The sequence below is a fragment of the Microbacterium sp. NPDC089696 genome, assembly GCF_044749125.1.
GTDB lineage: Bacteria > Actinomycetota > Actinomycetes > Actinomycetales > Microbacteriaceae > Microbacterium.
The window spans coordinates 282,071-391,073 of sequence record NZ_JBIVHF010000002.1 but is presented as its reverse complement, the minus strand read 5'-3'; the positions used below and the strand labels follow the sequence as shown (position 1 = coordinate 391,073).

Annotated in this window: 112 protein-coding genes, 3 tRNA genes and 1 pseudogene (2 of these 116 cut by a window edge); 57 read left to right on the top strand and 59 right to left on the bottom strand. The window is 69.8% G+C overall.

The genetic code is table 11. From position 1 onward, the window contains the following. Positions 1-456, top strand: the 3' portion of a protein-coding gene (locus tag ACIPY8_RS12210) for a CGNR zinc finger domain-containing protein (protein ID WP_400818474.1). It extends 66 nt beyond the left edge of the window; the window shows 456 of its 522 coding nt (coding positions 67-522); the start codon falls outside the window, past its left edge; it ends in the stop codon at positions 454-456. Positions 457-480: 24 nt separating this feature from the next. On the opposite strand, the gene ACIPY8_RS12205 is transcribed toward ACIPY8_RS12210, so the two are convergent. Further along, the gene (locus ACIPY8_RS12205) at positions 481-1,029 is read right to left on the bottom strand and encodes a type 1 glutamine amidotransferase domain-containing protein (RefSeq protein WP_400818473.1); all 549 of its coding nucleotides are present in this window, start codon (positions 1,027-1,029) and stop codon (positions 481-483) included. 141 nt (positions 1,030-1,170) lie between these two features. Between ACIPY8_RS12205 and ACIPY8_RS12200 the strand changes: the two genes are divergently transcribed. Further along, a complete protein-coding gene (locus ACIPY8_RS12200; protein WP_400818470.1) occupies positions 1,171-1,788 on the top strand; it encodes a methyltransferase in 618 nt (205 codons plus the stop codon). Here the strand turns inward: ACIPY8_RS12200 and ACIPY8_RS12195 are convergent. Both ACIPY8_RS12195 and ACIPY8_RS12190 read right to left on the bottom strand, forming a co-directional pair. Next, positions 1,755-2,273, bottom strand: a complete 519-nt coding sequence (locus ACIPY8_RS12195; protein ID WP_400818467.1) for a hypothetical protein — start codon at positions 2,271-2,273, stop codon at positions 1,755-1,757. The genes ACIPY8_RS12200 and ACIPY8_RS12195 overlap by 34 nt on opposite strands. A 530-nt stretch (positions 2,274-2,803) precedes the next feature. Continuing rightward, on the bottom strand, positions 2,804-3,463 hold the full coding sequence (locus ACIPY8_RS12190; RefSeq protein WP_400818465.1) for a fasciclin domain-containing protein: 660 nt from the start codon (positions 3,461-3,463) through the stop codon (positions 2,804-2,806). Positions 3,464-3,669: 206 nt separating this feature from the next. Between ACIPY8_RS12190 and sigK the strand changes: the two genes are divergently transcribed. The 4 genes from sigK to ACIPY8_RS12170 all read left to right on the top strand — a co-directional run bounded on the left by sigK (position 3,670) and on the right by ACIPY8_RS12170 (position 6,803). Beyond that, complete coding sequence (gene sigK / locus ACIPY8_RS12185) at positions 3,670-4,272, top strand: ECF RNA polymerase sigma factor SigK (protein WP_400818462.1); 603 nt, start codon at positions 3,670-3,672, stop codon at positions 4,270-4,272. Next, positions 4,269-5,078: an anti-sigma factor domain-containing protein gene (locus tag ACIPY8_RS12180; RefSeq protein ID WP_400818460.1), complete on the top strand. Its 810-nt coding sequence runs from the start codon at positions 4,269-4,271 to the stop codon at positions 5,076-5,078. Before sigK ends, ACIPY8_RS12180 begins: the two co-directional genes overlap by 4 nt. Positions 5,079-5,106: 28 nt before the next feature. Further along, the gene (locus ACIPY8_RS12175) at positions 5,107-5,736 is read left to right on the top strand and encodes a DNA-directed RNA polymerase subunit beta (RefSeq protein WP_400818458.1); all 630 of its coding nucleotides are present in this window, start codon (positions 5,107-5,109) and stop codon (positions 5,734-5,736) included. 182 nt (positions 5,737-5,918) lie between these two features. Continuing rightward, entirely contained in the window at positions 5,919-6,803 is an 885-nt protein-coding gene (locus ACIPY8_RS12170; RefSeq protein ID WP_400818456.1) for an aminotransferase class IV, read from the top strand. Positions 6,804-6,884: 81 nt separating this feature from the next. Here ACIPY8_RS12170 and ACIPY8_RS12165 read toward each other — a convergent pair whose 3' ends face one another. The 8 genes from ACIPY8_RS12165 to ACIPY8_RS12130 form a co-directional block, all read right to left on the bottom strand. Further along, positions 6,885-7,163 carry a hypothetical protein gene (locus ACIPY8_RS12165; RefSeq protein WP_400818453.1) on the bottom strand — a complete coding sequence of 93 codons (279 nt, stop codon included), beginning with the start codon at positions 7,161-7,163 and terminating at the stop codon, positions 6,885-6,887. 262 nt (positions 7,164-7,425) lie between these two features. Further along, complete coding sequence (gene pstB / locus ACIPY8_RS12160; protein WP_400818450.1) at positions 7,426-8,205, bottom strand: phosphate ABC transporter ATP-binding protein PstB; 780 nt, start codon at positions 8,203-8,205, stop codon at positions 7,426-7,428. Positions 8,206-8,240: 35 nt separating this feature from the next. Beyond that, the gene (gene pstA / locus ACIPY8_RS12155; protein WP_400818447.1) at positions 8,241-9,338 is read right to left on the bottom strand and encodes a phosphate ABC transporter permease PstA; all 1,098 of its coding nucleotides are present in this window, start codon (positions 9,336-9,338) and stop codon (positions 8,241-8,243) included. Between the two features lies 1 nt (position 9,339). Next, positions 9,340-10,305, bottom strand: coding sequence for a phosphate ABC transporter permease subunit PstC (pstC, locus tag ACIPY8_RS12150; RefSeq protein WP_400818444.1), 966 nt, complete (start codon positions 10,303-10,305; stop codon positions 9,340-9,342). Positions 10,306-10,440: 135 nt separating this feature from the next. Next, a complete protein-coding gene (gene pstS, locus ACIPY8_RS12145; RefSeq protein WP_400818441.1) occupies positions 10,441-11,541 on the bottom strand; it encodes a phosphate ABC transporter substrate-binding protein PstS in 1,101 nt (366 codons plus the stop codon). A 183-nt stretch (positions 11,542-11,724) separates the two neighbouring features. Further along, a complete protein-coding gene (locus ACIPY8_RS12140; RefSeq protein WP_400818438.1) occupies positions 11,725-12,708 on the bottom strand; it encodes an NUDIX domain-containing protein in 984 nt (327 codons plus the stop codon). Beyond that, complete coding sequence (locus ACIPY8_RS12135) at positions 12,705-14,870, bottom strand: RNA degradosome polyphosphate kinase (RefSeq protein ID WP_400818435.1); 2,166 nt, start codon at positions 14,868-14,870, stop codon at positions 12,705-12,707. The genes ACIPY8_RS12140 and ACIPY8_RS12135 overlap by 4 nt, the downstream gene beginning before the upstream one ends. 52 nt (positions 14,871-14,922) lie before the next feature. Continuing rightward, entirely contained in the window at positions 14,923-15,606 is a 684-nt protein-coding gene (locus tag ACIPY8_RS12130; RefSeq protein ID WP_400818434.1) for a winged-helix domain-containing protein, read from the bottom strand. A 91-nt stretch (positions 15,607-15,697) separates the two neighbouring features. On the opposite strand from ACIPY8_RS12130, the gene ACIPY8_RS12125 reads away from it, so the two are divergent. The 3 genes from ACIPY8_RS12125 (at position 15,698) to ACIPY8_RS12115 (ending at position 17,871) form a co-directional block, all read left to right on the top strand. Then, on the top strand, positions 15,698-15,985 hold the full coding sequence (locus ACIPY8_RS12125; RefSeq protein ID WP_400818431.1) for a hypothetical protein: 288 nt from the start codon (positions 15,698-15,700) through the stop codon (positions 15,983-15,985). Between the two features lie 160 nt (positions 15,986-16,145). Continuing rightward, entirely contained in the window at positions 16,146-16,748 is a 603-nt protein-coding gene (locus tag ACIPY8_RS12120) for an FABP family protein (protein WP_400818429.1), read from the top strand. 1 nt (position 16,749) lies between these two features. Next, positions 16,750-17,871 carry a YgfZ/GcvT domain-containing protein gene (locus tag ACIPY8_RS12115; protein ID WP_400818427.1) on the top strand — a complete coding sequence of 374 codons (1,122 nt, stop codon included), beginning with the start codon at positions 16,750-16,752 and terminating at the stop codon, positions 17,869-17,871. Between the two features lie 24 nt (positions 17,872-17,895). Here ACIPY8_RS12115 and ACIPY8_RS12110 read toward each other — a convergent pair whose 3' ends face one another. Further along, positions 17,896-18,729 carry a class I SAM-dependent methyltransferase gene (locus ACIPY8_RS12110; protein WP_400818425.1) on the bottom strand — a complete coding sequence of 278 codons (834 nt, stop codon included), beginning with the start codon at positions 18,727-18,729 and terminating at the stop codon, positions 17,896-17,898. A gap of 81 nt (positions 18,730-18,810) precedes the next feature. Between ACIPY8_RS12110 and ACIPY8_RS12105 the strand changes: the two genes are divergently transcribed. After that, on the top strand, positions 18,811-19,560 hold the full coding sequence (locus tag ACIPY8_RS12105) for a phosphoglyceromutase (protein WP_400818423.1): 750 nt from the start codon (positions 18,811-18,813) through the stop codon (positions 19,558-19,560). 83 nt (positions 19,561-19,643) lie between these two features. Here ACIPY8_RS12105 and phoU read toward each other — a convergent pair whose 3' ends face one another. Continuing rightward, entirely contained in the window at positions 19,644-20,339 is a 696-nt protein-coding gene (gene phoU, locus ACIPY8_RS12100; protein WP_400818420.1) for a phosphate signaling complex protein PhoU, read from the bottom strand. A 219-nt stretch (positions 20,340-20,558) separates the two neighbouring features. On the opposite strand from phoU, the gene ACIPY8_RS12095 reads away from it, so the two are divergent. Next, complete coding sequence (locus ACIPY8_RS12095; RefSeq protein WP_400818418.1) at positions 20,559-21,776, top strand: sensor histidine kinase; 1,218 nt, start codon at positions 20,559-20,561, stop codon at positions 21,774-21,776. Further along, on the top strand, positions 21,773-22,456 hold the full coding sequence (locus ACIPY8_RS12090) for a response regulator (RefSeq protein ID WP_400818415.1): 684 nt from the start codon (positions 21,773-21,775) through the stop codon (positions 22,454-22,456). The genes ACIPY8_RS12095 and ACIPY8_RS12090 overlap by 4 nt, the downstream gene beginning before the upstream one ends. Before the next feature lie 67 nt (positions 22,457-22,523). On the opposite strand, the gene ACIPY8_RS12085 is transcribed toward ACIPY8_RS12090, so the two are convergent. Further along, positions 22,524-23,051: a DNA modification methylase gene (locus ACIPY8_RS12085; protein WP_400818412.1), complete on the bottom strand. Its 528-nt coding sequence runs from the start codon at positions 23,049-23,051 to the stop codon at positions 22,524-22,526. 135 nt (positions 23,052-23,186) lie between these two features. On the opposite strand from ACIPY8_RS12085, the gene ACIPY8_RS12080 reads away from it, so the two are divergent. The 6 genes from ACIPY8_RS12080 to ACIPY8_RS12055 all read left to right on the top strand — a co-directional run bounded on the left by ACIPY8_RS12080 (position 23,187) and on the right by ACIPY8_RS12055 (position 28,653). Continuing rightward, the gene (locus ACIPY8_RS12080) at positions 23,187-23,669 is read left to right on the top strand and encodes a CarD family transcriptional regulator (RefSeq protein WP_025104308.1); all 483 of its coding nucleotides are present in this window, start codon (positions 23,187-23,189) and stop codon (positions 23,667-23,669) included. Between the two features lie 67 nt (positions 23,670-23,736). Further along, positions 23,737-24,960 (top strand): 2-C-methyl-D-erythritol 4-phosphate cytidylyltransferase, encoded by a 1,224-nt coding sequence (gene ispD, locus ACIPY8_RS12075; protein ID WP_400818408.1) that lies wholly within the window; start codon positions 23,737-23,739, stop codon positions 24,958-24,960. Further along, positions 24,957-25,547, top strand: a complete 591-nt coding sequence (locus ACIPY8_RS12070; protein ID WP_400818405.1) for a short chain dehydrogenase — start codon at positions 24,957-24,959, stop codon at positions 25,545-25,547. Before ispD ends, ACIPY8_RS12070 begins: the two co-directional genes overlap by 4 nt. A 54-nt stretch (positions 25,548-25,601) precedes the next feature. After that, positions 25,602-27,005, top strand: coding sequence for a cysteine--tRNA ligase (gene cysS / locus ACIPY8_RS12065; RefSeq protein WP_400818403.1), 1,404 nt, complete (start codon positions 25,602-25,604; stop codon positions 27,003-27,005). Beyond that, complete coding sequence (rlmB, locus tag ACIPY8_RS12060) at positions 26,998-27,999, top strand: 23S rRNA (guanosine(2251)-2'-O)-methyltransferase RlmB (RefSeq protein ID WP_400818400.1); 1,002 nt, start codon at positions 26,998-27,000, stop codon at positions 27,997-27,999. The genes cysS and rlmB overlap by 8 nt, the downstream gene beginning before the upstream one ends. 12 nt (positions 28,000-28,011) lie before the next feature. After that, positions 28,012-28,653, top strand: a complete 642-nt coding sequence (locus tag ACIPY8_RS12055) for an NAD(P)-dependent oxidoreductase (protein ID WP_400818397.1) — start codon at positions 28,012-28,014, stop codon at positions 28,651-28,653. Between the two features lie 18 nt (positions 28,654-28,671). On the opposite strand, the gene ACIPY8_RS12050 is transcribed toward ACIPY8_RS12055, so the two are convergent. Together ACIPY8_RS12050 and ACIPY8_RS12045 are read right to left on the bottom strand one after the other, a co-directional pair. Continuing rightward, on the bottom strand, positions 28,672-29,979 hold the full coding sequence (locus ACIPY8_RS12050; RefSeq protein WP_400818394.1) for a DUF4032 domain-containing protein: 1,308 nt from the start codon (positions 29,977-29,979) through the stop codon (positions 28,672-28,674). Positions 29,980-30,058: 79 nt separating this feature from the next. Continuing rightward, the gene (locus tag ACIPY8_RS12045) at positions 30,059-31,162 is read right to left on the bottom strand and encodes an ABC transporter ATP-binding protein (protein ID WP_400818391.1); all 1,104 of its coding nucleotides are present in this window, start codon (positions 31,160-31,162) and stop codon (positions 30,059-30,061) included. Between the two features lie 230 nt (positions 31,163-31,392). Here ACIPY8_RS12045 and ACIPY8_RS12040 point away from each other — a divergent pair, with 230 nt between their 5' ends. Beyond that, positions 31,393-32,349, top strand: coding sequence for a DsbA family protein (locus ACIPY8_RS12040; protein ID WP_400818390.1), 957 nt, complete (start codon positions 31,393-31,395; stop codon positions 32,347-32,349). 3 nt (positions 32,350-32,352) lie between these two features. On the opposite strand, the gene ACIPY8_RS12035 is transcribed toward ACIPY8_RS12040, so the two are convergent. Then, positions 32,353-32,787: a hypothetical protein gene (locus tag ACIPY8_RS12035; protein WP_400818388.1), complete on the bottom strand. Its 435-nt coding sequence runs from the start codon at positions 32,785-32,787 to the stop codon at positions 32,353-32,355. A gap of 298 nt (positions 32,788-33,085) precedes the next feature. On the opposite strand from ACIPY8_RS12035, the gene ACIPY8_RS12030 reads away from it, so the two are divergent. Together ACIPY8_RS12030 and ACIPY8_RS12025 are read left to right on the top strand one after the other, a co-directional pair. Continuing rightward, a tRNA-Thr gene (locus tag ACIPY8_RS12030) sits at positions 33,086-33,158 on the top strand. A gap of 82 nt (positions 33,159-33,240) precedes the next feature. Then, a complete protein-coding gene (locus ACIPY8_RS12025) occupies positions 33,241-34,194 on the top strand; it encodes an aldo/keto reductase (protein ID WP_400818386.1) in 954 nt (317 codons plus the stop codon). A gap of 10 nt (positions 34,195-34,204) precedes the next feature. Here the strand turns inward: ACIPY8_RS12025 and ACIPY8_RS12020 are convergent, their stop codons facing one another. The 5 genes from ACIPY8_RS12020 to ACIPY8_RS12000 all read right to left on the bottom strand — a co-directional run bounded on the left by ACIPY8_RS12020 (position 34,205) and on the right by ACIPY8_RS12000 (position 38,684). Continuing rightward, positions 34,205-34,906, bottom strand: coding sequence for a response regulator (locus ACIPY8_RS12020; RefSeq protein WP_400818384.1), 702 nt, complete (start codon positions 34,904-34,906; stop codon positions 34,205-34,207). Further along, a complete protein-coding gene (locus ACIPY8_RS12015; protein WP_400818382.1) occupies positions 34,903-36,186 on the bottom strand; it encodes a sensor histidine kinase in 1,284 nt (427 codons plus the stop codon). The genes ACIPY8_RS12020 and ACIPY8_RS12015 overlap by 4 nt, the downstream gene beginning before the upstream one ends. A gap of 38 nt (positions 36,187-36,224) precedes the next feature. Beyond that, positions 36,225-37,037 carry an ABC transporter permease gene (locus ACIPY8_RS12010; RefSeq protein WP_400818380.1) on the bottom strand — a complete coding sequence of 271 codons (813 nt, stop codon included), beginning with the start codon at positions 37,035-37,037 and terminating at the stop codon, positions 36,225-36,227. After that, complete coding sequence (locus ACIPY8_RS12005; RefSeq protein WP_400818379.1) at positions 37,034-37,945, bottom strand: ABC transporter ATP-binding protein; 912 nt, start codon at positions 37,943-37,945, stop codon at positions 37,034-37,036. Before ACIPY8_RS12005 ends, ACIPY8_RS12010 begins: the two co-directional genes overlap by 4 nt. Before the next feature lie 112 nt (positions 37,946-38,057). After that, positions 38,058-38,684, bottom strand: coding sequence for an SOS response-associated peptidase family protein (locus ACIPY8_RS12000; protein WP_400818377.1), 627 nt, complete (start codon positions 38,682-38,684; stop codon positions 38,058-38,060). Between the two features lie 121 nt (positions 38,685-38,805). Here ACIPY8_RS12000 and ACIPY8_RS11995 point away from each other — a divergent pair, with 121 nt between their 5' ends. Beyond that, on the top strand, positions 38,806-39,717 hold the full coding sequence (locus ACIPY8_RS11995) for a DMT family transporter (RefSeq protein WP_400820332.1): 912 nt from the start codon (positions 38,806-38,808) through the stop codon (positions 39,715-39,717). Position 39,718: 1 nt separating this feature from the next. On the opposite strand, the gene ACIPY8_RS11990 is transcribed toward ACIPY8_RS11995, so the two are convergent. Both ACIPY8_RS11990 and msrB read right to left on the bottom strand, forming a co-directional pair. Next, positions 39,719-40,363 carry a nitroreductase family protein gene (locus tag ACIPY8_RS11990; RefSeq protein WP_400818375.1) on the bottom strand — a complete coding sequence of 215 codons (645 nt, stop codon included), beginning with the start codon at positions 40,361-40,363 and terminating at the stop codon, positions 39,719-39,721. Next, positions 40,360-40,764 carry a peptide-methionine (R)-S-oxide reductase MsrB gene (gene msrB, locus ACIPY8_RS11985; protein ID WP_400818372.1) on the bottom strand — a complete coding sequence of 135 codons (405 nt, stop codon included), beginning with the start codon at positions 40,762-40,764 and terminating at the stop codon, positions 40,360-40,362. Before msrB ends, ACIPY8_RS11990 begins: the two co-directional genes overlap by 4 nt. Before the next feature lie 68 nt (positions 40,765-40,832). Here msrB and ACIPY8_RS11980 point away from each other — a divergent pair, with 68 nt between their 5' ends. The 4 genes from ACIPY8_RS11980 (at position 40,833) to groL (ending at position 44,482) form a co-directional block, all read left to right on the top strand. Then, complete coding sequence (locus ACIPY8_RS11980; RefSeq protein WP_400818369.1) at positions 40,833-41,825, top strand: DUF2332 family protein; 993 nt, start codon at positions 40,833-40,835, stop codon at positions 41,823-41,825. A gap of 9 nt (positions 41,826-41,834) precedes the next feature. Beyond that, the gene (locus ACIPY8_RS11975; protein WP_400818366.1) at positions 41,835-42,092 is read left to right on the top strand and encodes a DUF3263 domain-containing protein; all 258 of its coding nucleotides are present in this window, start codon (positions 41,835-41,837) and stop codon (positions 42,090-42,092) included. 69 nt (positions 42,093-42,161) lie between these two features. Continuing rightward, a complete protein-coding gene (locus ACIPY8_RS11970; RefSeq protein WP_400818363.1) occupies positions 42,162-42,740 on the top strand; it encodes a LytR C-terminal domain-containing protein in 579 nt (192 codons plus the stop codon). A gap of 122 nt (positions 42,741-42,862) precedes the next feature. Further along, on the top strand, positions 42,863-44,482 hold the full coding sequence (groL, locus tag ACIPY8_RS11965) for a chaperonin GroEL (protein ID WP_400818360.1): 1,620 nt from the start codon (positions 42,863-42,865) through the stop codon (positions 44,480-44,482). Between the two features lie 65 nt (positions 44,483-44,547). Here the strand turns inward: groL and ACIPY8_RS11960 are convergent, their stop codons facing one another. From ACIPY8_RS11960 to ACIPY8_RS11935, 6 genes are all read right to left on the bottom strand, one after another. Beyond that, on the bottom strand, positions 44,548-44,835 hold the full coding sequence (locus ACIPY8_RS11960) for a WXG100 family type VII secretion target (RefSeq protein WP_400818357.1): 288 nt from the start codon (positions 44,833-44,835) through the stop codon (positions 44,548-44,550). A gap of 126 nt (positions 44,836-44,961) precedes the next feature. After that, on the bottom strand, positions 44,962-46,659 hold the full coding sequence (locus ACIPY8_RS11955; protein ID WP_400818354.1) for a sensor histidine kinase: 1,698 nt from the start codon (positions 46,657-46,659) through the stop codon (positions 44,962-44,964). Between the two features lie 63 nt (positions 46,660-46,722). Continuing rightward, positions 46,723-47,409, bottom strand: a complete 687-nt coding sequence (locus tag ACIPY8_RS11950; protein WP_400818351.1) for a response regulator transcription factor — start codon at positions 47,407-47,409, stop codon at positions 46,723-46,725. A gap of 56 nt (positions 47,410-47,465) precedes the next feature. Continuing rightward, positions 47,466-49,106, bottom strand: coding sequence for a DNA repair helicase XPB (locus tag ACIPY8_RS11945; RefSeq protein ID WP_400818348.1), 1,641 nt, complete (start codon positions 49,104-49,106; stop codon positions 47,466-47,468). Positions 49,107-49,151: 45 nt separating this feature from the next. After that, on the bottom strand, positions 49,152-50,864 hold the full coding sequence (locus ACIPY8_RS11940; protein ID WP_400818345.1) for a helicase-associated domain-containing protein: 1,713 nt from the start codon (positions 50,862-50,864) through the stop codon (positions 49,152-49,154). A 10-nt stretch (positions 50,865-50,874) separates the two neighbouring features. Then, positions 50,875-51,147, bottom strand: a complete 273-nt coding sequence (locus tag ACIPY8_RS11935) for a multidrug ABC transporter ATPase (protein WP_400818344.1) — start codon at positions 51,145-51,147, stop codon at positions 50,875-50,877. A gap of 160 nt (positions 51,148-51,307) precedes the next feature. Here ACIPY8_RS11935 and ACIPY8_RS11930 point away from each other — a divergent pair, with 160 nt between their 5' ends. Further along, positions 51,308-51,688 carry a cold-shock protein gene (locus tag ACIPY8_RS11930; protein WP_050722660.1) on the top strand — a complete coding sequence of 127 codons (381 nt, stop codon included), beginning with the start codon at positions 51,308-51,310 and terminating at the stop codon, positions 51,686-51,688. Next, positions 51,672-52,313, top strand: coding sequence for a DUF3027 domain-containing protein (locus ACIPY8_RS11925; RefSeq protein ID WP_400818340.1), 642 nt, complete (start codon positions 51,672-51,674; stop codon positions 52,311-52,313). The genes ACIPY8_RS11930 and ACIPY8_RS11925 overlap by 17 nt, the downstream gene beginning before the upstream one ends. Before the next feature lie 82 nt (positions 52,314-52,395). Here ACIPY8_RS11925 and serC read toward each other — a convergent pair whose 3' ends face one another. Next, a complete protein-coding gene (gene serC, locus ACIPY8_RS11920; RefSeq protein WP_400818338.1) occupies positions 52,396-53,508 on the bottom strand; it encodes a phosphoserine transaminase in 1,113 nt (370 codons plus the stop codon). A gap of 99 nt (positions 53,509-53,607) precedes the next feature. On the opposite strand from serC, the gene ACIPY8_RS11915 reads away from it, so the two are divergent. The 4 genes from ACIPY8_RS11915 (at position 53,608) to ACIPY8_RS11900 (ending at position 56,300) form a co-directional block, all read left to right on the top strand. Continuing rightward, entirely contained in the window at positions 53,608-54,309 is a 702-nt protein-coding gene (locus tag ACIPY8_RS11915) for a metal-dependent transcriptional regulator (protein ID WP_400818337.1), read from the top strand. Between the two features lie 333 nt (positions 54,310-54,642). After that, positions 54,643-55,368 (top strand): M23 family metallopeptidase, encoded by a 726-nt coding sequence (locus ACIPY8_RS11910; protein ID WP_400818335.1) that lies wholly within the window; start codon positions 54,643-54,645, stop codon positions 55,366-55,368. A gap of 325 nt (positions 55,369-55,693) precedes the next feature. Continuing rightward, complete coding sequence (locus ACIPY8_RS11905; protein ID WP_400818333.1) at positions 55,694-56,191, top strand: HNH endonuclease; 498 nt, start codon at positions 55,694-55,696, stop codon at positions 56,189-56,191. A gap of 35 nt (positions 56,192-56,226) precedes the next feature. After that, a tRNA-Arg gene (locus ACIPY8_RS11900) sits at positions 56,227-56,300 on the top strand. A 1-nt stretch (position 56,301) separates the two neighbouring features. On the opposite strand, the gene ACIPY8_RS11895 is transcribed toward ACIPY8_RS11900, so the two are convergent. After that, complete coding sequence (locus ACIPY8_RS11895) at positions 56,302-57,945, bottom strand: 2-isopropylmalate synthase (protein ID WP_400818330.1); 1,644 nt, start codon at positions 57,943-57,945, stop codon at positions 56,302-56,304. Between the two features lie 156 nt (positions 57,946-58,101). On the opposite strand from ACIPY8_RS11895, the gene ACIPY8_RS11890 reads away from it, so the two are divergent. Together ACIPY8_RS11890 and ACIPY8_RS11885 are read left to right on the top strand one after the other, a co-directional pair. Beyond that, on the top strand, positions 58,102-58,770 hold the full coding sequence (locus ACIPY8_RS11890; protein ID WP_400818328.1) for a FadR/GntR family transcriptional regulator: 669 nt from the start codon (positions 58,102-58,104) through the stop codon (positions 58,768-58,770). Further along, positions 58,767-59,570 (top strand): ABC transporter ATP-binding protein, encoded by an 804-nt coding sequence (locus tag ACIPY8_RS11885; protein WP_400818325.1) that lies wholly within the window; start codon positions 58,767-58,769, stop codon positions 59,568-59,570. Before ACIPY8_RS11890 ends, ACIPY8_RS11885 begins: the two co-directional genes overlap by 4 nt. A gap of 3 nt (positions 59,571-59,573) precedes the next feature. Here ACIPY8_RS11885 and ACIPY8_RS11880 read toward each other — a convergent pair whose 3' ends face one another. From ACIPY8_RS11880 to idi, 8 genes are read right to left on the bottom strand one after another with little or no spacing between them, the layout of a single operon-like run. Beyond that, positions 59,574-61,760: an MMPL family transporter gene (locus ACIPY8_RS11880; protein ID WP_400818323.1), complete on the bottom strand. Its 2,187-nt coding sequence runs from the start codon at positions 61,758-61,760 to the stop codon at positions 59,574-59,576. A gap of 55 nt (positions 61,761-61,815) precedes the next feature. Next, positions 61,816-62,691 carry a prenyltransferase gene (locus tag ACIPY8_RS11875; RefSeq protein WP_400818321.1) on the bottom strand — a complete coding sequence of 292 codons (876 nt, stop codon included), beginning with the start codon at positions 62,689-62,691 and terminating at the stop codon, positions 61,816-61,818. Continuing rightward, complete coding sequence (locus ACIPY8_RS11870; RefSeq protein ID WP_400818318.1) at positions 62,688-63,035, bottom strand: lycopene cyclase domain-containing protein; 348 nt, start codon at positions 63,033-63,035, stop codon at positions 62,688-62,690. The genes ACIPY8_RS11875 and ACIPY8_RS11870 overlap by 4 nt, the downstream gene beginning before the upstream one ends. Further along, positions 63,032-63,376, bottom strand: a complete 345-nt coding sequence (locus tag ACIPY8_RS11865; protein ID WP_400818315.1) for a lycopene cyclase domain-containing protein — start codon at positions 63,374-63,376, stop codon at positions 63,032-63,034. The genes ACIPY8_RS11870 and ACIPY8_RS11865 overlap by 4 nt, the downstream gene beginning before the upstream one ends. Continuing rightward, positions 63,376-64,968 carry a phytoene desaturase family protein gene (gene crtI / locus ACIPY8_RS11860; protein WP_400818313.1) on the bottom strand — a complete coding sequence of 531 codons (1,593 nt, stop codon included), beginning with the start codon at positions 64,966-64,968 and terminating at the stop codon, positions 63,376-63,378. The genes ACIPY8_RS11865 and crtI overlap by 1 nt, the downstream gene beginning before the upstream one ends. After that, positions 64,965-65,867, bottom strand: a complete 903-nt coding sequence (locus tag ACIPY8_RS11855) for a phytoene/squalene synthase family protein (RefSeq protein ID WP_400818310.1) — start codon at positions 65,865-65,867, stop codon at positions 64,965-64,967. The genes crtI and ACIPY8_RS11855 overlap by 4 nt, the downstream gene beginning before the upstream one ends. Beyond that, positions 65,864-66,916: a polyprenyl synthetase family protein gene (locus ACIPY8_RS11850; protein WP_400818309.1), complete on the bottom strand. Its 1,053-nt coding sequence runs from the start codon at positions 66,914-66,916 to the stop codon at positions 65,864-65,866. Before ACIPY8_RS11850 ends, ACIPY8_RS11855 begins: the two co-directional genes overlap by 4 nt. Before the next feature lie 29 nt (positions 66,917-66,945). Beyond that, positions 66,946-67,467: an isopentenyl-diphosphate Delta-isomerase gene (gene idi / locus ACIPY8_RS11845; protein ID WP_400818307.1), complete on the bottom strand. Its 522-nt coding sequence runs from the start codon at positions 67,465-67,467 to the stop codon at positions 66,946-66,948. Between the two features lie 97 nt (positions 67,468-67,564). Between idi and ACIPY8_RS11840 the strand changes: the two genes are divergently transcribed. Next, entirely contained in the window at positions 67,565-68,209 is a 645-nt protein-coding gene (locus tag ACIPY8_RS11840; protein WP_400818305.1) for a MarR family winged helix-turn-helix transcriptional regulator, read from the top strand. A gap of 1 nt (position 68,210) precedes the next feature. Here ACIPY8_RS11840 and ACIPY8_RS11835 read toward each other — a convergent pair whose 3' ends face one another. Then, positions 68,211-68,567, bottom strand: a complete 357-nt coding sequence (locus ACIPY8_RS11835; RefSeq protein WP_400818303.1) for an Lsr2 family protein — start codon at positions 68,565-68,567, stop codon at positions 68,211-68,213. Positions 68,568-68,654: 87 nt separating this feature from the next. Further along, on the bottom strand, positions 68,655-69,512 hold the full coding sequence (locus tag ACIPY8_RS11830) for a LuxR C-terminal-related transcriptional regulator (RefSeq protein WP_400818301.1): 858 nt from the start codon (positions 69,510-69,512) through the stop codon (positions 68,655-68,657). 110 nt (positions 69,513-69,622) lie between these two features. Between ACIPY8_RS11830 and ACIPY8_RS11825 the strand changes: the two genes are divergently transcribed. Both ACIPY8_RS11825 and ACIPY8_RS11820 read left to right on the top strand, forming a co-directional pair. Next, positions 69,623-69,970: a DUF485 domain-containing protein gene (locus ACIPY8_RS11825; RefSeq protein WP_400818299.1), complete on the top strand. Its 348-nt coding sequence runs from the start codon at positions 69,623-69,625 to the stop codon at positions 69,968-69,970. Next, complete coding sequence (locus ACIPY8_RS11820) at positions 69,967-71,574, top strand: cation acetate symporter (protein ID WP_400818297.1); 1,608 nt, start codon at positions 69,967-69,969, stop codon at positions 71,572-71,574. Before ACIPY8_RS11825 ends, ACIPY8_RS11820 begins: the two co-directional genes overlap by 4 nt. A gap of 99 nt (positions 71,575-71,673) precedes the next feature. Here ACIPY8_RS11820 and ACIPY8_RS11815 read toward each other — a convergent pair whose 3' ends face one another. Then, positions 71,674-72,189 (bottom strand): methylated-DNA--[protein]-cysteine S-methyltransferase, encoded by a 516-nt coding sequence (locus tag ACIPY8_RS11815; protein WP_400818294.1) that lies wholly within the window; start codon positions 72,187-72,189, stop codon positions 71,674-71,676. 248 nt (positions 72,190-72,437) lie between these two features. Between ACIPY8_RS11815 and ACIPY8_RS11810 the strand changes: the two genes are divergently transcribed. Both ACIPY8_RS11810 and ACIPY8_RS11805 read left to right on the top strand, forming a co-directional pair. After that, complete coding sequence (locus ACIPY8_RS11810) at positions 72,438-76,106, top strand: AAA family ATPase (RefSeq protein ID WP_400818292.1); 3,669 nt, start codon at positions 72,438-72,440, stop codon at positions 76,104-76,106. Then, positions 76,099-76,311: a hypothetical protein gene (locus ACIPY8_RS11805; RefSeq protein ID WP_400818290.1), complete on the top strand. Its 213-nt coding sequence runs from the start codon at positions 76,099-76,101 to the stop codon at positions 76,309-76,311. The genes ACIPY8_RS11810 and ACIPY8_RS11805 overlap by 8 nt, the downstream gene beginning before the upstream one ends. A 24-nt stretch (positions 76,312-76,335) precedes the next feature. Here the strand turns inward: ACIPY8_RS11805 and mscL are convergent, their stop codons facing one another. Genes mscL through ACIPY8_RS11790 form a run of 3 tightly spaced genes read right to left on the bottom strand, consistent with a single transcriptional unit; the run spans position 76,336 to position 77,721 of the window. Then, positions 76,336-76,776, bottom strand: coding sequence for a large conductance mechanosensitive channel protein MscL (gene mscL / locus ACIPY8_RS11800; RefSeq protein WP_400818288.1), 441 nt, complete (start codon positions 76,774-76,776; stop codon positions 76,336-76,338). A gap of 36 nt (positions 76,777-76,812) precedes the next feature. Beyond that, complete coding sequence (locus ACIPY8_RS11795; protein WP_400818285.1) at positions 76,813-77,109, bottom strand: FmdB family zinc ribbon protein; 297 nt, start codon at positions 77,107-77,109, stop codon at positions 76,813-76,815. 15 nt (positions 77,110-77,124) lie between these two features. Beyond that, positions 77,125-77,721 (bottom strand): 5-formyltetrahydrofolate cyclo-ligase, encoded by a 597-nt coding sequence (locus ACIPY8_RS11790; protein WP_400818282.1) that lies wholly within the window; start codon positions 77,719-77,721, stop codon positions 77,125-77,127. Positions 77,722-77,761: 40 nt separating this feature from the next. On the opposite strand from ACIPY8_RS11790, the gene galU reads away from it, so the two are divergent. The 4 genes from galU (at position 77,762) to ACIPY8_RS11770 (ending at position 80,362) form a co-directional block, all read left to right on the top strand. Then, positions 77,762-78,649 (top strand): UTP--glucose-1-phosphate uridylyltransferase GalU, encoded by an 888-nt coding sequence (galU, locus tag ACIPY8_RS11785; RefSeq protein WP_400818279.1) that lies wholly within the window; start codon positions 77,762-77,764, stop codon positions 78,647-78,649. Between the two features lie 26 nt (positions 78,650-78,675). Next, positions 78,676-79,305, top strand: a complete 630-nt coding sequence (locus ACIPY8_RS11780; RefSeq protein WP_400818277.1) for a GNAT family N-acetyltransferase — start codon at positions 78,676-78,678, stop codon at positions 79,303-79,305. Positions 79,306-79,375: 70 nt separating this feature from the next. Continuing rightward, complete coding sequence (locus ACIPY8_RS11775) at positions 79,376-80,239, top strand: hypothetical protein (protein WP_400818274.1); 864 nt, start codon at positions 79,376-79,378, stop codon at positions 80,237-80,239. 50 nt (positions 80,240-80,289) lie between these two features. Continuing rightward, a tRNA-Ala gene (locus ACIPY8_RS11770) sits at positions 80,290-80,362 on the top strand. A gap of 55 nt (positions 80,363-80,417) precedes the next feature. Here ACIPY8_RS11770 and ACIPY8_RS11765 read toward each other — a convergent pair. Beyond that, the gene (locus ACIPY8_RS11765) at positions 80,418-81,332 is read right to left on the bottom strand and encodes an agmatinase family protein (protein ID WP_400818272.1); all 915 of its coding nucleotides are present in this window, start codon (positions 81,330-81,332) and stop codon (positions 80,418-80,420) included. A gap of 16 nt (positions 81,333-81,348) precedes the next feature. After that, positions 81,349-82,626: a DUF445 domain-containing protein gene (locus ACIPY8_RS11760; protein WP_400818269.1), complete on the bottom strand. Its 1,278-nt coding sequence runs from the start codon at positions 82,624-82,626 to the stop codon at positions 81,349-81,351. A gap of 126 nt (positions 82,627-82,752) precedes the next feature. Here ACIPY8_RS11760 and ACIPY8_RS11755 point away from each other — a divergent pair, with 126 nt between their 5' ends. From ACIPY8_RS11755 to ACIPY8_RS11745, 3 genes are read left to right on the top strand one after another with little or no spacing between them, the layout of a single operon-like run. Then, the gene (locus ACIPY8_RS11755) at positions 82,753-83,037 is read left to right on the top strand and encodes a type II toxin-antitoxin system prevent-host-death family antitoxin (protein ID WP_400818267.1); all 285 of its coding nucleotides are present in this window, start codon (positions 82,753-82,755) and stop codon (positions 83,035-83,037) included. 3 nt (positions 83,038-83,040) lie between these two features. Beyond that, positions 83,041-83,448: a type II toxin-antitoxin system VapC family toxin gene (locus ACIPY8_RS11750; RefSeq protein WP_400818265.1), complete on the top strand. Its 408-nt coding sequence runs from the start codon at positions 83,041-83,043 to the stop codon at positions 83,446-83,448. A gap of 36 nt (positions 83,449-83,484) precedes the next feature. Next, entirely contained in the window at positions 83,485-83,757 is a 273-nt protein-coding gene (locus ACIPY8_RS11745) for a metal-sensitive transcriptional regulator (protein ID WP_363369888.1), read from the top strand. Positions 83,758-83,787: 30 nt separating this feature from the next. On the opposite strand, the gene ACIPY8_RS11740 is transcribed toward ACIPY8_RS11745, so the two are convergent. Then, positions 83,788-85,335: an amino acid permease gene (locus ACIPY8_RS11740; protein WP_400818263.1), complete on the bottom strand. Its 1,548-nt coding sequence runs from the start codon at positions 85,333-85,335 to the stop codon at positions 83,788-83,790. A 156-nt stretch (positions 85,336-85,491) separates the two neighbouring features. On the opposite strand from ACIPY8_RS11740, the gene ACIPY8_RS11735 reads away from it, so the two are divergent. From ACIPY8_RS11735 to ACIPY8_RS11715, 5 genes and pseudogenes are all read left to right on the top strand, one after another. Beyond that, positions 85,492-86,847, top strand: a complete 1,356-nt coding sequence (locus ACIPY8_RS11735; protein ID WP_400818261.1) for a glutamine synthetase family protein — start codon at positions 85,492-85,494, stop codon at positions 86,845-86,847. Next, on the top strand, positions 86,828-87,592 hold the full coding sequence (locus ACIPY8_RS11730; RefSeq protein ID WP_400818259.1) for a gamma-glutamyl-gamma-aminobutyrate hydrolase family protein: 765 nt from the start codon (positions 86,828-86,830) through the stop codon (positions 87,590-87,592). The genes ACIPY8_RS11735 and ACIPY8_RS11730 overlap by 20 nt, the downstream gene beginning before the upstream one ends. Then, the gene (locus ACIPY8_RS11725) at positions 87,589-88,947 is read left to right on the top strand and encodes an aldehyde dehydrogenase family protein (protein ID WP_400818257.1); all 1,359 of its coding nucleotides are present in this window, start codon (positions 87,589-87,591) and stop codon (positions 88,945-88,947) included. The genes ACIPY8_RS11730 and ACIPY8_RS11725 overlap by 4 nt, the downstream gene beginning before the upstream one ends. Before the next feature lie 40 nt (positions 88,948-88,987). Then, positions 88,988-89,767 (top strand): 3-oxoacyl-ACP reductase, encoded by a 780-nt coding sequence (locus ACIPY8_RS11720; protein ID WP_400818256.1) that lies wholly within the window; start codon positions 88,988-88,990, stop codon positions 89,765-89,767. Between the two features lie 33 nt (positions 89,768-89,800). After that, positions 89,801-90,530 (top strand): annotated as a pseudogene (locus tag ACIPY8_RS11715) (FadR/GntR family transcriptional regulator). Positions 90,531-90,540: 10 nt separating this feature from the next. On the opposite strand, the gene ACIPY8_RS11710 reads toward ACIPY8_RS11715, so the two are convergent. Beyond that, positions 90,541-91,929, bottom strand: coding sequence for an aspartate aminotransferase family protein (locus ACIPY8_RS11710; protein WP_400818254.1), 1,389 nt, complete (start codon positions 91,927-91,929; stop codon positions 90,541-90,543). Between the two features lie 20 nt (positions 91,930-91,949). Then, positions 91,950-93,434: a CoA-acylating methylmalonate-semialdehyde dehydrogenase gene (locus ACIPY8_RS11705; RefSeq protein ID WP_400818251.1), complete on the bottom strand. Its 1,485-nt coding sequence runs from the start codon at positions 93,432-93,434 to the stop codon at positions 91,950-91,952. 149 nt (positions 93,435-93,583) lie between these two features. Here ACIPY8_RS11705 and ACIPY8_RS11700 point away from each other — a divergent pair, with 149 nt between their 5' ends. Then, positions 93,584-95,062 (top strand): PucR family transcriptional regulator ligand-binding domain-containing protein, encoded by a 1,479-nt coding sequence (locus tag ACIPY8_RS11700; RefSeq protein WP_400818249.1) that lies wholly within the window; start codon positions 93,584-93,586, stop codon positions 95,060-95,062. 54 nt (positions 95,063-95,116) lie between these two features. On the opposite strand, the gene ACIPY8_RS11695 is transcribed toward ACIPY8_RS11700, so the two are convergent. From ACIPY8_RS11695 to ACIPY8_RS11670, 6 genes are all read right to left on the bottom strand, one after another. Continuing rightward, positions 95,117-96,511 (bottom strand): aspartate aminotransferase family protein, encoded by a 1,395-nt coding sequence (locus tag ACIPY8_RS11695; protein WP_400818247.1) that lies wholly within the window; start codon positions 96,509-96,511, stop codon positions 95,117-95,119. Continuing rightward, positions 96,508-96,975: an Lrp/AsnC family transcriptional regulator gene (locus tag ACIPY8_RS11690; protein WP_400818245.1), complete on the bottom strand. Its 468-nt coding sequence runs from the start codon at positions 96,973-96,975 to the stop codon at positions 96,508-96,510. The genes ACIPY8_RS11695 and ACIPY8_RS11690 overlap by 4 nt, the downstream gene beginning before the upstream one ends. 87 nt (positions 96,976-97,062) lie before the next feature. Further along, positions 97,063-98,235: an acyl-CoA dehydrogenase family protein gene (locus ACIPY8_RS11685; RefSeq protein WP_400818242.1), complete on the bottom strand. Its 1,173-nt coding sequence runs from the start codon at positions 98,233-98,235 to the stop codon at positions 97,063-97,065. After that, entirely contained in the window at positions 98,232-98,990 is a 759-nt protein-coding gene (locus ACIPY8_RS11680) for an alpha/beta fold hydrolase (RefSeq protein WP_400818239.1), read from the bottom strand. Before ACIPY8_RS11680 ends, ACIPY8_RS11685 begins: the two co-directional genes overlap by 4 nt. A 34-nt stretch (positions 98,991-99,024) precedes the next feature. Beyond that, the gene (locus ACIPY8_RS11675) at positions 99,025-99,954 is read right to left on the bottom strand and encodes a sugar kinase (RefSeq protein ID WP_400818237.1); all 930 of its coding nucleotides are present in this window, start codon (positions 99,952-99,954) and stop codon (positions 99,025-99,027) included. Beyond that, positions 99,951-101,159 carry an MFS transporter gene (locus tag ACIPY8_RS11670; protein WP_400818235.1) on the bottom strand — a complete coding sequence of 403 codons (1,209 nt, stop codon included), beginning with the start codon at positions 101,157-101,159 and terminating at the stop codon, positions 99,951-99,953. Before ACIPY8_RS11670 ends, ACIPY8_RS11675 begins: the two co-directional genes overlap by 4 nt. A 390-nt stretch (positions 101,160-101,549) precedes the next feature. Between ACIPY8_RS11670 and nrdH the strand changes: the two genes are divergently transcribed. From nrdH to nrdF, 4 genes are read left to right on the top strand one after another with little or no spacing between them, the layout of a single operon-like run. After that, positions 101,550-101,783 carry a glutaredoxin-like protein NrdH gene (gene nrdH, locus ACIPY8_RS11665; protein WP_067118559.1) on the top strand — a complete coding sequence of 78 codons (234 nt, stop codon included), beginning with the start codon at positions 101,550-101,552 and terminating at the stop codon, positions 101,781-101,783. A gap of 6 nt (positions 101,784-101,789) precedes the next feature. Continuing rightward, complete coding sequence (nrdI, locus tag ACIPY8_RS11660) at positions 101,790-102,239, top strand: class Ib ribonucleoside-diphosphate reductase assembly flavoprotein NrdI (RefSeq protein ID WP_400818231.1); 450 nt, start codon at positions 101,790-101,792, stop codon at positions 102,237-102,239. Positions 102,240-102,259: 20 nt separating this feature from the next. After that, positions 102,260-104,380, top strand: a complete 2,121-nt coding sequence (gene nrdE / locus ACIPY8_RS11655; protein WP_400820330.1) for a class 1b ribonucleoside-diphosphate reductase subunit alpha — start codon at positions 102,260-102,262, stop codon at positions 104,378-104,380. 29 nt (positions 104,381-104,409) lie between these two features. Beyond that, the gene (gene nrdF / locus ACIPY8_RS11650) at positions 104,410-105,390 is read left to right on the top strand and encodes a class 1b ribonucleoside-diphosphate reductase subunit beta (protein WP_400818229.1); all 981 of its coding nucleotides are present in this window, start codon (positions 104,410-104,412) and stop codon (positions 105,388-105,390) included. A gap of 657 nt (positions 105,391-106,047) precedes the next feature. Here the strand turns inward: nrdF and ACIPY8_RS11645 are convergent. Then, positions 106,048-106,719: a hypothetical protein gene (locus ACIPY8_RS11645; protein WP_400818227.1), complete on the bottom strand. Its 672-nt coding sequence runs from the start codon at positions 106,717-106,719 to the stop codon at positions 106,048-106,050. A gap of 384 nt (positions 106,720-107,103) precedes the next feature. On the opposite strand from ACIPY8_RS11645, the gene ACIPY8_RS11640 reads away from it, so the two are divergent. Continuing rightward, a complete protein-coding gene (locus ACIPY8_RS11640; RefSeq protein ID WP_400818224.1) occupies positions 107,104-107,604 on the top strand; it encodes a hypothetical protein in 501 nt (166 codons plus the stop codon). A 434-nt stretch (positions 107,605-108,038) separates the two neighbouring features. On the opposite strand, the gene dgt is transcribed toward ACIPY8_RS11640, so the two are convergent. Beyond that, on the bottom strand, positions 108,039-109,003 hold the 3' portion of the coding sequence (gene dgt / locus ACIPY8_RS11635; protein ID WP_400818221.1) for a dGTP triphosphohydrolase. 589 nt of this gene lie beyond the right edge of the window; only the last 965 of its 1,554 coding nucleotides appear in the window; its start codon lies off the right edge, out of view — the gene reads right to left on this strand; its stop codon occupies positions 108,039-108,041.

The following is a 109,003-nucleotide window of genomic DNA, read 5'->3' as shown; positions in this document are numbered from 1 at the left end:
GAGGATCGCGCCGGCATCGAGAGACGCACGCTCGAGCGGGGGATGACGATGACCTTCCCCGAGGAGCCGGACGACCACGCTCAGGTCCGCGGGGTCATCGACGACTGGCTGCGGATCGTCGACGAGACCGATCCGTCGGCGCGGGCTCTCCTGCTGAACGCGCAGATGGCGCAGGCGGCGGCGTATCCCCGGCTCACGAACCACGATGGAGAGGGGTGGCACCTGCACTACCGCGACGACGTGCAGTCGCTGCCGTTCGTGCTGCGCGCCATCATCGCGGTCGGCACCTCGCTGCATCTCGTGACTCGCGGGATGGATCGCCTGGCGCGCTGCGCGGCGACTCCGTGCACGAACGTCGTCGTCGACGTGACGCGCAACGGGCGTCAGCGCTTCTGCTCGGTGCGCTGCGCCAACAGGGCGGCGGTCCGACGCCACCGCGCTCGGGCGAGCGCCTGACACCGGACCGCCGGATGCTGTGGATCAGGCCGTCTGCTCGGAGTGCCTGCCCTCGGCGATCTCCTCGACGAGCTTCGCGTTGAACGCGGGCAGATCGTCGGGCGTCCGGCTCGAGACGAGGCCGTTGTCGACCACGACCTCCTCGTCGACCCAGTCGGCGCCGGCGTTGCGGAGGTCGGTCTTCAGGCTCGGGTAGCTGGTGAGCGTACGTCCGTCGATCACGCCCGCCTCGATGAGGATCCACGCGCCGTGGCAGATGACCGCCACGGGCTTGTGCTGCTCGAAGAAGGAGCGAGCCAGGGCGATCGACGGCTCGTCCATGCGCAGGTGATCCGCGTTCACGACGCCGCCGGGAAGGACCAGGGCGTCGAACTCATCGGCCGTCGCGGAGTCCGAGGTGAGGTCCACGTGCTGCACGTGACCCTTCTTGCCCGTGATCTGCTGGCCCTCGGGCGCGATGAGGGTCGCGCTCGCGCCCTCCGCCTGCACGGCCTCCCACGGGCTGGTCAGCTCGCTGTCCTCGAATCCGTCGGTCGCGAGGAATGCCACTCGGCTGTCGGTCAGAGTCGCCATGATGCGTCCTTTCGTGGGGTGTCGCCCCGGGTCTCGGGGCTGACTCGACCCTCTCGCGCGAGCAAGATGCGGGGAAGGGGGTGGCCACCCGGCACCCGCGATGGTACGAGTGCTCGGGAGAGGGCGTGCGAGGATGCTGTGGTGAGCGCCTCCCGGGACCAGTCGACCTACTGGAACCACAACGCGGCGTATCACCCGTGGATCCTCCGTCGCGCTGCTCGGCACCGAGGGGGACGTGCACTCGACGTCGGATGCGGAGACGGACTGCTCGTCCGACGTCTCGCCGAGGCAGGGCTCGACACCGTCGGGATCGAACCCGATCCGGAGGCCGCGGAGCGTGCGCGTGCGCGGCTCAGCGGAAGACCACGTACGAGCATTCTGCAGACGGATCTCGCGTCATTCGGGGGCGAGCCGGGATTCGATCTCGTGACGATGGTCGCGACGCTGCATCACATGGACACCCGCGCGGCGTTCGACCGTGCCGCGGATCTGCTGCGTCCCGGCGGGACGCTGCTCGTCGTGGGTCTCGCCGCGAACCGTTCGGTCATGGACTGGGTGTTCTCGGCGGTCACGCTTCCCGGAGCGCGCCTCGGGTCGCTGCTCCACCGTGAGACGCGGGACATCGGCGTGCCGACGGCACCAGCACAGGAGTCGCTCGCCGACATCCGTGCTCTCGCCGCCGAAGTCCTGCCGGGAGCGCGTCTCCGTCGCGGACTCTACTACCGCTATCTGCTCGCCTGGACCGCGCCGGCGCCCTGAACTCGCGCCTGCTCCGCCATCACCCGAGAGCGCCACGTCGTGCCCAGACGTTCGTACGTCGCGATCGCATGACAGTTGCGGCATCGGACGTCGCATTTCGCGATCTCGGCGAGGAGCGCCGCCTGCGAGAAGCCGTTGCGCACCATCGCCATCACCGCATCGCGTTTGTGCTCGCCCGGACGGTGATCGAAGTCGAGGACTCGAAGGTCCGCGGTGCCGCAGTCCGCGCAGGGATGCGCGAGAAGGTAGGCCGATACGAGACCCGTGGCGGCAGCGCGCTGGGCGTCTGTCCGCGCGCGCACCACGGCGAGATGGTGTTCTCGATTTCGCCGGTAGTATCGGCGTGAGGACTCGCGATTGCACTCGCGGCAGACCTCCTGCAGTCCGTCGGCTCGGGAGGCCTTGCGGTTGAAATCAGCCCGTGTCTTGGTGACTCCGCACGATCCGCACCGCCGCGCGTCATCGCTCGCATCGGACCCGGACATGACGCTCCTCGCTGTGGTGCACCGAGGGTAGCGCGAAGCGCCGACATCCGAATCGTCATTCTGGTGGGCCCTGTGGGGATCGAACCCACAACCCGCGGATTAACCTGCCACTTCGGCTTTCGCCGCCATCCGAGCGGATGTTCGTGGTCTGGACTGTCCCTTCACCATGGCTTGCGCTGTAGGTGCCACCCGTCCAGTCTCTACACCTTCCGGACCGGGTCCGGCTTGGCTCGGGATCGCCATCTGTCTCCAGGAAGGGTTCCCCGACTTTGAGTGGTGTCATCCCCGGTGTTTCCCCCGGGGCGCTCCTATTTCGTTGAAGTCCGCTGCTCTGCCAATTGAGCTAAAGGCCCGTGCATCGACCGTGAGGCCGACCCAGATCATCCTAGCCTGCGTTGCTCTCCGCCCCCTGCCCCGGCGCGAAGAAGGGGCCGCCGACGAAACTCCCATCGTCGACGACCCCTCTCGTCTCACCGTCCTCCCCCTGAGTGGTGAGACACGTTGCCGAGCGTCCGCTTCGGCTGTCACTCTCACATCGGGGGCATCAGCACCGTGTCGATGAGGTAGACGGTCGCGTTGGCCGTCTGGACGCCGCCGCAGATGACCTTGGCGGAGTCGTTGACCATGATGTCGTCACCGGTGCCGGTCACGGTGACGTCGCCGCCCTGGACGGTCGTGTGCGTGCCATCGATGTCGGCCGGCGCGATCTGGCCGGGGACCACGTGGTACGTCAGGATCGAGCTGAGCGTGGCGCTGTCGGTCTTGAGGGACTCGATCGTGGCCGGGTCGATCTTCGCGAAGGCGTCGTCCACCGGTGCGAAGACCGTGAACTCGTCACCGTTGAGGGTGTCGACGAGGTTCACGTCGGGGTTGAGCTGGCCGCTGACGGCCGCGACGAGCGTCTTCAGCAGCGGGTTGTTGGAGGCCGCGGTGGCGACCGGGTCCTTGGACATGCCCTCGACCGAACCGGCGCCGTCCGGCACAGCCTCGGCGTAGGCGGCGCATCCGGGACCCACGAGGTCGCCCATGGCCGGGTCCATCGTGTCGGGAGCCGTCGACTCCGACGACTCGGGTGCCGAGGACTCCATCGGCTCATCGGAGGATCCGCCCATGGAACATCCGGCGAGCACGAACGCGCTTGCCAGACCGAGGGTGATCGCTGCGGTGATCTTCTTCTTGGTGCTGAACATCTCGAGCTCCTTCAGAACGTCGCCACGGCCTCTCCGCGGCGTTGACTGCTGTTCGGAACCCCTCTGAGATCGGATGGGAATTTTCTCAGAACTTTTTTCCCGCGACTCATCCATCCGTTCTCCTCACCGCACCGAATACGAGACGAGACACACCTTTTCCCTCACATTCGGGTGACGGTTGCGAGGGATCGGGAGAAGGATGCGGCATGCTTGTAGAGATGGTCATCGACGGTATGGACGTACCCGAGGACGGTACGGCACGCGATGCGGTCGCCGACCTCCTCCTCCGAGTGAGCGACGGCGACGAACGCGCGTTCGCCGAACTGTACGACTCGCTGTCCAGCCGGGTCTTCGGCCTCATCCTCAAGGTCCTCGTGAACCGCTCGCAGAGCGAGGAGGTCCTCCAGGAGGTTTTTCTCGAGATCTGGCAATCCGCTTCCAAGTTCGCTCCGAACAAGGGTCAGGGAAGAACCTGGATCATGACGATCGCGCACCGCCGTGCGGTCGACCGGGTCCGAGCATCCCAGTCCAGCGCGGACCGGGACGTGAAGGCCGGGTACAGGGATATCGGGGTCGCGCACGACAGTGTCGCGGAACGGGTGGAGCTGGGCATCGAGGGCGAGAAGGTCGTGAACGCTCTCTCGGGGCTTCCCGAGGCGCAGCGCGAGGCGCTCGTGCTCGCCTACTACGGCGGATACAGTCAGAACGAAGTGGCAGTGCTCCTCGGAGCACCGCTGGGGACCATAAAGACGAGGATGCGGGACGGTTTGAGCCGTCTGCGCACCGCACTGGGGGTGACGGCAGCATGAACGAGCAGGAATTCGCGGAACTCGCGGCAGGAGCAGCACTCCACGCGCTGTCGCCCGATGACCAGCAGCGGTATCACGCGGCGCTCGCGGCGCACCCGGAATGGCAGCGCACGGTGGACGCGGACGCCGAGACCGCGGCGCTCCTCGCCGACGCGGTCGCTCCCGTGGCGCCGGCGCCCGACATCCGTGCGGCGCTCCTCGCCCGCATCGCGGAGACGCCGCAGAACGGCGAGACGTACATCGACGGAGCTTCTCCGTCAGGCACCGCCACGACCGAGCCCGCAGAGTCCCCGCAGCCCGCGGAGGGCTCCGACGGGTTCGTGCGCGCCGCGCACGCCAAGCGTCCGGTGCGGCCGCTGCGCATCCTGTTCGCGCTCGCCGCCTGCCTGGCCCTGCTGGTGGGCGTCGGCCTCGGGACCGCGGCGCTCAACGACTACCTGAACCGGCCGGCGAGCGTGGTCGCCCTCGACGACATCCGAGGTGCGGACGACGCTCAGCAGGCGACCGTCGACCTTGCGGACGGCGGCACCGCGACCGCGCACTGGTCGGCGTCGCTCGGCACCGCGGTGCTCGTGGCCGACGGCATCGCCTCGTTGCCCGACGACGAGACGTACGAGCTGTGGTTCGTGCGCGGTGACACCCCCGTCTCCGCCGGCGTGTTCGACGCCGAGCAGGGCGGCGCGACCGCACTGCTGAAGGGCGACATGCACGAGGGCGACGTGATCGCCGTCACGGTGGAGCAGGCAGGGGGGTCGCCGGACGGCACACCCACCTCGGAGCCCATCGTCATGATCCCGACCGCCTGAGGTCACGCGACGCGCGTACCCTGGAGGGATGCCCGAGCAGTTCTCCCGCCCCGTGCGGCGTCCGACCAGCGCCTTCGACAACATCGTCGGCACGCACGACCCTGCCGAGGAGACGCGGATCGCGCACGCCACGGCATCCGCTCTGCTCACGCGCGTGCGCGCCGACCAGAGCGGCGTGAGCGCCGACCGCCTGGTGGCGTTCACCGACGAGCACGGCATCGACGAGATCGCGGAGCTGTGGTCGAAGGCGCCGTCGCGCACCCTGCCCGGTGCGCTGTGGCGGCTGTACGTGCTTCAGCTCGCGATCCACGCCGACCCGCAGACCGCCGCGCTGCTGTACGAGCGCGGCCGCGTCGAGCTGCCGTCGGCGGATGCCGTGATCGCCGGTGCGCCCGTACCCGCGAACCCCGACGAGCTCGTCGTGCTGATCGACACGATCCTGCGCGGGGCGTTCCGAGGCGACTTCGCCGTCGCGCTGGACAGGGCGGCCGCGTTCTGCCGTGTGCAGTCCTCCGGAGCCACCCACACGGCCGACGACTACGAGGCGACGGAGCCGGCTCGCGCGAGCGAGCTCACGACCAGGGCGCTGCGGCTGAGCAGCTACGCCCAGGATCTGTCGGCGTCGGCGGTGCTGTGGCGCATGGGCGCTCTGGCCTGACCGCGCGGGCTCCGTCTCGTCCGACGATGCCGCCGGATACGAAGAAGACCGGGCCGCAAGAACGCCTCTCGGCGGAAGGCCGCTCGCAGCGGCGAAAATTGGAGCCCGGGGTTATGCGGCCCGGCCTGTACCAGTGTAACGCGATGCGGCGGTGGCTATTCCCGGCGTCGTAGGCTCTGAGCATGGCCCAGCGATTCGCCCTCATGATCGACCCCGTCGCCGCCGACAGCGGCCGCACCGACTTCGCGGACACGTTCACGGCGGTCGACGCCGCCGCCCCCGCACTCAGCGTCGGAGAGCTGAGCACGCAGCGCGGCGACGGCGTGTTCGAGTCGATCGGGGTCGTCGATCGCCACGCGCAGGAGGTCGTGCCGCATCTCGAGCGCCTCGCCCACTCCGCGCGCCTGTGCGACCTGCCCACGCCGAACCAGGCCCAGTGGCACCAGGCGATCGACGTGGCCGCCGCAGACTGCGGCGACGGCGAGTACGTGATCAAGCTCATCCTGAGCCGCGGTGTCGAGCACGGACCCACCCCGACCGCGTGGGTCACTGCGGCGCCTGCCGCGGACTTCACGCCGGTGCGGGAGAACGGCGTGCGGGTCGTGACCCTCGACCGCGGCTACGACCTCGACGTCGCCCAGAACGCTCCCTGGCTGCTGCTCGGGGCCAAGACGCTGTCGTACGCCGTGAACATGGCCGCGCTGCGCGAGGCGCACCGTCGCGGGGCCGACGACGCCGTGTTCCTGTCGCGCGACGGTTTCGTGCTCGAGGCGCCGACGGCATCCCTCATCCTCCGCTTCGGGGAACGCTTCCTCACTCCGGCGCCGAACGGCGGCATCCTGCACGGCACGACGCAGCTGAGCGTGTACGAGTTCCTCGCGGCGCGGGGCCTCACGGCCGAGTACGGTCGCATCCCGGCATCCGACCTCCCGACCGCCGATGCCGCGTGGCTGGTCTCGAGCGTGCGCCTCGCCGCCCCCATCACGGCCGTCGACGGCGCCGAGATCCCGGTGAACCACACCCTGACCCGAGAACTGAACCAGTACCTCCTGTCGCCTCGGGACTGACCCGGGCGCTGTACTCGCGTCGGGAAACGGAGACCCGGTGTCCGGGCACGACTTCGGAGATCGGATGAGACACGCCGAGGGTCACCACGGTTCGCCGGGGTGTCGGTCCCGCGATCCGAATCTGTGCCCGGAGCGGGCGGGCCGGAGACGCATGATCGCCTCGATAGCCCGCTCCACGATGTCCCAATCGTGGACGATCATGGCGTAGTCGAACCGCAGCGTCATGTGCCCCCAGGCCGCCGCTGTCGCGTCGCGCATGAGGTCGCGATGCCGGTGGGCGGGCTCATCGTGGTTGCTCTTGCCGTCGGCCCCGATGATCAACCAGTCGTCGACGAGGAGGTCGACACGTCCCGTCGCCACGACTCGCACCTGAGTGCGGACCTTCCATCCTCAGAGTGGTGGACGGCGACATCCACTCCGGTCCCCGATCCCCATCCCCGTGGAGTACCTGGCGCTTCCGGGCCTCTGTGGAGAAGAAGTGACCTCGCTCCCGCCGAGCACGACTTCGGAGCGCACAGGCGAAACGCCGTGCGATCGGAGGATCACACGGCGTTTCGTGGCCCGCATCCGCATCTGTGCTCGGGAGGCGGGCCGGAGCGGAGACTCGGCCCAGGACGGATGCTTACCCGAAGCGTCCCGAGACGTAGTCCTCGGTCGCCTGGATCGACGGGGTCGTGAAGATCGTGGAGGTGTCGTCGTACTCGATGAGCTTGCCGGGCTTGCCGGTTCCGGCGATGTTGAAGAACGCGGTCTTGTCGGAGACGCGGCTCGCCTGCTGCATGTTGTGCGTCACGATCACGACCGTGTACTGGGTCTTGATCTCGGCGATGAGCTCCTCGATCGCGAAGGTGGAGATCGGGTCGAGCGCCGAGCACGGCTCGTCCATGAGGATCACGTCGGGGGAGACGGCGATCGCGCGGGCGATGCACAGACGCTGCTGCTGGCCGCCCGAGAGGCCGGAGCCCGGCTTGTCGAGACGGTCCTTGACCTCGTTCCAGAGGTTCGCGCCGCTCAGCGACTTCTCGACGAGGGCGTCCTGGTCGCTCTTCGACATGCGCGAGTTGTTGAGCTTCACGCCGGCGAGCACGTTCTCCTTGATGGACATCGTGGGGAACGGGTTCGGACGCTGGAAGACCATGCCGACCTGTCGGCGCACGAGCACCGGGTCGACGCTGGCGCCGTACAGGTTCTTGCCGTCGATCAGCACCTCGCCCTCGACGCGTGCGCCGGGGATGACCTCGTGCATGCGGTTCAGGGTGCGGAGGAACGTGGACTTGCCGCATCCCGACGGGCCGATGAACGCGGTGACGGTGTTGGGCTTGATGTCGATGCTGACACCCTCGACGGCGAGGAAGTCGCCGTAGAAGACGTTGAGGTCGTTGACTTCGATGCTCTTGGACACGAGAGATCCTTCTTGTTCTGTCGGGTGGGAACGGCTCAGCGGCCGGCAGTCTTGGGGGCGAACACCTTGGCGATGATCCTCGCCAGGAGGTTGAGCACCATGACGATCACGATCAGGGTCAGGGCGGCGGCCCAGGCGCGGTCGAGGTAGGCGTCGACCGGGATGCCGGGGTACTTCGCTTGCATGTACGAGAACACCGGCAATGTCGCCATCTGCCCGCTGAACATGTTGGTGTTCATGCCCTGCACGATGCCGACCGTGAGCAGCAGCGGGGCCGTCTCGCCGATCACGCGCGAGATCGCGAGCATGATCGACGTCGTGATGCCGGCGATCGCCGTCGGGAGCACGACCTTGAGGATCGTCAGCCACTTCGGCACACCGAGCGCGTACGCCGCCTCGCGCAGCTCGTTCGGGACGATGCGCAGCAGTTCCTCGGAGCCACGCACCACGACCGGGATCATCAGCACCGACAGTGCGAGGGAGCCCATGATGCCCATCCGGGTGCCGGGGCCGACGATCAGGGCGAACACCGAGTAGATGAACAGACCGGCGACGATCGAGGGGATGCCGGTCATGACATCCACGAGGAACGTGATGCCCCGCGCGAGCTTGCGGCCCTCGCCGTACTCGACCAGGTAGATCGAGGTCATGAGACCGATCGGCACCGAGATGATCGTCGCACCGAGCGTGATGAGCAGCGTGCCCCAGATCGCATGCACGGCGCCGCCGCCCTCGCCCACGATGTTGCGCATCGAGAAGCTGAAGAACTCGCCGTCGAAGCGCATCAGGCCGTTGACGACCACCGTGTAGAGCAGCGAGATGAGCGGGAGGAGCGCCACCACGAAGGCACCGGAGACCAGGGCCGTCATGAGGCGGTCGACAGCGTGCCGGCGGCTCTCGACCACGGAGGAGATCACGAAGATCAGGACCATGTAGAAAAGCAGGCCCACGACGAGCGTGAGGGCGATGTTGAAGTCGGCGGGATCCCCACCGGCGTTCATGAAGGCGAAGATCGCCGCGGAGACCGTGAAGGCGACGCCGAGCAGGGCCCAGGGTCCCCACTTCGGCAGATGGCCCGCCGAGGTGGTGTGCGTGGTCGCCGCGACCGGGGTGGGGGTCAGGGTGGCGGTCATGTCAGTTGGCTCCCGAGAACTCGGCGCGACGCGAGACGATCCAGCGGGCGATGAAGTTGACCGCGAAGGTCACGATGAACAGGATCAGACCCGCGGCGATGAGCGTGTTGACGCCCTCGTCGTGGGCTTCCGGGAACCGGAGGGCGATGATCGCGGGGATCGTCGTCGGGTTCTCCGGGTTGATCAGGTTGAAGGTGATGATGCCGAGGGGCGAGAGCACGAGGGTCACGGCCATCGTCTCGCCGAGAGCGCGGCCGAGGCCGAGCATCGCGCCCGAGACCATGCCGCTGCGGGCGAAGGGGAGCACGGCCATGCGGACCATCTCCCAGCGCGTGGCGCCGAGGGCCAGGGCGGCCTCCTCGTGCAGCTTCGGCGTCTGCAGGAAGACCTCGCGGCAGATGGCGGTCATGATCGGGAGGATCATGACGGCGAGCACGAGCGACGCCGTGAGGATCGTCTTGCCGGTGCCGGAGGGCGTGCCGCCGAAGATCGGGATCCAGCCGAGGTTCTCGTTCAGCCACTTGTAGAAGGGCACGAGCATCGGAGCGAAGGTGAGGGCGCCCCAGAGGCCGAACACGACCGAGGGCACCGCCGCGAGCAGGTCGATGATGTAGCCCAGTACGCCGGCGAGGCGGCGCGGGGCGTAGTGCGAGATGAAGAGGGCGATGCCGATCGCGATTGGTGCCGCGATGATCAGCGCGATGAGGCTCGACCACAGCGTGCCGAACACGAAGGGCCACACCCAGGACAGGAACGACTGCCCCTCGAGGATGTGGTTGTTCGAGGTGTCGGGCGAGAGCGCCGGGATCGCCTGCACGATCAGGAAGATCGCGACCGCGGCGAGGGTGATGAGGATGACGATGCCGGCGCCGAGCGCGGTGCCGGAGAAGACGAGGTCGCCCCGCCGGCGCAGCGCGGTGCGCGACTGGGGGGAGCGGGTGTCGGGTCCCGCCTGGGTGGTGGTCATCTGCGCGGCTCCACGGTGTGCTCTGAGGGGCTGTCGGGTGTTCTCATGCGGGTGCCCCCGGGTGTCGGTCGAGATCCTGTCGACCGACACCCGGGGGCGCCGGGACCGGAGCTCAGCGAGTGGCTGAGCGTCCGATCACTCGGTGACGATCGCGTCGATCGCGGTGTTGATCTGGTCGCGCAGGCTGTCCGAGATCGGGGCGCTGCCCGCGGCCTCGGCGGCTGCATCCTGGCCCTCGGCCGAGGCGACGTACTGGAAGTACGCCTTCACGAGTCCGGCGGTCTCGGCGTCGTCGTACTCGACGCAGCCGATGAGGTAGGAGACGAGCGCGATCGGGTACGAGCCGGCCGGGGCGGCGGCGGGGTCGACCGCGAACGCGAGGTCGTGGTCCGAACGGCCCTCCTCGAGCGGCGAGGCCTCGACGAGCGCGGCAGCGGCCTCGGCGGAGTACGCGACGTACTCGCCCTCGACCTGCACGGCGACCTGGCCGAGCTCCGAGGTGCGCGAGGCGTCGGCGAAGCCGATGTAGCCCGAGCCGTTGGTGATCGCGTCGACGACACCCGAGGTGCCGTCGCCGGCCTCACCGGTCGAGAGCGGCCACTCGTCGCTGGCCTCGTAGGTCCACACGTCGGGGGCGACGGCGCTGAGGTACTTGGTGAACGTCTCCTGCGTGCCCGAGGCGTCGGCGCGGTGCACGGGGACGATCGCCTGGTCGGGCAGCTCGACGCCCTCGTTCTGGTCCGCGATCGCCGGGTCGTTCCACTTGGTGATGGTGCCCGCGAAGATGCCCGCGATGGTCTTGCCGTCGAGGTTCAGCTCTTCGATGCCGTCGAGGTTGAATGCGACGGCGACCGGGGAGATGTAGACGGGGATCTCGACGATCTCGTCGGACGCGCAGGAGCCGAAGCCGCCCTTGGCGAGCTCGTCGGCGTTGAACGCGCGGTCCGAGCCGATGAAGTTGGAGGAGCCGGCGATGAAGTTCTCGCGGCCGGTGCCCGAACCCGTCGCCGTGTAGTTCACGGTCACGTCGGGGTTGGCGGTCTGGAAGGCGGCGACCCAGGACTGCTGGGCGGCCTCCTGCGAGGAGGCGCCGGTGGCGTCGAGGCTGCCGGACAGCGTGGAGTCGGTGGGGGCGTCGGTCGACCCGCTGCCGCCTTCGTTCGCGGCACAGCCGGCGAGAGCGAGAGCGGCGACGGCGCCGATGGCGCCGATACGTGCGATTCGGGAGATCTTCACTGTGGATCCTTCGATCATGGATGGGTGGGGCCCGGTGCAGGGCACACAGTGACGCTAAGTGCGGCGGTTAACGAGACTCGACCGCGCAGGTGAACGGAAGGTGAACGACCGGCGACTCTCTGGATTCGAGAAGCCGCACCGACGGGCCGCGATCCCTCTCCACGACAGGGATCGAGGCCGGGATCAGACCTGCGGGACGTGCGTCTCGATCGCGATGATCCCCGAGCCGGGATGGGATGCCGACAGGTGCACGACGGAGAAGGCACCGGGTTCGAGGTCGGCGGCGCTGCCGATGTACGACCCGTGCATCGTCCCGGTGGCGAGAGCGATCTCCGAGAGGATGCCGGGGAGCACCGGCCCGTGGCTGCAGATCACGGCGGGCTTTCCGGCCCGCACGCGGCGGCCGACCACGGACCGCAGGTCGGAGACGCCGTCCTCCCACGCATCCTGGCTGATGTCCCCGGTCTTCACGGGCTTGCGGTCGAGCGCCTTCGCGAGCGGCGTGACGGTCTGCACGCAGCGCACGGCGTCGCTCGTGACGATCTTGCGCACGCCGAACGCGCGCAGCGGGCCGACGATCGACTCGGCCTGGCGGAATCCCCGCTCGGTCAGCGGCCGGGCGGCGTCCGCGCCGTCCCAGTCGGAGCGGGGCAGCGCCTTGGCGTGGCGCAGTGCGACGACCGGGAACGTGCGCAGCACGCCGTCGTCGACGAGCTTGGCGAAGAAGTCGAGGATCTCGAGGTCGACCGGGTAGCTCAGACGCGCCCGCGCCTTCTTGATGCTCACCCACTCGAGGGCCGCGATCTCGCGGTTCGGCACGAACGTCGACGCGCGCACGGCGTCGTCGGTCGCCTCGGCCGCCCAGTAGTGCACGACCTTCTGCTTGTTCGAGGGCAGGTGGTACCTGCTCACGCCCACGGGCACACCGAGTGAGACGCGGATGCCGGTCTCCTCGTGCACCTCGCGCACCGCGGTCTCGGCGAGCATCTCGCCGGGGTCGACCTTGCCCTTGGGCAGGGTGATGTCGCGGTACTTCGTGCGGTGGATCAGGAGGATGCGCAGCTTGTCGTCGACGATGCGCCAGACGACGGCGCCGGCCGCGTACACGGCCTTGTCCGTCCACTTCGCACGGGTCGCGCCCTTCACCGGCGCCTGCCGAACCGTCATCGGACCGCCCGCGCGCGGCGCCGCCGCTGGATCAACCCCATGGTCTTATCCTGCAGGTCGATCAGGGGCTTGCCCTCGGCATCCTCGGCGTGGCGCGTCCACACGCCCTCCGCGCCCAGGTGCCACGACGTGGTGCCGGGGTCGAGCGCGAGATCGAAGAACGCGAGCAGCTCCTTCATGTGGTTCGGGTCGGTCACGCGCACGAGGGCCTCGACGCGGCGGTCGAGGTTGCGGTGCATCATGTCGGCGCTGCCGATGTGGATCTGCGGGTCGCCGTCGTTGTGGAAGGCGAAGATCCGCGAGTGCTCGAGGTAGCGGCCGAGGATGCTGCGCACCGTGATGTTGTCGCTGATGCCCTCGAGGTCCGTGCGGAGGCTGCAGATGCCGCGCACCCACACGTCGACCTTCACGCCCGCCGCGCTCGCGCGATACAGCGCGTCGATGATCTCCTCGTCGACCATCGAGTTGACCTTGATGCGGATGCTGGCCGGCTTGCCGTTCTCGGCGTTGCGACGCTCGTGGTCGATCTGCCGGATGAGTCCCTTGCGCAGGTGCAGCGGAGCGACGAGCAGGCGCTTGAACTTCTTCTCGATGGCGTAGCCGCTGAGCTCGTTGAACAGGCGCGTGAGGTCCTTGCCGACCTGCGGGTCGGCCGTGAACAGGCCGAAGTCCTCGTAGATGCGGCTGGTCTTCGGGTTGTAGTTGCCCGTGCCGATGTGCGAGTAGTGGCGCAGCACGCCCTCCTCCTCGCGGATCACGAGCGCGAGCTTGCAGTGCGTCTTCAGCCCGACGAGGCCGTAGACGACGTGCACGCCGGCCTTCTCGAGCTTGCGCGCCCACACGATGTTGTTGGCCTCGTCGAAGCGGGCCTTGACCTCGACGAGAGCGAGGACCTGCTTGCCGGCCTCGGCCGCGTCGATCAGCGCCTGCACGATCGGGCTGTCGCCCGAGGTGCGGTACAGGGTCTGCTTGATCGCGAGCACGTGCGGGTCGCGTGCGGCCTGCTCGAGGAACGCGACGACGCTGGTCGTGAACGACTCGTACGGGTGGTGCACGAGCACGTCGGCCTTGCGGATCGCCTTGAACATGTCGGCACGGGTCTCGTTGCCGCCCGGCTGGAACGCCACCGGGGTCGTCGGCAGGTGCGGCGGGTAGCGCAGGTCGGGACGGTCGATGCGCGACAGGTCGAACAGACCGCGCAGGTCGAGCGGCCCGGGAAGGCGGTATACCTCCTGGTCGGTGATGTCGAGCTCGCGGACGAGGAGGTCCATCGTGACCTCGTCCATGTCGTCCGTGATCTCCAGGCGGATCGGCGGTCCGAACCGACGAAGACGCAACTCGGCCTCGAGGGCCTGGATGAGGTTCTCGCTCTCGTCCTCCTCGATCACGACGTCCTCGTTGCGGGTCAGGCGGAACGCGTGGTGGTCGAGGACCTCCATGCCCGGGAACAGGTCGCCGAGGTGGTTGGCGATGAGCTCCTCGAGGCGCAGGAAGCGCTTGATCTCCCCGGAGCCGGGAACCTCGACGAAGCGCGGCAGCATGGGCGGCACCTTGAGGCGCGCGAACTCCTGGCGTCCGGTGCGGGCGTTGCGGATGCGGATCGCGAGGTTCAGCGACAGGCCGGAGATGTACGGGAAAGGGTGGGCCGGGTCGACCGCGAGCGGCATGAGCACGGGGAACACCTGCAGCTGGAAGTACTCGGTGAGGCCCGAGCGCTCGTCGTCCGTCAGGTCGGACCAGTCGGTGATCTCGACGCCGGCGTCGGCGAGGGCGGGGCGCACGAGCGACCTCCACGCGTCGGCGTGGCGGAGCTGCAGCGCGTGCGCCTCGCGGGAGATGTCGGCGAGCGCGTCGACGGGGGAGCGGCCGATGTTCGTCGGCACGGCGAGGCCCGTCACGATGCGGCGCTTGAGACCGGCGACGCGGACCATGAAGAACTCGTCGAGGTTGCTCGCGAAGATGGCGAGGAAGTTGGCCCGTTCGAGCTCGGGGAGCGACGGGTCCTCGGCCAGCTCGAGCACGCGCTGGTTGAACGCGAGCCAGCTCAGCTCGCGGTCGATGTAGCGGTGGTCGGGCAGGAGCGCGTCCGGCGCCTCGATGGCATCGAAGTCGTCGTCTTCGGCGTCGCCGAGACCTGCGTCGGCGAGAGCGGGATCGATCATGGGGTACATCTAAGCACCGTGAGGTGACGCGCGTGTGAACGGAACCGCTCGGTCAGCGCGTCGCCGGCACCGTCTCGTCGTCGTGCACGTTGAAGCGGTAGCCGACGTTGCGCACGGTGCCGATGATCTGCTCCTGGTCGCCGAGCTTCGCGCGCAGGCGGCGCACGTGCACGTCCACCGTCCTCGTACCGCCGAAGTAGTCGTAGCCCCAGACCTCGCTGAGCAGCTGCTCGCGCGTGAACACCCGCGACGGATGCGTGGCGAGGAAGTGCAGGAGCTGGAACTCCTTGTACGTGAGGTCGAGCGGGCGGCCGTGCAGCTTGGCCGAGTAGGACTGCTCGTCGATCGTCACGCCCGAGGCCTGCACGCGCGTCGGCTCCGCCACCTCGTCGCGTCGCGCGATCGCGAGCCTCACGCGCGCATCGGCCTCGGCGGGACCGGCGTCGGCGAGCAGCACGTCGTCGATCCCCCAGTCGCCCGACAGCGCGCTCATGCCGCCCTCGGTGACGACGAGCAGCAGCGGGGCGTCCTGACCCGCGGCCCGCAGGAGGCGGCAGAGCGACTTGGCGCCGACGAGATCCTGGCGGCCGTCGACGATCACCACGTCGTAGTCCGGGGCGCTGACGAGCTGCGCGGGCTCGGCGGGGATCTGCCGAACGCGGTGGCTGAGGAGCTCCAGAGCGGGGAGGACCTGCTCCGCGATCGGAGCATTGGTCAACACCAGCAGCTGGGCCACGCGCACTCCTTCCGGACGGCGGGGGACGCCGTGGGGCCATGATACCGGCCACGAAGAGGTGCGATTCGCGCCCATGGGTGACAATGGACTCATGACGGAACCTGCCCTCGCGCCGCGCAACGCATTCATCGGCGTGTTCGTCGTGTGGGTCGTCGCATTCGCGGCGGCGATCGCGGTCGGCGTCTTCGTGCCGGAGGCCTGGCGGGTGCCGTGGCTGCTCGTGGCGTTCGGCGGAGTCGTGCTCCTGTCCTTCGCGGTACAGCTCTGGTACGGCCGCACGCAGGGCTTCATCCTGCGCGTGGGCGGCGGCGCGCTCGGCGCGCTCCTCGTGATGGGCGTCATCTCCGTGGGCTTCGGTCTCGCGGCGCTGGTCTCCTGACGCGCGACAGCCGTCCGCGCGAAGGGTAGTGTGGTGGTCATGGACCTCATGGCTCTCGAACTCTTCTTCATCGGCCTGCTGGGCCTGGCGAGCCTCGCGATCGTGTTCGTCTCGGTCGTCGTGCTTCGCAACCTCTTCCGCGGCCAGCGCTGAGCCCACCGTGCTCGAGCTCCCCACTGACCTCCCCGCCGACCTCGCGCCGCTCTCGTGGCTGCTCGGCGTCTGGGAGGGCACAGGTGTCATCGACTACCCGGTCGGTGACGAGCGGCTGCAGGGCGAGTTCACGCATCGCGTGAGCTTCAGCCACGACGGCGGCCCGTTCCTGAACTACGCCGCGACGGCGATCTTCACGCGCGACGAGGGGGCGACGTCCGTTCCGCTCGTTGCCGAGAGCGGCTTCTGGCGGCTGAGTCGCCCCGCGACCGATTCTGACGCGGGCCCCGGTCTCCTCCCGCCTCTCGCCGAGACGACCCCGCGCGGCGTCGACGATGTCGAAGCGCTCCGCGCCGCCTCCGGTGGCTTCCCGATCGAGGTCTCCCTCGCGCACGCCGACGGGATGCTCGAGCTGTACCTTGGGGAGATCAACGGCCCCCGCATCGACATCGCCACGGACGCCGTGGTGCGCGCAGCGGGCGCGAAGGACTACGGGTCGGCGACGCGCATGTACGGTCTCGTCGACAACCACCTCCTCTGGGCCTGGGACATCGCCGCCCTCGGGACCACGCTGCGCTCGCACGCCTCGGCGCGGCTGGCGAAGATCTGACATGACCGGGTTCCGCGAGATCGACGGAGCCGTCGCCGGCGAGCACGGGGTGGACCACTTCGGCGACGTGTTCCGCGAACAGCGCCGCCTGGCGTCGGGTCACGCCCTCGCCCCGCTCGACGACCGCACCGTGATCGAGGTGGCAGGACCCGAGCGGCTGGGCTGGTTGGACTCGATCACCTCGCAGGCCCTCGGCCGTATCGCTCCGGGGGAGAGCACCGAGCTGCTCGTGCTCGACCCGCAGGGTCGCGTCGAGCACGCGGCCGGGGTCCTCGACGACGGATCGTCCACCTGGCTCATCGCCGACGCCGCGGATGCCGACGGGCTCGCGACCTGGCTGCAGCGCATGAAGTTCCGCACGCAGGCGACGGTCGAGCTGCGCCCCGATCTCGCGCTCCTCGGCTTCGTCGACGGCGGCACAGCGGCGGTGCGTGCCACCGATGCCGCCGCACGCCCCGCGGGCACGGCGCTCGTCTGGGCGGACCCGTGGCAGCGCGTGAGCGTCGGCGGGCATCAGTACGCCGTGATCGCCGAGCACCCCGGCGCCGACCTCGCCTGGCGCGTCGCGATCGTGACCCACGAGGCTGCGGACGCGCTCGCCGCGACGCTCGGCGCCGAGGACCTCGCCGGCCTCCTCGCGACGGAGGCGCTGCGCATCGCGGCGTGGCGTCCCCGCTGGTCGGCCGAGGTCGACGAGCGCTCGCTGCCGCACGAGTCCGACTGGATCCGCACGGCCGTGCACCTCGACAAGGGCTGCTACCGCGGTCAGGAGACCGTCGCGAAGGTCCACAACCTCGGGCACCCGCCCCGCCGACTGGCCGCCCTGCACCTCGACGGCAGCGACGCGGTGCTCCCGTCGCCCGGCGACCCCGTGTTCGCGGGAGACGACGAGGTGGGCCACATCACGTCGGCCGCGCGTCATCATGAGGACGGCCCCATCGCGCTCGCGATCCTGTCGCGTCGCGCCCCGGTGGGCGACCTGGTCGTGCGCGCCGACGGCGGGGACATCGCCGCCGCGCAGCAGGTCATCGTGCCCGCGGATGCCGGATCCGTGGCCGACATCCCGCGTCTGACGCGGCTGTCCCGTCGGCCCAGCGCACCGGATCCGCGTCACGCCGTCTGACGCGTTTCGTCTCGCTGCGCTCGCTCAACGAGCGGGAGGGGGCGGAGCCACCGCATCCCACGGCAGCGTCAGTTCGCCCAGCCGCCACCGCGTCCGGCTTCCCTCGATCGGCCACCCCTGATCGCGCAGCGCGGCCACTGCGGCGAGGAACCGCTGCGTCGCACCGAACGTCGACAGCGCCGCGGCCCTGTCCCACTCCCGGTCGAGGTCGGACAGAAGAGCATGCACGCGCTCCCCCGGGACGTTGCGGTGGATGAGCGCCTTCGGCAGTCGCTCGGCGACGATCCCCGGATGCTCGAGCTCGGCGAGGCGCAGCGAGATCGTGAAGCGCTGCGGAGTGCCGGCGGCGTCCACGTCGACCCAGCTCGCGATGCGGCCGATCTCGTCGCAGGTGCCCTCCACGAGGAGCCCCTCGGGTGCGAGACGCGCGGCGACGGTGCGCCAGGCTCCCGCGACGTCGGCCTCGTCGTACTGGCGCAGCACGTTCATGGCGCGGATCACGGCGGGGCGTCGTCCGTCCGGGAGCGGCACCTCGAAGCCCCCGCGGGCGAACGACACCCGCAGGTCCGGCGAGAACGGCGTGCGCCCCGCCCGCACGTCGACGAGCTGCGCATCGGCGGTCGCGACCCGCTCCGGATCGATCTCGAGGCCGCGCACCTCGGCGTCCGTCCGCACGCGCTGCAGACGGGTCGCGAGCTCGAACGCGGTCACGCCGCTCGCGCCGTACCCCAGGTCGATCACGAGCGGGTCCGAGGAGCGGAGGAACGCCCGCGACGCCGCGATCCAGCGGTCGTTGCGGCGCAGGCGGTTGGTCCCCGTGGTGCCGCGGGTGGGCCGACCGAGGGGAGAGGACGCCATGCCTCCATTGTCCCAGCCGCACGCGCGGTCACGCGCCGAAACCGGGGCGTCGTCACGACGCTCCGCCGATAAACTGGCGGCATGACTGCGAAGCGCACCCTGATCCTGCTCCGTCACGGCCGGAGCGAGTGGAACGAACTGAACCTCTTCACCGGCTGGGTGGACGTCCGCCTGAACGAGCAGGGCAAGGCGGAGGCGCAGCGCGGCGGCGAGCTCCTCGCCGAGGCCGGCATCCTTCCCGACGTGCTGCACACCTCGCTGCTGAGCCGCGCGATCCAGACCGCGAACATCGCCCTCGACGCCGCCGACCGTCTGTGGATCCCCGTGACCCGCTCCTGGCGCCTCAACGAGCGTCACTACGGCGCGCTGCAGGGCAAGGACAAGGCGCAGACGCTCGAGGAGTTCGGTCCCGAGCAGTTCCAGCTGTGGCGCCGCTCGTTCGACGTGCCGCCGCCCGTGCTCGACGACGACAGCGAGTTCAGCCAGGTGAACGACCCGCGCTACGCGGGCATCGACGGCGAGGTCCCCCGGACCGAGTCGCTCAAGCTCGTCATCGACCGCCTGCTGCCCTACTGGGAGGGCGCGATCGTCCCCGACCTCGAGGCCGGCAAGACGGTGCTCGTGACGGCGCACGGCAACTCGCTGCGCGGGCTGGTGAAGCACCTCGAGGGCATCAGCGACGCCGACATCGCCGAGCTGAACATCCCCACCGGCATCCCGCTGGTCTACGAGCTCGACGAGGACAACGTCCCGACCGGTCCCGGCCGCTACCTCGACCCCGAGGCCGCTGCAGCGGGTGCCGCAGCCGTCGCCGCCCAGGGCAAGAAGTAAGGCAGGGCAAGAAGTAACAGCGAAGCACGAAGGGGGCGGATGCCGATCGGCATCCGCCCCCTTCCGTGCTACCTGTCAGCGGGTCAGGCGTGCCCGAGGTTCTGCTGCTCGGCGGCGAGGGCGATGTCGTCCTCGCCGGCCTGCCAGTCGCCGGTCGCCAGGTAGACGACCTTCTTGGCGACGGCGACCGCGTGGTCGGCGAAGCGCTCGTGGTAGCGGCTCGCGAGGGTCGCGTCGACCGTCGCGGTCGTCTCGCCCTTCCAGTTGTCGCTGAGGACCTTCTCGAAGACGCTGGCGTGCAGCTCGTCGACGTCGTCGTCCGCGTTGCGGATCGCGTCGGCGAACTTCAGGTCCTGCGTGCGCAGCAGCTCGGTGAGCGTGCGGGAGATCTCGACGTCCAGCTCGCCCATCTTCACGAACGTGCCCTTGAGGCCCTTCGGGATGGCCCGCTCGGGGAAGCGGAGTCGCGCGAGCTGCGCGATGTGCTCGGACATGTCGCCCATGCGCTCGAGCGAGGCGCTCACACGCAGGGCGAACACGACGATGCGGAGGTCGCGCGCCACGGGCTGCTGGCGGGCGAGGATCTCGATGGCCTGCTCGTCGAGGGCGACGGCCAGCTCGTCGATCTTCGCGTCGTCGGCGATGACCTCTTCGGCCAGGGCGACGTCGCTCGTCGCGAACGCGCGGGTGGCCTTGTCGATCGACACCGTGACGAGGTCGGCGATCTCGACCAGACGGGACTGCAGATCCTCGAGGGACTGGTGGAAGACTTCGCGCATTGGGGCGCAACCTTTCATTCGGGTCTCGGCTGTCAGGCCAGCGCGAGACGGCTGAGTCGTCCGCGCGAGAGGAGGACCTCGCTCTCGCACAGGCCCGAAAGGGATTCTCTGCCCCGAAGGTTAACGAACGGTGCCCAGCACGTGAATAGTACTTCTCCGCTTCCGTCGGCAGAGGGCGAACCCGCCGTGCGGCAGGTGAACGCACTCTACGCTGGTGTCATGACCCTGCCGCAGATCGCGCTGTTCGCGCTGTTCGTCGGCCTCGCGATCGGCGTAGGACTGTCGTTGGTCGTGGCGTGGGCCTACCGCACGCGGGCCCGGATCGCGGACGAGGAGTCGCTCGTCGTCCCCGACGGCGTGACGGCGGTGCTGGGCAGCATGGACGACGCCGCCTGCGTGGTGGACCCCTCCGGTCTCGTGCTCGCCGCCTCCAAGGCCGCGACGCGCTTCGACATCGAGGTCGGCGCCCCGCTCGAGAACCCGGAGTTGCGCCAACTGCTGCGCAGTCTGCGCGCCGACGGGAGCTCGGTCACCGAGTCGCTGCGCATCACGCGCGGCGGACTCAGCCTCGACCCCCGGCTGGTCTCGGCCCGGGCCAGTGCGATCAGCCCCCGGATGACCCTCCTCATGATCCGCGACGTCACGGAGCAGGAGCGCCTCGACCAGATGCGCCGCGACTTCGTCGCGAACACCAGCCACGAGCTCAAGACCCCGGTGGGTGCGATCACCCTGCTGGCCGAGGCGATCGAGTCCGCGGCGGACGACGCCCACCAGGTGCGCCATTTCGCGACGCGCATCTCGGCGGAGGCCGTGCGGCTGGGCCAGCTCACGGGGCGCATCATGAGCCTGTCGCGTCTGCAGACGGACGACGCCCTCTCCTCGGCACGCGCGGTGTCGATCGACGAGGTGCTCGCCTCGGCGATCGAGGCCCACGCCGTGCAGGCCGACTCCGCCGGGGTCGAGATCGCCCGCGGAGGCGACCGCGGCGTCTGGGTGCACGGCGACTCGCAGATCCTGATCGAGGCGTTCGGCAACCTCATCGCCAACGCGATCGTCTACTCGCCGAAGGGTTCGCGCATCGGCGTCGGCGTCAAGGCCGACGGCGACGTCGTCGAGATCGCGGTCTCCGATCAGGGGATCGGCATCTCAGAGGCGGACCGCGAGCGTATCTTCGAGCGCTTCTACCGCGCCGACGAGGCTCGTTCGCGACGCACCGGCGGCACGGGCCTCGGCCTCTCGATCGTCAAGCACGCGACCCAGCGTCACGGCGGCGAGGTGCTGCTGTGGTCGCGCCCCGGCCGCGGATCGACCTTCACCATCCGGCTTCCCATGATCGAGGCGCCCGCACACCTCGCGAAGGACAAGAAGAGCAAGAAGAAGCGCGAGCGCAAGGCGGCCAAGACCGCGGCTCGCGTCCGAAACGGAGAGAACGCATGACCCGCATCCTTCTCGTCGAAGACGAACCCGACCTCGCCGACCCGCTGGCGTACCTGCTGCGCCGCGAGGGCTACGAGGTGGAGATCGCCGAGGACGGCCCCGGCGCCCTCACGGCGTTCCGCGAGCGCGGCGCCGACGTGGTGCTGCTCGATCTCATGCTGCCGGGGATGCCCGGCACGGAGGTGTGCCGTCAGATCCGCTCGACGTCGGCCGTGCCGATCATCATGCTGACGGCCAAGGACTCCGAGGTCGACATCGTGGTGGGTCTCGAGCTCGGCGCCGACGACTACGTCACCAAGCCGTACTCTTCGCGCGAACTGCTCGCGCGCATGCGCGCCGTGCTGCGTCGCGTCGTGCAGGCCGACAGCGAGCTCGACGAGCGGGTGCTCGACGGCGGTCGTGTGAGCCTCGACATCGACCGCCACACGGTCTCGGTCGCCGGCGAGCAGATCAACATGCCGCTCAAGGAGTTCGAGCTGCTCGAGGTGCTCATGCGCAACTCGGGTCGCGTGCTCACGCGCGGGCAGCTGATCGACCGGGTGTGGGGGAGCGACTACTTCGGCGACACCAAGACGCTCGACGTGCACATCAAGCGCATCCGCTCCCGGATCGAGGAGAACCCCGGGGAGCCGGTCATGCTCGTGACGGTGCGCGGACTCGGCTACCGCTTCGAGGGCTGACCTCGGAACAGCGAAGAGGCCGGCACCCGTGGGTGCCGGCCTCTTCGCGTCCGCGGAGCGGTGCGGGTCAGTTCTCGGGGGCGGGAGCCGCGGTGTCGGTCGGGACCGGCTCCGGCGTGCTCTCCGCCGTGCTGGGCACGAGGTCCTTGTAGTAGGGGAGGGCGCCGTCGAGCACCGGGATCTCGGCCTTGGTGCCCGTGCCGTCGCCGGACTGGAAGTGCACCTCGACGGTCGAGCCGGGCATCGAGTCGAGGTCGACGATGCGCAGGGGCTCCTCGTCGGCGCCGAAGCTGATGGTCTTGCCCGCCGGAACGGTCACGGTGAACGGGTCGATGCCCGCGAGCGTGATCGTGAGCGTGGCCTTCTCGGTGGTCGGGTTGACGACCGCGCCGATGAAGTTGCCCACGGAGCCGTCCTCGTTCGCGACGATGAACGCGTTGCGCACGTCGAGGGGGCCGTCGGCGTCGGAGACGTTCACGCCGTCCGAGGCGGAGTACTCGATCTTCGTCGACTGCGGCGTGATGAACGTGCAGCCCGTCGCGCCGAGAAGAACGAGGGCGCTGAGAGCGGCAGACGCGACAAGGCGCGATTTCACGGGTCCTCCTGAGGTCCGACGGGATATCCGCATCCATTCTATGCGCATGCGCGACCGGCTCCGTGGACGCCGGGGCGCGAACCTTAGCGCATATCCCCTGTGGTATCCTTGAGGTTGCCGAAAGGACACGTTTTTATGCTTTTTGAGGTTGGCGAGACCGTCGTCTATCCGCACCATGGCGCTGCGACCATCATCGAGGTCAAGGAGCGCGTCATCAAGGGCGAGACGAAGAAGTACCTGAAGCTCAACGTCACTCAGGGAGACCTCATCATCGAGGTCCCCGCTGAGAACGTCGATCTCGTGGGGGTGCGCGATGTGATCGGCAAGGAGGGCCTCGACCATGTGTTCGAGGTGCTGCGTGCCCCGTTCACCGAGGAGCCGACCAACTGGTCGCGCCGCTACAAGGCGAACCTCGAGAAGCTCGCCTCGGGTGACGTCATCAAGGTGAGCGAGGTCGTGCGCGACCTGTGGCGCCGTGACCAGGACCGCGGTCTCTCCGCGGGGGAGAAGCGGATGCTCGCCAAGGCGCGCCAGATCCTCATCTCCGAGCTGGCTCTCGCCGAGAAGATCGACGAGGACAAGGCGGGCGCGCTGCTCGACGAGGTCCTCGCGTCCTGAGCGGATCTCGAGAGAAGGCGGATGCTGCGGCATCCGCCTTCTTCGTCTGCACGGGTAACGTGAAGGCGTGAGCATGCTTCCCGTCCCGACCGCCGCCATCATCGTCGTCGCCGCCGGATCGGGGACCCGACTGGATGCCGGTGCGCCCAAGGCGTTCGTCGGCATCGACGCCCACTCGATCCTGCGGCACGCGCTCGACGGGGTGTTCGCCGCGGCTCCGGCCCAGGTCATCGTGGTGGCGCCCGCGGGCTTCGAGGGCGACGCCGAGACCGAGGTCCGTGCCGCCGCGGGCGACCGCATCGACCTGGCGCGCGTGGTCACCGGCGGGAGCACCCGCCAGCAGTCGGTCGCGGCCGGCCTCCACGCGCTGTGGGGCGACGTGCGCACCGTGCTCGTGCACGACGCCGCGCGCGCGCTCACGCCGCCCGCGCTGATCGACGCCGTGGTCGCCGCCGTCGACGCGGAGACCGGGATACTCCCGACGCTCCCCGTGATCGACACGCTCAAGCGGGTGGACGGGGCGCTCGTGGTGGCCCCGGTCGACCGCTCCTCGCTCGCGGCCGCGCAGACGCCGCAGGGGTTCCCGCGCGCGCTCCTCGAGAAGGCGTACGCCCGCGCCGAGAGAGACGGCGTCGAGTACACCGACGATGCGGCGCTGTTCGCGGCCGCCGGTCACCCGGTGCGGCACATCGACGGCTCGGCGCGCGGATTCAAGATCACGACACCCGACGATCTCGTCCGCGCGCGGCACCTGCTCGCGTCCGTCGCCGCGCCGACCATCACGGTGCCGCGGGTGGGCATCGGCACCGACGTGCACGCGTTCGGCGGTGAGGGGAACCTGTGGCTCGCCGGCCTCGAGTGGCCGGGGGTGCAGCCGCTGTCGGGTCATTCCGACGGAGACGCGGTCGCCCACGCGATCGTCGACGCCCTGCTCGGAGCCGCCGGCCTCGGCGACATCGGCGAGCACTTCGGCACGGCCCATCCCGAGTACGCCGGCGCGCACGCCGAGGTGTTCCTCGCCCGGACCCGAGAGCTGCTCACGGAGGCCGGATTCCGCATCGGCAACGTCTCAGTGCAGTTCCAGGGCAACCGTCCGCGGTTCAGTGCGCGTCGCGACGAGGCCGAGCAGGTGCTCTCCGCGGCGCTCGGCGGGGCGCCTGTCTCCGTCACGGCCACGACGACCGACGGACTGGGCTTCCCCGGACGCTCCGAGGGCATCGCGGTCACCGCGATCGCGATGGTGCTCGCGGACGACCAGAACGCACACATCGGACAGAAGGAGCAGTCATGAGGATCCTCGTCATCGGAGCGAACGGACTCGTCGGAGGCACCGCGGTCGACGCGCTGCAGGACCATGAGATCGTCGCGGCCTCGCGCAGCGGCCGGCCGTCGGTCGACGCCGTCGATCCGGCATCCGTGGCTCGCCTGTTCGCCGAGGTCGGCGAGGTGGATGCCGTGGTCGTCGCACTCGGCAGCGTGGCGTTCCGCCCGCTCGGCGAGCTCACGCGCGAGGACTACGAGTCCGCGTTCCGCAGCAAGGTCCTGGCGCAGGTCGACGTCGTCCGGCTCGGCACGCCGTTCGTGCGCGACGGCGGGTCGTTCACCCTGACCTCCGGCATCCTGGCGCGCGAGCCCATCGCGACGGGGGCCGCGGCCTCGCTGGTGAACGGCGCGATCGAGTCGTTCGTGATCGCGGCCGCGACCGAGCTGCCCCGCGGCATCCGCATCAACGCCGTCAGCCCGTCCGTGCTGGAGGACGCGCCCTCGTATCACTCGTCGTTCCCCGGTTTCGTTCCCGTGTCGTCGCACCGGGTCGGTCAGGCCTTCGCGAAGAGCGTCCTCGGTGTGCAGACCGGTCAGGTGCTCCCGGTCGACTGACCGCCGATCGGGCACCCCCAGACTCGGGAATCCCGCGCCCGGTAGGCTTGACCGGTGACTCTCCGCCTTTACGACACTCGCGCCCAAGAGCTGCGCGACTTCGAGCCTCTCGATCCCGAGAACGTCTCGATCTACGTGTGCGGACCCACGGTGCAGTCCGGCCCGCACATCGGGCACGTGCGCGCGGCGCTGAGCTTCGACCTGCTGCGTCGTTGGCTGTCGCATGATGGCACTCGGGTCACCTTCGTGCGGAACGTCACCGACATCGACGACAAGGTGCTCGCCAACGCGACCGATGCCGAGCCGTGGTGGGCGCTGGCGTACCGCATGGAGCAGGAGTTCACACGGGCGTATTCTGCGATCGGCATCCTGCCGCCGACGTACGAGCCGCGCGCGACGGCATCCGTGCCGCAGATGCAGGAGCTGATCGCGACCCTCATCGAGCGGGGGCACGCGTACGCGGCGCCGGACGGCTCCGGAGACGTCTACTTCGACGTGCGCTCCTGGCCCGATTACGGCGCCCTGACCAATCAGTCCGTCGACGCGATGGAGGCGGCGGCCGATGCCGATCCGCGCGGCAAGCGCAACCCGCAGGACTTCGCCCTCTGGAAGGGCGCCAAGGACGACGAGCCCGTGGATGCCGTCTGGCAGTCACCCTGGGGCGCGGGTCGCCCGGGCTGGCACATCGAGTGCTCGGCCATGTCACGTCGCTACCTCGGTGACGCCTTCGACATCCACGGGGGCGGGCTCGACCTCCGGTTCCCTCACCATGAGAACGAGCTCGCCCAATCGACCGCCGCGGGTCTCGGTTTCGCGCGCTACTGGGTGCACAACGGCCTCGTGACCGTCGGTGGGCAGAAGATGTCGAAGTCGCTCGGCAACTTCACCCTCGCCGCCGACGTCCTGACGGAGCACGATCCGCTGGTGGTGCGCTACGCCCTCGCGGCCGCGCACTACCGCTCCAGCCTCGACCTCACCGACTCGTCATGGGCGGAGGCGGAGGCGGCGCTCGGACGCATCGGCGGATTCCTGCAGCGGGTCGGCCGGATCGCGGGCGGCGGCATCGGCTACTTCGCGGCGCAGAGTCTGCCCGCGGCGTTCGCCGACGCGATGGACGACGACCTCGGCGTGCCGCAGGCGCTGGCCGTCGTGCACGAGGCCGTGCGAGCCGGCAACTCCGCCCTCGATGCGGGCGATGCAGACACCGCGCTGGACGCGGCTCGGGCGGTGCTCGCGATGACCTCGGTGCTGGGGCTCGTGCCGTCCTCCGCGTCGACGGCATCCACCGCTCACGCGTCCGCCCTGGACTCCCTCGTTCAGGAGATGATCACGCAGCGCGCGCAGGCGCGCGCCGACAAGGACTGGGCGGCGGCTGATCGCATCCGCGATGCGATCGCCGCCGCAGGAATCACGCTGGAGGACACTCCGGCCGGAACTCATTGGAGTATCGATGGCTAAGCCAGGCAACCCCTCAGCAGGCAAGGGCAAGAAGGGCCCCACCAAGGGCTCCGGCGGCAAGGGGCGCAGCTCGCTCGAAGGGCGCGGACCCACGCCCAAGGCCGAGGACCGCGCCTGGCACCCCGCGGGCAAGCGCAAGGCCGCGGCCGAGCGCTACGCCGCCGCGGGCGGGCGGGGCAAGCCGGGTGGGCGTCAGACGTCCGGCGGCAACCCGAACCGTTCGGCTCGCGCCAAGGACAACACGACCGACACCGAGACGGTGACCGGGCGCAATTCGGTGCTCGAGGCGCTCCGCGCCAAGATCCCCGCCTCCGCGTTCTACATCGCGCAGCGCGTCGAGATGGACGACCGCGTCAAGGAGATGCTGTCGATCGCGACGAACCGCGGCATCCCGGTGCTGGAGGTCACGCGTCAGGAGCTCGACCGCATGGCGGGCTTCGACGGCGTGCACCAGGGCGTCGCGATCAAGGTGCCGCCGTACGAGTATGCGCACCCGCAGGACCTCCTCGAGCAGGTCATCGACAAGGGCGAGGTCCCTCTGTTCGTGGCGCTCGACGGCATCACCGATCCGCGCAATCTCGGCGCGATCATCCGCTCCACCGGCGCGTTCGGCGGCCACGGCCTCATCCTGCCGCAGCGTCGCTCGGCCGGGGTGAACTCCGCCGCATGGAAGACGAGTGCCGGCGCGGCCGCGCGCGTGCCCGTCGCCCTCGCGTCGAACCTCACCACGCAGCTCAAGGAGTTCAAGAAGCAGGGCGTGTTCGTGCTCGGACTCGACGGCGACGGCGACGTGCTGCTGCCCGACCTGCAGCTCGCCGACCGCCCCGTCGTCATCGTCACCGGCTCCGAGGGCAAGGGCCTCTCCCGCCTCGTGGCCGAGACCTGCGACCAGATCGTCTCCATCCCGATCTCGGCCGTGACCGAGTCCTTGAACGCCGGCATCGCGACGTCCGTCGCGCTGTACCAGGTGTCCACGATCCGCAACGCGAAGTAGGAGAGTACCCGCATGGCCCGCATCGTCGTCCTCGGAGGAACCGGCTACGCCGGTAAGCACATCGTCGCCGAGGCGGTGGATCGTGGGCACGACGTGATCGCGATCTCGCGCTCCGTGCCGGCGGACACCGTCGACGGTGCGTCGTACGTGCAGGGCTCGGCCCTCGACATCGCGTCCCTCGCGAGCGCGTTCGACGGGGCGGATGCCGTGGTCTCGGCGCTCTCGCCGCGCGGCGACATGACCGACCACGTGCTCGAGGCGCTGCGTCACGTCATCGCCGAACTCGCCGACACCTCGACGCGCCTCGGCGTCGTGGGCGGTGCCGGAGGCAGCCACGTCGCCCCCGGCGGCCCGCGTCTGTTCGACCTCGACTTCCCCGAGGAGTACAAGCACGAGGCACAGGTGGGCATCGACTCGCTCGCGCTGCTGGAGCAGGCGGATGCCGGTCTCGACTGGTTCTTCATCCACCCGGCCGAGGTCTTCGGCCCGTGGGCCGAGGGTGAGCGCACCGGGCACTACCGCGACGGCGGCGACGTGCTCGTGCGCGACGACGAGGGGAAGTCGTTCATCTCGGGCGCGGACTTCGCGATCGCCGTGGTCGACGAGATCGAGCAGGGCAATCACCACCGCGAGCGGTTCACGGTCGGCTACTGACGCGGGCGGCGCGCGACCTCAGACGAGGTCGCGCCAATCGATCCCGTCATCGGTGTCGTCGCTCACCGAGGTCGCACCCGTGATGACCGGCAGGCTCATGGTCTCGGTCGGCGGTCCCATGATCGTGGCCTCGTCGCGACGGTGGCGCAGCACCTCGTTGATGTAACTGGTGAGCACCTCGGCGAGCGGCACCGAACGGCCCTGGGCCTGGGAGAGGTACCACCGGTGCTCGAGCACCTGGTGGAACACCTCGGCCGGTTCGAGCTTGGCGCGCAGCTCGTAGGGGATCGCGCGCACGACGGGCTCGAACACGCGGGTCAGCCATTCGTGCGCGTACATCTCCTCGTCGGCCCACTGCTTGGTGGAGCGCGCGCGGAACTCGTCGAGATCATTCAGCAGGCGGCGGGCCTGGTTCTCCTCGACGTCGAGTCCGGTGAGGCGGATCAGGCGGCGCTGGTGATGCCCGGCATCCACGACCTTGGGCTGGATCTCCACGACCGTCCCGTCGGACGTCGTCGACATCGACATCTCGTCGATGTCGAAGCCCAGCGCGTTCAGACGCTCGACGCGCTCGGTGATGCGCCAGGTCTCTGCGGCGGCGAACGACTCCTGCGCCGTGAGCTCGGCCCACAGCGAGCGATATGACGACACGATGCCGTCGGCGATCGCGATCGCGTCGACACCGTGCTCCAGGCGCCCGCCCGCGGCGAGGTCCATGACCTCCCCGGCGATGTTCGTGCGCGCGAGGTCGAGGTCGTACGCCCGCTGGCCGTCGGTCAGGCCCTCCTCGTGCAGCTCACCTGTCTCGGCGTCGACGAGGTAGGCGGCGAACGCACCGGCATCCCGGCGGAACAGCGTGTTCGAGAGCGAGACGTCACCCCAGTAGAACCCCACGTTGTGCAGGCGCACGAGCAGCACGGCCAGGGCGTCCACGAGCCTGTTCGCGGTGTCGGGGCGCAGCACACGGGTGAACAGGGCCCGGTACGGCATGGAGAACCGCAGGTGCGAGGTCACCAGCGCGGCGGGGAGGGGCGTCCCCTCGGCATCCGATCGGCCGGCGATCACGGCCACACGGTCGACGCACGGGACGTCCAGACGGGCGAGGTTGCCGAGCATCTCGTACTCGCGGCGGGCCATCTCGTCGGTCGTCTCCTTGACGGCGACCACCCGACCCGACAGGTCCGCGAAACGCACGAGATGCCGCGACAGACCCTTCGGGAGCGACACGATGCTCTCGGACGGCCAGGCGGCGAGCGGCGTCGACCACGGCAGGGCGAGCAGCCCGGGATCGATCGAGCTCGCGGTGATGCGCAGCGCGTCCTGCATGTGACTCCAGTGGATGTGGGGGAGAAGCAGAAGCGGCGCGGGTGACCGAAGTCAGCCCGCGCCGCGTCAGCGGTTCCGATCAGGCGGAGACGACCGGCTTGTCGTTCAGGCGCTCGCCCGACTCGAGGTCGAACGCGTGCACGTGGCCGGGGTTGGCGGCCAGCGTGACGGTCTCGCCCGCGTTCGGGTGGTTGCGGCCGTCGACGCGCGCGACGAGGTCGGTGCGCTTGCCGTTGATGTCGGTGTGACCGTAGAGGTAGCCGTCGGCGCCGAGCTCCTCGACGAGGTCGACGACGACCGAGAGGCCCTTGCCGTCGGCCGGGCCGACGGTGATGTCCTCGGGACGCACACCGACCGTGACCTGCGAGCCGGTCGCGCGGCCCACGGTGTCGCGGTCGAGCGGCACGACCTCGGTGCCGAACTGCACACCGCCGTCGGCGAGGTCGGCGCCGAACAGGTTCATGGCCGGGGAGCCGATGAATCCGGCGACGAACACGTTCTCCGGCTTCTCGTACAGGTCGCGCGGCGAGCCGACCTGCTGCAGGAGGCCGTCCTTGAGGACCGCGATGCGGTCGCCCATGGTGAGGGCCTCGGTCTGGTCGTGCGTGACGTAGACCGTGGTGACGCCGAGACGACGCTGCAGCGAAGCGATCTGCGTACGCGTCTGCACGCGGAGCTTGGCGTCGAGGTTCGACAGCGGCTCGTCCATGAGGAACACCTGCGGCTGGCGCACGATCGCGCGGCCCATGGCGACACGCTGACGCTGACCGCCGGAGAGGGCCTTCGGCTTGCGGGTCAGGTACTGCTCGAGGTCGAGCAGCTTCGCGGCCTCGAGGACGCGGGAGGCGCGCTCCTCCTTGCCGACGCCGGCGATCTTGAGCGCGAAGCCCATGTTCTCGGCGACGGTCATGTGCGGGTACAGCGCGTAGTTCTGGAACACCATCGCGATGTCGCGGTCCTTCGGCGGGACGTCGGTCACGTCGCGGTCGCCGATGAGGATGCGGCCGGCGTTGACCTCTTCGAGGCCGGCGAGCATGCGGAGCGAGGTGGACTTACCGCAACCGGAGGGGCCGACGAGGACGAGGAACTCGCCGTCTCCGACCTCGAGGTTGAGCTTGTCGACGGCCGGACGGGTGCCGCCCGGGTAGAGGCGGGTGGCCTCGTCGAAAGTCACAGATGCCATTGTGTTTCTCCTTCACCGGCAGGTACGTGCCGGACGATCCGTAGTGATAGAGCGGCGGTTCGACCCGCCGTGACCCGTCTTTGGGTCGGATTCAGTATGGCAGAATCCCGGGCGTCTGGGTATTTCTCAGCCAGGCTGGCTAGCATCGTTGTCGGCCGTGATCACACGGCGTGCGCCGCCCGATCGGCGCTCGGGGCCACCCTGCCCCACCGAGACCGTCAAGAGGAACGATGTCGAGCGACGAGACGCCGAACGTCCCCACCCCTCGCAATTCGCGCGAGGCCGTGCGGGAGAAGGCACAGAAGGTGCACGCCCAGCAGTCGAGGGCGCGCCTCATGCGACGAATCATCGTCGGCGCGATCGCGGTCGTCGCCGTCGGAGCCATCGGCACGGCTGTGACCCTCGCGGTCTCCGCGCAGGTCTCCAAGCCGCAGCTCACGCCGGGCGGCATGGACGACGACGGCATCCTCATCTCCGACGTCAGCGCGACCGTCGCATCCGAGGACCTCTCGGCGACGCCGAGCCCCGACGCGACGGATGCCGGGGCCGAGGCCACCCCGACGCCCGCGCCCACGACGTCCAGCGCGGTCGACATCCACGTCTACGTCGACTACCTGTCCCCGGACGCCGGGGAGTTCGAGCGCGCGAACGCGCGTCAGCTCGTCAACTGGATCAACGAGGGCGCGGCGACCGTGACCTACCACCCAGTGGCGCTTCTCACGGCGAGCTCTAACGGCACGAAGTACTCCCTGCGGGCAGCCGGCGCGGCCGCATGCGTGGCGACGCACTCGCCCGCCCAGTTCTACGCGTTCAACCACGACCTGCTGGACGACCAGCCCGAGGTCAACAGCGACGGGTACTCCGACGCCGACCTCGCGGACATCGCCGGGGCGGTCGGGGCCGACAACGTCAAGAGCGTGCGCTCCTGCATCCAGGATCAGGACTACGTCTCCTGGGCCAAGGAGGCCACCTCCCGCGCGCTCGAGGGTCCGCTCGTCGGCTCCGACGACCTCGTGCTCACCGCGGCGCCGATGATCGTCGTGAACGGAGAGGCCTACGTCGGAGCGCTCGACGACCCGGTGGAGTTCTCGCAGTTCGTGCTCACCGTCTCGAACGACGCCTCGCAGGACGCCGCGACTCCGTCGCCCACGCCGACGCCGACCGCGACGACGCCTCCCGCGTCGTAGCTCTCACGGAGTCCACGACTCGAGATCGCTTCGCTGGATCAGGAGCTGCTCGGGCGATCCGTAGTAGCCGATGAGGACGTTGAGCGCCGCGAGCGTCTGCCGGAGCCCGACCTCGTCGATGTCGCCGGTCAGCCGCAGCAGCGTGAAGCCGGCGCTGACGACGATCGTCGCCGCATCCACTGATCCTCCGGGATTGGGGATCTCTGGGCGGGTCTCCGCGTCGAGATTCGACTCCGTGAATCCGCTCTCTCTGATCAGGTCGGCGACGGTCGTGTCGGAGTCGAGCTCGTCGCGACGCTCCGCCCACTCGTTGAGCAGGCTCCAGCCCTCGTTGGTGCCGAAAGGCGCGAACTCATCGGCCGGGTCGTTGTAGATCGGGTCCGTGAAGTGCGCTGCGAAAGCTTCCGAGGCCTCGGGCAGGCCACTGTCGGCGGTCATCATGTCCTCCGCTGTCGACGGCGTCTCCGGTACGCCTGATGACGTCGGCGCGGGACCCGTGCAACCCGCGAGCAGGACGATCGATGCCAACATGACGATCATCCGACTCTTCTGCACACAGCGGATGATGTCACACCCGTGGTGCGACGTCCATTTCGGAGTCGGCGGACGGGCACCGAGTCGCCGACGCCCTAGACTCGGAGGTGCGCATCCGATCGAATCGAATGCGCGTGGTCCGTGCGGTCTCGGTCACCACCGAACCGGACGAACCGGCACGACCTGCGGGATTCCGCGGTTCGCCGACTTGGCGCAATTGGTAGCGCACCGTACTTGTAATACGGGGGTTACGGGTTCGAGTCCCGTAGTCGGCTCAGTTCTCGGACCGTCGCACGCCAGTGCGACACACTCCGTCATATGCGAAATACCCCATGCGCCGCAGGGGTTGTCCCGACTATGACTCGCATCGGAACCAGTGACCTGTCCGTCTTCCCGCTCTCGCTCGGGGGCAACGTGTTCGGTTGGACGGCCGACCGCGACGCCTCCTTCGCCGTGCTCGACGCCTTCGTCGACGGTGGAGGCGACTTCATCGACACCGCCGACTCGTACAGCGCGTGGATCGACGGCAATTCCGGCGGTGAGAGCGAGACCATCATCGGCGCGTGGCTCGCCTCGCGGAAGCCTTCCGACGTGGTCGTGGCGACCAAGGTGAGCCAGCATCCCGACTTCCGTGGACTGGCCGCCGGCAACGTCCGCCGCGCCGCCGAGGCCTCGCTCGGACGCCTCGGCGTCGACGCGATCGACCTGTACTACGCGCACTTCGACGACGAGAGCACGCCTCTCGAGGAGACCGTCGGCGCATTCGGCGCGCTCGTCGCCGACGGCCTCGTGCGGAACATCGCCGTGTCGAACTACACGGCGGAGCGCATCCGCGAGTGGATCGCGATCTCCGACCGTCTCGGCGTCGCGCGCCCGGTCGCCATCCAGCCGCACTACAACCTCGTGCACCGCAACGACGTCGAGGAGACCATCATCCCGGTCGCGGAGGAGTTCGGACTCGGCCTGGTGCCGTATTACTCGCTCGCGAGCGGCTTCCTCACCGGCAAGTACCGGTCGACGGATGCCGAGGGGCAGACGTCTCCGCGCGCGGGCGGTGCCGCGAAGTACGCGACGGACGCCGGTCTGCGGATCATCGACGCGCTCGAGGAGATCGGCTCCGCGCACGACGCCTCGATCGCGGCCACGGCGCTCGCGTGGTTGCGCGCACAGCCCACGGTCGTCGCGCCGATCGCGAGCGCGCGCACGGTAGAGCAGGTCCCCGACCTCCTGGCCGGTGCGCGTCTCGACCTCACGACCGCCGAGATCGCGACGCTGAACCGCGTCTCGGAATGGACCTCCGCCTCGAACTGAGAGATCGAGGTCAGGCCCCGGTCGGCGGCGGCGTCGCGTCGTCGCCGACCAGCCCGAGCCGGTGGGCGAGGATGACCGCGTGGATGCGGTCCCGGGCGCCGAGCTTCGCCAGCACGCGGCCCACGTGCGTCTTGACCGTCGACTCGCTCACGTAGAGCGCCCGGGCGATCTCGGCGTTCGTCAGCCCGCGGCCGATCTCGAGGAACACGTCGCGCTCGCGCTCGGTGAGCCCTGACGACGGGTCGTCGACCGCGGCGTCGGCGGCCAGTCCTCCGGCGCCGAGCTGCGGAGTGACGTGCTCGAGCAGCATGCGCGTCACCCGCGGGGCGAGAGCGGCGTCGCCCCGGTGCACGGCGCGGACCGCGGAGAGCATCTCCTGGCGGTGCGCGTCCTTCAGCAGGAAGCCGCTGGCTCCGGCGCGGATCGCCCCGAACGCGTACTCGTCGAGGTCGAAGGTCGTCAGCACGAGCACGCGGGTCTGCGGATGCTCGCGCACGATCGCCTCGGTCGCCGCGATGCCGTCGAGCCCCGGCATCCGGATGTCCATCAGAACGAGGTCGGGCGCGAGGGCCGCGGTCTGCGCGATCGCGGCGTGCCCGTCCGCGGCCTCGCCGACGACCACCATGTCGTCCTCGGCCTCCAGCACCATCCGGAAGCCGAGACGGATGAGCTCCTGGTCGTCGACGAGGAGGATCGAGATCGGGCTGCTCATGGGCGCTCCTTCGTCGAGGGCTCTGGGGTGGACGGATCGGCGGCGACGCGGGGGAGGGTGGCTCGCAGCATCCATCGTCCGCCCGGCGCCGGGGCCGATCCGACGGTGCCGCCCACGTGTGCGGCGCGCTCCGCGAGTCCGCGCAGGCCGAAGCCTCCTGCGGCGACGGCCCCGACACCCGGGGGCACGCCGTCGTTGCCGATCTCCACGGTCACGTCCTCCCGGCCGTGGGCGATCCGCACGGTGATCGAGGTGGCCGCCGGCGCGTGGCGCATCGCGTTGGTCACGCCCTCCTGCACGATGCGACCGACCGCGTGGGCGACCGCCGGTGCGAGGTCGGCGCTCCCGGTGACCGACAGGGTCACGGGGAAGCCCGCGCGCTGCGCCGCGGCGACCGTCTCGTGCGGCTCCGCGGGTGTCATCGGTGCGAGCGGCAGAGGTGACTCGGCGTCCCGCAGCACGCCGAGCATCGCGCGCATCTCGGTCAGTGCGCTGCGGGCCGTCTCCGCCGACGCGGTCGAGGCCGCCGCGGCCTGAGCGCGGTCGGTCGTCGCCGCGGCGCCCTCCGACAGCGCCACGATCACGGTGAGCGAGTGCGACACGATGTCGTGCATCTCCCGGGCGATGCGGGCGCGTTCGGCGGCCGCGGCGAGCTGCGCCTGCTGGTCGCGCTCGACGAGCAGTTGGCGTGACCGGTCGATCACCGCGGCGATGTAGCGCTTGCGGCCGCCGACGTTCACGCCGATGAGCGTGCCGATGAGCCCGAGCACGAGCGCGGTCACGACGGTGTTGATCGCGACCTGGAAGGCGACGCCGCCGGTGAGCAGGAGGAGACCGGACAGCCCCGTGAGCGCCGCGAGGGCGATGCCGAACCCGATCCAGGCCGCCCGCGTGGAGCGGTACACCGCCAGCGAGTAGCAGGTCACGAACATCAGAGGCGTGCCCGAGGGCTGCGGTGCGAAGAGCAGCAGCGCCTCGACCGTGAAGGAGGCGACGAACGGCACGAGCGGGGCCTGGCGCCGCCACATCAGGGTCACGCAGGCCGCGATGATCGCGAGCGGGGCGATCGCCGCGAACGCGATGCGCAGCGGCGTCGGGTCGCCCGTCTCCGTGAACGGTGCGGCCGGCACGAGCGAGAGGAGCAGGCACACGAGGGTGATGAGCACGTCGGCGACGACCGGGTGCCGCGCCCAGAAGCGCCGCAGCACGCCGGGGGGACGCGGCAGCCGCAGCTCCTCCTCCTCGCGGAGGGAGGCGCTGCGGCTGCGGATGCGGGTCACGCGGGCGACTCTACGCGGCCACGCGGCCGTGTGCGCGCTCACGCATCGCGGGTGCGCACGACGATCCACGCGACGACGAGTCCGCCGACCGCCCACGCGCCGAGCGTGAGGAACGCGACGGGCTCGTCGAGCGTCGCGCCGTCCGGGAGGATCGCACTCTGCGCGGCGGCCACGGGGAGATATGCCGCAGCGTCGATGACCCATGCCCACGCCTCGCCGGCGAGAGCGAAGAAGTTCGCGACGATCGGCAGGACGAACAGGAGGCCGACGGTCGCGGCGATCGCCCCCGCGCCGGAACGCAGGATGAAGCCGAAGGCCACGCCGATCAGGGCGAACACCGCCATGGAGAGCGAGGAGACGACGATCGGCAGCAGCGAGGCGGCCGGGTCGCCCCAGTCGATGGTCTGGTCGCGCGGCGCGACGACGGCGGACACCGCGACCGCCGCGGCGGAGAAGATCACGAGCGACGACACGAACAGGAACAGCGCGACCACGAGAGCCTTCGCGAGCAGCGCGGAGCCGCGGCGCGGGTTGGCCGCCAGCGTCGAGCGGATCATGCCAGTGGAGTACTCGCCCGTCACCGCGATCGCACCGAGGATGCCGGCGAGCAGCATCGTGAACTGGATCGGCATGACGACCGCCTGGATCGGATCGAAGCCCGGCATGTCGATGGCCTGCGCGATCAGCACGGCGATCCCGATCGTCAGCACCGCGGCGAGTCCGATCGACCACCAGGTCGACCGGAGCGTGGCGAGCTTGATCCACTCGCCGCGCACGGCGCGGAGGAACGTGAGGCGTCGACCCGAGTCGACCTGCGCGCGCGTGCGGGGCGCGGTCTGCGTGGCGGTCATGAGATCTCCTTGGTCCGGTACTCGACCGAGTCGCCGGTGAGAGCGATGTAGGCGTCTTCGAGCGACCCGGTGGTCGGCGTCAGTTCGTGCAGGGGGATGCCGCGGTCGGCGGCGAGGTCGCCGATGCGGGATGCCGGGAGCCCGACGACGTCGAGCAGGTCGGGAGCGGTGCTCACGATCTCGACGTCCGGCCCGCCGACCGCGGCGGCCAGATCGGCGGCGCGCGGCGTGCGCACGCGGACGGTGTTCCGCGTCCATGCGCGCACGAGCTCGTCGAGCGGGGCGTCGGCGAGCACCTGGCCGCGGCCCATCACGATGACGTGGTCGGCGGTCTGAGCCATCTCGCTCATGAGGTGGCTCGACAGGAGCACCGTCCGCCCCTCGGAGGCCGCGTGGCGAACGAACTGCCGCACCCAGCGCACGCCCTCGGGGTCGAGGCCGTTCACGGGCTCGTCGAGGATCAGCGTGTGCGGGTCGCCCAGGAGCGCCGAAGCGATGCCGAGGCGCTGCCCCATGCCGAGCGAGAACTTGCCGGCGCGCTTGCGGGCGACGGAGCCGATGCCCGCGAGATCGATGACCTCGTCGACCCGGGAGGCGGGGATGCCGTGCGTCGCGGCCATGGCGCGCAGGTGGTTGCGGGCCGTCCTGCCGGTGTGCACGGCCTTGGCGTCGAGCAGCACGCCGACCTCGGTGAGGGGCGCGCGCAGTCCGCGGTACTCGCGCCCGCCGATCGTCGCGACACCGGACGTGGGGCGGTCGAGCCCGACGATCAGCCGCATGGTGGTCGACTTGCCGGCGCCGTTCGGGCCGAGGAAGCCGGTCACCGACCCGGGCTGCACCGTGAACGACACGTTCTGGACGGCTGTCTTGTCTCCGAACCTCTTCGTGAGGCCCTCTGCTGTGATCATGTCTTCGACGCTACGGCGCAGCCGGGTCGGAGGCATCCTCCCGTGGTACCGGATGCGGCTGTATGCCGGCATCCGTTCCTGGTACCCGTGGGGGAGGAGCTCGATCGGCGGGTCAGGGCCGCTGCCGGGTGCGGACCCGTGCCGCGATCTCGTCGGACGCGGCGATCGCCTCGTCGATGATCTCGCGCGTCGGGGCGGCCGTGAGCCAGTCGTGGCTCAGCGACGCGGGAACGAGGAGCGGCATCCGGTCGTGGATCTCGGCGAGGTGATCGGGCGCCGGGCGCATGACGATCGAGTAGCAGGTGAACCAGGTGCCGTCGGTCGTGCGGCCGCGCTGGGTGACCGCCGCCATGCCGAACAGCGCGCCGTCGTCGACGAGGAACTCGTGCCATACCCGCTCGGGCTTCTTCATCTCGAACCAGCTCGTCGCGGGGACCAGCGCGCGGGTCTTGAGGCCGCCCGGACGATCCTGCAGACGCTCGGAGCGCGTGTTGATCGACGGGAACTTCGACGGCTCCCCTCCCACGAGGAACCCCCACCACGCCGGTTCGAGCGTCGGCGCCGTGTCGGGCTGCACGACGATCGGGTTGAGGTTGCGCAGGTTCTTCCCGGTCGGGCGCACGGACTCGACGGCGTTCTCCTCCGCCCACCCGCGAAGCCCCTCGAGCACCTCCTCGTCGGCCGCCTCGAGGAGCTCCGCATCGGTGAACCGGGGGTCAAGTCCGTAGCTCGCGCACATGCCGTCAGCGTACGCCGGGGGTGAGACAGTCGCACCCGCTGCGGTCGGGCACCGGCTCAGGCAAGGGCCGGTGCGGGGGTAGTGTCGACGGGTGACCCCGCCCCGCCGACTCCCCGCTCCCGTGGCGCTCGGGGGAGCGGTCGCGATCGGCGTCCTCACCGCCGTGCAGGCGCGCATCAACGGCGTGCTCGGCGTGCGCGTCGACAACGGCATCGTCGCCGGGCTGCTCTCGTTCGCGGTCGGCCTTCTCGCGCTCGTCGCGGTGATCTCCTGCATCCCGTCCGCGCGTCGGGGCGTGGGGCGCCTGCGCGCCGGGATCCGCGACCGCAGCATCCCGTTCTGGATGCTGCTCGGCGGGGCCTGCGGAGCGCTCACGGTCTCGACCCAGGGCGTGACCGCCGGCGTGCTGGGCGTCTCGCTCTTCACGGTCGGCGTCGTCGCCGGGCAGACGCTGCACGGTCTCGTCCTCGACCGCATCGGCTTCGGACCGGCCGGGGTCGTCGCCGTCACGCCGGGTCGTGTCGCCGGCGGGGCGCTCGCGCTCGCCGCTGTCGGCATCTCGCTGAGCGGCGATGTGCTCTCCTCCGCCCCGCTGTGGATGCTCCTGCTGCCTTTCGCGGCCGGCGTCGGCATCGCCTGGCAGGCGGCCACGAACGGACGGCTCGCGCAGCGCGTGCGCTCTCCGCTCATCGCGACGTTCACGAGCTTCGTGGCGGGCACGATCGCGCTGCTGATCGCGGCGGGCGTGAGCGTCGCGGTGCGCGGTCTCCCGCAGCCGCCGCCGGCCGAGCCGTGGCTGTACCTCGGCGGCTTCCTCGGCTTCGCCTACATCCTGCTCGGGGCGTTCATCGTGGCCCATACGGGCGTCCTGCTGATGGGCCTGGGGTCGGTCCTCGGGCAGCTCGCGACCTCGGTCGTGATCGACCTGCTCTGGCCCGCGGCCGCCGGACCGGCCCTGTGGCAGATCGTGGGGATGGTCGTCGTCGCGGTGGCGTCCGTGGTGGTGGCGCTGCCGCGGCGGCGCCGGGTCTGAGCTACTTCTTCCCGCTCTTCGCCTTCGAGTCGGACTTCCTGTCCTTCTTGCTCTTGTCCTTCGAGCCGGACCTGTCCTTCTTCGCGGGCTTCGCGGCGCCCGTCTCCGGGTGCTTCGGCATCCGTGTGACGAGCTTGCGGGCCTCGACGGGCTTGCGCCGACCGGGGCGCTTGCCCGCGGGCTTGCCGCCGACGTAGAGCCAGCCGAGCAGCTCCTCGTCCTTCGAGAGGCCGTGCGCCTTCGCGACGGCCTTCGAGCGCGTGTAGTGCCCGGTGCGCCACAGCACACCCCAGCCGGCTTCGTCGAGCAGCAGGCTCAGGGTGTGGGCGACGCCCGAGGCGACGGCCTCCTGCTCCCACCGCGGCACCTTGTCGCTCCTGCGGTAGCTCGCGACGACGGCGATCAGCAACGGGGCGCGCAGGGGCTTGCTCGACGGCGAGGAGTCGCCCTCGGCCTTCGCGATCGCCGCGCCGAGCGCCTCCCGGTCCGCGCCGCGCAACTCGATCAGCCGCCACGGACGCAGCGAGGAGTGATCGGCGACACGACCGGCGGCTGCGACGAGCTGCAGCAGCTGGTCGCGAGTCGGCGCGTCGTCCGTGACCTTCGACCAGGACTGTCGGGCGCGGACCGCGTCGAGCGCGGTCATGCCTCGTCTGGGGTGAAGTTCAGAGCGATCGAGTTCATGCAGTAGCGATCGCCGGTCGGCGTGCCGAACCCGTCGGGGAACACATGTCCCAGGTGCGACCCGCAGCTCGCGCAGCGCACCTCGGTGCGCACCATGCCCAGGCTCGTGTCCTCGATGAGCTCGACCGCCTCGGGGCGGATCGACTCGTAGAAGCTCGGCCATCCGCATCCGGAGTCGAACTTCGTCCCGCTCTTGAACAGCTCCGCGCCGCACGCGCCGCACGTGTAGAGGCCCGCGCGGCCCTCGTCGAGCAGCTCGCCGGTCCACGCGCGCTCGGTCGCCGCCTCGCGCAGCACGGCGTACTGGTCGGCGCCGAGCTCCTCGCGCCACTCGTCTTCGGTCTTGTCCACGCTGTACGACATCTGTCCTCCTGGGGGTCTGACCCCATTCTCTCCCGTCCGGCGGGAGTCGGCGCGGCACAATGGGTCATATGACGGATGCCGTGCAGCAGCGTTACGCGCGCTTCGCCGAACAGGAGGCCCCCGGCCGCAGCGAGCTCTACGCCGACTGGGCCGCGGGCGTCGCGGGAGATGCCGCGGTCCTCGACCTTCTCGCGCGCATCCCGGAGACCCGCCGGCAGCCGCCGCTCGTGTTCGCGGTCACGCGCATGCTCGGCGTGGGCCTCGGCGGATACGCGGACTGGCGTGCGTTCGTGCTCGCACACGCCGACGAGGTCGTCGCGGAGTGCTCCTCCCGGCGCCTGCAGACCAACGAGCCGCTGAGGCTCGCGCCCCTGCTGCCCGTGCTGTCGGAGATCGACGGGCCGATCGCGCTGCTCGAGATCGGAGCCTCCGCCGGGCTGTGCCTGTATCCCGACCGCTACTCGTACCGGTTCACGACCGACGACGGTGAGGTACGCGCCGCGCTCGATCCGCACGACGGGCCGTCCGCCGTCGTGCTGGAGAGCAGGGTGACGGGTGATCTGCCTCCGCTGCGGATGCCGGAGGTCGTGTGGCGCGCAGGGATCGATCTCGCACCGCTCGACGCGAGGAATCCACGCGACCGGGCGTGGCTGCGGGGTCTCGTCTGGCCGGGAGAGGAGGGCCGCGAGCAGCGCGTCGTCGCGGCGCTCGACATCGCCGCCGCGGATCCGCCCCTGCTCCTCGCGGGCGACGCGGGCGCGCGCCTGGGCGAGCTCGTCGCGCAGGCACCGGACGACGCGACGCTCGTCATCACGACCCCCGGGGTGCTCGTGCACATCCCGCGGGAGCCGCGCACCGCGCTGGTCGACCGCATCCGCTCCCTTCCGGCGCACTGGGTGACGATCGATCCCCCCGGGCTCCTCGACGTGTGGTCCCCGCCGGTCGAGGCGGAGACGTGGCCCGGGTTCGTGGTCGCGCTCGACGGACGCGTGCGTGCCGCGGCGGACCCGCTCGGACGAAGGTGGGAGTGGCGCGCGAGCGCGGAGCCGGTCGCGACGTAGTCTGAGCGCATGCGCGGAGAGCTGACCGAGAGGGATCGACTGATCCTCGCGCTCGAGACGGCGTGGCCCCGTCACGGCGGCGCCAAGGAGGAGGTCATCCGCGCGCAGCTCGGCATGAGCGCCGCCCGGTACTACCAGCTCCTCGGTCGTCTGATCGAGTCGGAGGACGCGCTCCAGTACGACCCGCTGCTCATCGGACGGCTGCGCCGGATCCGTGACGCGCGGGCGATGCAGCGCTCCGCGCGGACGCCCGGTTTCGTCGGCTGAGAGACGCCGCGCCGCGCGCCCGCACCCGAACATCACGGGTCCACAGCCTCATGCCGTTAGCATCGAGGGGTGTCTAAGCCGAACCGCGATCGATTCGACGACGTCCCCCGATCCTCCGGACGCGTGGGTGCGCACCGCGCCGAAGCCCCGGGGATGAACGGCTGGATCGTCCTCCTGTGGTCGTTCGTGGCCGCCCTCGTGCTCATCATCGGCGGCATCTTCGGCTCCCTCGTGGTCATGGGGCGCATCACGCTCTTCCCCGAGGCGGTGCCGACCGCGACTCCCACTCCCGAGGAGACCGGAGTCGTCGACACGACGTACTCGGTCCTGATCCTCAACGCCACGGCCGACGAGGGCCTCGACGAGCAGATGCGCGACGTGCTCATCAACAACGGCTGGGCCGCCGACGTGGTGTTCGCGAGCGACAGCACGAGCCAGGACTTCACCACGACGACCGTGTACTACGTGGCGGATGAGGACGAGCTCGCGGCGATCGGGCTGGCCGGGCTCCTCGGCGGCGCCGACGTGCAGCAGAGCGATTTCTACGCGGCGATGAACGACACGGAGCAGAAGCAGCTCACCGTCGTGATCGGCCTCGACCGCTCGGCGAACCCGCCGGCGAGTCCCGAGGAGACTCCCGCCTCCTAGCCGCGATGCGGTCCCTCCCCGGCGGCTTGCACTCGATGGGGTCGAGTGCCAGAATGGCGTTAGCACTCTCTCACTCTGAGTGCTAAACCCCACGTCTACGTCCAGGAGGGACGACAAAACTCATGGCAAAGATCATCGCTTTCGACGAGGAGGCCCGCCGCGGCCTCGAGCGCGGCCTCAACATCCTCGCCGACGCCGTCAAGGTGACCCTCGGCCCGCGAGGCCGCAACGTCGTGCTCGAGAAGAAGTGGGGCGCCCCCACGATCACGAACGACGGTGTCTCCATCGCCAAGGAGATCGAGCTGGACGACCCGTACGAGAAGATCGGCGCGGAGCTCGTCAAGGAGGTCGCCAAGAAGACCGACGACGTCGCCGGCGACGGAACCACCACCGCCACCGTGCTCGCTCAGGCGCTCGTCCGCGAGGGTCTGCGCAACGTCGCGGCCGGCTCGGACCCCATCTCGCTCAAGCGCGGCATCGAGAAGGCCGTCACGGCCATCACCGACGAGCTGCTCGCCTCGGCCAAGGAGATCGACTCCAAGGAGCAGATCGCGGCCACCGCGTCCATCTCCGCCGCTGACCCGGCCATCGGCGAGCTCATCGCCGAGGCGATCGACAAGGTCGGCAAGGAGGGTGTCGTCACCGTCGAGGAGTCGCAGACCTTCGGCACCGAGCTCGAGCTCACCGAGGGCATGCGCTTCGACAAGGGCTACCTGAACCCGTACTTCGTCACGGACCCGGAGCGCCAGGAGGCGGTATTCGAGGACCCGTACATCCTCATCGCGAACCAGAAGATCTCGAACATCAAGGACCTTCTGCCGATCGTCGACAAGGTGATCCAGGACGGCAAGGAGCTCGTCATCATCGCCGAGGACGTCGAGGGCGAGGCTCTCGCGACGCTCGTGCTGAACAAGCTCAAGGGCATCTTCAAGTCCGTCGCCGTCAAGGCTCCGGGCTTCGGCGACCGTCGCAAGGCGCAGCTGCAGGACATCGCGATCCTCACGGGCGGACAGGTCATCACCGAAGAGGTGGGCCTCAAGCTCGAGAACGCCACGCTCGACCTCCTGGGCCGCGCGCGCAAGGTGATCGTCACCAAGGACGAGACCACGATCGTCGAGGGCGCCGGTGAGGCCGACCAGATCGAGGGTCGCGTCACGCAGATCCGTCGTGAGATCGAGAACACCGACAGCGACTACGACCGTGAGAAGCTGCAGGAGCGCCTCGCGAAGCTCGCCGGCGGCGTCGCCGTCATCAAGGCGGGTGCCGCGACCGAGGTCGAGCTCAAGGAGCGCAAGCACCGCATCGAGGACGCCGTCCGCAACGCGAAGGCGGCCGTCGAGGAGGGCATCGTCCCCGGTGGTGGCGTCGCGCTGATCCAGTCGGGCACCAAGGCTCTCGACGCCCTCGAGCTCGTGGGCGACGAGGCGACCGGCGCGAACATCGTGCGCGTCGCGATCGAGGCTCCGCTCAAGCAGATCGCCCTCAACGCGGGCCTCGAGCCGGGCGTCGTCGCGAACAAGGTCTCCGAGCTCCCCGCGGGCCAGGGCCTCAACGCCGCGACCGGTGAGTACGGCGACATGTTCGCACAGGGCATCATCGACCCGGCCAAGGTCACGCGTTCGGCGCTGCAGAACGCGGCATCGATCGCCGGCCTGTTCCTCACCACCGAGGCCGTCGTCGCCGACAAGCCCGAGAAGGTCGCGGCTCCGGCCGGCGACCCGACGGGTGGCATGGACTTCTGATCCCGCTGCACTGACGAAGAGGCGCCCCGACCGAGAGGTCGGGGCGCCTCTTCGCGTATGACCGCTCAGCGGAACAGCGAGGCCGAGAACTGATCGGCATCCGCGTAGTGGGTCGCGGCGCTGCCGAGCGAGTTCCCGATCGATTCGAGCGACTGCTCGACATGCAGCTGGGCTCCGCGCCACTGGTCGGCGCAGCTCTGGAACGCGTTCGACGCCGTGCCGACCCAGGTGGACTGCAGCTGGGTCAACTGGCTCATGAGCGTCGCGGCGTCGGCGCGCAGACGCTCCATGGTGGCCAGGGCGGCGGACTGCGCGGACGCGACGGCGTCGGTGTCGACGGTGAAGACGGACATGGGATCTCCTTCTCGTTGGAGCCTCCGACGTTACGAGGGCGGCGTGCGGGGTCGTCCGCAGTCCGCGATCCCGGCACGGACGCTGTGCACAACTCCTCGCCGCACAGGCAGCGCAGGGGAAGGGTCTCAGAGGTCCAGCGGATCGAGAGGCTGAGTGTCCTCGAGCAGGTGCGCCGGGGTCGCCCGCGACGGCGCCAACGGGAACGTCACCGTGAACGTGGCGCCGCCGCCCGGCGTCTCGGAGACGGCGACGCTTCCGTGCAGCGCCTTCACGATCGAGGCGACGATCGCGAGGCCGAGGCCGGAGCCCCCGGTCTCCCGCGCCCGGGAGGTGTCGGCTCGCCAGAATCGCTCGAAGATCTGCTCGCGGATCTGCGGAGGGATCCCCTCGCCGTGATCCACGATCGCGATGCTGCCCGTGCCGCGCACCCGGTCGGCGTCGACGATGATCTCGAGCGGGCTCTCCGGCGGCGAGAAGCGGCGCGCGTTGCCCAGCAGGTTCGTGACGACCTGGCGCACCTTGTTCTCCTCGCCGAGCACGATCGGCGGAGTGCGGACGGGGATGTCGGTCGCCTCGGTGAAGTCGATCGCCGGCACCTTGGCCGACGACGCGCGAGGGCGACGCCGCAGGCGGCCGAGCGCCGTGCGCGAGAGGCCTCCGCGCGGCGACGGTGCCGGGGAGTCCGGGACGACCGGGTTCGACCGGGTCGTGACGTCGATGAGCGGGGCGTCGACCGTGCGGTCGATCACGGTCACGGTGCGGGCCGGTGCCGCGACGCGCAGGTCCAGCGCGGCGTCGCGCGCGATCGGGCGCAGGTCCAGAGCCTCGATCTCGGGCTCGCGCTCCTCGTCGAGACGGGCGAGGGCGAGCAGGTCCTCGACGAGCACGCCCATCCGGATCGCCTCCTTCTCGATGCGCTCCATCGCCCGGGCGGTGTCCTCCTCGCCCTTGATCGCTCCCATCCGGTACAGCTCCGCATAGCCGCGCACGCTCACGAGCGGGGTGCGCAGCTCGTGGCTGGCGTCCCCGATGAAACGGCGCATGTGCTGCACCGTGCGGTCGCGCTGAGCGAGGGATCCGTCGACCCGGTCGAGCATCGTGTTGATGGCGTAGTTGAGGCGCCCGACCTCGGTGGTCGGCTCGAGGTCGGTCAGTCGTTGGCTGAAGTCACCCGCGGCGATCGACATCGCGGTCGACTCGACCTGTCCGAGTCGGCGGAACGTCAGCGTGACCAGGCCTCGCGTCAGCAGCGCGGCGATGAGGATCGTGATGAGCGCGACCGTGACGTAGATGCCGAAGAACTGGCTGATGATGCGGTCCGCGTAGTCGAGCGGCATCGCGACCATCTGGATGCGCAGCGCGCCGCCGCCCTCGCCCTGGAGGAGTGAGACCGCCGCGCGGAAGCTCGACCCCTTGGTGCCGTCGAGCGAGAACACGTTGTCGGTGTTGTTCTGGGCGTCGAGGAGCGTGTACGTCGAGGGGAACAGCGGCGTGCCGTTGACGGAGCTGCCGGTCGTGGCCTGCAGGACGCCCTCGCTGTCGTAGATCGCGACGAAGAAGTCCCGGGGGGACTCGCGCGGCGTGTAGACGGTCTTGTCGTCCTCGGTGGAGACGTCGAAGTACCGCGGGGCGAGGTCGGCGGACACGAGGGCCGGGAGCTGGCCCTCGATGTTGCCGACCAGCGAGGTGCGGAGGATCGGCACGGTGCCGAGTCCGGCGACGAGCAGGCCGAGCGCGAGCACCGCCACCGTGACGCCCGTGACCTTCGCGCGCAGGCTGATAGCGCGCCACCAGCGGGTGACCGCGTCGGGCTTGTGCGCCATGCGGTGCTCCCTCCGGTCACGCGCTTCTCGGCGACGGGCTGCCCGTCGCCGACGTCGTGTCGGCTACTTGCCGACCTTGAGCATGTAGCCGAATCCGCGCTTGGTCTGGATGACCGACTCCTCGGTGTGCGGGTCGATCTTGCGGCGCAGGTACGAGATGTAGCTCTCCACGATGCCGGCGTCGCCGTTGAAGTCGTACTCCCACACGTGGTCCAGGATCTGGGCCTTCGAGAGCACGCGGTTCGGGTTGAGCATGAGGTACCGGAGGAGCTTGAACTCGGTCGGGCTGAGCTCGATCGGCTCCTTGCCGACGTGCACATCGTGCGTGTCCTGGTCCATCGACAGCTCGCCCGCGCGGATGACCGACTCCTCGTCGGCCTGCATCGTGCGGCGGAGGATCGCCTGTGCGCGGGCGACGATCTCGTCGAGGCTGAACGGCTTGGTGACGTAGTCGTCCCCGCCGGCGTTGAGGCCCTCGATCTTGTCGTCGGTGCCGTCCTTGGCGGTGAGGAACAGGATCGGAGCCGTGAAGCCCGCGCCGCGCAGGCGCTTGGTCACGCTGAAGCCGTTCATGTCGGGCAGCATGACGTCGAGGATGATGAGGTCCGGCTCCTCCTCGAGCACCGCCGAGATCGTGGCGGCGCCGTTGGCCACCGTCTTCACCTGGAACCCGGCGAAGCTCAGACCCGTCGAGAGGAGGTCGCGGATGTTCGGCTCGTCGTCGACGACCAGGATGCGCGCATCAGTCATGACCCCATTATGGTGACTCCGGCCATGCGGATGCTGACTATTCGTCGGAGCGGCGGTCAGGCCGCGATCGCATCCGCATCGACGATCGTGTAGCTGTAGCCCTGCTCGGCGAGGAAGCGCTGACGGTTCTGGGCGTAGTCCTGGTCGATCGTGTCGCGGGCCACGAGCGTGTAGAAGCTCGCCGTGTGGCCGGACTGCTTGGGCCGCAGGAGGCGTCCGAGGCGCTGCGCCTCCTCCTGCCGCGAACCGAACGATCCGGACACCTGGATCGCGACCGAGGCCTCGGGCAGGTCGATCGAGAAGTTCGCGACCTTCGACACCACGAGCAGCTGGATCTCGCCCACGCGGAACTGCCGGTAGAGCTCCTCGCGCTCGTCGACGGGTGTGGCGCCGGTGATCTGCGGCGCGTTCAGCGCCTCGGACAGCGTGTCGAGCTGGTCGAGGTACTGGCCGATCACGAGGATCTGCTCATCGGGATGCTTCGCGATGAGCTCGCGCACCGCGTCGATCTTGGCCGGGGCGGACGCGGCCAGTCGGTAGCGCTCGTCGTCGGTCGCTGCGGCGTACTCCAGCCGGTCGTCCGGCGGCAGGTCCACTCGGACCTCGTAGCAGACGGCGGGGGAGATGAACCCCTGCGCCTCGATCTGCTTCCAGGGGGCGTCGAACCGCTTGGGGCCGATCAGGCTGAACACATCGCCCTCGCGCCCGTCCTCGCGCACGAGCGTCGCGGTGAGGCCGATGCGGCGGCGTGCCTGCAGGTCGGCGGTGAGCTTGAACACCGGTGCGGGGAGCAGATGCACCTCGTCATACACGATGAGGCCCCAGTCGAGCGCGTCCAGCAGGGCGAGGTGCGCGTACTGGCCCTTCCGCTTGGCGGTGAGGATCTGGTAGGTCGCGATCGTGACGGGCTTGACCTCCTTGGCCTGGCCCGAGTACTCGCCGATCTCCTCGGGAGTGAGGCTCGTGCGCTTGAGCAGCTCGTCCCGCCACTGACGCGCCGACACCGTGTTGGTCACGAGGATCAGCGTGGTGGTCTTGGTCGCGGCCATGGCGCCGGCGCCGACGATCGTCTTGCCGGCACCGCAGGGGAGCACCACGACGCCCGAGCCGTCCTTGGCGAAGGCGTCGACGGCATCCTGCTGGTAGGGGCGGATCTGCCAGGTGCCCTCGTCCAGCTCGATCTCGTGCGGCGTTCCGGGCGTGTAGCCGGCGAGGTCCTCGGCGGGCCAGCCGATCTTCAACAGCTCCTGCTTGATCTGTCCGCGGGCCCACGCGTCGACGACGTAGGTGTCGGGGCTCGGGTGGCCGATCAGCAGCGGCTGGATGCGCTTGTTGTTCGCGACCTGGGTGAGCACGGCCGGATCGGTCGAGCGGAGGATCAGCACGCCCTCGTCGTCGCGCTCGATCACGAGGCGCCCGTAGCGGTTCACGGTCTCGCGCAGGTCGACCGCGACCGACGGCGGCACGGGGAAGCGCGACCAGCGGTCGAGGGTCTCGAGCATGTCCTCGGCGGTGTGGCCGGCGGCGCGGGCGTTCCACAGGCCGAGGCGCGTGATCCGGTAGGTGTGGATGTGCTCCGGTGCGCGTTCGAGCTCGGCGAAGATCGCGAGTTCGTGGCGGGCGCTCTCGGCGTCCGCGTGGGCGACCTCGAGCAGCACGGTGCGATCGCTCTGGACGATCAGGGGGCCATCAGACATAGCTGACCAGTTTACCGGGCGTTCCCGGGGTCGGGGCGAGCACGGTCACGAGGCGATCACGGTCGCGGCGCGGATGCTCGAGACCGGCAGCGTCCGTTCGACATCGGCCGCACGGTCACGGCCGCGCAGTCGACCGCCCCCGAGGCCTGTGGCCTCGAGCACGAGGTCGCGCGTCGAGCCGTCCGGCATCCCCACCGTCACCTGCAGCACGGCCTTGGCCCGCACCGCGGCTTCGAGCTCCCGGTCGAGCCAGGCCGCGTCGGCGTCCGGTCCCTGGTGGGAGCGCAGTGCGGCGACGAGGGCGGTGTGATCGGGCGCGCTCGGGGCGGTGGACGCGGGAGGGTGCCGTTCGCCGGCGATCGCGGCGCCATCCGCGTCCACGAGCGTCGCCGGGTAGCGCGCATCGGTGAGAGCCCAGTACACGGTGTCGCGGCCGACCCGGGTCGTGAGCGATTCCACGTGCGCGGTCAGCGCGAGCGGGCGAAGGGCCTGATCCACCGCCATCGCCTTGATGAGCGTCTGATCGACGCTCTCGATGCGCGTGCGGCCGGTCTCCTCGTCCGTCGACACCCGCACGAGGCCGTGCCGCTGGGCGGTCTGCGTCACGAGGTAGCGCAGCGGCTGCGGGATGCCGGTGAGCGAGATCTCCTCGAGGAACGCGACGATCGACTGCTCGGTCTCTCCGGCGACGAGGGCGCGGGCGATCGACTCGGGCGTGAACCGGTACGACGAGGCCTGGGCCGCGGACTCGCGCGCCGCGATCGTGCGCAGCCGCACGTCGAGGGCCGGCGCGAGGGGCCCGGGCGAGATCGCGCTGAGGTCGTTCTGCAGGAAGATGCGGTCGACCTCGGCGGGCAGGTGGCGGGCGAGGGGTGCGGGATCCGGGGCCGCGCCCGTGCGGAGCGACGGCGTCCACGCGGGCTCCGACGCGTCGTCGGACACCAGGCCGAGCAGCCGTGCGTGCTCGAGCAGGGCGGCCGAGCGCTCGGACCAGGCCGGGTCCCAGGGGTGTGCGGACGTCCAGGCGGAGAGGGGCGCCCATCCGCCGTCCGCCGAACGCACGCCGCGCGGGAGGGCGTCGCGGAAGCCGACCGCGAGCTGCGACCAGCGCTCGGACGCGGACGCGCGCAGCCACTGCTCGGCGAGGACGGTCGTGTGCAGTCGTCGCTCGTCGCTCACGACCAGCCCGGCGGCCTGGGCGATCGAGAGCAGGGAGTCGAGCTGATCGCCGGGGAGGCCCTGCTCGGACAGCTGACGCTTCTCACCGGCGCTGAGCGCGCCCCCGGTGAGCAGGGCGAGCGGACGCTCCCGCGCGAGCAGCAGCAGGTCGGCGAGGGTCGCGACGGTCGTGAAGGCGCGCTCGGCCGCGTGCGCCTCCGCGGAATCGGACGACAGCCCGGGGAGGGGCGTGTCGAGCGCATCCGGGGCGGGGCGGTCGCCGAGCGCTGCGACGACCGGAGGCGATGCGGTGCCGTCCGGTCGGAGGAGGGCGAGCCGTTGGAGCGTCGCGACGGCTTCGGCATCCGACGACGCGGCGGCGCCGTGGTCTGCGACCGCGCGGAGCGCCGACGCCTCGGCTCGCGTGAGAGCGGGGAGGACGCGGGCGATCGAGGCCGGGTCGAGCAGAGCCTCCGCGGCGTCGAAGAAGTCCTGCCATGCGGCGTCGGGACGCACGCCGCGCGCCGCGAACAGGTCGGCGAGCTCGGCATCGCTCGCCGCGGCCAGCCAGTCGGCCAGCGGTCGGGCGTGCGTGCTCATACCGGGATCCTCAGGACCGCGAGGCGCGGCCCTTCCGGATGAAGCTCATCGCGAGCAGCACGATGATCATCACGAAGGCGACGGGGAGCCCCCAGTACGGGATCGCCGCGACGACCGGCCACACGCCCGAGCCGAAGTCCTGCTGCTGCATGCCGACCGCGGTGCCGATGATGATCGCGAAGAAGCAGAGGATGGATGCCGCGGCCAGACCGAGCGCCGTGAAGGCCAGGACGCGGTCGACGCGACGGACGGGAACCTCGGGTTCCGGGCTCTGGGTGCTCATCCGTCTCAGCCTAGTCGCTGGCCCGTGCACGCGGTTCCGCGGCGTGACCCGGGAATCGGGCCGCTGCGACCCCGCGTCCGAGGGCCGCCGACCGGTAGGCTGGTGAGGTCGCATCCCGTGCGGCCATCCAGCTCCACACCGACTCAGCGAGGTTTCTCCCATGCCCACCGGCAAGGTCAGGTTCTACGACGAAGACAAGGGTTTCGGCTTCATCGCCTCCGATGACGGCCAGGACGTCTTCCTGCACGCCTCCGCGATGCCCGCAGGCACCGCCGTGAAGGCGGGCGCACGGGTCGAGTTCGGTGTCGCCGACGGCAAGCGCGGTCTGCAGGCGCTGTCGGTGCGCGTGCTCGAAGCGCCTCCCAGCCTCTCGAAGGCAAAGCGCAAGCCCGCTGACGACATGGCGATCATCGTCGAGGATCTCGTGAAGCTCCTCGACGGGATCGGCGGCGATCTGCGGCGCGGTCGCTACCCCTCGTCCGGCCACGGTCGCAAGATCGCGGCCGTCCTCCGCAAGGTCGCCGATGACCTCGAAGCCTGACATCGACCCGCGTCTCGTCGAGGCGCACGATCTCGCGCTCGCCGCGCTGCGTGAGATCACCCCCGCGTCGACCATCGGCCCCGCCGCCGGGTACCTCCCGGAGGACGACGGCTCGGTCTCGCTGCGCTTCGAGAACCGCCTCGCCGGCTACCCCGGCTGGTACTGGACCGTCACCGTCGCCCGCGTGGAGGACGAGGAGCCGACGGTGCTCGAGGTCGAGCTGCTGCCCGGTGAGGGCGCGCTCCTCGCCCCCGAGTGGGTGCCGTGGGCCGAGCGGCTCGCGGAGTACCGTGCGCACCAGGCGGAGCTGGCCGAGCAGGCGGCGGCCGCGGCCGACGAGAGCGCCGAGGACGACGACTCCGACGACGAGATCGACGACGACGAGATCGACGACGTCGACGAGGAGGAGGACGCCGAGTCCGATCTCGACGACGACGACGACGACGAGGACGACGACGATGACGACGATGATGACGACGACGACGATCTGAGCGCGGAGCCGCGTGCGCTGCACGCGGGCGACCTCGACGGTGTCGACATCGACGAGCTCGACGACTCCGCGGACGAGGACTCCGACGAGGACGACGAGGACTCCGACGACGAGGACTCCGACGACGAGGAGTGAGTCTCCGCGTCAGCGGATGAGACGGACATGAGAGAAGGGGCCGCGCGATCGCGCGGCCCCTTCTCTGTCTGCGGATGCGGCGTCAGGCGCCGCGGTTCTCGAGCACGAAGTCCAGGGCGCGCGTGAGCTGACGGACGTCGTCCGGGTCGATCGACACGAACGTCGCGACGCGGAGCTGGTTGCGTCCGAGCTTGCGGTACGGCTCGGTGTCGACGATGCCGTTCGCGCGGAGAGTCTTCGCGATCGCCGCGGCGTCGATCGACTCGTCGAAGTCGATCGTGACGACGACGGGGGAGCGGTCGGCGGCGTCGGCGACGAAGGGCGTGGCCACAGCGGAGGCGGTCGCCCAGTCGTACAGGATGCCGGACGACTCGGCCGTCCGCGCGCCGGCCCAGGCGAGGCCGCCGTTCGCGAGGATCCAGCTCAGCTGGCTGTCGAGCAGATGCAGCGTGGTCAGCGCCGGGGTGTTGAGCGTCTGGTTGAGACGCGAGTTGTCCACGGCGTTCTTCAGGCTGAGGAACTCGGGGATGTAGCGGTCCGACGCCGCGATGCGCTCGATGCGCTCGATGGCCGCGGGGGAGACGGCCGCGAACCACAGGCCGCCGTCCGAGCCCAGGTTCTTCTGCGGGGCGAAGTAGTACACGTCCGCCTGCGTCGCATCGAAGTCGATGCCGCCGGCGGCACTGGTCGCGTCGATCACGGTGAGGGCGCCGTCGGCGGCGACCCGGGTGATCGGCGCGCTGACGCCGGTGGAGGTCTCGTTGTGGGGCCACGCGTACACGTCGACGCCGTCGACGGCCTCGGCGACCGTGCGGGTGCCGGGCTCGGCCGTGCGCACGTCGGGGGCGGTGAGCCACGGGGCGCCGGCCGCGGCGGCGAACTTGCCGCCGAACTCGCCGAACACGAGGTTCTGGCTGCGGCGCTCGATCAGGCCGAAGGCCGCGGCATCCCAGAAGGCGGTGGATCCGCCGTTGCCGACGATGATCTCGTAGCCCTCGGGGAGGCGGAGGAGCGCGGCGAGCTGCTCGCGGACGCTGCCCACGAGGTTCTTCACGGGCGCCTGACGGTGCGAGGTGCCCAGGAGGGTGGGGCCCGCGGCGAGCAGCGCGTCGAGCTGCTCGGGGCGCACCTTCGAGGGGCCGCATCCGAAGCGGCCGTCGACGGGCAGGAGGTCACGGGGAATCTCGATCGGCATGCGTCGATTCTAGGCCGTGCCCCCGCGCGGTCTCGGCCGCGTGACGCCCCGATGTCGGTGCGGGAATGTAGGCTTGCCTAAGAAGACCCGGAGGGCCACATGACGGACTTGATCGACACCACGGAGATGTACCTCCGCACCATCCTCGAGCTCGAGGAGGAGAACATCGTGCCTCTGCGCGCGCGGATCTCCGAGCGACTGGGCCACTCCGGTCCGACGGTCTCGCAGACGGTCGGCCGCATGGAGCGCGACGGTCTCGTCGTCGTGTCCGAGGATCGCACCCTCGAGCTCACCGACTCCGGGCGCCGCAAGGCGGTCGACGTGATGCGCAAGCACCGTCTCGCCGAGCGCCTCCTCTCCGACGTGATCGGTCTGGACTGGGCGTTCGTCCACGACGAGGCGTGCCGGTGGGAGCATGTCATGAGCGAGCAGGTCGAGCGCCGCCTCGTCGAGCTCCTCGGACACCCGACCGAGTCGCCGTACGGCAACCCCATCCCGGGTCTCGACCAGCTGGGCGACGCGCCGGCACGCACGTTCGACGAGGGCGTCATCGGACTCGTGCAGAAGCTCAACGCCGCGGGTGCACCCGTCGAGGGGACGGTGCGCCGCCTCGCCGAGCCCGCGCAGGTCGACCCCGAGCTCCTCGAGCAGCTCCGCGAGGCGGGCGTGGTACCCGGGGCGAAGGGTGACTACCGCTTCAACGAGGGATACGTCCTCATCCAGATGGAGGGCAAGGACGACGGTCTCGAGCTCCCCGTCGAGCTCGCCTCGCACATCTTCCTCGTCGGCGAGCCCGCCTGACTCTGCGGGGCGGAGCGAGGCTGTCCGCCGATTGCCAGGTTCGCAGGGTGACAGGGCCGTTATCTTCCGGTAACCTCGGACGGGTCGTCGGCGAGAAGCCCGCGGACGATACTCATGGGGATTCGCCTTTCCGGCTCGTCGTCCTCCTGGGTGACACGCACAAAGTACCCGAGCTACACACGTGCCACGAGAGCAGAGTGCCGACGAGCCGACGCCACCGGCGTGCAGGCGCAGGAGGATCACGTTTTGGTCAAAGACATCCAGTCCGCGAACACATCTGAAGATCGAGAAGTCGCCCGTCGCCCTCGCACACGGGTCAGCGCGCGAACCGTCGTGAAGCCTCTGCGTTCCGTCGCGATCTTCGGCGCGGTCGGCGCACTGGTCGCCGCCGTCGCGCTCCCCGCGTACGCCGCATCCAAGCCGAGCGAGTCCGCGGCGACCGTGCAGCAGCTCGCCGCCGTCGACGCGCAGTCGCTCGTCGTCGCCTCCGAGGCGACGGCCGCGCCCCTCGCGCGCGGCACCTTCAGCGCCACCACCCCCGCCGAGATCGAGAAGAAGAAGGCCGAGGAGGCCGCGGCCGCCCGTGCCGCCGCCGCAGCGTCGACGGCATCCGCCGGCAGCCGGTCCTTCGACATCGGCAACTACGCGCTCGTCTCGCCCGGCTCGGGCGAGGTGCGCTATCCGCTTCCGCAGGGTTCCTACAGCGTCAGCCGCACGGTCGGCGGCGCGCACAACGGCGCCGACATGCTCGCCCCGCAGGGGACCCCGATCTACGCCGCCGCTGCCGGCGTCGTCCGCCAGTCGGCCGAGAGCATCGGCGGATACGGCGTCGCCGTCATGATCGACAGCGTCGTCGGCGGTCAGCGCGTGCAGACCACGTACGGTCACATGACGTACGGATCGCGTCAGGTGCAGGCCGGCGAGACCGTGGCCGCAGGCCAGCTCATCGGCTTCGTGGGCAGCACCGGCCGCTCCACCGCCAACCACCTCCACTTCGAGGTCTGGGTCAACGGCGGTCTCTACGAGCCGATCGCCTGGCTCGCCGCGAACGCGGGCTGACACCGACCTTTCATCGCCGTTCGGCGGACACGCCTTCGAGTGTTCACCGGGAGTTCGGCCCCGCACGCTTCACGATGGGTTAGCCTGAACCCGTTGTCGCAGAGGCGGGAGAGGCCGATGGATCGAATACCGAGCATCCGCACCATGGATGCCCTCGGTCGTCACGTCCTTCAGCATCGTCCGCAGGGGCGCCGCGGTGCAGCCGCGCGCATGAGGCGCTGTCACTAGACAGCGCCTTTTTTCGTCCCTGCGAACGCTCCACCTCGGTGGCTTCGTGTGAGTCGAGAGTGCCGGGAAGCCGTCCCGGCGGATCGAGAGGATGACGATGCGCACACTGGTACTGAACGCGGGATACGAGCCCCTGGCGATCGTGTCGTTCAAGAGAGCCCTGGTCCTGGTCATGAACGACAAGGCGACGGTGGTCGAACACATCGAGGATGATCCGGTCTGGGGCAGCCACGGGGTCTACGACCGTCCGGCCGTCATCGTCCTCTCGCGGTACGTGCGCATCCCGATGAGCAGACGGGTACCGGTGACGCGGCGGGGAGTCCTGCGTCGCGACGATCACCGCTGCGGCTACTGCGGCAAGGCCGCGTCGACGATCGACCACATCCTGCCGCGTTCGCGCGGAGGGGCGGATTCCTGGGAGAACCTCGTGGCCTGCTGTCTGCGGTGCAACAACGTCAAGAGCGACCGCACGCCGCAGGAGATGCGCTGGGAGCTGCGTTTCACGCCGCGCCCGCCGCGTGGCACCGCGTGGACCGTGCGGGGCAGTGAGCGCAGCGATCCGCGCTGGGAGCCCTACCTCGCCCTCGCGGCGTGAGCGTCGGGAGGGCGTTCCCGTAGACTGGAGCCCACGCCTTCGTAGCTCAGCAGGATAGAGCAGCCCTCTCCTAAAGGGCAGGTCGCTGGTTCGAATCCAGTCGAGGGCACTCACGCCCGATCCCGCTCGTCGTCGTGCATCCGCTGCGCGCGATCGACGGCCGCGGCCTCGGCCGCCGCCGCATCCGCACCACGACCGCCGACCCAGCGGACACGGTCGCCTGTGCGGTACTCGATGAGCGCGAGGGTTCCTCCGTCGAGGAGCGGGCACGAGTGCCGCGACAGGATCGTGACGTCGACGCGGGTCGCGGTCGGCGCGAGCGGGACGGCGGGCAGGTACCGCTCCTGGAACAGCGCCCACAGGTCCGCCGCCGAGAGTTCGGCCCCGAGGTCGTCGGCGCGCTGCTGCACGGCGCGGGCGATGTCGATCTCGACGCGGCGCGGGAGTGAGACGCCGTAGCCCGTCTCCAGCAGATAGGCGATCCCACCCTTGCCGGACTGCGAGTTCACGCGGATCACCGCGTCGTAGCTGCGGCCGAGATCCGCGGGATCGACGGGCAGGTACGGGACGCGCCACGCCAGTTCGCGTTCGTCGACTTCCGTCTCGGCCGCGCGGCGTCGGTGGGCGGCGAGCCCCTTGCGGATCGCGTCCTGGTGGGTGCCGCTGTACGCCGTGTGCACGAGGTCGCCGACGTAGGGATGCCGTGGATGCACCGGGATGCCGTTGCAGTGCTCCACGGTGCGTCGGATCTCGTCGATGTCCGAGAAGTCGATCATGGGGTCGACGCCCTGCGCGTGGAGGTTGAGGGCGAGCGTCGCGATGTCGACGTTTCCGGTGCGCTCGCCGTTGCCGAACACGCAGCCCTCGACGCGCTGCGCCCCCGCGAGGACGGCGAGCTCCGCGCACGCCACCCCGGTGCCGCGGTCGTTGTGCGGATGCACCGACAGGATCACGCTGTCGCGACGAGCGAGATTGCGGTGCATGTACTCGATCTGGTCGGCGTAGACGTTGGGAGTGGCGATCTCGACCGTGGCGGGGAGGTTCAGCGTGACGGGACGCTCGGGGGCGGCATCCCACAGCGTCGTCATCGCGTCGCAGACCTCGAGGACGTAGTCGGGCTCGGTGAGGGTGAAGACCTCGGGGGAGAACTGGAAACGCACGTCGGGGAGATCGCGGGCGAGGGCGAGCACGTCGCGGCCGGCGGCGAGGATGAGGTCCTTCAGCGCGGCGCGGTCGCGGCCGAGCACCACGTCGCGCCACGTCGGGGCGGTGGCCGTGTACACGTGGATGACGACGGGGTTGCGGATGCCGCGTACCGCGGCGACGGTGCGCTCGATCAGGTCGCGGCGGGCGGCGGTGAACACGACGAGCGTGACGTCCGTCGGCGCGAGCTCGGAGGCCGCGAGCAGACGGACGAAGTCGTAGTCCGTCTGCGATGCCGAGGGGTAGCCGACCTCGATCTCCTTGTAGCCCATCGCGACGATGAGCTCGAAGAAGCGGCGCTTGCGGGCGGGGTCCATGGGCTCGGAGAGCGCCTGGTTGCCGTCGCGGAGGTCGACGGGCACCCACAGGGGCGCCGCGGTCAGCCGGCGGTGCGGCCATCGACGGTCGGTGAGAGGGACCTCGACGCGGTCGAACACCGACGCGTAGCGGTGCGAGGGCATGTCGGAGGTCCGCTGGCGATTCCAGGTGGGAGCGTCGGGCGGGACAGGGCCGGCGGGTGTGGTCAGGGTGGGGAACGGGATGGCGGTCATGGTGGTCTCCTGCGAGGGGTGGATGACCGGCCATTCTGCGCGCCACGACGGGGGAGCCGGTCGGCTAGGGCCCGTCGTGGCGGAGAAGGAGGAGGTTCCCGTGCATGAGGCGACTCTAACAACTCCTCAGACAAGTTGACAAGCTAGGATGAGAGCATGGCTCAGGTACAGCGCACGCCGCTCGCGGATCAGGCGGCCGACATCCTGCTCGATCGAATCCGCTCCGGAGAGTGGGGACTCGGGCAGAAGCTCCCCGGAGAGACCACTCTCGCGGCGCAGCTCGGCATCGGCCGGTCGACGGCCCGGGAGGCGATCCGTCAGCTCGCCGGCCGCGGGGTGCTCTCCACGCGGCAGGGTGCCGGCGTCTTCGTCACGGCGCTGGACGCCCCGGAGGACTGGGATGCCGTGCTCCGCCGCACCGACATCGTCAGCGTGATCGAGGCGCGCATCGCGATCGAGTCCGAGGCCGCTGCCCTCGCCGCGGAGCGACGCACCGCCGCCGATCTCCGCGCGATCCGCCGCGCCCTCGACGGACGTCGCGGCCATGCACCGGGGATCGAGCAGCACGTCGACGCCGACACCGCCTTCCATCGCAGCGTCATCGCCGCGGCGCACAACCCGATCCTGCTCGACCTCTTCGACGGCTTCACCCCGCGCCTGCGTCAGGCCATGATCGACATGCTGCGTCTGCGCGGCGACGACGGCGGCGCCGATGACGACCTGTGGCACGTGCGCCTCGCCGACGCGGTGGCGGCGCGCGACTCCCGCGCCGCGGCGGCCGAGAGCCGCAGCCACCTCGTCGACCTCGCGGCGGTGCTGTCGTGAGCGCGCCGCAGACCGTGCTCGCGCTCGACGGCGTCACGTTCCGTCGCAACGGCATCGAGATCCTGCACGGCATCGACCTCACGGTCCGGGTCGGCGAGCATTGGGCGCTGCTCGGCCCGAACGGTGCGGGCAAGAGCACGATCCTCGGCTTCTGCGGAGCCCAGACGCACCCGACCACCGGCACCGTCGAGGTGCTCGGGCACCGGCTCGGGCGGGTCGACCTGCAGGAGCTCCGCCGCCACATCGGGCACGTCAACCCTCGGCATCCGCTGCGGTCGGATCTCACCGTGCTCGACGTCGTGCTCACGGGGTTCACCGGCACGATCGAGCGGCAGATGCGCTGGGCGCCGACGGACGCCGAGCGGCAGCGCGCCCTCGACCTCGTCGAGCTCGTCGGCCTGCACGACCGGCTCGACGCGCGGTGGCCGACCATGTCGCAGGGCGAGCGGGGCCGTAGCCTGATCGCGCGGGCGCTCGCCGCCGATCCCGCGCTGCTGCTCCTCGACGAGCCGACCACCGGACTCGACGTGGCCGCGCGCGAGCAGCTGCTCGAGACGATCGACGGCCTCGCCCACGGCCACCCCGACCTCGCGTCGATCCTCGTGACGCATCACCTCGAGGAGCTGCCCGAGTCGACGACGCACGCCATGATCGTCGCCGACGGCGACACCGTCGCCGCGGGGGACATCGGCGCCGTGATCGACTCCGAGACCATCAGCGCCGCGTTCCGGCATCCGATCGACGTGGCGCACGACGACGGGCGCTGGAGTGCCAGGGCCCGTCGTCGGATCGCCGTCTGAGCGTCAGTCGCGCCCGCGCCGCCAGAGCTTCGACGGCCACCAGATCACGCGGCCGAGGTCGTACGCCAGGGCGGGGACGAGCAGCGACCGCACGACGAACGTGTCGAGCAGCACGCCGAACGCCACGATGAACGCGAGCTGCACGAGGAACAGGATCGGGATCACCGACAGCGCCGCGAACGTGGCGGCCAGCACGAGCCCGGCCGACGTGATGACCCCGCCCGTGATGGACAGGCCGCGCAGCACGCCCTCGCGGGTGCCGTGCGCGATCGACTCCTCGCGGACGCGGGTCATGAGGAAGATGTTGTAGTCGATCCCGAGAGCGACGAGGAACACGAAGCCGTAGAGCGGCACGGCGGGGTCGGCACCGGGGAAGTCGAACACGCCGTCGAACACGAGCGCCGAGACGCCCATCGCGGTGCCGAACGACAGCACCGTGGTCAGGATCAGCAGCACCGGCGCGAGGATCGACCGCAGCAGCAGCATGAGGATCAGCATGATCACGACGAGGATCACGGGGATGATCAGCGTGCGGTCGTGGATCGAGGCGTCGTTCGTGTCGACGGCTGTCGCCGTGACGCCGCCCACGAGGGCGTCGTGCTCGTGCAGCTGGGTACGGAGCTCGCGGAGCGCCTCCGCCGCGGCATCCGAGTCCGCCGCTTCGGTGAGCGTGCCCTGCAGCAACACGTCGCCGTCGACGACCGTCGGCTCCGGCGCCGCGGTCCCGGGAGGACCCACCGCCGTGATGCCCTCGGCGGTGACGGGCGCCGAACCGCTCGGGGAATCGGCCGCGGTGACGGAGACGCCGTCGACGCGGTCGTCCGCGAGCAGCACGTCGGCCGCCTCCTGCAGTCGGTCCTCGGAGACGACGACGTACACGGGGCTGCCGGAGCCACCGGGGAAGTGCTCTCCCAGGGCGACCTGCCCGTCGCGTGCCTCCGAGGCGCCGAGCACGAGGTCGGACTGCGGGACGCCGCTCGCGTTCAGCTGCAGCACGCCCGAGGCTCCGGCGAGGAGCACAACGGTCGTGACGATCCAGATCACCCGCGGACGCTTCGTGATGAGTCCCGCGAGCCGCGCCCACAGACCCGTGGTGCGCATGCCGTGCTCCTCCGCCACGACCTCCGGCTCGAAACGCGGGCGCCGCGGCCAGAACACGGCGCGGCCGAACAGCAGCAGGAGCGCGGGCAGCAGCGTCAGCGCCGACAGCATCGCGAAGACGATGCCGATGGCCGCGACGGGTCCGAGCGTGCTGTTGGACTTGAGGTCGCTCAGCAGCAGGCACAGGAGTCCGGCGATCACGGTGCCGCCCGAGGCCACGATCGGCTCGACCGAGCCCTTCCAGGCGGCCAGGAGGGCCGCGCCCTTGTCCTGCGCGACGCGGAGCTCCTCACGGAATCTCGCCACGAACAGCAGCGCGTAGTCGGTGGCCGCCCCGATCACCAGGATGAACAGGATGCCCTGCGTCTGGCCGCTCAGCAGCAGGACCTCGAACTTCGCGAGCCACCACACCACGAGCAGGGCGACGCACAGCGCGAACAGGCTCGTCGACAGCACGACGAGCGGCAGCAGGAACGAGCGGTAGACGAGCACGAGGATCACGAGCACGGCGAGCAGGGCGACGCCCAGGAGCAGGCCGTCGATCCCCGCGAAGCCGGCGACGAGGTCGGCGCTGAAGCCGGCGGGCCCCGTGATGTACACCGCGACCCCGTCCGGCGCCGCGGCGCGCAGCTCGTCGCCGAGCGCGGTCACGGTGTCGGCGAGCTCGGCGTCGCCCGAGATCGGGATGAACGCCTGCACGGCCTCCCCGTCGTCGGAGGTCAGCGCCGGCGACACGTCGTCGCTCACACCCTCGACGGACGGGGCATCGGCCACGGCATCCGAGATCGTCTGCAGCTCGGCATCCGTGAGTCGGCCGTCGCCGACGAATACGGCGATCGCGGGGATCGTGTCGCTGTCGCGGAACTCCGTGAGGAGCTTCTGCACCTGTGTGGCGTCGGAGGAGTTCGGCAGGTAGCTGGTCTGGTCGTTCGACGAGACCTCATCGACCTTGCCGAAGAGCGGTCCGCCGAGGCCCGCGCCGACGAGCCACACGAGGATCAGCGCGACCGGCAGCAGCACGCGGACCCACGAGTGCCGGCGGGTCCGTTCGCGGGTCGGCGGGATCTGGTCGAGCGTGGGACGGGACATCGGGGCCTCTCGGAACGGGCGGGACAGCGGGGGTGCGGGTGGGGGATGCCGGGGCTCAGGAGACCCAGGCGAGGATGAGGATCATCGTGGCGAGGAAGCCCGCGATGTAATTGAGCGCGATGAACCGGCGCCAGGCGCGGTTGGTCCCGGCCGAGGTGTCGTCGGTCACGGTCCACCACGGGGCGGCGTTCACGATGTAGGGCACCGCGAGCACGGCGGCGAGGGGCCCGGGCCACGAGGTGAACAGCATCGCGACACCGGCGAGGATCCACAGCCCGATCGCGAGTCGCACGGTGGCGCGTGCGCCGATCACGGTCGCGATCGAGCCGATGCCGCCCTCGCGGTCGGGCGCGATGTCCTGCACGGCGCCGAAGGCGTGGGCGGCCATGCCCCACAGGAAGAAGGCCACGAGGACGATCACGACCGTCGACGTCACCTCGGCGTTCGCGAGGGCGAGGCCCACGATCGCGGGAGTGACGAAGTGCAGGCTCGAGGTGGTCGAGTCGAGGAACGGCCGTTCCTTGAAGCGCAGGCCGGGCGCGGAGTACGCGATCACCGCGAACACGCTCACCGCGAGCCAGATCCACGACGCGGGGCTGCCGACGATGACGAGGTAGATCAGGAACGGGAGGTTCGACAGCACGGCCGCCCACAGCGTCGCGCGGTGGATGCGGGGAGAGAGCAGGGCGCCCTCGATGCCGCCCTTGCGCGGGTTCGCGAGATCGGAGGCGTAGTCGAACACGTCGTTGATCCCGTACATCGCCAGGTTGTACGGCACGAGGAAGTACAGCGTGCCGATCACCAGGGTGAGGTCGACCTCGCGGGTCGTGAGGAGGTAGGCGGCCGCGAACGGGAAGGCCGTGTTGATCCAGCTGATCGGGCGCGAGGAGAGCAGGATCTGCGCGGCGTCGCGGGTCATCCGGGACGTCATCCGCCGTGCTCCTCGTCGGTCGTGGCCGTGACCGTCGCGGAACGACGGGCGCGGAGCAGCATCCACAGCGCGGGGAGGAGCACCGCACCGGCCAGCGGGTAGGCGAAGTCCTCGATCGGCGCGAGCCCCACGTGCACGCCGAGCAGGTGCGCGGGGGAGTAGTGGAAGAGCCCGCTGGCGATCATGACGGTGTCGAACACGGCGGTGAGGGCGAAGAGCACGGTGATCGTGAGCGCGATCGCCGCCGGACGTGGACGGCGGCCGCGCGGCGTGAGGAGCGTCAGCAGGATCGCCACGAGGATCGCGGCGCCCGTGAACCAGGCGGACAGCTGCAGGTAGGTCATGGGGTCCCGCCTCTCCCGGCCCGTCGACGCAGCGCGTCCAGAACGCGGATCGCACCCGTGAAGATCACCATCGTGCAGACCACGAGGAAGACGAGGAACACCGGCTCCTCGAGCGGCAGCTCCGGAGCCAGGAGGACGCCGGTCGCGATTACACCCTCCCCTCGGAAGAAGATGCCGCCGGCGATGCCGGCGATGTCCCACACCAGGAAGAACGCGAGCCCCACCAGCGTGACGACCGACGCGGCGATCGCGTCCCGCCAGAAGAACAGGCGGAACCTCCGGTCGAGCAGCAGCATGCAGCCCAGCGTCACGAGGAGCGCGGCGAGGTAGACGACGCCCATCACACGGCCCCGATCGTGGACGGCGCCGGCACGGGGAGCGGTCCGCTCGAATGATCGCCGCGGATGCGCTTGAGCACGATCTCGGCGCTGATGAGGCACATCGGCACACCGACGCCGGGTGCGGTCGTCGCCCCGGCGTAGTAGAGACCGTCCACGTGCCGCGAGGCGTTCTGCGCGCGGAACATCGCGCTCTGCGACAGGATGTGGGCGGGCCCGAGCATCCCTCCGTGCCACGAGTTGTAGTCGCGGCTGAAGTCGGCCGGGCCGAGGGTCTCACGCACCACGATGCGCTCGCGCAGATCGTCGATGCCCGCCCAGGTGGAGATCAGGTCGATCGCGGCGTCCGCGGCGCGTTCCACGGCGGGCGATCCCGTGCCGTCCGAACCGCCGCCGCCGATCTCGACGTCGGCGGGGATCGGGACCAGCACGAAGAGGTTCTCGTGCCCTTCCGGCGCCACTGTCGGGTCGGTCGCGCTCGGACGGCACACGTACGTCGACGCCGGCGCGGGGATCACCGGGCGGTCTCCGAAGATCGCGTCGAAGTTGGCGTCCCAGTCGTCCGTGAAGAACAGGGAGTGGTGCGGGAGCTCGGGGAGCGAGCCGGTCACGCCGAGCATGACGAGCACGGCGCCGGGACCGCTCGTGCGCCGCTGCCACCACGACTCCGGGTAGGTCCGCAGGTGCGGGGGCAGCATCGCGGTCTCGGTGTGGTGCAGGTCGGCGGCCGAGACGACGATGTCGGCGTCGAGCGCCTGCGCCGCGCCGTCCGCATCGCGCCACTCCACTCCGGTGACCGCCGCACGGCGACCGACGCCCGTCGTGCGGATCGCCGTGACGTCCGCATCCGTGACGATCGTCGCCCCGGCGTCCAGGGCGGTCTGCGCGATGCGATCGACCACCCGCCAGAAGCCTCCCTGCGGATAGCTGACGCCCTCGTCCAGATCGAGCGCGCTCATGAGGTGGTACATCGCCGGAGCGGTGCGCGGGTCGGTGCCCAGGAAGACCGCCGGGTAGCCGAGCAGCTGCCGCAGCACGGGGTCGCGGAACCGGCGAGCGGCGAACGACTGCAGCCGCGTGAGGAGCAGGGTGGCGAGCCGGGGGAGCGCTCCGAGCACCTCGCGCGCCGCGAGCGTGCGCAGGCGCGTGAACGGGTTGTAGAGGAAGTACCGTTCGGCCATGGTGCGAGCGTGGTGTGCCGAGTCGAGGTAGTCGGCGAGCCGCGCCGCCGCTCCGGGTTCCCGCGACTCGAACAGCGCCGAGACCTCGGTGCGTCCGGTCGGGATCGTGATCGGCTCGGCGGTTCCCTCCGCCGTCGGCGCGCGGAAGACGCGGTACCCGGGGTCCAGCAGCGTGAGATCGAGCTGCTCCGCGGTCGAGGTGCCCATCATCTCGAAGAAGTGATCGAAGACCTCGGGCATGAGGTACCACGAGGGGCCGGAGTCGAATCGGAACCCGTCGCGCTCGACCGTGCCGGCCCGTCCGCCGATCCGGCTGTTCTTCTCGAGGACGGTGACCTCGTGCCCGTCTCTGGCGAGGAGTCCGGCGGTCGCGAGACCGGCGACGCCTGCACCGATCACGACGACGCGGCTCATCGGTCGCGCTCCAGGGCGGTCACGAGCGCGGCGCGCGCCGCGAGCAGCGCCTTGATCGGATCCGGCACGCGGACCCGCCGCTCGTACAGTTCGGCCGCCGGGGTGCGGGCGACGCGACGCATGAGGGCCTCGAACAGGGCGTGGGCGCTGCGGACCGCGGCCCGCGCATCCTTCGGAAGGAGCGGGATCGACCGTCGGGCGTCGTCGAGCTGCGTCCGGATCGTCTGCACCCACTCGTCGCGATCCGCGTCGGTGAGCCGCCCCGAGTCCGCGAGGTAGCCGCGTTGCAGGCGATCGGTGTCGTCGGCGAGGTCGCGCAGGAAGTTCACGTTCTGGAACGCCGCTCCGAGCTGTCGGGCGCCGTGCCGCAGCACCTCGTGCTCCTCCTCCGTCCTCGTCTCCGCGTGCAGGAAGACCCGCAGGCACATCAGGCCGACGACCTCCGCGGAGCCGTACACGTAGCGCTCGTGCGCGGCGGCGTCGAACGCCGTGAAGTCTGTGGGGGCCGCGATGTCGGACGCCATCGAGTCGAAGAAGGGCTGCGTGAGGTCCTCGCCGATGCCGCACTCCCTCGCCGTGCGCGCGAACGCGTGCAGCACGAGATCGGTGCTGTAGCCGTCCCTCATCGACCGGTGCGTCGCCGCGACGTAGGAGCTCAGCGCCTCGCTCTGGGCGGACGCGTCGAGACCGGCCTGCGCCGCCACCCCGTCGACGATCTCGTCGGCGATGCGCACCATGGCGTAGATGTTGCGGACGTGCTGGCGGTGACGCTCGCCGAGCAGCCGGGTCGCGAGACCGAAGGAGGTCGAGTACGTGCGGATGACCTCCGTGGATGCCGTATCGGCCGCGCGGCTGAAACGTCCGAGGCTCTCCTCGGACGGGCCCCCGGCGTCGCTCATGCCTGGCGTCCTTCCAGTCGGGTCACGGTGCGCAGGATCGTGCCCGCCGCGTCGGTGCCGATGTCGCCCGACAGCTCGGCGTCGGCGAGCAGCGTGTGGACGGCGTCGAGCTGATCGCCGATCAGATCGACGGCGAAGCTCTCGGCGCCGCACTCCCTGAGCAGATCGCGGATCTCCTCGGCCTCCTGCCGCGTCAGATCCGCCGCCCCGAAGCGGCGCTCGATGCGCGGCCAGGTCGGGGTCGAGCGCGCGTACGCGATGATCGCGGTCTCCTTGCCCTCGCGCAGATCGGAGAACGCATCCTTGCCGTGCGCGCGGTGGTCGCCGAACACGCACAGCAGATCGTCCTGCAGCTGGTAGGCGAGACCGATGTGCCGTCCGACCGTCGTGAGCGTGCGCTCGGCGCGCGGCGAGGCGCCCGCGAGCAGGGCGGCGGCGTGCAGCGGCAGGGAGAAGGAGTACGTCGCGGTCTTGTAGACGCTCATGCTGAGCACGGTCTCGAGGTCGGAGGCGACGATGCCGTGGCTCAGCGCCACATCCGTGTGCTCGCCGGCGACGGTCTCGAGGATCGTCTGCTCCATGAGGTCGAGCAGCCGGAGCCGGACCTGCTCCGGGACGTCGGCACGGGCGAAGCCCATCACGGCCGCCGTGAGCAGGAGATCGCCCATGAGGATCGCGCTGGACCGCGCCCAGTGCAGGGCGTCCTCCTGGCTCGAGTCGGGCGCACTCGCCGCGAGCGAGCCGATGAGGTTGGGACGCCGGCGGCGCGTGAGGTCGCCGTCGATCACGTCGTCGTGGAGGAGGAACGCGTAGTGCAGCAGCTCGATGTGCGCCGCGACGTCGATCGCCGCGAGCGGAGGCTCGACCGCGGGCTCGTCGGTGAGGGCGCGGTGGATGTCGAGGAGCAGACGCGGGCGCACGAGCTTCCCGCCCAGCGAGTGGTCGGCCGCGGCACGCCACAGCGCGGCGAACTCGGCGCCGTAGCGCTCGGCGTGATCGCCGTGATGCGTGAACCGCCGACGGAGCGCCTCCTCGATCCGAATGCCCATGTCCTCGTGGATCGCCGTCGGCGCCATCGTCAGACCGCCCCGCGGGAACGCAGCAGGGGGAGCTGCTCGACGAGCCAGGGGCTGAAAGCGAAGGGGGCCGACGCGACGGCTGCGGCGAAGGCGGTCGGATCGACCCAGGCCCACTCCGCGACCTCGTCGGGATCGGGATCGATCGTGCCGCGGATACGGGCGGTGTGCACGGGGCAGATCTCGTTCTCGACGATGCCGCTCGCGTCGACGGCGCGGTACCGGTAGTCGGGCACGACGAGGGTGATGTCCGTCACGTCGAGGCCGAGCTCCTCGCGGGCCCGCCGTGCGACGGCATCCGCCATCTCCTCGCCGGGTCGCGGGTGCCCGCAGAAGCTGTTGGTCCAGACGCCCGGCCAGGTGCGCTTGGCGAGCGCGCGGCGCGTCACGAGCAGCCGTCCGTCGTCGTCGATCACGTGGCAGGAGAAGGCCAGATGCAGGGGAGTGTCGGTGGTGTGCACGTCCGCCTTCGCGATCACGCCGATCGCGATCCCCTCGGGGGAGAGGAGGGTGACCTCGTCCATGCAGTGTGCCTCCTCGGTCTCGCCGGCGCCTATCGGATTTCGCTAGCTTGGCTAATTATCAACATAACATGAATCCAATGGTGTGTAGCATGATGGCATGAACGACGGAGCCGGCGCCAGCCCCCTGCCGGGGGCCGGCTCGGGCGTGCCCACCGTGCGCGGTGAGATCTCGCCCGACGGGCTCGCGCACGCGGCCATCTACGACGTCGAGGCGAGCGACCCGCGCAGCGCGCTGATCGACCGCACCGGAGTGGCGCCCGAGGACCTGAGGCAGATCGCGTCGCTGATGGGTGCTCTCGGAGAGCTGCGCGATGCGGAGCAGAAGCTGTCGCTCGCGTCGCGGCGCTACATGCGCCTGAACGACACCGACATGCGGGCGCTGCACTATCTGATCGTGTGCGCGAACCGCGGGGCCGTGGCCACTCCGGGCGGGATCGCCACGCACCTGGGCATCTCGACGGCGTCGACGACGAAGCTGCTCGATCGGCTGGAGAAGGGCGGGCACATCGTGCGCTCACCTCATCCGACGGATCGCCGGGCGCTGGCGATAACGATCACGGCGGAGACCCGGCGTGCGGCCATGGACACGGTGGGCGCGCAGCAGGCGAAGAGGTTCTATGCGGCGGCGCGGCTCACCGCCGAGGAGCGCGATGTCGTGATCCGGTTCCTCACCGACATGGCGCAGGAGATCGCGCTCCGGGATGAGCCGTGGGCCCAGGCCGGAGACGCGACCTCCGAGTGAGTCAGTGCGCGGCGTTGTACGCCTCGACGACCGGTGCGGGGATACGGCCGCGCTCCGACAGCGAGTAGCCGTTGTCGTTCGCCCAGGCGCGGATGGCCGCGACCTCGGGGTTGCGGGATGCCCGCTTGCGGGGCGACGCCGATCGCGACGACGACCGAGGTGCCGCTGCGGACCCGGCTCGTCGGCCGGCGGAGATGTAGGGCTCGAATGCGGCGCGCAATTCCTCCGCGTGCGCGCCGTTGAGGTCGATCTCGTAGGAGGCGCCATTCAACGAGAAATGCACGGTCTCGCCTTCGCCGACCTCCAGGACGCTGCCGTCGATATCATCGACCAGCTGATGCACGATTCTTCTTGCCATGAAAGCGACGATACCGCCAGTGGCGAATTGCGCCAATGACATTTCGCCGCAATTCGTATCGCCAGCCGCCGTCGGAATGCGATCGGATCAGGGGAGCAGTCCCGCTCGCCGCGCTTTCGCCACGGCCGCATGCCTCGTCGAGGCGTCGAGCTTCGACATCGCGGTTCCGAGATACGCCTTCACGGTGCCCTCGCGCAATCCCAGCTGAGTCGCGATCTCGGCGTTGGTCGCCCCCAGCGCGGCGCACGCGAGCACGTCCGTCTCGCGCCGCGACAGGTGCACGGTCGGCACCGGGCCGGTCGCCGTCGCGGGGGTGTCGCCCGCGAGCGTGACGAGTCTGCTCTCGACCTGAGCGATGCGCGCGCGCAGGTCGGCGTCGTCCACGGACGCGGCGATGCTCCGGAGTTCGGCGAAGCTCTCGCGGAGCTCCTCCCGCTGCCGGGGCGCCACCCCCTCCGCGGCAGGAGTCGCCTCGCGCAGACGTCGGGCGACCTCGTCGCGGATGCGCAGCTCCTCCGCCACGGACTGCGCGACGCTCATGGCGGGCGCCGTCGTCACGCCGTCCTCGGGCGTCCGGTCCCACGCGCCGGCGTAGAGCACGCCGCGCGGGCGGCCGGCCACCACGATCGGCAGCGCGAGCAGCGTGCGCAGCCCTTCTCCGAGCACGAACACGTCGTAGTCGTGGGTGATCTGCTGGGAGGAGCCGTAGTCGTTGGTCATCCGCGGGCGCAGCTCGATCATCGCGCGTCCGCCGAGGCCCCGCTCCGGCCGTACCCGCAGTCCGTCGAGGCTGTGGGTGCGATTGCCCACGATGCTCGTGACGCTCACCACGCCCTCGTCGATCAGCCCGCCGAATGCCACGGGGAAGCGGGTGCGCTGAGCCAGCTCGCGCACCGCTCTGGCGACGAGCTCCGTCTCGGATTCGATTCCGGCCGCAGTGCTCACGACTACCTACTTTCGGGGGTGACGACGTCGTTCCCCGTTTCGTAGCGTCGACCCTACCACCCGCCCGGCACGACCGGGCGGGCCCGACGACCATGAGGCAAGGAGGCCCCATGACCGACCACACAACGGGCGATTCGGCAGGTGCGATCGATTACGTCGCCGTCGAGGAATCGCCACGATTCCGCACTCTCAAGAGAACGCAGAGATCGTTCATCTTCCCGCTCGCGGCGTTCTTCCTCGTCTGGTATTTCGTCTATGTCCTGCTCGCCGCATTCGCGACCGACTTCATGTCGCAGCGGGTGTGGGGAGACATCACGGTGGGCCTGCTCTTCGGCCTCGGCCAATTCGTGACGACATTCGCGATCACGATGGGATATGTCGCATTCGCGAATCGCCGGCTCGATCCGCTCGCGAGCGAGATCCGCGAGGACCTCGAGAAGGCGCAGGAGGGAGCATGAACGCGGAGAGCAATCCGATCCTCAACATCTCGATCTTCCTGGCCTTCGTCGCGGTGACGCTGTTCATCGTGATCCGCGCGAGCCGCAACAACAAGACCGCGGCCGACTACTACGCCGCCGGACGTTCGTTCACCGGACCGCAGAACGGCTTCGCGATCGCGGGCGACTACCTGTCGGCTGCGTCCTTCCTCGGCATCTGCGGGGCGATCGCGATCAACGGCTACGACGGCTTCCTCTACTCGATCGGGTTCCTCGTGGCCTGGCTGGTGGCGCTGCTGCTCGTGGCCGAGCTCATGCGCAACACGGGCAAGTTCACGATGGCGGACGTGCTGTCGTTCCGGCTCAAGCAGAAGCCGGTGCGGATGGCCGCAGCGATCACGACGCTCGCGGTGTGCTTCTTCTATCTGCTCGCGCAGATGGCGGGCGCCGGCGGGCTCGTGTCGCTGCTGCTCGGCATCGACGGACGCGTCGGCCAGTCGATCGTGATCGCCGTGGTGGGTCTGCTGATGATCGTCTACGTGCTGATCGGCGGCATGAAGGGCACGACCTGGGTGCAGATCGTGAAGGCGTTCCTGCTGATCGGCGGAGCCCTCGCGATGACGATCTGGGTGCTCGCGATCAACGGGTTCAACCTCAACACGCTGCTCGAGGCCGCGGTCGCGAACTCGGACAAGGGCGAGGCCATCCTCGGACCGGGTCTGCAGTACGGAGCGAACCCGTGGGACTTCCTGTCGCTCGGCATGGCGCTCGTGCTCGGCACGGCCGGTCTCCCGCACGTGCTGATGCGCTTCTACACGGTGCCGACGGCCAAGGAGGCGCGTCGATCGGTCGTGTGGGCGATCTGGCTGATCGGCGGGTTCTATCTGCTCACGCTCGTGCTGGGATACGGCGCCGGTGCGCTGGTCGGCGCCGACGTGATCGCCGCCGCGCCCGGCGGACCGAACTCGGCCGCGCCGCTGCTCGCGCTGCACCTCGGAGGACCCCTGCTGCTGGGCTTCATCTCGGCGGTGGCGTTCGCGACGATCCTCGCGGTCGTCGCGGGGCTCACCATCACCGCGGCCGCCTCGTTCGCGCACGACATCTATGCCAACGTCATCCAGAAGGGGAGGAAGGATGCGGAGGGCAAGCCCGTCGAGGCCGACCCGAACGCGGAGGTGCGCGTCGCACGACGGACGGTGATCGTGATCGGCATCCTCGCGATCGTGGGCGGTATCGGGGCGCAGGGGCAGAACATCGCGTTCCTCGTGGCTCTCGCCTTCGCTGTCGCAGCCTCGGCGAACCTCCCGACGATCCTCTACTCGCTCTTCTGGCGGAAGTTCACGACCCGCGGCGCGGTGTGGAGCATGTACGGCGGGCTCGGTGCGGCGATCATCCTGATCGTGCTGTCCCCGGTGTTCTCGGGATCGCCGACCTCGATGATCCCGGGCATCGACATCGTGCTGTGGCCGATGAACAACCCCGGCATCGTCTCGATCCCGCTCGGATTCCTGCTCGGCTGGCTGGGAACCGTGACCAGTCGGACGAAGGAGTCGCGCACGCTCGCCGCGGAGATGGAGGTGCGCTCGCTCACCGGGTTCGGAGCAGAGAAGGCGGTCGACCACTAGCGCGGTCGGCGACCGGACCGCGCTCCGCGGCACGAGGACCCCGACGGCCTACTCGTCGGGGTCCTCGTCGTCTTCCCACCCCGTCGCGGTCGCGCGGCGTCAGCGGTGCTTCTCGAGATCGAGCAGATAGCGCTTGCGCTCGGGGTGCGCGCCGTAGTGGCCGGGGGATCCGTCGGAGCGCACGACGCGGTGCACCGGGACGATGATCGAGAACGGGGTGTTGCGACAGGCCGTGCCCACGGCTCGGGCCGCCCCGGGATGGCCGGCCAGCGCGGCGACCTCCCCGTAGCTCGACGTCTCGCCCCACGGGATCGTCGTGATGGTCTGCAGCGCGTCGCGGGTGAATCCCTCGGCGAGGCGCCAGTCGAGTGCGAGGCGCTCGTGGAAGGCGACGGGGACGCCGTCGAAGTAGTCGTCGAGCAGTGCGACGAGCTCCTCGGCGGCGCCGGGGTCGGGCTCCGGAACCGCTCGGAGCCGCTGCGCGACGCCCTCGAGCAGCCAGGGAACCGAGGGGTCGTCGGCCTCGGAGAGATCGAAGCGGACGATGCCCTCGTCGGAGAAGACCGCGAGGGCGTCGCCGAAGGGCGTCGGAGCGAAGTCGTAGCGGAAGGTCATGCCTCCATCCTGGCGCCCAGCGCCGACGAACGGATGCGCGCGGCCCCGGTGCCCCGAGGCCCGGGGAGAACGAGTCGGGACCAGGTGCCGGTGGAGGAGGGGTCGCGAACCCGTCGCGGACCCCGAGACCGGCGGAATTGCGGTGAAACCCGCCCGGGATACCGCCGTCGCGGCGTGCCGCGCTTAGTGTGTGAGTTGTGTGGCGACGTGAAGGCAGATCTGCGGATGACGCAGCGACCGACGCCTCGGTGACCCTGGGAGAGCTGCACGACTCCGCATCCGGCGTCGAGGTCGCCCACGCCGCCGAAGCCGAGCGCACCCGTCTGCGCGCCGAGGCCGCCGACCTCGGCGGCTCCTCGCCGCTCGTGACCTTCCGCGACACGGTCGAATCCGGCATCGACATCTCGAAGGCGCACCCCGGAAGCCTGCCGCAGTTCATCACGGGCAAATCCACGCTGCTGTCCAACCTGTTCCGCGATGAGGTCGGGTTGCGCACCGCGCGTCTCGCGGCGGAGCGCATCACCGCCAAGAACACCGAGCTGCGCACCGTGCGCGGCATCGAAGCCGTGCATCTCGCCGTGGGCATCGCCGGGTGGCGCATCGGCGGCGCGGACTTCGCCGCCCCCGTGCTCCTGCGCCCGCTCGCCATCCGCCGCCATCACTCCGACTTCGAACTCAAGCTCCAGGGTGCGTTCGAGGTCAATCCGGAGCTCGTGCGCATCGCCCGCGAGCACTTCGGCATCACGATCGACGCCGAAGCCCTCGCCGCACTGGCGTACGACGGCGGGATCTTCAAGCCCCAGCCGGTCATCGACAGCCTCCGTGCCACCACACGCTCGATCGACACGTTCACCGTGCTGCCGCGCCTCGTCGTCTCGACGTTCGCCGATGTCGGCGGCGCCATGTCCCGCGACGGCTCGACGCTCGACCATCTCGTCCTCAACGCGCTCGCGGGGCACGTGGGCGACCGTGAGCAGGTCTCGGCCCGTCGACCGGCCCCGCACCACACGGGGCCCGACGATCGCGCTCCCGCATCCGACAACCTGCTTCTCGACGCGGATGCCGAGCAGGAGGCCGTGCTCGCGCGCATCGCCGCCGGTCACTCCCTCACCGTCGCCACACTGCCGGGCACGGGCGGCACCCAGACCGTGATCAACGCCCTGGGCGAGCTCGTCCGCGGCGGCAAGCGCGTGCTCGTCGTGTCCGCCCGTCGTTCGACGCTCGACGGCGTGCGCCACCGCCTCGCGGGCATCGGCCTCGACAGTCTCGCGGTGTCGCCGGCCAGCGTGCGCCGCGATCTCGTGCGGGCCATCGGCCGCAACGAGAAGGCGACGGCGCCCAAGGTGTCCGACGTCGACGATGCGCTCGTGCGGCTCCGCACGGTGCTGCGCGACTACCGTCGATCCCTCACGGCCCCCGTCGCCGGGACACGGGCCACGGTCCTCGACGCGACACGCCACCTGACCCGGCTCGCGTCGCTGCCGCATCCGCCGGCGACCACCGCGCGGCTGAGCTCCGAGACGCTGCGCCGTCTCGCGGACGATCGCGCCTCCGCGGCGGCGTCGCTCGCCCAGGCCGCGCGGCTCGGGGAGTTCCGCTTCGGCCCGGACGACTCGCCCTGGTACGGGGTGTCGTTCACGAGCACCGAGGCCGCACGCGCGGCGCATCAGCTCGCCGGACGTCTGCACTCCGACAGCGTGCCCGCGCTGCTCGAACGCGGCTATGCGCTGATCGCGCAGACGCACATGCGTCCCTTCGCCACGATCGACGAGCTCGGGGAGTACCTCCGCCTGCTCCAGGGCATCCGCGACTCGCTCGATCGCTTCAGCCCGACCGTCTTCGAGCGGCCGCTGGGCGAGCTGATCCAGGCCCACGGCTCCCGGCGGGACTCCGCCGGGATGTCGAGCGCGACGCGTCGTCGCCTCAAGCGTCTCGCGAAGGAGTACGTGCGCCCCGGGGTGCACGTGACCGAGATGCATGAGGCGCTCCTGCGCATCCAGACGCAGCGCACGCACTGGCAGCGCTGCGTCGAGGTCGGAGTCGCCCCCGAGATCCCGCTCGGTCTCGCCGACGTCTACGTCGCCTGGCAGCGCGTCGCGGCGGAGCTCGCCGAGCTCGACGTCGCCCTCGGGCGCCGCGAACCGCTGTCCACGCTGCCCGTCGCCCGCCTCGTGCGCACGCTCGCGGGTCTGGCCGCCAAGTCGGACGTGTTCGACAACCTCGTGGAGCGCGCCCGGCTGCGCGATCGTCTCGCCGACCTCGGACTCGAGCCGCTCCTCACCGAGCTCTCGGTGCGGCACGTCTCGGAGGACCGTGTCGGTGATGAGCTCGAGTTCGCGTGGTGGCAGTCGTTGCTCGAGCGCGCGCTGCAGGACGACCGGGCGCTGCTGGGGGCGAACACCGCCGTGGTCGACCGGCTCGAACGCGACTTCCGCCTCGTCGACGAGGCGCATGCCGCGATGGCGGGTCCTCTGCTCGCCTGGCAGCTGGCGAACCAGTGGAAGATCGCGATCGTCGACGAACCGCAGGAGTCGCAGCATCTGCGTCGTGCGCTGAAGCAGCCGACGACCACGACCGCCGAGATCGTCAGCGCGGCGCCGACCCTGGTCGACGTGCTCGCGCCGGTGTGGATCTCGTCGCCGTACCTCGTGCCCCAGATCCCCGACTCCGTCGAGTTCGACGCGGTGCTGCTCGTCGACGCCGCCGCGATCAATCTCGCCGAGGCGGCGCCGGCGATCCGTCGCGCGCGCCAGGTCGTCGCGTTCGGCGACCCCGTGACGCAGCGGCCGACGCCCTTCCACGTCGCCGTCGATCCGAGCGTCGAGTGGGAGCCCGAGGTCGCCTTCGACGACGCCTCGGTGTTCGAGCGGCTCTCCGAGCTTCTCCCCGTGATGACCCTGACCCGCAGCTACCGCGCGGGCGGCGAGGACCTGGCCGAGCTCATCAACGACGCGTTCTACGGCGGAGAGATCGTCTCGCTGCCGTGGGCGGGCTCGTATCTCGGCCGTGGCAGCCTGACCGTCGACTACGTGGAGGGCGGCACCGGCGCGCCCGACCCGATCTCGGGTGCGGTCGAGAGCCCGGATGCGGAGGTCGCCCGCGTGGTGACGCTCGTGGTCGAGCACGCCGTGCACCGTCCGGACGAGTCGCTCATGGTCGTGACCGCGAGTCGCCGTCACGCCGAGCGCGTGCGCGCAGCCGTGACCTCGGCGTTCGCCGGACGATCGGACGTCGCTGATTTCGTCGGACGCGACACGGCGGAGCCCTTCGCGGTGCTCACGCTGGAGGAGTCGGTCGCCGAGAGCCGTGACCGCGTCATCCTGTCCCTCGGCTTCGGGCTCACGAAGCACGGTCGCGTGCTCAGCGACTTCGGCGACCTGTCCACGCCCGACGGCGAGCGTCTGCTCACGGTCGGGATGACGCGCGCGCGGCGCTCGATGGTGATCGTATCGTCGATCCGGCCGTCGGCATTCGACGACGGCCGCCTCGAGTTCGGCGCGGCGACGCTCATGTCGATCCTCGGCGGTCTCGCGGCGCGCGGCAGGGAGGCCCGGCTCGAGGATCTCGCGGACCCGCTGACCCTGGCGCTCGCACGCGAGCTGCGACGCCTCGGCGCCGCGGTCGACGTCGACTACCGCGGGCTCCTGCCGCTCGTCGCGCAGCACGACGGCAAGGCGGTCGTGATCGAGTCCGACCCCGAGACCCGAGGCGAGTCGCTGCGCGAGACGCTGCGCCTGCGTCCGCATGTGCTCCGCCGTCTCGGATGGCATTACGTGCGCGTGCACGCGTTCGATCTCTACAGCGACCCCGCCACGGCGGCGACGCGGATCGCCGGCGTCCTGGGCATCTCGCCGTCGGCTGTGCGCGCCGAGGACGACACGCAGCCGATCGACATCGTCGATCCGCGTCATGACTGACGATCCGCGGCAGCCGTCGACCTCGGACGCGCGGCAGAAGGTCGAGCGTGTGCGAGGGTCCCGCCGGGCGCGGCTCACGCCGGTGGAGGGGACAGACACGACCCCCGAGACGGCGGAACGGCGGGAGCCGCCGGCATCCGGTCCCCGGGGGCCCAAGGGCCCCAACGACGATCGGATGCTCGGCGACGTCCCGCCGCACTACTGACGGAGCGGATGCTCCGTCGCGGCGTCAGCCGCGCGCGGCCTCGTCCCGCGCGGCGTTGCGTGCGAGCAGGTCGCGGATCTCGACGAGCAGCTCGGCCTCGGTCGCGGCGGCGGGCTCCTCCTCCGGCTCCTCGGCGGGGGTGCCCTTGCGGGCCTCGACGTGCTTCTTGAACGTGTTCATCGGCAGGACGAACACGAAGTACACGACGGCGGCGACGGCGAGGAAGCTGATGATCGCCGAGATGAGGTCGCCGATCGGGAAGGTGACCTTCTCGCCGTAGATGTTCGTGATCTGCGGGCCGAAGCCGCCGGCGGCGTCAGCCTGGAAGAACAGGGCCACGAGCGGATTGATGACGCTGTTCACGACGGCGGTGACGATCGCGGTGAACGCGGAGCCGATGACGACGGCGACGGCCAGGTCGATGACGTTCCCGCGGAGCAGGAAGTCCTTGAAGCCCTTGAGCATGAGATTCTCCGTTCGGTCGGTGTGAGCGGGGGATGGTCAGGACGAGGATGCCGCGGCAGGGGTCGAACTGCTCGATGACGCAGTCGAAGAGGTGCCGCTCGCCGGTGACGTGCTCGATGAGGAGTCCTTCTTCGCGGCCGCCCCGCTGCCCGACCCGCCGCGCGAGTCGGTGCGGTAGAAACCGGAGCCGTTGAAGGTGACTCCGATCGACCCGTACTGCTTGCGCAGCTCGCCGCCGCACTCGGGGCAGACGGTCAGCGCGTCGTCGGAGAAGCTCTGGACGGCGTCGAAGGCGTGGCCGCAGGAGCGGCAGGCGTAGGCGTAGGTGGGCATGGGTCCTCGGGTGTGTCAGCGTCGCTCGGGCGACAGGAGAAGAGTGCGGGTGGGGGTGACGACGCCCGTGACGGGCTGGTCGTGCACCTCTCTCGGCAGGGAGTCGAGCACCTCGGAATCATAGAGGACCGCGTAGACGGGAGGGCACTTCTCCATGGATCCGATGGTCTTGTCGAAGTATCCGCGTCCCCATCCCATGCGCATGCCCGTGCGGTCGACCGCCGCCGCGGGGATGATCATGAGGTCGACGTCGTTCACGGCGATGGGGCCGAGCACCTCGCCGGTCGGCTCCGGAAGACCGTACAGCCCCTCGGAGATCTCGTCGTCGTCCGTCGCGACGGCCCAGTCGAGCAGACCGTCGCCGCGGGTGACGGGGAGCAGGACGCGGATGCCGCGCTGCACCGCCGCGCGGACGAAGTCCCGCGTACCCGGCTCGGTCGTGGTCGAGAGGAAGCAGGAGATCGATTCCGCGCCCAGGTCGGCGATCAGGTCGTCCAGGCGTCCGGCGATCGCGGACGCCGCACTCTCGCGCTGCGCCTCGCTCAGCAGCTGGCGCCGCTCCCGGAGCTCGGCGCGGAGGGCGCGCTTCTCGTGCTCGACGTCGTTCGACATGCCTCCGAGTCTACGGCGGCGGCCCCGGTAGGCTGTGAGGATGGGCCATCAGAAGATCAAAGCCGTCATCCCCGCCGCAGGACTGGGCACGCGATTCCTGCCTGCGACGAAGGCGATGCCGAAGGAGATGCTGCCCGTCGTCGACAAGCCGGCGATCCAGTACGTCGTCGAGGAGGCGGCCAACGCCGGCATCGAGGACATCCTCGTGATCATCGGGCGCAACAAGAACGCGATCTCGAACCACTTCGACTCGGTCCCCGAGCTCGAGGTCAAGCTCATGGAGAAGGGCGACACCGGTCGTCTCGAGCGCGTCATGAAGTCGAGCGACCTCGCCGACATCCACTTCGTCCGTCAGGGAGAGCCCAAGGGGCTCGGCCACGCCGTGCTGCGTGCGCGCACCCACGTCGGCGACAGCTCGTTCGCGGTGCTCCTGGGCGACGACCTCATGGACGAGCGCGACCCGCTGCTCACGGAGATGATCGCCGAGCACGAGCGCACCGGTGCAGCCGTGATCGCGCTCATGGAGGTCGACCCCGCCAGCATCCACATGTACGGCGCCGCCGCGGTCGAGGAGATCGAGGGATCGGACGCCGTGCGCGTCACGGGCCTGGTCGAGAAGCCCGCGCAGGAGGATGCGCCGTCCAACCTCGCGATCATCGGGCGCTATGTGCTCCCGGCCTCGATCTTCGACGTCCTCGAGCGCACGGAGCCGGGCAAGGGCGGCGAGATCCAGCTCACCGACGCGCTGCAGGAGCTCGCGACCGACCCCGAGGGGCCGGGGGTCGTGGGAGTGATCTTCCGCGGACGCCGCTACGACACCGGTGACCGCGTCGACTACATCAAGGCGATCGTGCAGCTCGCCTCCGACCGCGAGGACCTCGGCCCCGAACTGCGCCCGTGGCTCAAGGAGTTCGCGGAACGCCTGTAGGCGGCACGCGGCGTCGGGGCGCGGAGATGGATCAGTCCACGGGGATGCGGCACGGCGCGATCGAGCTGCGCCTGGTGCGCTCGCGCGATGCGCGTCCCCTGCAGCACGAGCTGCTGTCGAACCGGGCGTGGCTGCAGCCGTGGGAGGCCACCGTGCCCTACGGCTCCGTCTCCTTCGACATGCGCCTCAGCATCCGTCGTCTGCTGCAGCAGTACCGCGACGGTGCCGGCTACCCGTTCGTCATGGAGCACGACGGCGAGATCGCCGGTCAGCTGAACGTGTGGGGCGTCGCCCGCGGGTCGCTGTGCTCCGCCACGATCGGCTACTGGGTGAGCGAGCGCTTCGCCGGGAGGGGCATCACCCCGACCGCGGTGGCCCTCGCGACGGACGCGTGCTTCACGGAGTACGGGCTGCACCGCATGGAGATCTGCATCCGACCCGAGAACGCCGCGAGCCTGCGCGTGGTGCAGAAGCTCGGCTTCCGCTACGAGGGGCTCCGCCGGCGCTACATCCACATCGACGGGGACTGGCGGGACCACTACGCGTTCGCCCTGACTCGCGAGGACGTGCCGCAGGGCGTCCTCGCACGCTGGCTCAACGGCCAGGTGCCCGTGCACGCGGCGGACGTGCCGCCGACGGATCGTCTCACGATCTGAGGCGGACCGCGCCGCGACACGCGCCCCGGCTGCACGGTCTGGGGTTCGCTGTTCCCGTACCGTTGTCGACATGGACGGGCCGGTGCTGAGCGGGGGAGTGATCGTGCTCGTCGCCGTGCTCCTGTGGCTGCTCTACCTGCTGCCGTCCTGGCGTGGACGCTTCCAGTACGATGCCGCCGAACGCAACGCCGTGCGACTCAACCAGGCGCTGCGTGTGCTCGCCGAGACGAGCGAGACCCCGGACGAGGTGCGTCTGGAGCTCAACGCCCGCACGGCACTCGCGCAGCAGAAGCTCGCCAAACGGCTGCAGTCCGAGAAGGAGGCGGCCGAGCTCGTCGTGCTCCGGCAGCAGCTCGCCGCGGCGAAGGCCGATCCGGTCGTGCGTCAGGCGCGTGCGCGCAGACGTGTGCGGGTGACCGCCACCGGGCTCCTGGTGGTCGGCCTGGCCGTCGCCGGGCTCGGCGTCTGGCAGCTCGTCGTCGCGCAGACCCAGATCCTCGTGTGGCTGGGCGGAGCCGTCATCGTCGCGGCCGCCCTGCTGCTGCAGCGGATGGCGTCGGTGGCCCGCCGCGCCGTGCGCCGGACCGTCGTCGGCGAGAAGCCGGTCGAGGAGCGCGTCTCGCCGCCTCTGCACGACCAGGGACCCGCCACGTGGACGCCTCGTCCGCTCCCCGAGCCCCTCGTGTCGGTCGCCGGCTCCCGAGCGCAGGTCGCCCGAGCCGAGATCGACGCCCAGCAGGAGATGCGCAAGGCCGCACGGCTCGCCGAGCTGCGGGAACGCGCCGAGCGGATGGCTCCTGCCGCGCCGGTGCGCATCCCCGCGCCGGCGGCGGAGAAGCCCGCACCGTCGCCCTACGCGGCGATGGGGTTCGTCGACGACGCCGAGATCGAGGCGCACGTCCGCGACCTCCTCGCGCGCCGCGCCGCCGGGTGACCGTCGCGGCGCGGACACCTCCTCGGGCGTGATAACGTTGAACACATCACGGGCCTATGGCGCAGTTGGTAGCGCGCCTCGTTCGCATCGAGGAGGTCAGGGGTTCGAATCCCCTTAGGTCCACCCGTGAGAAGGTCCCCCGAGAGCAGCAGCCCGGGGGACCTTCTCGTCTCTCGGGTCAGCGCGCGGCGAGGCCGGCGAGGAGCTCGAGCACGCACAGCGCGGCGAGTCGGACGGTGCGTGCGTCCTCGGCATCCGCGGTGGCGTCCACCTCGGCGAGGTCGGCGCTCACGATGCGCGGATCCGTCGCGATCGCCCGCGTGAGCGCGCGCAGCTCCCACGCGGCGAAGCCGCCGGGGACGCTCGCGGGGCAGCCGGGAGCGACGGAGCGGTCGCACGCGTCCACGTCGATGTCGAGGTGCACGCGCGAGTCGCTGCCGCCGCCCGCGATCTCCAGGGCCTCGGCGACGACGTCGGCGATGCCGCGCCGACGCACCTCGTCGAGGGTGATCACGCGGATGCCCCACTCGGCGGCGCGGCGGGCGTAGGCGGCGGAGTTCGCGAAGTCCGCGATCCCGATCTGCACGATGCGGGTCGGGTCGATCCGCTCGGTGCCGACGGCGGCGGCGACGGGAGCGTCCTCGACGAGACGCCGCACGGGGGTGCCGTTCGAGACGCCGTCGCGCAGGTCGAAGTGGGCGTCGATCGTGATCAGTCCCGTGGCACGCGAGCCCAGGGCCACCGGGTACGTGAGGGAGTTGTCGCCGCCCAGCGCGATCACGAGGCGAGAGGCATCGGACAGCTCTCGCACGCGCGTGATGGCGGCAGCCTCGCCCTCGTCGCCGTCGGGCTCGACCACGTCGCCCGCGTCGGCGATCCGCAGGACCTCGTCGAGGTCGATCCGCGGCGGCCCGAGGAGCGTGGAGCCGTAGCGGGGGAGCGCCTCGCGGATCGCCGCCGGAGTCGCGTGCGCGCCGGTCGGCGACAGCGAGGTGCGCCACGTCGGCACGCCGAGCAGCACGGCGTCGACCTCGCCGTCGGGAGCGGGCCAGTTTCCGGTGCGCGGCCAGAGCGGGTCGTGAGAGAGCGCCATGCGCGTGCCTCCTGTGTCAGGCCCCGGGGATCAGGGCGTGGGCGACGGTGAAGATCGCGAGACCGGCGAGGGCGCCGACGACCGTGCCGTTGAGACGGATGTACTGCAGGTCGCGGCCGACCATGAGCTCGATCTTCTCGGTGGTCTCGGCGGGGTCCCAGCGCTCGACCGTGTCGGTGATGATCGACGCGATGTCGTGCCGGTACCGGTCGACGAGGAAGACCGCGGCGTCGGAGACCCAGGTGTCCACGCGGCGCTGCAACGCGGCATCCGTGGTCAGCCTCTCGCCGACTTCCTGCAGAGCCTGGGCGGCACGCGTGCGCAGTCCGCTCTGCGGGTCGGCGAGAGCCGTCAGCAGACCGTTCTTGGCGGTGTTCCAGGCCTCGGCGGCGAGGGCGCCCACACGGGGGCTGTCGAAGAGAGAGGCCTTGGCGTTCTCGAGCTTGGCGCGGGTCGCAGGGTCGTGCTGCAGGCTGTCGGCCAGGCGCGACAGGTAGCCGTCGACCGCGAGGCGGGCCGGATGCCGCGGATCTGCCTGCACGGCTCGCACGAACTTGACGGCCTCGTTGTAGGCCGTGTCGTCGACGAAGCGATGCGCGAGCTTGGGCACCCAGCCGGGCAGGCGCCGGGAGATGAGTCCGGAGAACGAGGCGGCGTTCGCGTCGAGCCAGCGCCCGATGCTGTCGGCGGCGAGGTCGACGGCGCCGTGATGTGCGTCGGCCTCCACGATCTTCTCGAGCCAGGCGCCGGCGGGCGGGCCCCACTCGGGGGAGACGAGGTGCTCGCGCGCGAGGTCGGTGATGAGGTCGCGCACGTCGTCGTCGCTGAGCGCGTTGAGGACGGCGGTCGCGATGGTCGAGCCCTCGGCGGCGACGCGCTCGGCGTGGGCGGGCTCGCGGAGCCACTCACCGGCGCGCTGCGCGATCGCGGTGCTGGAGAGCTTGGTGCGCACGACCTCGCCCTCGAGGAAGTTCGTCTCCACGAACTCGCCGAGCGAGCGACCGATCTCGTCCTTGCGGCTCGGGATGATCGCGGTGTGCGGGATGGGCAGCCCGAGCGGGCGGCGGAACAGGGCGGTGACGGCGAACCAGTCCGCGAGGGCGCCGACCATGCCGCCCTCGGCCGCGGCGCGCACGTAGCCCAGCCACGGCTGACGCTCCTGCAGCCAGAACGCGATCACGAACAGCACGGCCATGAAGATCAGGGCGCCGAGCGCCACGGCCTTCATGCGACGCAGCGCGAGGCGTCGCTCCTGGTCGGCGGGGGAGAGCAGCGCCATCGGTGTTCGCGGCATGACGTCATCCTTTCACGCGCGGCTGTCCGCGAGCCTCCGTGCCGGCATCCCGCGTCTCGTCGGCCAGACACGAACTCCTGTGTAGTACGCTCACTACATTCCGAATCGAGGTGCATCGTGTTCACCATGACCGCGAGAGAGTTCAACCAGTCGGTCGCGCGTGCCCAACGCGTCGCCGACGATCAGCCCGTGATGATCACCCGGCGCGGCGAGCCGGCGTATGTCCTGCTCAACATCGCAGAGTACGAACGCCTCGCTCCGCCGGAGTCTCCGGAGGCGCCCCGCTCGATCCTCGACCTCATCGAGCCGCTCCCCGAAGACGCGGATCCCGAGGACCTCTTCGGCCAGATCATGGACGAGATCATCGCCGACCGGAAGAACGACTTCGGTCGTCCGCCGATCGAGTTCTGATCGATGTTCCTGCTCGACACGAACATCGTCTCCGAACTGCGGCGTCCGCGACCGCACCCGGGAGTCGCGAGGTGGTTCCGTTCGACGCCGAGGTCCTCGCTGCGAATCAGCGTCATCACCGACCTCGAGCTCGAGCGGTGGGTGCTGCTGTCTCGCCGGCGGGACCCCGTCGCCGCGACGTCGCTGAAGCGCTGGCTGGACTCGGTGAGGCGGGAGATGCCCGGCCCCGCGATCGACATCGGTGCAGACATCGCGCTGCTGGCGGCCGCGTTCCAGGTGCCGGATCGTCGTCGGCTCTCCGATGCGCTGATCGCCGCGACCGCCCTGCACCACGGCCTCACGCTCGTGACGCGGAACGTCAGGGACTTCGACATCCCCGGGCTGACGGTCCTGAATCCGTTCGAGGACTGAGCGCGTCGACTCACGCGGCGCGAGTACTCTCGAAGCGTGATCGAAGACATCAAGAAGCGTGCGCTGCACCGCACCAGCATCCTCGAGGGTCAGATGCGCGGCGTCGCGCGGATGATCGAGAACGAGGAGTACTGCATGGACATCATCACGCAGTCCCGCGCGATCCAGCGCTCCCTGGAGTCGCTCAACCGGTTGCTGCTCGAGAACCATCTGCGCACCCACGTGACGCACATGTTCGAGGAGGGCGGCGAGGAGCGCGACAAGGCCGTCGACGAGCTGCTGAAGGCGTTCGACTTCAGCAGCAAGTGACGTCCCGGCCGCGCTCGCCGCGGTGAGGAGCTATCGTCCTCCGCCGAACACCTCGCCCTCCATGGCGTCGTAGCCCTCGGCCTGCGGGTCGCCGTGCGATCCGCCCGACAGCGCGTACTCCTCCTCGGGGGAGAGCACGAGGCGGTGGCGGAAGAACAACCCGAATCCGAGCAGGATGATCACGTAGACGATGGCGATCGCGATGATCGCAGGACCGAACGTGGGGTTGAGCAGGAAGCCCACGAAGATCAACGCCGCGATCACGAGGGCGATCGCCGCGCCGGGTACGCCCCACGGGCTGCGATACGGGCGGTCGACGTTCGGGAACTTGCGGCGCAGGATGATGAACGACACGAGCTGCAGCCCGTAGGCGACGACAGCTCCCCACACCGCGATGTTGAGCACGATCGCGCCCGCGACGGTTCCCGCGCCCTCGGCGTCGAGCGCCGCCAGCACGTCGAGCACGATGAGCGCGATGAAGCCGATCGCCGCGCCGACGACGAGCGCGACCCACGGGGTCTGGCGCTTGCCGGTGAGCGAGAGGAAGCGCGGGTAGTACCCGGCGCGGGAGAGCGAGTACATGTTGCGGCCGTAGGCGAACATGATGCCCTGCAGCGAGGCGAGGAGGCCGATGAGCGCGAACAGGGCGAGCACGGCCGCGAGCTGGTCGCCGACGATCGCCCGGAACCCGTCGAGGAGCGGCTCGCCCGCCGTGCCGGTGGCCTCGGCGCCGATCACTCCGGTGTTGAGGAACAGCACGAGGAGGCCGGTGACGATGAGGGTGCCGCGCGCCCAGAATCCCGCCTTCGGGATGTCCTTCGTGGGGTTGTGCGACTCTTCTGCGGCGAGCGGGAGCTCCTCGATGCCGAGGAAGAACCACATGGCGAACGGCAGAGCGAACAGGATTGGGAGCACGCCGTGCGGCAGGAAGGTCGACTGCCCCTCATCGGGGACGATGTCCCACAGCGCATCCCAGCTGAACGCGCCGGAGAAGAGCGCCATCGCGGAGAACACGAGGATGATGCCGATCGAGATCACCGACACGACGATCGCGAAGCGGAACGAGATCGCGGCGCCGGCGGAGTTCAGGGCGATGAAGACGACGTAGAGGATGAGGTACCAGACCCATCCGGGCAGTTCGAGGCCGAGCAGCTCGCTCGTGATGCCGTTCGCATAGGACGCCGAGAAGTAGACGATCACGGCGGTCGTCGCGACGTACTCGATGGTCTCGGCCGCTCCCGTGACGAGACCGCCCCAGGGGCCCATCGCGGAGCGCGCGAAGGAGTAGGCGCCGCCGGTGTGCGGCATCGCGGCGGCCATCTCGCCGATCGCGAAGATCATGCCGTAGTACATGATCACGAGGATCACGAAGGCGATCAGCATCCCGCCGAAGCCGGCGAAGTCGATGCCGAAGTTCCATCCCGAGAAGTCGCCCGAGATGACCGCGGCGACCGCGAGGCCCCACAGACCCCAGACGCCGGCCGACCGCTTCAGCGTCCGTTTCTCGAAGTACTCGCTGCCGGCACGTGTATAGGTCGCCCCAGCGACCTTGCGGGACTCACTGCTCTGACCAGACATCCGTTCTCCGCTCGCTCGCGTGGGGGCGCCGGGTGCACCTTGCGGATGATTGTGACAGTCAATGGTGGTTTCGTCTACCTTTAAACGACGAGGTGATCTACTCTGAGGGCGAAGCCGGTCGGCCGATCGCTTCACCGCAGGAGAACGGAGCGTGGGATGTCGGGCAATCTGAGCATCGACCAGCTGGACGCCGGCATCGCCGCCGGTGAGATCGACACGGTGATCGTGGCCTTCGCGGATGCACAGGGCAGGCTCGTCGGAAAGCGCGTCTCGGCACGGCTGTTCCAGGAGGACATCCTGCATCACGGCGCAGAGGCCTGCGACTACCTGCTGTCCGTCGACGTCGACATGAACACGGTCGACGGCTACGCGATGTCCGGATGGGACCGCGGCTACGGCGACATGGTGCTGCGCCCCGACGCCGAGACGCTGCGACGCGTCCCCTGGCTCGAGGGCACCGCGCTCGTGATGGCCGACCTCGTCTGGCAGAACGGCGAACCCGTCGGGCCCTCGCCGCGGGCGATCCTCGATCGGCAGCGCGACCGTCTCGCCGAGCGGGGCTGGACCGCGTTCTCGGGCACCGAGCTGGAGTTCATCGTGTTCGACAACACGTACCGCGACGCGTGGGCGCGCAAGTACGAGGGGCTCACCCCCGCGACCGACTACAACGTCGACTACAACCTGCTCGCCTCGACGCGCCTCGAGCCGCTACTGCGCGACATCCGCAACAGCATGGACGGCGCCGGCATGTACTGCGAGGGCGTCAAGGGCGAGTGCAACCTCGGACAGCAGGAGATCGCGTTCCGCTACGCCGAGGTGCGCGAGACCGCCGACCAGCACGCGATCTACAAGAACGGCGCCAAGGAGATCGCGGGGAACCACGGTCAGGCCATCACGTTCATGGCCAAGTTCAACGAGCGCGAAGGCAACAGCTGCCACATCCACCTGTCGCTGCGCGCTGACGACGGCACGCCTGTCATGGCGGGAGACGGCGAGCACGGCTTCAGCCCGCTCATGGAGCACTGGATCGCCGGGATCCTCGCGACCCTCCGCGAGTTCACGCTGCTCTACGCGCCGAACATCAACTCGTACAAGCGCTTCGCGAAGGGCAGCTTCGCGCCCACCGGCGTCGCCTGGGGCATCGACAACCGCACCTGTGCGCTGCGCGTGGTCGGCCAGGGCTCCGCGCTGCGCGTCGAGAACCGGGTCCCCGGCGGCGACGTGAACCCGTACCTGGGGATCTCGGCGATCATCGCCGGGGGACTGCACGGCATCGAGAACGAGCTGCCGCTCCCGGAGCGCTTCACCGGCAACGCCTACGAGGACGCGGTCGACCACCTGCCGACCACCCTGCGCGAGGCGGCGCAGCTGTTCAGCGAGTCGACGATCGCCCGCCGGGCCTTCGGCGACGACGTCGTGGACCACTACCTCAACCAGGCGCGCATCGAGCTCGAGGCGTACGACGCCGCCGTCACCGACTGGGAGCGCATCCGTGGTTTCGAACGCCTCTGACCCCGCGCGCTCCGGCGCCCCGATCATCGGCATCACGACCTATCTGGAGCGTGCGCAGCAGGGGGTGTGGGACGTCCGCGCGGCGTTCCTCCCGGAGCAGTACCTCACCGGGGTGACCGCATCGGGCGGCATCGCGCTGCTGCTCCCGCCGCAGGACCCGGATGCCGCCGACGCGGCGATCGCGGGCCTGGACGGCCTCGTGCTCTCGGGAGGCGCCGACGTCGCGCCCGAGCTGTACGGCGACGCGCGGCATCCGCTCACCGATCCCGCCCGCACCGACCGCGACGCGTGGGAGATGGCGCTGTTCCAGGCGGCGGAGCGCCGTCGCATCCCCGTGCTCGCCATCTGCCGCGGGCTGCAGCTCGTGAACGTCGCACGCGGAGGCACGCTGCAGCAGCACCTGCCCGAGTCGCTCGGCACCGAGAAGTACCGGATCGGCGGCGGCGTGTTCGCCGAGAACGCGGTCGGGATCTCGGGCGACACGCCCTTCGCCGGCATCATCGGGGAGACCGAGGTCACCGTGCACAGCTACCACCACCAGGGGATCGACCGCCTCGGGGACGGCCTCGTCGCCGCCGCGCACTCCGACGACGGCCTCGTGCAGGCGTTCGTCGACACCGCCGACGGCCACGTCGTGGGCGTCCAGTGGCACCCCGAGGAGAACGCCGAGGACCGGCGTCTCTTCGCCGATCTCGTCTCGCAGGCCCGCGCGTTCGCCGCGGGCAGGAAGGAACTCACCCGATGAGCGCGTTCACCGTGATCAACCCCTCGACCGGAGCGGCCGTCCGCGAGATCGCCCGCGCCGACGTCGGCGAGACGGATGCCGCGATCGCGCGCGCCGTCGTCGCGCAGCGCCGCTGGGCCGCCCTGGCTCCCGTCGCGCGCGCCGATGCGCTGCGCTCGTTCGCGCGGGCGGTGGAGGGCGCCGCCGAGGAGCTCGCGCAGCTGGAGGTGCTGAACTCCGGCCACCCGATCGGCCAGGCGCGCTGGGAGGCCGCGCATGTCGCCCAGGTGCTCAACTACTACTCGGCCGATCCGGAGCGCCTCTCGGGTCGGCAGATCCCGGTCGCCGGCGGGCTCGACGTGACCTTCCACGACCCGTACGGCGTGGTCGGCGTGATCGTGCCGTGGAACTTCCCCATGACGATCGCGTCGTGGGCGTTCGCGCCCGCGCTCGCCGCAGGGAACGCCGTGGTCCTCAAGCCCGCGGAGCTCACACCGCTCACGGCGATCCGTCTCGGCGAGCTCGCGCTCGAGGCCGGCCTTCCCGCTGGTCTGTTCGAGGTCGTCACGGGCTCGGGCTCGGTCGTCGGGCAGCGCCTCGTGGAGCATCCGGACGTCCGCAAGGTCGTGTTCACCGGGTCGACCGAGGTGGGCATCGAGGTCGCGGCTGGATGCGCGCGTGCGCTCAAGCCGGTGACGCTCGAACTCGGCGGCAAGAGCGCGAACATCGTGTTCGACGACGCCGACCTCGAGAAGGCCGCGGCGGCCGTGCCCGGGTCGGTGTTCGACAACGCGGGCCAGGACTGCTGCGCCCGCAGTCGCCTGCTCGTGCAGCGCTCGGTGTACGACCGGTTCCTCGAGCTGCTCGAGCCGGCCGTGCGCGCGTGGCGCGTGGGAGACCCGTCGAGCGCCGACATCGACATGGGACCGCTCATCTCCGCCGGGCACCGGGACACGGTCTCGTCGTTCCTCGACGGCGCCGACATCGCCTTCCGCGGCACGGCGCCCGAGGGCGACGGCTTCTGGTTCGCGCCGGCCGTGGTGCTCGCGAACCCGGGCGACCGCATCGCGCAGCAGGAGGTGTTCGGACCGGTGGTGGCCGTGCTGCCGTTCGACGACGAGGCCGACGCGATCCGCCTCGCGAACGACACGGTCTACGGGCTCGCCGGCTCTCTGTGGACGCAGAACCTCGGTCGCGCGGTGCGTGTGGCCCGCGGCGTGCAGAGCGGGGTGCTGTCGGTGAACTCGCACTCCTCGGTGCGCTACGCCACGCCCTTCGGCGGCATGAAGGCGTCGGGGCTCGGGCGCGAGCTCGGACCCGACGCGGCCGAGCACTTCACCGAGACGAAGAACGTCTTCTTCGCGACCGACGACTGACCCCGGCATCCGCCTCGATCCACCCAGCAACGGAGACACCATGACCATCGATCTGACCCAGCGACTGAAGGACCGCGTCGCGATCATCACGGGAGGCGCGAGCGGCATCGGCTTCGCCACAGCGCAGCGCTTCGCCGCCGAAGGCGCGTTCGTCGTGATCGCCGACGTCGACCCGGCGACCGGCGAGAAGGCGGCCGCCGAGGTGGGCGGCGCGTTCCGCCCCGTCGACGTCGCGGACGAGGAGAAGGTGAACGCGCTGTTCGACGGTGTGGCCGCGGAGTTCGGGCGCATCGACATCGCGTTCAACAACGCCGGCATCTCGCCCGCCGACGACGACTCGATCGAGACCACCGAGCTTCCCGCGTGGGATCGCGTACAGGACGTGAACCTCAAGAGCGTGTACCTGTGCAGCCGCGCCGCGCTGCGGCACATGGTGCCCGCCGGCCGCGGGTCGATCATCAACACGGCGTCGTTCGTCGCCCTGCTCGGCTCGGCGACCTCGCAGATCAGCTACACGGCGTCGAAGGGCGGGGTGCTGGCGATGTCGCGCGAGCTCGGCGTGCAGTTCGCACGCCAGGGCGTGCGCGTCAACGCGCTGTGCCCCGGGCCGGTGAACACGCCGCTGCTGCAGGAGCTCTTCGCGAAGGACCCGGAGCGCGCGCAGCGTCGTCTGGTGCACGTGCCCATGGGGCGCTTCGCCGAGCCGTCCGAGCTCGCCGCCGCCGTCGCGTTCCTCGCCTCGGACGACTCCTCGTTCATCACGGCGAGCGCCTTCGTGGTCGACGGCGGCATCACGAACGCCTACGTCACGCCGCTGTGAGGCGTGCACATCGGGCGATGACAGGCTGAGAGCATGAGCGACCAGCATCCGGACGGCGACCTCGTCGAGGTGCGGAGGGCGGTGTACCGTCCGCTGCGGCGGGGCAACGCGCTGGAGGACGCGGTCTCCCGGCTCGTGCAGACCATCCGGCTCGGCGTCGTCGCTCCGGGGGAGTCGCTGCCCCCGGAGCGCGAGCTCGCCGCCTCCTTCGGGGTGAGCCGCGACACCGTGCGCGAGGCGATCCGCGAGCTCGCCGACACGGGGTACCTCGTGCCCAAGCGCGGTCGGTACGGCGGGACGTTCGTGGCGGACCCGCTGCCTCAGCCCTCGGATGCCGGAGCCGTGCCGCCCGCCGAGATCGACGACGTCCTGGGGCTCCGGCGCGTGCTCGAGACCGGCGCCGTGCGGGCGGCGGCGAACAGGTCGCTCGACGCCGCCACGCGGGCCGACCTGTGGGCGCGGCACGAGGCGGCGCTCCCCGCGGGTCCGGAGGAGTACCGACGTCTCGACACGCTGCTGCACCTCGCGATCGCCGAGGCCGCGGGCATCCCCTCGCTCGTGGCGCTGGTCGCCGAGAACCGGGCGTCGGTCAACGTCTGGCTCGACACCTTCCCGCTCATGCCTCGCAACATCCAGCACTCGGGGGAGCAGCACGAGCGCATCGTGGCCGCGATCCTCGCGGGCAGGCCGGATGCCGCCGAGGCGGCCATGAGCGACCACCTCGCCGGCTCCGAAGCCCCTGCTGCGCGGCTTCCTCGTCTGACGGGGCCGACCTAGCCTGCGGCGTGCTCGTCGGCGACGGAGAGCGCGTCGTCGAGCACGGCCAGGCCGCGCACGAGCTCGTCCTTCGTGATCACGAGCGGCGGCGCCACGTGCATCCGGTGGAAGTGCGTGAACGGCCAGACGCCGCCCTTCTTCGCGGCAGCGGCGAACGCGCCCATCGGCGCCGCATCCGCTCCGCTCGCGTTGAACGGCACGAGCGGCTCGCGCGTCTCCTGGTCGCGGACGAGCTCGACGGCCCAGAACAGTCCGCGTCCGCGCACCTCGCCGACGCTCGGGTGGCGCTCGGCCCACGACCGCAGCGTGGGCTCGACGATGCGCGCGCCGAGGTCGCGCACGCGCTCGAGGATGCCGTCGCGGCGGAACACCTCGAACGTGGCGACACCGGCCGCGCACGCGAGGGGGTGGCCCGAGTAGGTGAGCCCGCCCGCGAACGGCGTCGTGTCGAACGCCTTCGCGATCCGCTCGGAGATCACGACGCCGCCGAGCGGCACGTAGCCCGAGTTCACGCCCTTCGCGAAGGTGATGAGGTCGGGACGCGCGTCGAACGCGTCGACGCCGAACCACTCGCCCAGACGGCCGAATCCGACCATGACCTCGTCGGCGATGTAGACGATGCCGTAGCGGTCGCACAGCTCGCGCACGCCCTGCAGGTATCCGGGCGGAGGGACGAGCACGCCGTTCGTGCCGACCACGGTCTCGATGATGATCGCGGCGATCGTGTGCGGACCCTCGAGCTGGATCGTCTGCTCGAGGTGCGCGAGCGCGCGCTCCGACTCCTGCTCGATCGTCTCGGAGTGGAACGGGGAGCGGTACAGGTAGGGGCCGAAGAAGCGGACCGCGCCCGAGTCGACCGTGTCGTTCGCCCAGCGGCGGGGGTCGCCCGTGAGGGAGATCGCCGTCGAGGTCGACCCGTGGTAGCTGCGGTACATCGAGAGGACCTTACGGCGCCCCGTGGTCTGCCGCGCCATGCGCACGGCGTACTCGTTGGCCTCGGCGCCGCCGTTCGTGAAGAAGACCTTCTCCATGCCCTCGGGCGCGACCTCGACGATGAGGCGGGCGAGCTCGCCGCGCACGTCGTTCGCCATCGACGGCTGGATCGTCGCGAGGCGTCCGGCCTGCTGCTGGATCGCCGACACGAGGTCGGGATGCTGGTGCCCGAGGTTGAGGTTCACGAGCTGGCTCGAGAAGTCGAGGTAGGCGTTGCCGGCGTAGTCCCAGAACGTGGAGCCCTGACCCGCGGCGACGGGCAGCGGGTCGATCAGGCCTTGCGCGCTCCACGAGTGGAACACGTGGCCGCGGTCGTCGGCGCGCACCTGCGCCTCGGCCTCGGGGGCGGGAAGGGAGTGGACGGCGCCGTGGCGGTCGGTGAATCCGGTCATGATCTGTCTCCGATCTCCGGTCAGTGGTTGCTCGGGAAGCCGAGGTCGATCTGCGACGGCGTGTGGTCGGGCCAGCGGGTCGTGACCACCTTCGAGCGGGTGTAGAAGTGGATGGACTCGGGGCCGTAGATGTGCGAGTCGCCGAACAGGGAGTCCTTCCAGCCGCCGAACGAGTACGCGCCGATCGGCACCGGGATCGGAACGTTCACGCCGACCATGCCGACCTCGATGTCGAACTCGTACTGCCGGGCGGTGCCGCCGTCGCGCGTGAAGATCGCCGTGCCGTTGCCGTACGCGTTCGCGTTCACGAGCTCGACCGCCTCGGCGTAGGTCTCGACGCGCACGACGCCGAGCACCGGGCCGAAGATCTCGTCGTCGTACACCTTCATGCCCGGGGCGACGCGGTCGATCAGGCTCACCCCGACGAAGAACCCGTCGGAGTCGAACCGCTGCGTGGTGCCGTCGACGACGACCGTCGCGCCCTCCGCCGCGGCGCCCGTCACGTAGGAGGCGACGCGGTCGCGGTGCTCGCGCGTGATGAGCGGTCCCATCTCGCTCGCGGCCTCGGTGCCGGGGCCGATCGTCAGCCCCGCGATGCGGGTGGCGATCGCGGCGACGAGGTCGTCGGCCACGTCGCCGACCGCGACGAGCACCGAGACGGCCATGCAGCGCTCGCCCGCCGAGCCGTAGGCCGCGGACACGGCGGCGTCGGCCGCGGCGTCGATGTCGGCGTCCGGCATCACGACCATGTGGTTCTTGGCGCCGCCCAGAGCCTGCACGCGCTTGCCGGCGGCCGAGGCGCGCTGGTAGATCGATCGGGCGATCGGCGTCGAGCCGACGAAGCTCACGGCGTCCACACGCGGCGAGTCGAGCAGCGCGTCGACGGCCTCCTTGTCGCCGTGCACGACGTTGAGCACGCCCTCGGGGAGGCCGGCCTCGAGGAAGAGCTTCGCGAGCCAGACCGCGGCCGACGGGTCCTTCTCGCTGGGCTTGAGCACGACCGTGTTGCCGCACGCGATCGCGGAGGCGACCATCCAGAGCGGCACCATGACCGGGAAGTTGAAGGGGGTGATCGCGGCCACCACGCCGACGGGCTGCTTGACCGAGTGGACGTCGACCCCGCGCGCGACCTGCTCGCTGCGCTCGCCCTTGAGGAGGTGCACGAGCCCCGCCGCGAACTCGACGTTCTCGATGCCGCGGGACACCTCGCCGGCGGCATCCGAGAGAACCTTGCCGTGCTCGCTCGTGACGATCGCCGCGAGCTCCGGCGTGCGGTCCTTGAGCAGTTGGCGGAGGCGGAAGAAGACGTCGGCGCGCTTGATGACGCTCGTCTCCCGCCACGCGGGAAGGGCCGCGGCCGCGGCGGCGATCGCCTCATCGACTTCGGCGGTCGAGGCGAAGGCGACGTGCTTCGACACCCGGCCGGTGGCCGGGTCGAAGACCTCGCCGGTGCGGGCCGCCTCTGCGGTCTCGGATCCGTTGATGACGTGACGGACGATGTCCACGCTGCTCCTTGAAGGTCTGGCGGGATCGGACACTCTGACCGGCTCCCGCTACGCTGGTCTCATCCCATGTTCACAGAGGAAGAGGACGGATTCAGGTGGCAGACCGTCGCGAGTTCACGGATACTCGGACAGATCGTCCGGGAGGCGCCGTGTTCCTCTCCGTCGCCGAGGTGGTGGACACCCCCGCGATGCGCCGCGGGGAGCCCGAGATCGTCGTCGGCGGCGCGGCGCTGGACGCGGCGGTGCGCTGGGTGCACGTCTCCGACAGCCCCGGCGTGGCGCGCCTCCTCGACGGCGGGGAACTGCTGTTGACGACCGGCGCCGGGTGGCCCGACGACCCGCGCCAGCTGCGCGAGTTCGCCTCGCGGTTGAGCGGGGTGGGCATCGCGGGGATCGTGCTCGAACTCGGTGCGAGGCAGCCGACGGTGCCCGACGCGGTGGTCGACGTCTGCGCGCGAGAGGGGATCGCGCTCGTCGCTCTCACGCGCGAGGTGAAGTTCGTCGCCGTCACCGAGGCCGTGCACCATGCGCTGATCGCGGCGCAGACCGCGGCCCTGCGTGAGCGGCAGCACCTGCACGAGCTGTTCACCGCGCTCAGCCTGCAGGGGGCGCCGGCGGATGTGATCGTCGCCGAGACCGCCCGCGCGATCGACGCGCCCGTGCTGCTCGAGAACCTCGCCGGGGAGCTCATCGCCGCGGAGTACCGGGGGGAGCCGGTGCCGCGGGTCCTGGCGCAGCGAGCGACCGCGGAACGGGTGCCCGTCGCGGCGCGAGGCTCGCGCTGGGGGACTCTGCTGGCGCTGCCCGGCCCCGAATCGGCGGCCGGGCGCCTCACCGCGCTCGAACAGGGCGCGACGGCTCTCGCTTTCGGCTGCATCGCCGACGGCGGGGACGCGGAGTGGTCGTTGCTCGCGCAGCGCACCGTGATCGACGATCTGCTCGGTGCCCGGTTCGTGGATGCGGGCGACATCGACGCCCGTCTGCGCGCCGGCGGGTTCGAGCTGCGCGGGCGCCGCTGTCATGGGATGGTCGCCCGCGGCACCGGGTCGATCGGCGAGCTCGCGTATCGCGCCAGGCAGGCCGGCTTCGCGGTCGTGGCGGCCCGTGCGGGGGAGGACGACGTCACGCTGCTGTCGGCGCCGCCCTCGATCGAGCTCGACGACGCCACCGCGCTGCGCATCGCGGGCGCCGATCGTGCGGTGTTCCTCGGTCCGCCGGCCGACGACGTGCTCGGCCTGCTGGCGTCGCTCCGAGCCGCGCGCGACCTCGCGGACAGCGACCGCGCAGACGAGGGCGCCCGGGTACGCCGGGTCGGCGACCGGCCGCTCGAACGCCTGGTCGCCACGCTGCGCGACGACCACCGTCTGCACGAGCACAGCCAGCGGATGCTCGCCCCGCTCGTGCGATACGACGCCGAGCGACGGGGCGACCTGCTCGACGTGCTCGGCGCCCTGCTGGCGCATCCGGGGAACCGTTCGGCCGCCGCATCCGCGAGCCACCTGTCCCGCTCGGTCTTCTATCAGCGGCTCGCACTCATCGGCGATCTGCTCGAGGCCGACCTCGACGACGGCGAGACGCTCGCCGCCCTGCACCTCGCGCTCCTCGCCCGACGCCGCCTCACCTCCTGACCCACGGCGTCGACGGAAAAGAGAGGGAGGGAGCGGGAGGCAGAGAGTGCAGGGCTACAGGACGCCCTGCGCCTCGGTGAGCACGCCGCGGAGGATCTGACCGATCTCGCGGAACTCCGCGGGTCCGATGGTCAGGGGAGGAGCGAGCTGGATGACGGGGTCGCCGCGGTCGTCGGCGCGGCAGTACAGGCCGGCGTCGAACAGCGCGGACGAGAGGAAGCCGCGCAGCAGCCGCTCGGACTCGTCGTCGTCGAAGGTCTCCTTGGTCGCCTTGTCCTTCACGAGCTCGATGCCGAAGAAGTAGCCGTCGCCGCGCACATCGCCCACGAGGGGGAGGTCGAGCAGTGTCTCGAGCTCGGCGCGGAACAGGGGCGAGTTCTCCCGGACGTGGGCGTTCAGCCCCTCCTCGTCGAAGATCGCGAGGTTCTCCAGGGCCACCGCGGCCGACACCGGATGCCCGCCGAACGTGTACCCGTGCGGGAACGAGAGGTCTCCGTGCGAGAACGGCTCGTAGATGCGGTCGCTGACGACGGTCGCGCCGATCGGCGAGTAGCCGCTGGTCATGCCCTTGGCGCACGTGATCATGTCGGGCACGTAGCCGAGGCCCGTGCACGCGAACGTATGACCGAGGCGGCCGAACGCGCAGATGACCTCGTCGGACACGAGCAGCACGTCGTACCGGTCGCAGATCTCCCGCACGCGGGCGAAGTAGCCGGGAGGCGGTGGGAAGCATCCGCCCGAGTTCTGCACCGGCTCGAGGAACACCGCGGCGACCGTCTCCGGCCCCTCGAACAGGATCATCTCCTCGATGCGGTTCGCGGCCCAGAGCCCGAACGCCTCGAGGTCGTCGCTCGGTCCGCCCATCTCGGCGGCGCGGTAGAAGTTCGTGTTCGGCACCCGGAAGCCGCCGGGCGTCACGGGCTCGAACATCGCCTTCATGGCGGGGATGCCGGTGATCGCGAGCGCGCCCTGCGGAGTGCCGTGGTAGGCGACGGCGCGCGAGATGACCTTGTGCTTGGCGGGCTTGCCCTGCAGCTTCCAGTAGTGCTTCGCGAGCTTGAACGCGGTCTCCACGGCTTCGCCGCCGCCCGTCGAGAAGAACACGCGGTTGAGGTCGCCCGGCGCCTCGTCGGCGAGGCGGTCGGCGAGCTCGATCGCCGCGGGGTGCGCGTACGACCACAGCGGGAAGAACGACAGCTCGGAGGCCTGCGCGGCCGCGGCCTCGGCGAGCCGGCGGCGTCCGTGCCCCGCGTTCACCACGAACAGCCCGGCCAGGCCGTCGATGTACTCCTTGCCCTTGGCGTCCCAGATGCGGTGGCCCTCGCCCTTGACGATGATCGGGACGCCCGACTTCTCCATCGTCGACTGCCGCGTGAAGTGCATCCAGAGGTGGTCCTTGGCCATCGCCTGGAGCTCGGGCTCGGACGGGGTGGTGCGGTTCGTGCTCATCTGGTCCCCCAGTTGTAGAGCTGCTTCTGCAGCTTGGCGTAGATGAAGGTCTCGGTCGACAGCACGCCGTCGATCGGCCGGATGCTGTCGTTGATCAGCGCGAGGAGATCCTCGTCGTCCTCGCAGACGACCTCGGCGAGGATGTCGAAGGAGCCGACCGTGATCACGACGTAGTCGATCGCGGGGATCTCGGCGATCTCCTCGGCGACGACCCTGGTGTCACCGGAGACGCGGATGCCGATCATGGCCTGCCGGCGGAAGCCCAGCTGCATCGGATCGGTCACGGCGACGATCTGCATGACACCGGCGTCGGTGAGGCGCTGCACGCGCTGGCGCACGGCGGCCTCACTCAGTCCGACCGCCCGGCCGATGTCGGAGTACGACCGGCGGCCGTCCTCCTGGAGCAGCTCGACGATGGTCTTCGACACATCGTCCAGGACAGGATGCTTCTTCGACGACGGCATGATGCGATCTTCGCACCCGATCGGCCGCTCAGCAACCGATTTCGCAGATCCGCTGATTCAACGATTCGAAATCAGAGGTGCCGGCGGTCAGGGTTCGAGCGGTCCGAGCCATGCGCTCGCCGCGGTCGAGTGCGCCGACTCGGGATCGGACGGATGGAACGCGCCCGCGAGCACGTCGCGGTACAACCGGGAGAGCTCGTTCGCGGAGAAATAGGAGCCGCCGCCCGCCACGAGCATGGCCTGATCGACGACGTGCTTCGCCATCGTGATCGCGCGGTGCTTGACCCCCGAAAGCAGCGTGAACCAGCGGGCACCGTGGTCGGTGCTCTCGTCGACATCGCGCGCGAGGGCCGCGATCTGGGGCGGCAGGGCATCGTAGGCGAGGCCCATGTCCGCGACGCGCCAGCGGATGTCGGGGTCCTGGCTGTACGCGGCCCCCGACCTCTTGGACCGGCGCGTGTGCGCGGTCTGCACGGCGAGGTCGAGCGCCCGGCGGGCGATGCCCGTGTAGACGGAGGCGAGCAGGATCTCGAACACCGAGAAGATCCCGAACACGATGGGGTCGGGGTTCGGACCGGGGTCGATGCGGCGCACCACGTGGGCGGCATCCGCGGTCGCGCCGTGCAGGCGCGTCGTGCGGCTCTGCGTCGCGCGCATGCCGAGCGTGTCCCAGTCGTCGCCCGTGACGACCGCGTCGGTGCGCTGCACGAAGGCGAACACGAGCTTCGGGGCATCCGGGCTCGTCGTGTCGAGTCCGTGCAGCCCCAGCCGCGTCCACACGGGGGCGAGGGAGGTGAAGATCTTCGTCCCGGTGAAGGCGTAGCCTCCCTCCGGCGTGGGCTCGGCCGTCGTGTCGCTGCCGAACAGCACGAGGTCGTTGCCGCCCTCGCTGATGCCGAACGCGAAGACCTCCCCGGCGACCGCGCCGTCCTGCACGAACTCGAGTCCGGGGACGCCGCGATCGGAGAACACCTTCGCGACGCCCGTCCACACGAGGTGCATGTTGATCGCGAGGGCGGTCGCGGGCGCGGCCGTGGCGAGTCGCTGCTGCAGGACCGCGGCCTCCGCGAGGCCGAGTCCCGCGCCGCCCCGTTCGGAGGGGACGAGGATCGACAGGTAGCCGGCCTCGCGCAGCTCGGCGAGATCCTGCTCGGGGAAGGTGTTCTCGCGGTCGTGCATCGGCGCGCGCTCGCGGATCCGCTCCAGGAGGTCGTCGGGGAGGAAGGCCGAGGGATCGAACGCGGCGCGGGACGGGGTCATGCGAGCGCCTCCGTCAGATGCCGGATCGAGTCCTCGGGTCGGTCGCGGTGCAGCGAGTGCCCCGCTCCCTCCACCACGGACATCGTGATGAGCGGGTTCGCCGCGAGCACCGCGTCCGCGACCTCGCCCGTGAAGATGCTGTACACCGCGGGATCGGCGCCGATCACGTGGGTCGGGACCGTGAGGGCGGCGGCCTCGGCGGTGACGTCCCACGGCGTGTTCTGCACGCTCGTCTGCGCGACCGCCCAGGCGCTCGTGCGGTGCACCGCGTCGACCTTCAGCTCCCAGTCCTGCGGGTGCCAGTGCGGATGCTCTCGCTGCACCAGCTCCACCCGGTTGTCGGCGAACGCGCGCTCCTGGCTCTTCCGCACGATGGTCGCGTCGCGGCCGCTCACGAGGATCGCGGGGTCGAGCAGCACGAGTCGGCGCGTCCAGGCGGGGTCGGAGGCGGCAGCGACCGTCGCGGATGCGCCGCCGAGGGAGTGCCCGACCACGGCATCCCACTGGCCTCCTCCGTCGGGTCGCGTCGCCGCGAGGTCGGCGCCGTACGCCTGCACGCTGTAGTCGAGGGCGCGCGGTGCGTCTCCGTGGCCGCGCAGGTCGATCGCCGTGGCCCGCCATCCGTCGGCTGCGAGAGCATCGCCGAGACGCCACATCAGGGCACCCGACGAGCCGAGTCCGTGCACGAGGAGGACACGGCGGGAGGATGAGGGATCGCCCCAGGAGAGACGGGGGAGCGTGAGCGGCGCGGGCATGCCCTCAGCCTACGACCGCGCGGTCGCCCGGTACTCAGTCCAGCGGAGGAAGGTCTCCGTGGGTCGTGAGCACCCGGGCAGCGGCCGCATGACCGGCGGAGAGGCGCGTGGCGAGGTCGGCGCCGTCCAGCGTCGCGGCCAGGAAGCCCGAGGCGAAGGCGTCGCCCGCGCCGACGGGCTCGACGACCTCGACGCGCGGTGCCGGGACGAACACCGGCGCGTCGTCGCCGGCGTAGGCGGTCGCGCCGACGTCGCCGTCCTTGACGACGAGAAGTCCGCAGTGCGGCAGGTGCGCGCGCACGTCGTCGGCCGTCGCGGTGCCCCAGATGCGCTCGGCCTCGTCGCGCCCGACGAAGGCGATGTCCGCGGCATCCGCGAGGCGGGTCAGGGTCGCGGCGGCGTCCTCCCGGCTCCACAGCGCGCGGCGGTCGTTGACGTCGAACGACACGAGGGCTCCGGCGGCGCGTGCATCGACGTAGAGACGGTCGACCATGTCGCGGCACGAGGGCGAGAGCGCGGGCGTGATCCCGGTCGTGTGCACGATGCGGACGCCGTCGAGCCGCGCAGAGGAGAGGAACCCCGCGTCCATGCGGGAGGCGGCGGAGCCTCGGCGGTAGTAGTAGACCGACGAGGACTCCACGCCCGGGTCCTTGAACATCACGCCCGTCGGCGCGGTCTCGTCCGTCTCGACCCAGAGGTCGACGCCGCGCCGGGCGAGCTCGGTCGAGATGCGCGTGGCGATCGGATCGCTGCCGAGGCGCGACGCCCAGGCCGCGCGATGTCCGGCCGCCACGAGGCCGACCGCGACGTTGCCTTCGGCGCCGGCGATGCCGAGCGCGGCGCTCTCGGTCTCGGCCAGCGGTGCGCCGAGAGCGGTGACGAGCCCCATGGACTCGCCGACGCAGACGACGGCCACGCGCGACGACGCGTCGACGGGCAGCGGAGTGGAGGATGCAGTGCTCATGAGGGGGTGACCGCCAAGGGTTCGGTGTCGGGACGGGGAGCGGCGTCGCGATGACGCAGGTCGGGGAAGGAGCGGACGAAGACCACGGCGACGAGGAGGCCGGCCGCGGCGAAGATCGTGGCAGCGAGGTACGCGCCGCGCGGGTCGGTCGCGTCGACGAGGAAGCCGGCGACCGCGGATCCGGCGGCCGCGCCGATGAGCTGGCCGGTGCCGGTCCAGCCGAACGCCTCCGCCGTCTCGCTGAACTTCACGCTGGCGGAGGTGATCGCGAAGAGCACCGCCAGAGCGGGGGCGATGCCGATGCCGGCCACGATCAGGGTGCCGCCGAGCCAGAAGACGTTCAACGACACCATCGTGAGCGCGAGGCCCACCGTCACGATCAGCAGCCGACGTGCCATGGCCCAGGGGCCGATCGGGATGTGGCCGAAGGCGAGGCCCCCGGCGAGGCTGCCGACCGAGAACACCGCGAGCACGAGTCCCGCCGCGAGGCTGCCGTGCTCGAAGGTCGCGACGACGCCGACCTCGACCGCGGCGCACGCGCCGATCAGGAGGAACCCCACGACCGCGGCCAGCAGCACGGGCGGCTTCAGCACGACCGTGCCCAGCGCGCTGCGGCTGCGGGGGATGCGGACGCGCCCGACCTCGGGGGACGCGATGAACCAGGCGGCGCCGCCCACGAGGATGAGGGCGACGAGGAGGAGGCCCTCCGTCGTGCCCACCTGGGTCGACACGAGCGTGATGACGACGGGGGCGAGGACCCAGATGATCTCCTGCAGCGAGGCGTCGAGGGAGAAGAGGGGCGTGAGCTGACGGGAGTTCACGAGCTTGGGGTAGATGGTCCGCACCGCGGCCTGGACCGGGGGCGTGGAGAGTCCGGCGAGCAGGCCCAGCGCCATGTACCCGGGGACGATGAGGGGGAGCAGGCCGAGACCCAGGACGGCGAGCACGCACACCGCGCTCGTCAGGGTCAGGACGCGCCGCATGCCCCAGACGCCCATCCAGCGGCTCGTGATCGGTCCGGCGACGGCCTGGCCGACGCTCGTCGCGGCGAGCACGAGACCGGCGGAACCGTAGGATCCGGTCTGCTGCTCGACGTGCAGGAGGATCGCGAGGGACATCATGCCGCTGGGGAATCGCGCCGTCAGCTGAGCCGCGATCATGCGCCCCACGCCCGGCGTGCGAAGAAGGTCCCGGTATCCCGCCACGGGTCCACGTTAGCGGCACCCGTCGACCGCCGTCGGAGGGCCCTCCGCGCGACACGCCGCGACACGCCGGGACGACGTTTCCACAGAAAATCGGATGTCCGTGGCCGGCCGTAGCGTCGCACCTGTGGATGGATCTCTCCCAGCGTCCTCCCAGCCGCGATTTCCCGCGGTTCGAGACCTCGTCCGAAGGCCCTCGGCCTGTGGAAGAAACGGTGGAGAACCTGTGTTGTATCAGTGGAGAGCGGTGGAAAACTACACGGATGTAACTACTACCCCTTGTGGTCACCCCGAATGTCGGTCCCCATATGTAGTATTGAGTTCCCGGTGAGGGTCTACCGGAAAATGTCTGACGATGAGCAGGCCAGAGAGAGTTTGAGGGGAAGCGAAAAGATGTCGATCACGGTCTACACGAAGCCGTCCTGCGTTCAGTGCAACGCCACCTACCGCGCGCTCGACGCCAAGGGCATCGAGTACGAGATCCACGACCTGTCGGAGGACCCGGCGGCCCTGGAGCAGGTCAAGTCGCTCGGATACATGCAGGCACCGGTCGTCGTCACCGACGAGGACCACTGGTCGGGCTTCCGTCCCGACAAGATCGACGAGCTCGCCTCGCGACTGGCCTGACATCCCATGAGCGCCGTCGCGACCGCTGCGCCGCTCCTGGTCTACTTCTCCAGCGTGTCGGGCAACACCGCACGCTTCATCGAGAAGCTGGGTCTCCCCGCCCGGCGCATCCCGCTCCTCCGACAGGAGGAGGAACTCGTCATCGACGAGCCCTTCGTGCTGGTCACCCCCACCTACGGCGGGGGTGAGGGGCGCGGCGTCGAACGCGGCGCCGTGCCCAAGCAGGTGATCCGGTTCCTCAACGACGAGCGCAATCGGCGCCACATCCGCGGGGTCATCTCCGCGGGCAACACCAACTTCGGCGAGGCCTTCTGCCTCGCCGGTGACATCATCAGCCGCAAGTGCAAGGTGCCTCACTTGTATCGGCTCGAGATCTTCGGCACACAGGACGACGTGGATCGCGTGAGCGACGGATTGGAACGACGGTGGGCAACGCAGTTGAAGAGCACGCAGTGACCGACACGGTGGCTTTCAAGATGAACCCGGCGTACGAGGGGCTGGACTACCACGCCCTCAACGCCATGCTGAACCTGTACGACGCGAACGGGAAGATCCAGTTCGACGCCGACAAGCGCGCGGCGCGGGAGTACTTCCTGCAGCACGTCAACCAGAACACGGTCTTCTTCCACTCCCTCAAGGAGCGCCTCGACTACCTCGTCGAGAAGGAGTACTACGAGCCGGCCGTGATCGAGGCCTACTCGCACGAGTTCATCCAGAAGCTCAACGACCTCGCCTACTCGAAGAAGTTCCGCTTCGAGACGTTCCTCGGCGCGTTCAAGTACTACACGAGCTACACGCTCAAGACCTTCGACGGCAAGCGCTACCTCGAGCGCTTCGAGGACCGCGTCGTGATGACGGCCCTCGGGCTCGCCGACGGCGACGAGAAGCTCGCGGTCGCCCTCGTCGAGGAGATCATCTCGGGCCGCTTCCAGCCGGCGACCCCGACGTTCCTCAACGCCGGCAAGGCGCAGCGCGGCGAGCTCGTCAGCTGCTTCCTGCTGCGCATCGAGGACAACATGGAGTCGATCGCCCGCGGCATCAACTCCGCCCTGCAGCTCTCCAAGCGCGGCGGCGGCGTGGCGCTGCTGCTCTCGAACATCCGCGAGGCCGGTGCCCCGATCAAGCAGATCGAGAACCAGTCGTCCGGCATCATCCCCGTCATGAAGCTCCTCGAAGACAGCTTCAGCTACGCCAACCAGCTCGGCGCACGCCAGGGCGCCGGCGCGGTGTACCTCAACGCGCACCACCCGGACATCATGCGCTTCCTCGACACCAAGCGCGAGAACGCCGACGAGAAGATCCGCATCAAGACGCTGTCGCTCGGCGTCGTCGTGCCGGACATCACGTTCGAGCTCGCGAAGAACGGCGAGGACATGTACCTCTTCTCGCCGTACGACGTCGAGAAGGTCTACGGCGTCCCGTTCGGCGACATCTCGGTCACCGAGAAGTACCGCGAGATGGTCGACGACCCTCGTATCAAGAAGACGAAGATCAACGCGCGCGAGTTCTTCCAGACCATCGCCGAGATCCAGTTCGAGTCGGGCTACCCGTACGTCATGTTCGAGGACACGGTGAACAAGGCCAACCCGATCAAGGGCCGGATCAACATGTCCAACCTCTGCAGCGAGATCCTGCAGGTGAACACGCCGACCACGTACAACGACGACCTGTCGTACGACCAGATCGGCAAGGACATCTCCTGCAACCTCGGCTCGATGAACATCGCGCTGTCGATGGATGCCGACGACCTGGGCCAGACCGTCGAGACCGCGATCCGCGCGCTGAGCGCGGTCAGCGACCAGAGCCACATCCGCTCGGTGCGCTCGATCGAGGACGGCAACGACAAGTCGCACGCGATCGGCCTCGGTCAGATGAACCTGCACGGCTACCTCGCCCGCGAGCACGTCCACTACGGCTCGGAGGAGGGTGTCGACTTCACGAACATCTACTTCTACACCGTGCTGTTCCACGCGCTGCGCGCCTCGAACAACCTCGCGATCGAGCGCAAGCAGGCGTTCGAGGGCTTCGAGGACTCGACCTACGCGTCGGGGGAGTTCTTCGACAAGTACATCGACCAGGCCTGGGTGCCGGCGACCGAGAAGGTCAAGGAGCTCTTCGCAGGCAAGCACATCCCCACGCAGGCCGACTGGGTGGCGCTGAAGTCCTCCATTCAGGAGCACGGCATCTACAACCAGAACCTGCAGGCCGTGCCGCCGACCGGCTCGATCTCGTACATCAACAACTCGACGTCGTCGATCCACCCGATCGCGTCGAAGATCGAGATCCGCAAGGAAGGCAAGCTGGGTCGCGTGTACTACCCGGCCGCGTTCATGACGAACGACAACCTGGAGTACTACCAGGACGCGTACGAGATCGGCTACGAGAAGGTCATCGACACGTACGCCGCGGCCACGCAGCACGTCGACCAGGGCCTGTCGCTGACGCTGTTCTTCAAGGACACCGCCACCACGCGCGACATCAACAAGGCGCAGATCTACGCATGGCGCAAGGGCATCAAGACGATCTACTACATCCGTCTGCGTCAGCTGGCGCTCGAGGGCACCGACATGACCGAGTGCGTCTCGTGCATGCTCTGACCCGTCGCTGACCCGAGAAACGAAGAATCATGACTCCCAATCAATCGATCAAGCTGGTCGACAGCGTGCAGGCGATCAACTGGAACCGCATCATCGACGACAAGGACCTCGAGGTCTGGAACCGTCTGGTGAACAACTTCTGGCTGCCCGAGAAGGTGCCGCTGTCGAACGACATCCAGTCGTGGAACACGCTCACCGCCGAGGAGCAGCTGCTCACGATGCGCGTGTTCACGGGGCTGACGCTGCTCGACACGATCCAGGGCACGGTCGGCGCTGTCTCGCTCATCCCCGATGCGATCACCCCGCACGAGGAGGCCGTCTACACGAACATCGCGTTCATGGAGTCGGTGCACGCCAAGAGCTACTCCTCGATCTTCTCGACGCTCGCGTCGACCAAGGAGATCGACGAGGCGTTCCGCTGGTCCACGGAGAATCCGAACCTTCAGAAGAAGGCGCAGATCATCATGGACTACTACCAGGGCGACGACCCCCTGAAGCGCAAGATCGCCTCGACCCTGCTCGAGTCGTTCCTGTTCTACTCGGGCTTCTACCTGCCGATCTACTGGTCGTCGAAGGCCAAGCTCACGAACACGGCCGACCTCATCCGCCTCATCATCCGCGACGAGGCCGTGCACGGGTACTACATCGGGTACAAGTTCCAGAAGGGTCTCGAGAACGAGACCGAGGAGCGTCGTCAGGAGCTCAAGGACTACACGTTCAACCTGCTGTTCGAGCTCTACGACAACGAGGTGCAGTACACGCAGGACCTCTACGACGGCGTCGGCCTGACCGAGGACGTCAAGAAGTTCCTGCACTACAACGCCAACAAGGCCCTCATGAACCTGGGCTACGAGGCGATGTTCCCCGCGACCGTCACGAACGTGAACCCCGCGATCCTGTCGGCCCTCTCGCCGAACGCCGACGAGAACCACGACTTCTTCAGCGGCTCCGGCTCGTCCTACGTCATCGGCAAGGCCGAGGCCACGGAAGACGACGACTGGGACTTCTGAGTCGCTCTGTGCGGCGTCACACATTGCGGCGCGACCGCACGTTGAAGTTGGCGCACACCACAGGACCTGGTTCAGATTCTGCAGTTGGCGCAAGAGACCATTGAGAGTGGGGTGCAGGCAGATGGCAAACAGGCCGCACCCCACTCCGAAGGATCTCACCAGCTTCTGGCCGGATGAACCATCGTCAGACGCGGCCGGAGAGGCCGCTCGTCGATTCGTTGTGGTCCTGCGAGCGGCGATGGGGGAGAACAGCGTCCGCTCGGTTGCCGCCAACGCCGGCCTAGACGAAGGGTCTCTGAGACGCGTTCTCTCAGGGGATGCATGGCCGCACCTTCGAGCGATTGTTCTGTTGGAGCAGTCGCTCGGTATCCGCTTCCTCGCGTGATAGCAGGCGTCGTATGAGACAGCGCTGAAGGTGCTTTTTCTTCAATCGAAGTTGAGCCGGCGTGATTTATGTGCCGATTATCAACAGGTTCAGCGCTGGCTACGGGATCGCGGTCGTTTCTTAGCGGTCTGCGGACGTGACTTGCACGGCAAAGCCGTTCAAGTAGCGGCGAGCTGAGCGAGGTCGACCTGTTCGCTGCAGGCCGCGTGCGGGGCGACCCCACCGTCAAGGGTGATGCCTACAAGTGGTGATGTGAGCCGAGACGCCTTAGGTCAATCATTGCAGCCGCTTGTTTCGTTGATTTCCGCGATGACCTCACCGTTGGCGTTCAGCAACGATACGTTCACGTACGTGCACCCGCTCGAGCGGATCTGTTTGCTGTATGCGATGCCGTCGCTTGGAGCGTCGTCTTCCGCACTGGGAGTCAGTGCCCACAGCCAATCACCTGCCGGGCGCGCCACTTGAGTCAGCGTGCGGGTTCCGACGGCGACTCCCTCGACCTTGACCCACACGGTGTCGCATGCGGTCGAGTACTTCAGCAGCGCCGATGCCACGGGCGCGTTTGTCTGCGTGTCCGACATCGGCCATTGGGCCGATGTGACGGTGTCGCCAACGTCGGCGCAACCAGTTCGCTGCGGATCCGTGCCGTCGAGGTCAGCTGCAGGCAACCAACGCGGTACGACCAGAAGAGGGATGGAGAATGAGATCAAGAACAGTGTCATGAGCCCCACCGCCGTCCCACGCAATGCTGAGGTTGAGAGTCCTTTCCCTAGAGGCCGGTACACCTGATTCAGCCAGAGGAAGATCAGGAGAAGCGGGACGAGCGCTACAGCCCACCAGCCGCCGCCAAAGCTGATCATGAAGGCGCCGAACGCAACGTACGCCGCAACGACCGTGCCTACAACCGCGAAGATCGAGGTCCACTTTCGCTTCGAGTCGGCCATCAAGGGTTCCCTTCGGGCAGGGGACGAAGTCAAGCCAGGTGGTTCGACACGGTCGCGAACAGCCTGTCAGTTGAGCATACGATCACGTCGCCCTCTCGCGCCATGGACGGGTAGCGCTGGCGCTCGCTGTCGTGACATCCACGCGACGAAACCCGCAGACGGAGTTCCACGGAGACTGCGAGTTCACGGGCAGGGAGCGGCAACGGCGCCCGTACTGCCTTAGATGAACGCGAAGCGTGATCCTTCTGTTACTCGACGAGCGCAAAGTAGAAGCGCCGGTCGCTACACGTTGGGCGATGGAGGCCTGGACGCTCAGCGGGGCGTGATGGTTGCCACTAGCTTGATACGGGGCGGCGCCTCCGCCCGACACAGAGGGGAAACAGTATGACGAACACTTATGAGTCTGTTGAGCGGACAGAACAGGAAATCCAAGGTGCGCCAGTCTATGGGCGCGGCGGGGGGTTCTGGTGGGCTTCGTTGAGCTTTGGAGTCGGCGCCGCACTTGGCGCCCTTTCGGCGCTCTATACAGTCGAGATCGCGGCTTTCGTGCTGCAATCGGACACCGAGAAGCTTGTTGAACTGAACTCTCTCCCTGCGCGTGTTGCTCTCGTCGTCGCGGTTGCGGCATTCATCGCGTTCATCGGTATCGCTCTCGATGTCGTTCACTCGTCCGAGAGCCCGCGGGTCAACCTTGCGGTTCGGTGCTTTGCGCTCGCAGCTGGAACGACTGCGTTCATCGGCTCATGGCTGGCACTTCCGTTCGCGCTGAACACGGCGTTGACGATCTTGGTGACGACGTTGCTCATCGCGGTCATCGTCGGAACGCTGATCGTGGGCGTCGTCCTGAACTCCCGGAAGGCGAAGTCCTCGAGAGCTCGGTCGTAAGTCGCCGGGCTCGTTCTGGGCGACTTCTCGAACATGTTCTGCAGCGGTCTCGGAGGCAGGCAGCACTGATGGAACACGTGAGGGGTTGAAGCGGGCCTGAGCTCTCGCCAGTTGCAGATCCTGGGCCGCCTTCGATGCGGCAAGCTGCCTATCGTGCCGAAGCTGCCCACGCAGCACGATGAGCGCCGCGCCGGCTGCGAGCAGTGCTCCGAACAGGGTGGAAGCGATGTTTACCGCTGTCTGAGGCTTTATCAGCAAGCAGCCTAACTCAATGATCCATGAGGAGGAGGAACACACCATAGAGCGACCCTACGCGGAGTGAGTCGCAGGTCACGCAGCCGTCGGTTCGCCGCCCTTTCGGAGGCATTGATGTGACGTCGGTGCTTCTCGGGTGCGCAGACTGGCGCGCGACGAAGTCCGAAAGAATCGGATGTTTACGACAGCGCAAGCCGGAAGGAACCGGGCACTTCAGTTCCCGCCAGCCACTGTGAACGCATGAGCGCCTCGGAGTCCGACATTGTGCAGACGTAATCAGCCAAGGCGCGGTAGTGCTCAGGCCGGAGCACCTTGCGGTGTGGGAGCTTGTCGGGATTGGCGGGCACCGCTACTTGGTTCAGCGCGAGGATCGTCAGCAGCATAGGTGGCAACGAGTGCAGCTTCGGTTCTGTGCAGATCCAATCAGCGAGGCCATCCATGAGGATCTCCACAGTTCGCGTCTGAGCTCGCTGCATCGACCCCATCCGCGGACGTGAGACCAGGTAGTGGCGGGTAATCGACTTGAGTACCTGCATCTGGTGCCAGGCCTCCGAAGTGAGGAAGACTGATGGGCCGCCGGCGTAAGGCGGTTCCGTATCCAGTTCGATGGCATTGAAGAATTTGCTGACGAACCCGCGAAGCTGAAGTCGCAGGCCCATCCCGAAATCCTGCTCCTCCGGATCCTTCAAGCGCCCGAGGAAAGTGTCAACGTCGTGCAATGCGGCCGCATGGTCTCGGTCATTGAAGAACCGTTTGTAGCGCTCGTGATATTTCTCGGTCTTCATGAAGACGGGTGTTGCGACGAAGGTGCTCTTCTTCTTCGTGAAATCTGCGGCGGTGAAGTCTTCGTCTACGCGGTGCCGCGGAGTGATGCCCGCCCGGCTCAGCGACGTCAAGATGTCCCGTCGTACGAGTCCGACATCAATGAGACCTGCCGCCAAGAAGTCTTCGAGATCGTGGATGGCGTACGCCACATCGTCTGCGAGATCCATAATTGACGCTTCGACGGTCTGATGCCCGGGGTCCGCCTCCCCTTCGTCAAGTCCGAGCACGCTTGCGCGCACCGACGCGAGACGTTCCGCGTCGTCGAGGTACGCACCGAACTTCCGGTTGTCCTTATCCTTATACGGCTTCTTCTTCGGAT

Excerpts from the sequence above, each read along its gene's own strand:
- ACIPY8_RS12205 (WP_400818473.1), bottom strand. The coding sequence starts at position 1,029 with ATGGCGACTCTGACCGACAGCCGAGTGGCATTCCTCGCGACCGACGGA.
- ACIPY8_RS12195 (WP_400818467.1), bottom strand. The coding sequence starts at position 2,273 with ATGTCCGGGTCCGATGCGAGCGATGACGCGCGGCGGTGCGGATCGTGC.
- ACIPY8_RS12190 (WP_400818465.1), bottom strand. The coding sequence starts at position 3,463 with ATGTTCAGCACCAAGAAGAAGATCACCGCAGCGATCACCCTCGGTCTG.
- sigK (WP_400818462.1), top strand. The coding sequence starts at position 3,670 with ATGCTTGTAGAGATGGTCATCGACGGTATGGACGTACCCGAGGACGGT.
- ACIPY8_RS12180 (WP_400818460.1), top strand. The coding sequence starts at position 4,269 with ATGAACGAGCAGGAATTCGCGGAACTCGCGGCAGGAGCAGCACTCCAC.
- ACIPY8_RS12175 (WP_400818458.1), top strand. The coding sequence starts at position 5,107 with ATGCCCGAGCAGTTCTCCCGCCCCGTGCGGCGTCCGACCAGCGCCTTC.
- ACIPY8_RS12170 (WP_400818456.1), top strand. The coding sequence starts at position 5,919 with ATGGCCCAGCGATTCGCCCTCATGATCGACCCCGTCGCCGCCGACAGC.
- pstA (WP_400818447.1), bottom strand. The coding sequence starts at position 9,338 with ATGACCGCCACCCTGACCCCCACCCCGGTCGCGGCGACCACGCACACC.
- pstC (WP_400818444.1), bottom strand. The coding sequence starts at position 10,305 with ATGACCACCACCCAGGCGGGACCCGACACCCGCTCCCCCCAGTCGCGC.
- ACIPY8_RS12140 (WP_400818438.1), bottom strand. The coding sequence starts at position 12,708 with ATGACGGTTCGGCAGGCGCCGGTGAAGGGCGCGACCCGTGCGAAGTGG.
- ACIPY8_RS12135 (WP_400818435.1), bottom strand. The coding sequence starts at position 14,870 with ATGATCGATCCCGCTCTCGCCGACGCAGGTCTCGGCGACGCCGAAGAC.
- ACIPY8_RS12125 (WP_400818431.1), top strand. The coding sequence starts at position 15,698 with ATGACGGAACCTGCCCTCGCGCCGCGCAACGCATTCATCGGCGTGTTC.
- ACIPY8_RS12115 (WP_400818427.1), top strand. The coding sequence starts at position 16,750 with ATGACCGGGTTCCGCGAGATCGACGGAGCCGTCGCCGGCGAGCACGGG.
- ACIPY8_RS12110 (WP_400818425.1), bottom strand. The coding sequence starts at position 18,729 with ATGGCGTCCTCTCCCCTCGGTCGGCCCACCCGCGGCACCACGGGGACC.
- ACIPY8_RS12105 (WP_400818423.1), top strand. The coding sequence starts at position 18,811 with ATGACTGCGAAGCGCACCCTGATCCTGCTCCGTCACGGCCGGAGCGAG.
- phoU (WP_400818420.1), bottom strand. The coding sequence starts at position 20,339 with ATGCGCGAAGTCTTCCACCAGTCCCTCGAGGATCTGCAGTCCCGTCTG.
- ACIPY8_RS12095 (WP_400818418.1), top strand. The coding sequence starts at position 20,559 with ATGACCCTGCCGCAGATCGCGCTGTTCGCGCTGTTCGTCGGCCTCGCG.
- ACIPY8_RS12090 (WP_400818415.1), top strand. The coding sequence starts at position 21,773 with ATGACCCGCATCCTTCTCGTCGAAGACGAACCCGACCTCGCCGACCCG.
- ACIPY8_RS12080 (WP_025104308.1), top strand. The coding sequence starts at position 23,187 with ATGCTTTTTGAGGTTGGCGAGACCGTCGTCTATCCGCACCATGGCGCT.
- ACIPY8_RS12070 (WP_400818405.1), top strand. The coding sequence starts at position 24,957 with ATGAGGATCCTCGTCATCGGAGCGAACGGACTCGTCGGAGGCACCGCG.
- rlmB (WP_400818400.1), top strand. The coding sequence starts at position 26,998 with ATGGCTAAGCCAGGCAACCCCTCAGCAGGCAAGGGCAAGAAGGGCCCC.
- ACIPY8_RS12055 (WP_400818397.1), top strand. The coding sequence starts at position 28,012 with ATGGCCCGCATCGTCGTCCTCGGAGGAACCGGCTACGCCGGTAAGCAC.
- ACIPY8_RS12050 (WP_400818394.1), bottom strand. The coding sequence starts at position 29,979 with ATGCAGGACGCGCTGCGCATCACCGCGAGCTCGATCGATCCCGGGCTG.
- ACIPY8_RS12045 (WP_400818391.1), bottom strand. The coding sequence starts at position 31,162 with ATGGCATCTGTGACTTTCGACGAGGCCACCCGCCTCTACCCGGGCGGC.
- ACIPY8_RS12040 (WP_400818390.1), top strand. The coding sequence starts at position 31,393 with ATGTCGAGCGACGAGACGCCGAACGTCCCCACCCCTCGCAATTCGCGC.
- ACIPY8_RS12035 (WP_400818388.1), bottom strand. The coding sequence starts at position 32,787 with ATGACCGCCGACAGTGGCCTGCCCGAGGCCTCGGAAGCTTTCGCAGCG.
- ACIPY8_RS12025 (WP_400818386.1), top strand. The coding sequence starts at position 33,241 with ATGACTCGCATCGGAACCAGTGACCTGTCCGTCTTCCCGCTCTCGCTC.
- ACIPY8_RS12020 (WP_400818384.1), bottom strand. The coding sequence starts at position 34,906 with ATGAGCAGCCCGATCTCGATCCTCCTCGTCGACGACCAGGAGCTCATC.
- ACIPY8_RS12010 (WP_400818380.1), bottom strand. The coding sequence starts at position 37,037 with ATGACCGCCACGCAGACCGCGCCCCGCACGCGCGCGCAGGTCGACTCG.
- ACIPY8_RS12005 (WP_400818379.1), bottom strand. The coding sequence starts at position 37,945 with ATGATCACAGCAGAGGGCCTCACGAAGAGGTTCGGAGACAAGACAGCC.
- ACIPY8_RS12000 (WP_400818377.1), bottom strand. The coding sequence starts at position 38,684 with ATGTGCGCGAGCTACGGACTTGACCCCCGGTTCACCGATGCGGAGCTC.
- ACIPY8_RS11990 (WP_400818375.1), bottom strand. The coding sequence starts at position 40,363 with ATGACCGCGCTCGACGCGGTCCGCGCCCGACAGTCCTGGTCGAAGGTC.
- msrB (WP_400818372.1), bottom strand. The coding sequence starts at position 40,764 with ATGTCGTACAGCGTGGACAAGACCGAAGACGAGTGGCGCGAGGAGCTC.
- ACIPY8_RS11980 (WP_400818369.1), top strand. The coding sequence starts at position 40,833 with ATGACGGATGCCGTGCAGCAGCGTTACGCGCGCTTCGCCGAACAGGAG.
- ACIPY8_RS11975 (WP_400818366.1), top strand. The coding sequence starts at position 41,835 with ATGCGCGGAGAGCTGACCGAGAGGGATCGACTGATCCTCGCGCTCGAG.
- groL (WP_400818360.1), top strand. The coding sequence starts at position 42,863 with ATGGCAAAGATCATCGCTTTCGACGAGGAGGCCCGCCGCGGCCTCGAG.
- ACIPY8_RS11960 (WP_400818357.1), bottom strand. The coding sequence starts at position 44,835 with ATGTCCGTCTTCACCGTCGACACCGACGCCGTCGCGTCCGCGCAGTCC.
- ACIPY8_RS11955 (WP_400818354.1), bottom strand. The coding sequence starts at position 46,659 with ATGGCGCACAAGCCCGACGCGGTCACCCGCTGGTGGCGCGCTATCAGC.
- ACIPY8_RS11950 (WP_400818351.1), bottom strand. The coding sequence starts at position 47,409 with ATGACTGATGCGCGCATCCTGGTCGTCGACGACGAGCCGAACATCCGC.
- ACIPY8_RS11945 (WP_400818348.1), bottom strand. The coding sequence starts at position 49,106 with ATGTCTGATGGCCCCCTGATCGTCCAGAGCGATCGCACCGTGCTGCTC.
- ACIPY8_RS11940 (WP_400818345.1), bottom strand. The coding sequence starts at position 50,864 with ATGAGCACGCACGCCCGACCGCTGGCCGACTGGCTGGCCGCGGCGAGC.
- ACIPY8_RS11935 (WP_400818344.1), bottom strand. The coding sequence starts at position 51,147 with ATGAGCACCCAGAGCCCGGAACCCGAGGTTCCCGTCCGTCGCGTCGAC.
- ACIPY8_RS11930 (WP_050722660.1), top strand. The coding sequence starts at position 51,308 with ATGCCCACCGGCAAGGTCAGGTTCTACGACGAAGACAAGGGTTTCGGC.
- ACIPY8_RS11925 (WP_400818340.1), top strand. The coding sequence starts at position 51,672 with ATGACCTCGAAGCCTGACATCGACCCGCGTCTCGTCGAGGCGCACGAT.
- serC (WP_400818338.1), bottom strand. The coding sequence starts at position 53,508 with ATGCCGATCGAGATTCCCCGTGACCTCCTGCCCGTCGACGGCCGCTTC.
- ACIPY8_RS11915 (WP_400818337.1), top strand. The coding sequence starts at position 53,608 with ATGACGGACTTGATCGACACCACGGAGATGTACCTCCGCACCATCCTC.
- ACIPY8_RS11905 (WP_400818333.1), top strand. The coding sequence starts at position 55,694 with ATGCGCACACTGGTACTGAACGCGGGATACGAGCCCCTGGCGATCGTG.
- ACIPY8_RS11895 (WP_400818330.1), bottom strand. The coding sequence starts at position 57,945 with ATGACCGCCATCCCGTTCCCCACCCTGACCACACCCGCCGGCCCTGTC.
- ACIPY8_RS11890 (WP_400818328.1), top strand. The coding sequence starts at position 58,102 with ATGGCTCAGGTACAGCGCACGCCGCTCGCGGATCAGGCGGCCGACATC.
- ACIPY8_RS11880 (WP_400818323.1), bottom strand. The coding sequence starts at position 61,760 with ATGTCCCGTCCCACGCTCGACCAGATCCCGCCGACCCGCGAACGGACC.
- ACIPY8_RS11875 (WP_400818321.1), bottom strand. The coding sequence starts at position 62,691 with ATGACGTCCCGGATGACCCGCGACGCCGCGCAGATCCTGCTCTCCTCG.
- ACIPY8_RS11870 (WP_400818318.1), bottom strand. The coding sequence starts at position 63,035 with ATGACCTACCTGCAGCTGTCCGCCTGGTTCACGGGCGCCGCGATCCTC.
- ACIPY8_RS11865 (WP_400818315.1), bottom strand. The coding sequence starts at position 63,376 with ATGGGCGTCGTCTACCTCGCCGCGCTCCTCGTGACGCTGGGCTGCATG.
- crtI (WP_400818313.1), bottom strand. The coding sequence starts at position 64,968 with ATGAGCCGCGTCGTCGTGATCGGTGCAGGCGTCGCCGGTCTCGCGACC.
- ACIPY8_RS11855 (WP_400818310.1), bottom strand. The coding sequence starts at position 65,867 with ATGAGCGACGCCGGGGGCCCGTCCGAGGAGAGCCTCGGACGTTTCAGC.
- ACIPY8_RS11850 (WP_400818309.1), bottom strand. The coding sequence starts at position 66,916 with ATGGGCATTCGGATCGAGGAGGCGCTCCGTCGGCGGTTCACGCATCAC.
- idi (WP_400818307.1), bottom strand. The coding sequence starts at position 67,467 with ATGGACGAGGTCACCCTCCTCTCCCCCGAGGGGATCGCGATCGGCGTG.
- ACIPY8_RS11840 (WP_400818305.1), top strand. The coding sequence starts at position 67,565 with ATGAACGACGGAGCCGGCGCCAGCCCCCTGCCGGGGGCCGGCTCGGGC.
- ACIPY8_RS11835 (WP_400818303.1), bottom strand. The coding sequence starts at position 68,567 with ATGGCAAGAAGAATCGTGCATCAGCTGGTCGATGATATCGACGGCAGC.
- ACIPY8_RS11825 (WP_400818299.1), top strand. The coding sequence starts at position 69,623 with ATGACCGACCACACAACGGGCGATTCGGCAGGTGCGATCGATTACGTC.
- ACIPY8_RS11820 (WP_400818297.1), top strand. The coding sequence starts at position 69,967 with ATGAACGCGGAGAGCAATCCGATCCTCAACATCTCGATCTTCCTGGCC.
- ACIPY8_RS11815 (WP_400818294.1), bottom strand. The coding sequence starts at position 72,189 with ATGACCTTCCGCTACGACTTCGCTCCGACGCCCTTCGGCGACGCCCTC.
- ACIPY8_RS11805 (WP_400818290.1), top strand. The coding sequence starts at position 76,099 with ATGACTGACGATCCGCGGCAGCCGTCGACCTCGGACGCGCGGCAGAAG.
- mscL (WP_400818288.1), bottom strand. The coding sequence starts at position 76,776 with ATGCTCAAGGGCTTCAAGGACTTCCTGCTCCGCGGGAACGTCATCGAC.
- ACIPY8_RS11795 (WP_400818285.1), bottom strand. The coding sequence starts at position 77,109 with ATGCCCACCTACGCCTACGCCTGCCGCTCCTGCGGCCACGCCTTCGAC.
- ACIPY8_RS11790 (WP_400818282.1), bottom strand. The coding sequence starts at position 77,721 with ATGTCGAACGACGTCGAGCACGAGAAGCGCGCCCTCCGCGCCGAGCTC.
- galU (WP_400818279.1), top strand. The coding sequence starts at position 77,762 with ATGGGCCATCAGAAGATCAAAGCCGTCATCCCCGCCGCAGGACTGGGC.
- ACIPY8_RS11780 (WP_400818277.1), top strand. The coding sequence starts at position 78,676 with ATGGATCAGTCCACGGGGATGCGGCACGGCGCGATCGAGCTGCGCCTG.
- ACIPY8_RS11775 (WP_400818274.1), top strand. The coding sequence starts at position 79,376 with ATGGACGGGCCGGTGCTGAGCGGGGGAGTGATCGTGCTCGTCGCCGTG.
- ACIPY8_RS11765 (WP_400818272.1), bottom strand. The coding sequence starts at position 81,332 with ATGGCGCTCTCTCACGACCCGCTCTGGCCGCGCACCGGAAACTGGCCC.
- ACIPY8_RS11760 (WP_400818269.1), bottom strand. The coding sequence starts at position 82,626 with ATGCCGCGAACACCGATGGCGCTGCTCTCCCCCGCCGACCAGGAGCGA.
- ACIPY8_RS11755 (WP_400818267.1), top strand. The coding sequence starts at position 82,753 with ATGACCGCGAGAGAGTTCAACCAGTCGGTCGCGCGTGCCCAACGCGTC.
- ACIPY8_RS11750 (WP_400818265.1), top strand. The coding sequence starts at position 83,041 with ATGTTCCTGCTCGACACGAACATCGTCTCCGAACTGCGGCGTCCGCGA.
- ACIPY8_RS11740 (WP_400818263.1), bottom strand. The coding sequence starts at position 85,335 with ATGTCTGGTCAGAGCAGTGAGTCCCGCAAGGTCGCTGGGGCGACCTAT.
- ACIPY8_RS11735 (WP_400818261.1), top strand. The coding sequence starts at position 85,492 with ATGTCGGGCAATCTGAGCATCGACCAGCTGGACGCCGGCATCGCCGCC.
- ACIPY8_RS11725 (WP_400818257.1), top strand. The coding sequence starts at position 87,589 with ATGAGCGCGTTCACCGTGATCAACCCCTCGACCGGAGCGGCCGTCCGC.
- ACIPY8_RS11720 (WP_400818256.1), top strand. The coding sequence starts at position 88,988 with ATGACCATCGATCTGACCCAGCGACTGAAGGACCGCGTCGCGATCATC.
- ACIPY8_RS11710 (WP_400818254.1), bottom strand. The coding sequence starts at position 91,929 with ATGACCGGATTCACCGACCGCCACGGCGCCGTCCACTCCCTTCCCGCC.
- ACIPY8_RS11695 (WP_400818247.1), bottom strand. The coding sequence starts at position 96,511 with ATGAGCACGAACCGCACCACCCCGTCCGAGCCCGAGCTCCAGGCGATG.
- ACIPY8_RS11690 (WP_400818245.1), bottom strand. The coding sequence starts at position 96,975 with ATGCCGTCGTCGAAGAAGCATCCTGTCCTGGACGATGTGTCGAAGACC.
- ACIPY8_RS11685 (WP_400818242.1), bottom strand. The coding sequence starts at position 98,235 with ATGACCCCGTCCCGCGCCGCGTTCGATCCCTCGGCCTTCCTCCCCGAC.
- ACIPY8_RS11680 (WP_400818239.1), bottom strand. The coding sequence starts at position 98,990 with ATGCCCGCGCCGCTCACGCTCCCCCGTCTCTCCTGGGGCGATCCCTCA.
- ACIPY8_RS11675 (WP_400818237.1), bottom strand. The coding sequence starts at position 99,954 with ATGAGCACTGCATCCTCCACTCCGCTGCCCGTCGACGCGTCGTCGCGC.
- nrdH (WP_067118559.1), top strand. The coding sequence starts at position 101,550 with ATGTCGATCACGGTCTACACGAAGCCGTCCTGCGTTCAGTGCAACGCC.
- nrdI (WP_400818231.1), top strand. The coding sequence starts at position 101,790 with ATGAGCGCCGTCGCGACCGCTGCGCCGCTCCTGGTCTACTTCTCCAGC.
- nrdE (WP_400820330.1), top strand. The coding sequence starts at position 102,260 with ATGAACCCGGCGTACGAGGGGCTGGACTACCACGCCCTCAACGCCATG.
- nrdF (WP_400818229.1), top strand. The coding sequence starts at position 104,410 with ATGACTCCCAATCAATCGATCAAGCTGGTCGACAGCGTGCAGGCGATC.
- ACIPY8_RS11645 (WP_400818227.1), bottom strand. The coding sequence starts at position 106,719 with ATGGCCGACTCGAAGCGAAAGTGGACCTCGATCTTCGCGGTTGTAGGC.
- ACIPY8_RS11640 (WP_400818224.1), top strand. The coding sequence starts at position 107,104 with ATGACGAACACTTATGAGTCTGTTGAGCGGACAGAACAGGAAATCCAA.